Source organism: Vibrio inusitatus (genome assembly GCA_024346935.1).
Taxonomy (GTDB): Bacteria; Pseudomonadota; Gammaproteobacteria; order Enterobacterales; family Vibrionaceae; genus Vibrio; species Vibrio inusitatus.
In genome coordinates this window covers 807,398-922,740 of record AP024878.1, presented here as the reverse complement: position 1 = coordinate 922,740, position 115,343 = coordinate 807,398, and the positions used below count along the sequence as shown (strand labels likewise).

At 43.8% G+C, this 115,343-nt stretch carries 90 protein-coding genes, 1 tRNA gene and 1 riboswitch (2 of these 92 running past the window's edge); of the genes, 42 read left to right on the top strand and 49 right to left on the bottom strand.

Annotation, left to right across the window (positions count from 1 at the left end; genetic code table 11):
• The 3 genes from OCU48_RS04260 to OCU48_RS04250 all read right to left on the bottom strand — a co-directional run.
• Positions 1-14,670 carry the 5' portion of an LEPR-XLL domain-containing protein gene (locus OCU48_RS04260; RefSeq protein WP_141343872.1) on the bottom strand. Its footprint begins 9,246 nt before the window's first position, so 14,670 of the gene's 23,916 nt are visible here — the first part of the coding sequence; its start codon is at positions 14,668-14,670; its stop codon lies beyond the left edge, outside the window.
• Between the two features lie 154 nt (positions 14,671-14,824).
• Positions 14,825-15,595 (bottom strand): SapC family protein, encoded by a 771-nt coding sequence (locus tag OCU48_RS04255; RefSeq protein WP_141343871.1) that lies wholly within the window; start codon positions 15,593-15,595, stop codon positions 14,825-14,827.
• A 115-nt stretch (positions 15,596-15,710) separates the two neighbouring features.
• Positions 15,711-17,105: a TolC family outer membrane protein gene (locus OCU48_RS04250; protein ID WP_208727077.1), complete on the bottom strand. Its 1,395-nt coding sequence runs from the start codon at positions 17,103-17,105 to the stop codon at positions 15,711-15,713.
• A gap of 641 nt (positions 17,106-17,746) precedes the next feature.
• Here OCU48_RS04250 and OCU48_RS04245 point away from each other — a divergent pair.
• Entirely contained in the window at positions 17,747-20,977 is a 3,231-nt protein-coding gene (locus OCU48_RS04245) for a glycoside hydrolase family 3 protein (protein ID WP_244312210.1), read from the top strand.
• A gap of 263 nt (positions 20,978-21,240) precedes the next feature.
• On the top strand, positions 21,241-21,852 hold the full coding sequence (locus OCU48_RS04240) for a CAP domain-containing protein (protein ID WP_141343869.1): 612 nt from the start codon (positions 21,241-21,243) through the stop codon (positions 21,850-21,852).
• A gap of 143 nt (positions 21,853-21,995) precedes the next feature.
• Here the strand turns inward: OCU48_RS04240 and OCU48_RS04235 are convergent, their stop codons facing one another.
• Entirely contained in the window at positions 21,996-23,657 is a 1,662-nt protein-coding gene (locus OCU48_RS04235; RefSeq protein WP_141343868.1) for an MFS transporter, read from the bottom strand.
• Positions 23,658-23,807: 150 nt separating this feature from the next.
• Between OCU48_RS04235 and OCU48_RS04230 the strand changes: the two genes are divergently transcribed.
• A complete protein-coding gene (locus OCU48_RS04230) occupies positions 23,808-24,710 on the top strand; it encodes a LysR family transcriptional regulator (RefSeq protein ID WP_141343867.1) in 903 nt (300 codons plus the stop codon).
• Positions 24,711-24,774: 64 nt separating this feature from the next.
• On the opposite strand, the gene OCU48_RS04225 is transcribed toward OCU48_RS04230, so the two are convergent.
• Positions 24,775-25,809 (bottom strand): linear amide C-N hydrolase, encoded by a 1,035-nt coding sequence (locus tag OCU48_RS04225; protein ID WP_141343866.1) that lies wholly within the window; start codon positions 25,807-25,809, stop codon positions 24,775-24,777.
• A gap of 220 nt (positions 25,810-26,029) precedes the next feature.
• Between OCU48_RS04225 and OCU48_RS04220 the strand changes: the two genes are divergently transcribed.
• From OCU48_RS04220 to OCU48_RS04210, 3 genes are all read left to right on the top strand, one after another.
• On the top strand, positions 26,030-26,845 hold the full coding sequence (locus tag OCU48_RS04220) for a hypothetical protein (protein WP_141343865.1): 816 nt from the start codon (positions 26,030-26,032) through the stop codon (positions 26,843-26,845).
• A gap of 102 nt (positions 26,846-26,947) precedes the next feature.
• Entirely contained in the window at positions 26,948-28,600 is a 1,653-nt protein-coding gene (locus tag OCU48_RS04215; RefSeq protein WP_167496143.1) for an MFS transporter, read from the top strand.
• Positions 28,597-29,064, top strand: coding sequence for an Lrp/AsnC family transcriptional regulator (locus tag OCU48_RS04210; protein WP_141343863.1), 468 nt, complete (start codon positions 28,597-28,599; stop codon positions 29,062-29,064). Before OCU48_RS04215 ends, OCU48_RS04210 begins: the two co-directional genes overlap by 4 nt.
• 584 nt (positions 29,065-29,648) lie before the next feature.
• Here the strand turns inward: OCU48_RS04210 and OCU48_RS04205 are convergent.
• Positions 29,649-29,725 (bottom strand) — tRNA-Arg (locus tag OCU48_RS04205).
• A gap of 200 nt (positions 29,726-29,925) precedes the next feature.
• Between OCU48_RS04205 and folD the strand changes: the two genes are divergently transcribed.
• Positions 29,926-30,780: a bifunctional methylenetetrahydrofolate dehydrogenase/methenyltetrahydrofolate cyclohydrolase FolD gene (gene folD / locus OCU48_RS04200; RefSeq protein WP_141270993.1), complete on the top strand. Its 855-nt coding sequence runs from the start codon at positions 29,926-29,928 to the stop codon at positions 30,778-30,780.
• Between the two features lie 61 nt (positions 30,781-30,841).
• Here the strand turns inward: folD and OCU48_RS04195 are convergent, their stop codons facing one another.
• Entirely contained in the window at positions 30,842-31,843 is a 1,002-nt protein-coding gene (locus OCU48_RS04195; RefSeq protein WP_141343862.1) for a lytic murein transglycosylase, read from the bottom strand.
• Between the two features lie 17 nt (positions 31,844-31,860).
• Positions 31,861-32,148 (bottom strand): YcgL domain-containing protein, encoded by a 288-nt coding sequence (locus tag OCU48_RS04190; protein ID WP_141343861.1) that lies wholly within the window; start codon positions 32,146-32,148, stop codon positions 31,861-31,863.
• Positions 32,149-32,325: 177 nt separating this feature from the next.
• On the opposite strand from OCU48_RS04190, the gene minC reads away from it, so the two are divergent.
• From minC to minE, 3 genes are read left to right on the top strand one after another with little or no spacing between them, the layout of a single operon-like run.
• Positions 32,326-32,988 (top strand): septum site-determining protein MinC, encoded by a 663-nt coding sequence (gene minC / locus OCU48_RS04185; RefSeq protein ID WP_141343860.1) that lies wholly within the window; start codon positions 32,326-32,328, stop codon positions 32,986-32,988.
• An 11-nt stretch (positions 32,989-32,999) separates the two neighbouring features.
• Complete coding sequence (gene minD / locus OCU48_RS04180) at positions 33,000-33,812, top strand: septum site-determining protein MinD (RefSeq protein WP_141343859.1); 813 nt, start codon at positions 33,000-33,002, stop codon at positions 33,810-33,812.
• A 7-nt stretch (positions 33,813-33,819) separates the two neighbouring features.
• The gene (minE, locus tag OCU48_RS04175; protein ID WP_141270988.1) at positions 33,820-34,080 is read left to right on the top strand and encodes a cell division topological specificity factor MinE; all 261 of its coding nucleotides are present in this window, start codon (positions 33,820-33,822) and stop codon (positions 34,078-34,080) included.
• A 52-nt stretch (positions 34,081-34,132) separates the two neighbouring features.
• On the opposite strand, the gene rnd is transcribed toward minE, so the two are convergent.
• The 6 genes from rnd to OCU48_RS04145 form a co-directional block, all read right to left on the bottom strand.
• The gene (gene rnd / locus OCU48_RS04170; RefSeq protein WP_141343858.1) at positions 34,133-35,251 is read right to left on the bottom strand and encodes a ribonuclease D; all 1,119 of its coding nucleotides are present in this window, start codon (positions 35,249-35,251) and stop codon (positions 34,133-34,135) included.
• Between the two features lie 96 nt (positions 35,252-35,347).
• Positions 35,348-37,030, bottom strand: a complete 1,683-nt coding sequence (fadD, locus tag OCU48_RS04165) for a long-chain-fatty-acid--CoA ligase FadD (protein WP_141343857.1) — start codon at positions 37,028-37,030, stop codon at positions 35,348-35,350.
• A gap of 130 nt (positions 37,031-37,160) precedes the next feature.
• The gene (locus OCU48_RS04160) at positions 37,161-38,009 is read right to left on the bottom strand and encodes an alpha/beta hydrolase (protein WP_244312209.1); all 849 of its coding nucleotides are present in this window, start codon (positions 38,007-38,009) and stop codon (positions 37,161-37,163) included.
• Between the two features lie 2 nt (positions 38,010-38,011).
• The gene (locus tag OCU48_RS04155; RefSeq protein WP_141343856.1) at positions 38,012-38,557 is read right to left on the bottom strand and encodes a Slp family lipoprotein; all 546 of its coding nucleotides are present in this window, start codon (positions 38,555-38,557) and stop codon (positions 38,012-38,014) included.
• A 26-nt stretch (positions 38,558-38,583) separates the two neighbouring features.
• On the bottom strand, positions 38,584-39,285 hold the full coding sequence (tsaB, locus tag OCU48_RS04150; protein WP_141343855.1) for a tRNA (adenosine(37)-N6)-threonylcarbamoyltransferase complex dimerization subunit type 1 TsaB: 702 nt from the start codon (positions 39,283-39,285) through the stop codon (positions 38,584-38,586).
• A gap of 23 nt (positions 39,286-39,308) precedes the next feature.
• Positions 39,309-41,246: a DNA repair helicase YoaA gene (locus OCU48_RS04145; RefSeq protein ID WP_141343854.1), complete on the bottom strand. Its 1,938-nt coding sequence runs from the start codon at positions 41,244-41,246 to the stop codon at positions 39,309-39,311.
• Positions 41,247-41,419: 173 nt separating this feature from the next.
• Between OCU48_RS04145 and purU the strand changes: the two genes are divergently transcribed.
• On the top strand, positions 41,420-42,253 hold the full coding sequence (purU, locus tag OCU48_RS04140) for a formyltetrahydrofolate deformylase (RefSeq protein ID WP_141343853.1): 834 nt from the start codon (positions 41,420-41,422) through the stop codon (positions 42,251-42,253).
• Positions 42,254-42,289: 36 nt separating this feature from the next.
• Here the strand turns inward: purU and OCU48_RS04135 are convergent, their stop codons facing one another.
• Entirely contained in the window at positions 42,290-42,865 is a 576-nt protein-coding gene (locus OCU48_RS04135; RefSeq protein WP_141343852.1) for a VOC family protein, read from the bottom strand.
• A 208-nt stretch (positions 42,866-43,073) separates the two neighbouring features.
• On the opposite strand from OCU48_RS04135, the gene argS reads away from it, so the two are divergent.
• Entirely contained in the window at positions 43,074-44,807 is a 1,734-nt protein-coding gene (argS, locus tag OCU48_RS04130) for an arginine--tRNA ligase (protein ID WP_141343851.1), read from the top strand.
• Between the two features lie 364 nt (positions 44,808-45,171).
• The gene (locus OCU48_RS04125; RefSeq protein ID WP_141343850.1) at positions 45,172-46,209 is read left to right on the top strand and encodes an acyltransferase; all 1,038 of its coding nucleotides are present in this window, start codon (positions 45,172-45,174) and stop codon (positions 46,207-46,209) included.
• Positions 46,210-46,358: 149 nt separating this feature from the next.
• On the opposite strand, the gene OCU48_RS04120 is transcribed toward OCU48_RS04125, so the two are convergent.
• Positions 46,359-47,426, bottom strand: a complete 1,068-nt coding sequence (locus tag OCU48_RS04120; RefSeq protein ID WP_141343849.1) for a DUF1254 domain-containing protein — start codon at positions 47,424-47,426, stop codon at positions 46,359-46,361.
• Positions 47,427-47,816: 390 nt separating this feature from the next.
• Between OCU48_RS04120 and OCU48_RS04115 the strand changes: the two genes are divergently transcribed.
• On the top strand, positions 47,817-48,830 hold the full coding sequence (locus OCU48_RS04115) for a manganese-dependent inorganic pyrophosphatase (protein WP_141343848.1): 1,014 nt from the start codon (positions 47,817-47,819) through the stop codon (positions 48,828-48,830).
• A gap of 342 nt (positions 48,831-49,172) precedes the next feature.
• Positions 49,173-50,060: a LysR family transcriptional regulator gene (locus OCU48_RS04110; protein WP_141343847.1), complete on the top strand. Its 888-nt coding sequence runs from the start codon at positions 49,173-49,175 to the stop codon at positions 50,058-50,060.
• 96 nt (positions 50,061-50,156) lie between these two features.
• Here OCU48_RS04110 and OCU48_RS04105 read toward each other — a convergent pair whose 3' ends face one another.
• From OCU48_RS04105 to OCU48_RS04095, 3 genes are all read right to left on the bottom strand, one after another.
• Entirely contained in the window at positions 50,157-51,275 is a 1,119-nt protein-coding gene (locus OCU48_RS04105; RefSeq protein WP_141343846.1) for a nitrilase-related carbon-nitrogen hydrolase, read from the bottom strand.
• 158 nt (positions 51,276-51,433) lie between these two features.
• Positions 51,434-53,116: a thiamine pyrophosphate-binding protein gene (locus OCU48_RS04100; protein ID WP_141343845.1), complete on the bottom strand. Its 1,683-nt coding sequence runs from the start codon at positions 53,114-53,116 to the stop codon at positions 51,434-51,436.
• Positions 53,117-53,610: 494 nt separating this feature from the next.
• Complete coding sequence (locus OCU48_RS04095) at positions 53,611-54,849, bottom strand: serine hydrolase domain-containing protein (RefSeq protein ID WP_167496142.1); 1,239 nt, start codon at positions 54,847-54,849, stop codon at positions 53,611-53,613.
• Positions 54,850-54,958: 109 nt separating this feature from the next.
• On the opposite strand from OCU48_RS04095, the gene OCU48_RS04090 reads away from it, so the two are divergent.
• Complete coding sequence (locus OCU48_RS04090) at positions 54,959-55,912, top strand: LysR family transcriptional regulator (RefSeq protein ID WP_141343843.1); 954 nt, start codon at positions 54,959-54,961, stop codon at positions 55,910-55,912.
• A 142-nt stretch (positions 55,913-56,054) separates the two neighbouring features.
• Here the strand turns inward: OCU48_RS04090 and OCU48_RS04085 are convergent, their stop codons facing one another.
• Positions 56,055-56,315 carry a DUF5062 family protein gene (locus OCU48_RS04085; protein WP_141343842.1) on the bottom strand — a complete coding sequence of 87 codons (261 nt, stop codon included), beginning with the start codon at positions 56,313-56,315 and terminating at the stop codon, positions 56,055-56,057.
• Positions 56,316-56,406: 91 nt separating this feature from the next.
• Positions 56,407-57,753: an MATE family efflux transporter gene (locus tag OCU48_RS04080; RefSeq protein ID WP_141343841.1), complete on the bottom strand. Its 1,347-nt coding sequence runs from the start codon at positions 57,751-57,753 to the stop codon at positions 56,407-56,409.
• A 97-nt stretch (positions 57,754-57,850) separates the two neighbouring features.
• Here OCU48_RS04080 and OCU48_RS04075 point away from each other — a divergent pair, with 97 nt between their 5' ends.
• From OCU48_RS04075 to OCU48_RS04065, 3 genes are all read left to right on the top strand, one after another.
• Positions 57,851-58,801 (top strand): LysR family transcriptional regulator, encoded by a 951-nt coding sequence (locus OCU48_RS04075; RefSeq protein WP_141343840.1) that lies wholly within the window; start codon positions 57,851-57,853, stop codon positions 58,799-58,801.
• A gap of 402 nt (positions 58,802-59,203) precedes the next feature.
• Complete coding sequence (locus OCU48_RS04070) at positions 59,204-60,634, top strand: sodium-dependent transporter (RefSeq protein WP_141343839.1); 1,431 nt, start codon at positions 59,204-59,206, stop codon at positions 60,632-60,634.
• Positions 60,635-61,091: 457 nt separating this feature from the next.
• Positions 61,092-61,234, top strand: a riboswitch (FMN riboswitch).
• A gap of 185 nt (positions 61,235-61,419) precedes the next feature.
• Positions 61,420-62,349, top strand: coding sequence for a DMT family transporter (locus OCU48_RS04065; RefSeq protein WP_141343838.1), 930 nt, complete (start codon positions 61,420-61,422; stop codon positions 62,347-62,349).
• 158 nt (positions 62,350-62,507) lie between these two features.
• Here OCU48_RS04065 and OCU48_RS04060 read toward each other — a convergent pair whose 3' ends face one another.
• The 4 genes from OCU48_RS04060 to znuA form a co-directional block, all read right to left on the bottom strand.
• Positions 62,508-62,729, bottom strand: coding sequence for a FeoC-like transcriptional regulator (locus OCU48_RS04060; RefSeq protein WP_141343837.1), 222 nt, complete (start codon positions 62,727-62,729; stop codon positions 62,508-62,510).
• 7 nt (positions 62,730-62,736) lie between these two features.
• The gene (gene feoB / locus OCU48_RS04055; RefSeq protein ID WP_141343836.1) at positions 62,737-65,010 is read right to left on the bottom strand and encodes a Fe(2+) transporter permease subunit FeoB; all 2,274 of its coding nucleotides are present in this window, start codon (positions 65,008-65,010) and stop codon (positions 62,737-62,739) included.
• A complete protein-coding gene (locus OCU48_RS04050) occupies positions 65,010-65,237 on the bottom strand; it encodes a FeoA family protein (protein WP_141343835.1) in 228 nt (75 codons plus the stop codon). The genes feoB and OCU48_RS04050 overlap by 1 nt, the downstream gene beginning before the upstream one ends.
• Positions 65,238-65,360: 123 nt before the next feature.
• Positions 65,361-66,233 carry a zinc ABC transporter substrate-binding protein ZnuA gene (gene znuA, locus OCU48_RS04045; RefSeq protein WP_141343834.1) on the bottom strand — a complete coding sequence of 291 codons (873 nt, stop codon included), beginning with the start codon at positions 66,231-66,233 and terminating at the stop codon, positions 65,361-65,363.
• A gap of 169 nt (positions 66,234-66,402) precedes the next feature.
• Between znuA and znuC the strand changes: the two genes are divergently transcribed.
• Complete coding sequence (gene znuC, locus OCU48_RS04040; RefSeq protein WP_167496141.1) at positions 66,403-67,188, top strand: zinc ABC transporter ATP-binding protein ZnuC; 786 nt, start codon at positions 66,403-66,405, stop codon at positions 67,186-67,188.
• Positions 67,181-67,966: a zinc ABC transporter permease subunit ZnuB gene (gene znuB / locus OCU48_RS04035; RefSeq protein WP_141343832.1), complete on the top strand. Its 786-nt coding sequence runs from the start codon at positions 67,181-67,183 to the stop codon at positions 67,964-67,966. Before znuC ends, znuB begins: the two co-directional genes overlap by 8 nt.
• A 327-nt stretch (positions 67,967-68,293) precedes the next feature.
• Here znuB and sucD read toward each other — a convergent pair whose 3' ends face one another.
• The 8 genes from sucD to sdhC all read right to left on the bottom strand — a co-directional run bounded on the left by sucD (position 68,294) and on the right by sdhC (position 77,870).
• A complete protein-coding gene (sucD, locus tag OCU48_RS04030) occupies positions 68,294-69,166 on the bottom strand; it encodes a succinate--CoA ligase subunit alpha (protein WP_141343831.1) in 873 nt (290 codons plus the stop codon).
• Complete coding sequence (sucC, locus tag OCU48_RS04025) at positions 69,166-70,332, bottom strand: ADP-forming succinate--CoA ligase subunit beta (RefSeq protein ID WP_141343830.1); 1,167 nt, start codon at positions 70,330-70,332, stop codon at positions 69,166-69,168. The genes sucD and sucC overlap by 1 nt, the downstream gene beginning before the upstream one ends.
• A 152-nt stretch (positions 70,333-70,484) precedes the next feature.
• Positions 70,485-71,696, bottom strand: coding sequence for a 2-oxoglutarate dehydrogenase complex dihydrolipoyllysine-residue succinyltransferase (gene odhB, locus OCU48_RS04020; protein ID WP_141343829.1), 1,212 nt, complete (start codon positions 71,694-71,696; stop codon positions 70,485-70,487).
• Between the two features lie 13 nt (positions 71,697-71,709).
• Entirely contained in the window at positions 71,710-74,535 is a 2,826-nt protein-coding gene (gene sucA, locus OCU48_RS04015; RefSeq protein WP_141343828.1) for a 2-oxoglutarate dehydrogenase E1 component, read from the bottom strand.
• Between the two features lie 124 nt (positions 74,536-74,659).
• A complete protein-coding gene (locus OCU48_RS04010) occupies positions 74,660-75,370 on the bottom strand; it encodes a succinate dehydrogenase iron-sulfur subunit (protein WP_141343827.1) in 711 nt (236 codons plus the stop codon).
• An 11-nt stretch (positions 75,371-75,381) separates the two neighbouring features.
• A complete protein-coding gene (gene sdhA, locus OCU48_RS04005; protein WP_141343826.1) occupies positions 75,382-77,148 on the bottom strand; it encodes a succinate dehydrogenase flavoprotein subunit in 1,767 nt (588 codons plus the stop codon).
• Positions 77,149-77,496 (bottom strand): succinate dehydrogenase, hydrophobic membrane anchor protein, encoded by a 348-nt coding sequence (gene sdhD / locus OCU48_RS04000; protein WP_017026746.1) that lies wholly within the window; start codon positions 77,494-77,496, stop codon positions 77,149-77,151. It lies immediately after the preceding gene.
• Positions 77,490-77,870: a succinate dehydrogenase cytochrome b556 subunit gene (gene sdhC, locus OCU48_RS03995; protein WP_141343825.1), complete on the bottom strand. Its 381-nt coding sequence runs from the start codon at positions 77,868-77,870 to the stop codon at positions 77,490-77,492. The genes sdhD and sdhC overlap by 7 nt, the downstream gene beginning before the upstream one ends.
• 404 nt (positions 77,871-78,274) lie before the next feature.
• Between sdhC and OCU48_RS03990 the strand changes: the two genes are divergently transcribed.
• Positions 78,275-79,564 carry a citrate synthase gene (locus OCU48_RS03990; protein WP_141343824.1) on the top strand — a complete coding sequence of 430 codons (1,290 nt, stop codon included), beginning with the start codon at positions 78,275-78,277 and terminating at the stop codon, positions 79,562-79,564.
• Between the two features lie 222 nt (positions 79,565-79,786).
• On the opposite strand, the gene OCU48_RS03985 is transcribed toward OCU48_RS03990, so the two are convergent.
• Complete coding sequence (locus OCU48_RS03985; protein ID WP_141343823.1) at positions 79,787-80,545, bottom strand: Nif3-like dinuclear metal center hexameric protein; 759 nt, start codon at positions 80,543-80,545, stop codon at positions 79,787-79,789.
• A 253-nt stretch (positions 80,546-80,798) separates the two neighbouring features.
• On the opposite strand from OCU48_RS03985, the gene OCU48_RS03980 reads away from it, so the two are divergent.
• Positions 80,799-81,575: a DUF1853 family protein gene (locus OCU48_RS03980; RefSeq protein WP_141343822.1), complete on the top strand. Its 777-nt coding sequence runs from the start codon at positions 80,799-80,801 to the stop codon at positions 81,573-81,575.
• A 216-nt stretch (positions 81,576-81,791) separates the two neighbouring features.
• Positions 81,792-81,929, top strand: a complete 138-nt coding sequence (locus OCU48_RS03975; protein ID WP_167496140.1) for a hypothetical protein — start codon at positions 81,792-81,794, stop codon at positions 81,927-81,929.
• A gap of 102 nt (positions 81,930-82,031) precedes the next feature.
• On the opposite strand, the gene pgm is transcribed toward OCU48_RS03975, so the two are convergent.
• The gene (pgm, locus tag OCU48_RS03970; protein WP_141343821.1) at positions 82,032-83,678 is read right to left on the bottom strand and encodes a phosphoglucomutase (alpha-D-glucose-1,6-bisphosphate-dependent); all 1,647 of its coding nucleotides are present in this window, start codon (positions 83,676-83,678) and stop codon (positions 82,032-82,034) included.
• 84 nt (positions 83,679-83,762) lie between these two features.
• Positions 83,763-84,323, bottom strand: a complete 561-nt coding sequence (gene seqA, locus OCU48_RS03965) for a replication initiation negative regulator SeqA (protein WP_141343820.1) — start codon at positions 84,321-84,323, stop codon at positions 83,763-83,765.
• A gap of 92 nt (positions 84,324-84,415) precedes the next feature.
• Here seqA and OCU48_RS03960 point away from each other — a divergent pair, with 92 nt between their 5' ends.
• The 5 genes from OCU48_RS03960 (at position 84,416) to OCU48_RS03940 (ending at position 87,333) form a co-directional block, all read left to right on the top strand.
• Positions 84,416-85,186, top strand: a complete 771-nt coding sequence (locus OCU48_RS03960; protein ID WP_141343819.1) for an alpha/beta fold hydrolase — start codon at positions 84,416-84,418, stop codon at positions 85,184-85,186.
• Between the two features lie 69 nt (positions 85,187-85,255).
• On the top strand, positions 85,256-85,474 hold the full coding sequence (locus OCU48_RS03955) for a DUF2788 domain-containing protein (RefSeq protein ID WP_141343818.1): 219 nt from the start codon (positions 85,256-85,258) through the stop codon (positions 85,472-85,474).
• A gap of 55 nt (positions 85,475-85,529) precedes the next feature.
• Positions 85,530-86,057, top strand: a complete 528-nt coding sequence (gene fldA, locus OCU48_RS03950) for a flavodoxin FldA (RefSeq protein ID WP_141343817.1) — start codon at positions 85,530-85,532, stop codon at positions 86,055-86,057.
• Positions 86,058-86,272: 215 nt separating this feature from the next.
• Positions 86,273-86,719, top strand: a complete 447-nt coding sequence (fur, locus tag OCU48_RS03945) for a ferric iron uptake transcriptional regulator (protein WP_017026763.1) — start codon at positions 86,273-86,275, stop codon at positions 86,717-86,719.
• An 11-nt stretch (positions 86,720-86,730) separates the two neighbouring features.
• Entirely contained in the window at positions 86,731-87,333 is a 603-nt protein-coding gene (locus OCU48_RS03940) for a pilus assembly FimT family protein (RefSeq protein WP_141343816.1), read from the top strand.
• A gap of 77 nt (positions 87,334-87,410) precedes the next feature.
• Here the strand turns inward: OCU48_RS03940 and glnS are convergent, their stop codons facing one another.
• Positions 87,411-89,075, bottom strand: coding sequence for a glutamine--tRNA ligase (gene glnS / locus OCU48_RS03935; RefSeq protein WP_141343815.1), 1,665 nt, complete (start codon positions 89,073-89,075; stop codon positions 87,411-87,413).
• A gap of 172 nt (positions 89,076-89,247) precedes the next feature.
• The gene (nagE, locus tag OCU48_RS03930; protein ID WP_141343814.1) at positions 89,248-90,708 is read right to left on the bottom strand and encodes an N-acetylglucosamine-specific PTS transporter subunit IIBC; all 1,461 of its coding nucleotides are present in this window, start codon (positions 90,706-90,708) and stop codon (positions 89,248-89,250) included.
• 261 nt (positions 90,709-90,969) lie between these two features.
• Between nagE and nagB the strand changes: the two genes are divergently transcribed.
• The 6 genes from nagB (at position 90,970) to asnB (ending at position 98,939) form a co-directional block, all read left to right on the top strand.
• The gene (gene nagB, locus OCU48_RS03925; RefSeq protein WP_141343813.1) at positions 90,970-91,770 is read left to right on the top strand and encodes a glucosamine-6-phosphate deaminase; all 801 of its coding nucleotides are present in this window, start codon (positions 90,970-90,972) and stop codon (positions 91,768-91,770) included.
• A gap of 15 nt (positions 91,771-91,785) precedes the next feature.
• Positions 91,786-92,922, top strand: a complete 1,137-nt coding sequence (nagA, locus tag OCU48_RS03920) for an N-acetylglucosamine-6-phosphate deacetylase (protein WP_141343812.1) — start codon at positions 91,786-91,788, stop codon at positions 92,920-92,922.
• A gap of 2 nt (positions 92,923-92,924) precedes the next feature.
• On the top strand, positions 92,925-94,145 hold the full coding sequence (gene nagC / locus OCU48_RS03915; RefSeq protein WP_141343811.1) for a DNA-binding transcriptional regulator NagC: 1,221 nt from the start codon (positions 92,925-92,927) through the stop codon (positions 94,143-94,145).
• 70 nt (positions 94,146-94,215) lie between these two features.
• Entirely contained in the window at positions 94,216-95,805 is a 1,590-nt protein-coding gene (locus OCU48_RS03910; protein ID WP_167496139.1) for a cation:proton antiporter family protein, read from the top strand.
• Between the two features lie 121 nt (positions 95,806-95,926).
• The gene (locus tag OCU48_RS03905; RefSeq protein WP_141343810.1) at positions 95,927-97,087 is read left to right on the top strand and encodes a GGDEF domain-containing protein; all 1,161 of its coding nucleotides are present in this window, start codon (positions 95,927-95,929) and stop codon (positions 97,085-97,087) included.
• Between the two features lie 187 nt (positions 97,088-97,274).
• A complete protein-coding gene (gene asnB / locus OCU48_RS03900) occupies positions 97,275-98,939 on the top strand; it encodes an asparagine synthase B (protein ID WP_141343809.1) in 1,665 nt (554 codons plus the stop codon).
• 273 nt (positions 98,940-99,212) lie between these two features.
• Here asnB and rfaH read toward each other — a convergent pair whose 3' ends face one another.
• From rfaH to htpG, 4 genes are all read right to left on the bottom strand, one after another.
• Positions 99,213-99,710: a transcription/translation regulatory transformer protein RfaH gene (gene rfaH / locus OCU48_RS03895; protein WP_141343808.1), complete on the bottom strand. Its 498-nt coding sequence runs from the start codon at positions 99,708-99,710 to the stop codon at positions 99,213-99,215.
• 100 nt (positions 99,711-99,810) lie between these two features.
• Positions 99,811-100,785: a ferrochelatase gene (gene hemH / locus OCU48_RS03890; protein WP_141343807.1), complete on the bottom strand. Its 975-nt coding sequence runs from the start codon at positions 100,783-100,785 to the stop codon at positions 99,811-99,813.
• Between the two features lie 84 nt (positions 100,786-100,869).
• Complete coding sequence (gene adk / locus OCU48_RS03885) at positions 100,870-101,514, bottom strand: adenylate kinase (protein WP_141343806.1); 645 nt, start codon at positions 101,512-101,514, stop codon at positions 100,870-100,872.
• A 179-nt stretch (positions 101,515-101,693) separates the two neighbouring features.
• Positions 101,694-103,595 carry a molecular chaperone HtpG gene (htpG, locus tag OCU48_RS03880; protein WP_141343805.1) on the bottom strand — a complete coding sequence of 634 codons (1,902 nt, stop codon included), beginning with the start codon at positions 103,593-103,595 and terminating at the stop codon, positions 101,694-101,696.
• Between the two features lie 251 nt (positions 103,596-103,846).
• Between htpG and OCU48_RS03875 the strand changes: the two genes are divergently transcribed.
• On the top strand, positions 103,847-104,695 hold the full coding sequence (locus tag OCU48_RS03875) for a winged helix-turn-helix domain-containing protein (protein WP_141343804.1): 849 nt from the start codon (positions 103,847-103,849) through the stop codon (positions 104,693-104,695).
• Entirely contained in the window at positions 104,692-105,216 is a 525-nt protein-coding gene (locus OCU48_RS03870; RefSeq protein WP_141343803.1) for a regulatory protein ToxS, read from the top strand. Before OCU48_RS03875 ends, OCU48_RS03870 begins: the two co-directional genes overlap by 4 nt.
• A gap of 300 nt (positions 105,217-105,516) precedes the next feature.
• Here the strand turns inward: OCU48_RS03870 and OCU48_RS03865 are convergent, their stop codons facing one another.
• Complete coding sequence (locus OCU48_RS03865; protein ID WP_280176867.1) at positions 105,517-106,422, bottom strand: LysR family transcriptional regulator; 906 nt, start codon at positions 106,420-106,422, stop codon at positions 105,517-105,519.
• A gap of 155 nt (positions 106,423-106,577) precedes the next feature.
• Here OCU48_RS03865 and OCU48_RS03860 point away from each other — a divergent pair, with 155 nt between their 5' ends.
• Positions 106,578-107,717, top strand: a complete 1,140-nt coding sequence (locus tag OCU48_RS03860) for a C45 family autoproteolytic acyltransferase/hydrolase (protein ID WP_141343801.1) — start codon at positions 106,578-106,580, stop codon at positions 107,715-107,717.
• Between the two features lie 287 nt (positions 107,718-108,004).
• Here OCU48_RS03860 and OCU48_RS03855 read toward each other — a convergent pair whose 3' ends face one another.
• From OCU48_RS03855 to OCU48_RS03830, 6 genes are all read right to left on the bottom strand, one after another.
• On the bottom strand, positions 108,005-108,199 hold the full coding sequence (locus tag OCU48_RS03855; protein ID WP_141343800.1) for a hypothetical protein: 195 nt from the start codon (positions 108,197-108,199) through the stop codon (positions 108,005-108,007).
• 85 nt (positions 108,200-108,284) lie between these two features.
• A complete protein-coding gene (gene yfcE, locus OCU48_RS03850) occupies positions 108,285-108,830 on the bottom strand; it encodes a phosphodiesterase (RefSeq protein WP_141343799.1) in 546 nt (181 codons plus the stop codon).
• Positions 108,831-108,948: 118 nt separating this feature from the next.
• On the bottom strand, positions 108,949-109,359 hold the full coding sequence (locus OCU48_RS03845; RefSeq protein WP_141343798.1) for a CBS domain-containing protein: 411 nt from the start codon (positions 109,357-109,359) through the stop codon (positions 108,949-108,951).
• A 1-nt stretch (position 109,360) separates the two neighbouring features.
• On the bottom strand, positions 109,361-109,711 hold the full coding sequence (locus tag OCU48_RS03840) for a P-II family nitrogen regulator (protein ID WP_141343797.1): 351 nt from the start codon (positions 109,709-109,711) through the stop codon (positions 109,361-109,363).
• On the bottom strand, positions 109,701-110,495 hold the full coding sequence (locus OCU48_RS03835) for a DUF1538 domain-containing protein (RefSeq protein ID WP_141343796.1): 795 nt from the start codon (positions 110,493-110,495) through the stop codon (positions 109,701-109,703). Before OCU48_RS03835 ends, OCU48_RS03840 begins: the two co-directional genes overlap by 11 nt.
• Positions 110,492-111,217 (bottom strand): DUF1538 domain-containing protein, encoded by a 726-nt coding sequence (locus OCU48_RS03830; protein ID WP_141343795.1) that lies wholly within the window; start codon positions 111,215-111,217, stop codon positions 110,492-110,494. Before OCU48_RS03830 ends, OCU48_RS03835 begins: the two co-directional genes overlap by 4 nt.
• Positions 111,218-111,418: 201 nt before the next feature.
• Here OCU48_RS03830 and OCU48_RS03825 point away from each other — a divergent pair, with 201 nt between their 5' ends.
• The 4 genes from OCU48_RS03825 to OCU48_RS03810 all read left to right on the top strand — a co-directional run.
• Positions 111,419-112,327 carry a TIGR01777 family oxidoreductase gene (locus tag OCU48_RS03825; protein WP_141343794.1) on the top strand — a complete coding sequence of 303 codons (909 nt, stop codon included), beginning with the start codon at positions 111,419-111,421 and terminating at the stop codon, positions 112,325-112,327.
• Between the two features lie 342 nt (positions 112,328-112,669).
• Entirely contained in the window at positions 112,670-113,524 is an 855-nt protein-coding gene (locus tag OCU48_RS03820; protein WP_141343793.1) for a co-chaperone YbbN, read from the top strand.
• A gap of 183 nt (positions 113,525-113,707) precedes the next feature.
• Positions 113,708-114,727, top strand: coding sequence for a linear amide C-N hydrolase (locus OCU48_RS03815; RefSeq protein WP_141343792.1), 1,020 nt, complete (start codon positions 113,708-113,710; stop codon positions 114,725-114,727).
• Between the two features lie 387 nt (positions 114,728-115,114).
• Positions 115,115-115,343, top strand: partial view of a LysR family transcriptional regulator gene (locus tag OCU48_RS03810; RefSeq protein ID WP_141343791.1) — the 5' portion only. The gene runs 653 nt beyond the window's last position; 229 of the gene's 882 nt are visible here — the first part of the coding sequence; its start codon is at positions 115,115-115,117; its stop codon lies off the right edge, out of view.

Below are 115,343 nucleotides of genomic sequence, written 5' to 3'. Positions count from 1 at the left end.
GATGAGCGAGCCCTTAGATGCAGTGATCGTCACATCGCCAGAAGTCGAGGTGATCTCTTTAGCTAGGAAGTCACCATCTATCTCACTTAGATAGATATCATTAACAGCCAGTACGGTCACTGAGTCGGTATTCTTCACACCGCTGTCAATGGCAAGCGCTTGTGAGTTCGTACCCACATGGGCTTCAGAGTTAATGTAGATCTGACCGCCACGCACAACGCCCGCAGTGCCAGACTCGGCTTCAATACCGCCTACAGCAGATAGATAAACCTTACCGCCGGTATCATTAGTAAGCTGACGACTGGTTGCGGAAGTAATGCTCTTAACTACAAGCGATCCGTCGGTCTCAACGATATTGATACGGCCACCGTTAGTAATAGCGGTGATACCGCCGCCACCATTGTTGGTTAGGTTAGTGCGAAGCGCGTTGCTTGCAGATTCAATACTGCCATCCACATTAGTTTGCACCTCACCACCGATAGTTTTCGCATCGAGCACGATATCCATCCCGCCTACTGTACCTGTAGATTTGGTGATGATATCGGCATCTGTGGTGATGGTAGTGGTACCCTCAGTATTGCTGATGGAACCTTGAACAATCACACTACCACCGTTTTCCGATGTGATATCGATTGAGCCAGCCTCAAGGCCGGTAAAGGTAATGGCTACACCATAATCGGCGCGGATAGAGTGAGTAGATTCGTAACGAACCTTACTCTCTTCCACAAATTTAGCGTAGTAAGTTTTCTTACCCCACCAAGTACTTTTCGTCCATTTGCGAACCAATGAGGTTTCGTTATCAAGAACGATAGGGTCATCAAGTTCACTAAATATATAGGTCTCGCCCCCCTCATCAAACTCAAAATACGCACCTTCACCTCGCAGGGTTGGGTCTCCCACAATTTCAGGTTCACCATCAAAGGTCACATCTTTCGGATCTTTCGCAAAGGCATCGATACCTAACCAGGACGAAGTACCTTCAGTGGTGTAACGACGCTCAAAGGTCTCTTGACCCATGGTCCATGAATAACGCCAACCCTCTCTAGGGTCATAGGTCATATCATCGGAGCCAGTTGTCTCCACACCATTGGTGGTGACTGTCACGCCACTCGCATCTTTGGTATAGATAACCTCAACCGGATTGTCCGAGGTGCCTTTTGCCTTATCGCGAATAATCAAGGTACCTTTGCCTCGTTGCGAGGCATCAAGACCCATAATTTTCACATCAAGGTCGGTATTGTTGATGACATCGATTTCAGCATAGCCACCAAGAAGCTCAATCTCTGAGTTGGTGTTGGTGTTTAGGATATGACCCTCAAGTTCGATATAGCCACCGCTTACGCGCATATCGCCTACCACGATTTGATCATTAGTCGCATCGTAGAATACTGAGAAATCTTCACTGCCCACATCCAAACGTACAAGACCAGTCGCACCATTGGCACGAAGTTCGTCTATGGTGTCTTCCATATCTTGGGTGATGTTTAGAGTGAAGCTCTCCTTACCACTTTGGATCTTGCCATTGATATTAATGTATTCAGAGGTAATAGAAATGTTATCTGCGTAGATACTAGGACCGGTAATTGAGCGATTGATCAGGCTGTTTATCTCAGCAAGTGAGGCCTCTTCAAGGCCATTATTACCAATCGCAGAGTTCCACTTCGCGTACTCTGAGCCATCAACAGAATAAGTAGAACCTGGTGGCAGACTGATCACGGTCGAGCCGCCTGTCATCACCACCTGATCTTTAACATCAATGTCGCCATAAATGTTGATATCACCCTTACCTAGGGTGCTTGAACCCTCGCCGCTCAAGCTCTTAAGCTCAAGCTTACCGCTGCGGTTTGCAATATCGCCACTTAAGGTAATCGACGGCCAAGTAAGAACAGAGTTATTGTCCTGAGTATCCACTCTGTCGTTTAGCTCAATCAGAGCAAGGTCTAGATCCACATCGTTCACGATGGAGATCACCGGATCATCCTCGCTACCTACATCTTGTCGCTCACCATTTAGGAATACGCCACCATTCTCTTGTGGAATGGAGATGTCATTCACCACCAGTGACGCCAAGGTGTGGTTCAAGATGGTCACTGAGGCATCGCCTGGAGAGAGCACCGTACCGGTATCTTCATAATCGCCAGAGCGAATATCGATACGACCCGCCTCGGCATGAATATCGTTGATGGTGATTACCGGAATGTTCAATGTAATAGCGTAGTACTCACCATCGCCATCCACATCCATCAGGCCTTTCTCAACCATTAGTTCGCGCAAACGATTAATTTCTGACTTATAAAAAGCCTCGATATCTGAGTCTGAAGACTTACCATCGTTAAAGATAGAAAGCTGCTCTTCGGCATATTCTAGGTCATCAAATAGGCTAGAGCTAAGCGCTTCAATAGAGGTAGAGAAGCTAATGCCATCTGTCTTGTTCACTTCATCCACACTGCCGTCGTCATTTAAGCTGACAAACTCAATGGATTGGTTACGACGAATACCCGTTTCTAGGGTACCAGCATTACTCACAGTACCTGTGGTGCCGATAGTCACGTCACCACCCAGTTCAGCAGTGCCACCTAGCGCCGATGCCCAGTTCACTGTTTTGGTCTGCGCATCCATATCTGCAAAGCCAAAGCGTTCGGCATGCAGATTCATCTGACGTGCAGTTTTAACGTGCGAACCAGAGGCAATGGTAATGTTGTTGGTTTGCGATAGAGTTGCGGATGCACCTGCATCATCAATAGGAATCACACTGTCTGAGAAGCTATCGATTAGAGAGTGAACCTTATAGTCATCTCTGTTGAAGTCGGTATCAGTACCCGCCGAGATGTTCATATCGCCATAGGTGGTAAGGTCAGCACCTTGGTCGATAAGCACGGTATTAACTGGAGTGATATTGACGTTGGCATTGGTAACAGATACTGAGATTGCACCGCTTGAGTCTGCCTCAACGGTGCCTACTACCTCACCCTGACCACGAGCGGCAATCTGAATGTCGCCCTCAGATACTAAGATAGCGTTTTTACCTACGCGTACCTTAGCCAACAGTTCGTCGTCCTTAATCTTCATGGTTGCGCCTGTGCCCGCTAGTGCACCAGAAGCGTTGAGAACTACCTTCTCGGTAATATCAAGATCGTTTAGTGAATTAAGGGCAATGCCGTCGGTATAGCCGAGTCCCCATGAAGTCAACTCAGCATCATCACCCACATCAATTGTGGTTGCCATATCCAGCGTAGTGATACTGTCAGCACCTGCGGCACTTGCAAGACCCACAGCCACTACATCAATACGGCCATCTTGGTCTTTCTGTGCTCGGTTAATCGCATCCACATTGATATCAGATGCGCTGATCTCTAGGTAATCGCTGTTGCTAGAGCCGTCACCCAAGATCACATTTACATCAGCAGTGATGTCATGATTGATCTCTGCACCCGAACCAGATAGCAAACCACCAGAGGCCGCCACAACACGCGCATCAAAGCGAGTGATATGCTCTGCCTTCACATCCAACACACCGTCACCTGAGTTTTCACCCAAGGTAATGCTGGATTCGTCGTCTACAGAGACTTTCGTGGTGCTGGTAGAGCTAGTATCAGCTGCCACACCGGCGCCGGCCAACACGCCACCACTACCTGCAACCGCCAACACATAATTATCTTCTGTCGCTTTCGCTACCATGGTTAGGTCGCCGCCAACGTAATCGGTAGCCGACATGGTCACTAGGGTATCGACGTCTGTATCGCTATCGGCAAACACCACTCCTGCAGAGATAAAGCCGCCAGAGATACCATAGGCTTCTGATTTTTGTTTCGCACTTGCTAACGCCTTAACCGAACCGTCACCTGCAGCCTCGATATCCGAGTCCACCATGCTAACGCCGATGTCCCCAATCACTTCACTTTCAACGAACACACCCGCACCAGAGAAACCTAGACCCAAGGAAACTGAGGTCGCAACACCCATGGTGTACACATCGTCGGTAGAGCTCGCAGTTAGAGTAAAGTCACCCGTTGTATCTAGCGTCGAATTACGAACATCACTATTAAGGTCAATATCCACGGTATTAATGACACGCGTAGCACCAATAGAGACTGATACACCACCAGCAAACGATGCCGCCAAACTAGCCGTCGCTGCAGTCGCGTCGATATCTGAGCTACTTGACGAGGTTACTGAAATATCAGAGGCAGTGACTTGAGAACTATCTTCGATATAGCTGTCTACATCCGCATAGGCGTAGTTCTCAACCCTTACCGCAGCGCCAGATACGGCAATACCTGCCGCCCCTGCCACAACTGCGGCACTGCCTGCTCCCACGCCTGCATCGATGGTCATGTCGAGGGTTGAATCTACCTCAAGTGCGCCAGAGGCATGAACTTGGCTATTGTCAATATAGCTCTTAACAACAACGCGATCGCTATCTTCACCAATTTCATTCACCGCCACCGAACCACCTAGAGATACACCGATACCGCCACCGGCACCACCAGCTCCAGCCGCCGATACCGCAGCTACAGTCGCTTCAATCTTAGAGGTATTGTCTGCTTTGACATCGACAGCACCCACTTTATCGTTAGAAGCACCTAGAGTGCTGTTTGCGATATAGGCTTGGGTTTCGCCATAGATGTAATTTGAGGTTTCTGCGCCTGCACCGCTAATAGAAACGCCGCCCCCAACACCGCCAGCAGCTGCAATCGAAGCCGCCACCGAGGTTGCCTTAATGGTATTGTAGGTGGTCGCTGAAACGCTGATATCACTGCTGTTGAGTTCACCTACATCAGTGATATAGGCAAAGGTATTAGCATCCACGGTATTACGAGCCAGAGCGACACCAATACTTAGTGAAACACCGCCACCGGCGCCGAACGCAGCTGCTAGAGATGCCGCACCTGCTTCAGCGGTAATCGATGTCGTATTGTCCGCATCAACTGTCACGCTAGCGGTATCGATAACCTTATTCGAAGCTGAGCTGTTGTCGATATAGGCTTCAACATCCGCGTAAATCTTATTGGTTGTGTTTACACCGGCACCGGCACCCGACAAACCACCACCTGCACCGCCAGAAACTGCCATGCTACCTGCGCCCACACCTGAGAAGACAGTCATATTGCCATCAGCATCTAGGTTAAGTGCACCGGTTGAGGTAATGCCGCTGTTCTTAACATAGGCGCGAACCGCTTGGCGATTGCCACTGCTACCAATATTGTTGGTGGCAAGGGCAGCACCGATAGCCACACCGATACCACCACCAGCACCGCCTGCGCCAGACACCGCAACCGCAACTACAGTTGCATCGATATCTGAGGTATCCGACGCCGTAACATCGACCTTGTTCGCACTATCGATTTGCGAACTTTCAATATAAGACTGGGTTACACCTGAGATGCTGTTCACCGCCTCAGCACCTGCGCCACTAATCGCCACACCGCCACCTGCACCGGCTGCAAACGAAGCCGTTGCCGCAACTGAGGTTGCATCAATATCATTGGTTGCTGTGGCCGACACACTGATAGCACCTAAGCTATCAACCTGATTGGCACCCTTAATATAAGCCGAGGTATCTACCTCAACGATATTTTCAGCGATAGAAATACCTATAGTAAGTGTACCCCCACCGCCAGCACCACCTGCAATACCAAGCGACGCAGAGCCTAACTCAGCCTCAATGCTCGATTGGCTAGTTGCAGTAATGGAAATGCTTGCTGCCTCAATGATGGCATTGCTATCGCCTGAGTTGTCGATATAGCTTTCAATCAGAGCATAAACGTCATTCGTTGTTACTACGCCCGAGCCTGCGCCTGCTAAGCCGCCACCTGATCCGCCTGCAACTGCCATACCGCCCGCACCAACACCGGCAAATATGGTCATCTGCCCATTTGCAATTAGAGTCAAGTCGCCAGTTGCTTCAACGGTCGAATCTTGGATATAAGAAGCAACACGAAGGTTATCATCCGAGGTTCCGATCTCATTCTCTGATACAGACGCCCCGATGGAAACACCAACGCCGCCGCCTGAACCGCCACCACCAGAAACAGAGACTGCCGCAACCGTTGCCGTAATATCAGAGATGTTCTCTGCATCCACGCTGACGTTACCTGCGCTCTCAACATCAGCATCATCAAGATACGCTAAGGTATCACCACCGATGCTGTTGATGGAGTTAGCGCCAGCACCGCTTACTGCGATACCGCCGCCGCTACCAAAGGCAACCCCAAGCGAAGCCGCAACTGATAGTGAATTAATTGTATTGTCGGTAGAGGCATCGATATCCAACGCGCCACTACCAAGCTCAACATCTGCACCCGCAACATAAGCGCGGGTATTGTTATCTACATCGTTTCGAGCCAGAGCCACACCAACAGTGATAGCCACCGCGCCGCCACTACCAAAGCCCGCAGCTATGGTAGCTGCACCCACATCCGCATCGATATCCGAGATATTACTTGCGCTTAAGGTTAGAGAAGAACCTTTGATAGTCTGGTTTGAGCTGTTGTCGATATAAGCATCAACGTTAGAGTAGATCTCATTATAACCACCTGCACCTGCACCAGAAGCGGCAATACCTACGCCACTACCTGCCGCTGCGATAGCTGCAGATCCTGCGCCAACGCCTGCATCAATGTCTAGATCAGCTGTGGAGGTAACCGAAATATCACCTGTGGTGTCGATACCTGAATCAATCACGCTAGCGGTAACGCCCAAGCGGTTACCTGAATTACCGATATTGTTCTTCGTCTCAGCACCGCCAATTGAAACACCAAGACCGCCATCAGTACCACCAGCACCGGCAATAGAAACCGCCGCGACTTCTGCGTTGACTTTGGAAGTATTGGTTGCAGAAACAGTTACACTGCCAGAGCTGTAAGCCTGACTGTTTGCAATCGAGGCACTTGTCTCTCCGGTAATCGAGTTCACCGCATTCGCGCCAGCACCACTTGCTGTAATGCTACCTGAACCCCAACCTAAGGCAAATGAGGTGGCTACGGAGGTTGCTGTAATGGTTCCGTTAGTAGTTGCAATTAAGCTGATATTACCAACTCTGTCATCAGAGGCGCCGATATCCACATTATCAATCAGAGCAACCGTATCGTTATCGATATCGTTCTCAGCGAGTGCTACACCGATACTTAGGGCTACTGAGCCGCTTGATGCCGAGAAAGTACCTGCAATAGATGCCCCCACCACCGCACTGGTGATAGAGCTTGTATCTTTGGCCTCAACTGAGATGTTATCGGCCTTAACCACATGGTTAGCTTCCACAGCGGTAATGCCCGAAGTGGTATCTATCATGATGGAGTTTTTCGCATCAGAGCCAACACCACTCAGACCCACTGCAACGCCATCGGTCGAAGTACCGATGGCCACAGAGGCTGCAATCACATTTGCAGTGATCTCTTGCTTGCTCTCTGCATAGGTGTCCACATCACCACTGATATCTATGCTTGAATCGGTAATAATGGCGCTGATAGCATTCGCAGTTCCATTGTCATCGCCAATATAGTTCTCAGCCAAAGCTACACCGATACCACCAGACACACCTGTACCTGAGGTTGCGCCCGCCCAAGCGATGCTTGCCGAAACCACGGTCGCAGAAATATCACCGTCCGCATCCGCTTTCACGAACACGCCATTGTCAGCATTCGACTTAGCATTAACCGTTGTCGCCTGATCGATAGTGCTGCCATCAATCTGAGCAATAGTATCGCCATACACCTCGTTCTCAACCGAAGCGCCGCTACCAGACAGGGTAATAGTGGTGTTACTGCCGCTTTGCAGACCAATAGATGGCGCTACAACTACCGCGATAATGTCGCTTTCGTTATGAGCCTTAACATCCATGCGAGCCGTATCTAAATCATGACTTGGCAGTGTGATGGTGCTATCGATGACCTTAGAGCGAGTGTTCATACGAACCTTGTTATAGCTCACCGCTGCTGCCACAGATACGCCCACTGAGGTATCAAAGTTTGAAGAAGTGTCTTTACTCACCCCTGCGCCAATAGCCACCGAAAGGATATTGGCATCGCTATTAGCTTGATGACGCACCTTGCCAGTCGCAACATCGATATCCGAGTTGCTGATAACCGCATCGATGTCGCTCTCAATATTGTTCTCTGCATAGGTGACACCCACTGTGCCGCTACCTGCGTAGGCAACACCGAGAGCCACTGCATAGATCTTAGAGGTGTCTTTCGCTTCGATATCCACAGCAAAGTTCTGTGAATCCTTACCGGTGATCGAGCCTGCTGAAATGCCACTTAAGAAAGCATCCACATCATTAGTAACGTTGTTGACAGAAACGTTACCCGTAAGAGCGATACTGGTGGTGTTGGATCCCGCAGGCGTATCACCTACGCCCGACAATGCTGCAGACACAGATGCGGTTACTACTGTGGTGTTGTTAAGAGCTGTTATAGAAAGACTGTTTAGATTAAGACTATTAATACCTGAGATGCCCGCATCAATATCCACATCTACATCATTACGTAGACCGATACCCGCAGCCGCCAAAGCAAACTTCTGCGCTTCCGAGCTTGAGTAAGCAATAGGGAATGCATACACGCCTGAGCGGTCTTCCGCATCTAGGGTCACGGCATCTGCATTTAGGCTGTTTAAGTTGTAGATAGACGCTGATGTGGTGTGATCGGCAATATTGAAAATAAACGCGCCAGATACCGAAATACCATACGCGCTGTTATTGGTCTTGGGTGTATCACCACCTGATGGTGCAACCTTGCCCGTTGCCCATGCAGCACTGATTGCTGAACCAATAACAAAGCCATCACTTTTTGCTTGTACCTTAACATCACCATTTACATCGATATCACCTGAGCGAGCATTAGCATCTTTAGTCCCAATCTCTGCCTTGGTTACCTTGTCGATGATGTTCACTATGGAAGATGCACCCACACCGATAGCACCACCCGATGCGCCACCACCTGCGATGGTGATAATATCAACGCGGTTATCTGCGGTTACCGCTAAACGTTCAGTACCTGGAGTATTGGTAATGCGAGTACCAATATCTAAATCAACACCCGACTCGATGCGAGCGTTAGCGTTACTCTCAACGATATTGTTGATAAATAGACCAGATAAACCTAGAGTGCCCTTACCGTAACCAGCTGAATAACCTAGGTTAATCGCAAATACATTCGAGTCTGCATCGACAGTCAAATCATCGGCATAAACTAGTGCGCCATCTTCGATAATGGCATTACTATTTAAGGTTACCGAGTTGATATACACGCTCACACCGGCGCCATTTAGCGCCTCAGACTGGCCTGCTTTCTCGTAGATGGTTTTTAGAATTGGGATGTTTGAGTTGGTCGCGGTGAGTAGACCTACATAGTCCACCTGTTGGTTAACCGTATTTGAGGTCACCGACACATCACGACTGCCTGGTGCCAACCCGCCAAGGAAGGTATCGACTATGTCGTGGTACTCTTTGTCACTCACCTCATCAAAGGTGTTTTCAAGCGCAGTTCTCTGATTAACCTGCACTGTACCTAGCACTTTCGCATTCGCGTTTTGAGTTACGTTCAGGTAGCTAAAGTTAAGGCCGATAGAAACCTTGGCACCGGCTGCCTCAGACTTAACCGTGTTGTCGATAAGATACAGGTCACTATCACCGCCCAATAGCTGACTTGGAAGACTGGTAACCTTGTCACCTAGTAGCTCCCATTTAAACGGGTCGCTGAAATCGGTTTCTGAAAGACGCAGGGTTTCAGCCTCATCACCCAAGTATTTATATACAGCACCTAAAATGCCGATATCAGGCTGCTGCGCTTCTGTCTGCTTCCAGTCATAATCTTTGTAGTGGAAGCCGACTAGGTCGCCCGGATTTACTGTGTAGTCAGTATCAATTTCACCTGGCTGAACGAAGTCAGGTTTTACGTATTTAAAGGTAGTATCAGGGCTAATAAGGCCGGTTAAATTTTCAGTTTCAGAGTCTATTGATAACTTATCTAATACATCTAGCTGAGTATTACCTTGCACCAGAGCATTGGCATTGTTATCCATATCCGCAACCATAACGGATACTGCGCCACCAAACGGCACTTGGTTGAACTCACTCTTAGTACCTGTTGAACCTGACAATTGCGAGGTTTGAGAAACAGTGCTCGAAACCGAGGTCACGCTGGTCAATTGTCTACTCTGAACTGATGCATTCTGATCGAGAGATCCACCAACCTGAATGTCACTGCTCTTATCAGTAAGACCAATATAGGCATTAGCATTGTTGGTATCGTCGGCATAACCAAATGCGATACCTAGAGTGAATTTGGTTGGTTTTAAGCGATCCGATGGCGCAACACGTTTAGTGATAAACTCTGGCATACCCTTAGAGGCCAGTTTATCAGCGGCTTTCTGTTTGTATTTATCTTTGAAGTTATCAAGAACACTTGGCACACGATCAACGATGGCTGAAACCTCAGTACCCCACACACCATCAACGCGCCCTTGCTTCTGTTCAGCGTTAACATCTACATCTCCAGCGATAATGATATCGCCAGCTAGCGTGGCATTGGTGTCACCGTGTTCAATATGCACTGCCACACTTGCGGCAAGCTTACCCTTATCGCCCGCATCACTTAGAGCGCCCACATAGGTAAAATCAGAGGTGTAAGCCGACACTTCAAGGTCGCCTTCACCAATGATGGTTGCTGAATCTGAAACTAGAGTAGTAGAGTCACTCTCGAGGATGCCCACGGCCACACTGAACGCAAAGCCTTTAAAGCCATATCTAGGTTCAGACGCCACCTTCATATAGTTCTCAACTTTGGAAGAGATGAGCACATCTCCTTGTGCAATAACAGTCCCGTGCATCTCTACATTGGCGTCAGAGCGGATAGAACCGATTGAAACCGAGAATAGAATAGCCAGCGGTTCAGATTTCACACGGGCGATTGAGCGAGACTCAATAACTACATCGTCACCCTTGATAATCGCACTCTCGTCAATAGTGATTGTGGTATCGACTTTGGAGCGAGAATAGCCAAAAAAGAGCGCAAAGTTCTCAAGCTCAGCCTTAAAGTCTTTAATACTTAGCTCATCAGATTCTAATGAGTCACCACCATAGTTAACCGGGCTATCAGGGTTGGTTTCTGCAAAGGCAATGATGTTGATATCACGACCTTCAATAGTAGCGGCACCAATAGTAATGCTGGCACTCACATCATCGTAGTTGTAAAAGCCTAACCCTTTGATCTTATTGCGAGAGTCTGAAGCAACCAGGTCGATATCACCGCTCTGTTGTAGGGTCAAACCTTTAGCAGAAATGCTGACTCCGTCTTCAACCACAATATGGCGCGCATAGAAGCCAATATTACCTGCTGTGTCAGCATCATCGGTATTCACGTCCGCCTTGATGGTGATGGTGCCACCCGCATCAAACTTAATAGACTGACCCACAACAGAAACATTGCTGTCTATGGTAAGGTCGCCACCTGCCTCAGTGACAAACGAGTAATTCGCACCTGTGATGCTGGCGTAATCGAAGTGATCGATGTTGAAGGTCTCGCCACCGCCATAGAAAACCACATCATTGCTAGCTGCCGTATCAGATACGGTCACATTCACGGTGTCGGTATCAGCACGTCCAGCTACATTAATGCGAAACTCATTAATACCCTCTCCGCCTTTTAATTCAACATTGGTGTCTGCGGCATCTAGGGTTGCGTCAATGGTTGCAGCTGAGGCATCAAGTAGTGTTGCTCCAGCAGATGCAGTAATTTCAGAACGCTCAATATCGGTTAGCGTGACACTCTTGTCTGTTTCCATATCCCCTTTCCAAGTAAGGGAGCCATCGGCTACATCTACTTGGGTATGGGTTGCTGTTGTGCTTGCTGCTACCGTGTCATAACCGCCATTACCATCTACGGATGCATCATCATCGTCGATGGCAAAGAAGTCGATACCCTCTGAACCTAAGAAGGTGTCACTGCCCTCATTACCTCGCTGAGTAGTGAGCTGAACAGATGCCAACAAACTCATGCCTAATCCAGTGACGACTGAATTAGAAACACTTTGTCCATCTAACCCCAATACAGAAAGAATCGAAGTATCTAAACTAGCAACACCAAAGGCCGAAATACCAGAGATAGAAAGGGATGCAGTATCTTGATCAAACAAGGCAAACATAGCACCTGACTCTCGGTCATCAGCCAAGTTGATAAGCCCAATCAGCTCATCAAGAGTTTGGGCTGACTGGGTATCTACCTCAAGGATCGTGCTGTCATCATCAAGGGTAAAACTTAGGAAAAATTCGTCTAAATCAGCCCAGCCGTCAACAAGTTGCATGTCAGTGGTTTCTGACAGACCTATAAAGTCGGTTGCGTCAAAGTTATCATCACTATCAGAACCGATAAGCTCAGCACTCTCGATACCCAAAAGATTAATAATTGCCAGATCTGTGGTCAGCTCATCATTATCTAGATCAAAACTGTGCCCGACACCTGTATTACCACTCATATCGGCAATCAAGGTATCCTCACCCTCCCCGCCCTCTACAATGTCGTTGGTTTCACCTGATACAGAGATAAAGTCATCGCCAGCGCCTGCATCTATGATGTTGATGCCTTGAGCACCCTTAATGCTGTCGCTGCCTTGAAAGGTTGAGATCTTACTGTTACCGTCAAATGCTGATAGGTCTACATCATCAGCGCCAACACCACCTTCTAGATCCAGATAATCACTGCTATCAAAACCTACCAAGCTATCTAACACTTCTGTGCCAGCCTGAGAAAGAAGCGCACTCACGTCATTGCTGGCTGAGATCAGCCCTATCATAGGCTGACCAGAATAGAGCCCAGCAAACTCCACATCCCAACCATCATCGGTTGCGGTAACGATCAGCTGACCATAATTAAGGTCTAGGGTTTGCTCGAACGCACGAGAGATGTCTCGCGCAGTTGCATCCCAAGCTAGCTCATCGGTAACAAAATTCTCGCTATTGATATCAAAAGTGATGGTGTAACCCGAGCCACTGGTCACCACAGGAAGGGTAATATTAATAACTTCGTTTAAGCCTTGAGAAAGGTTCAAATCGTAATTAATGCCATTTACCGCGACCGTCGCTCGACCTTCAAAGCTCTCCTTCAGGGTATCAACACCCATACCCGCCGTTATGGTATCTGTCCCACCCAAACCAATTAAAGTATCACCGTAGTTTGAAGCGGTAATAACATCATCTAATTCACTACCTTCAAGGGTAATGTCGTAATCACCGCTCAAACTGGCATCTAGGGTATAGCCATCCACATCATCTTCATTAGCCTGAGCCTTCAGGTACACTGCTTCCATATCGGTCAGTGTGTCATTTTCGTCATCGTTAACCTTGATGACGTTTCCGTCCATGACGAAATCAGCGGCTCTTACCGCGATGACTTCATCAGATCCGTCACCACCGTCGATAGAGTCACTGCCTGCACCACCGATGAAGACGTCATCACCGATACCACCAAGCAATTCGTCTGCGCCGTCGCCACCAAGCAGGTGCACGTCCAGTTCAGAGGCAGAAAAATCGAAATAATTGTCGCCACTGCCACCCTCGGCAGCCAGAAGACTCACATCCACTAGAGTTACGGTCTGATCTTGCGTTTCAGTAAAGATCGAGCCGTCCCAAGTGCCTCCTTGATAAACATAATCGATATCATCATTAACTGAATCGAGCTCAAGTTTGATATCAACACCACCCGCTGCAGACTCTTTAAACAGCACGGTATCAAAGCCACCAAAGCCATGTACGCTGTCTCCAAAACCCACTACAAAAAGGTTGTGGTTAGTATCACCAACAAAACTATCAGCGTAATCTGAACCGATTAAGGTTGTCATGCCGGTGACACTATCAAATCCGGTCACCGCTTCGTTTTCAAGGTCGACACTGACCCCTTCGCTATATTGGCTGTAGTCGAGGTAATCACTACCGCTACCGCCGAGTTCATCGAAGCCTTTAAAGGTGATAGTAGTGGCGCTTACAGAATCCAGCAGACCACCATCATTAAGGTTTTCTAGGGTTGAAAGGTTGCCTTCCCCCTCATCCGTGATTTCCCAGTTGTAGCTGCTATTGATGGCAGCCAGAACGTGAATAGAGTCGTCGCTTTGTGTGGCTTCAATGGCTTCAGTATTGAGGAACTCAACGGTGCCGTTATCACCAAGGTTACCTTCGTTATCACCATTGATCTGCCAGTTACTGGTGGTGACGTCTGAGCCAACAGCTACGGTATCTGAGCCTTCTCCACCGTCAAATTGGACAATGAAGTTTTGTTCACCAAGGTCTAGGAAAGATTGGTCTACGGTAAGGGTGTCATCGCCGTCTGTGCCGGTAACCGTGATAACTGAGGCGTCGCCGATACTTTCAATCTCGCGTTCACCTAAAACACTGCTGTCGTTATTATCTATGAGCTGGATATACTGCTCGTTTGGTGCCTTCTCCACCACTTGCAAGGTCACATCATTGCTATCAGCAACGAGTGCAGCCAATGGATCAGCAGACAATAATATTCTGGGCTCAAGCTGCTCTATGGCAAAGGTATTATTTTGCGCAGGTGAAAGCCTCCACTTAGAGGTTTTCATCGCATGATTAATCTCTGTCATTAGGTTAGAAAGTCGTGGTTTAGCAGACATTTCTTTTTTCGATGACTTAGATGCGCCCAATGGTGTATTCATAACAATACCTTTTTTCAGGGAATCCCGGCACGAGATAACCTTACACTTCCTGTGGTTTTAGCGGTCACTAAAAGCAAAAACGCACAGCCAATTCATGGCTGTGCTGTTTAATGACTCGATAACTGCACTGCTTCGCAATGCAGTCAATTCACTGTTAGTGAATTTCAGCGCTGTCTTCTGGTTCATCACTAGCGCTCGTTTCTGATATCGCACCGCTGTTTTGCAACATCTTATTTAGATTGCGAAGCGAATGCAGATGCAGATAGATCAATTCAAGACCATCTGAGGAAAATAGTTGCGATAGATCCTCTTGTTTGATCGCTTTCAACTTTTCTTTATTGATCACTTTAAAGCCGGTAAGTGTTCGTTCTTCACCACTTGGCAAAGTGAACTTAGCACCCATATCTTCAAACAAATCTAGTTCAACTAATTTGCTACAGAAGGCTTGAGTTCGTTGATAGTGGTTTTGATAATCTTGGAGAAACTCCAACACCTTAGACAAGTATTGAGTCTGCTCGCCATCACCGTCAAACAAACGCTCACCGCGATTTTCTTGATTGCAACCTGAGTACGATTCATCAAGACATAGAGTCAACGTTTTACCCTCATCAGTGCTCGCAAACACGAATGGATAGCGACGAACAAAGGCAGGAATGTACTTCGCAACCCACTGTCCCTGGTCATTTACATAAAGATTTTCATCTTGCTTAATACCCATAACGACAACTGGCAACAGCTGTTCACCTTCTCCTGCAAAGACGATTGAATAGTCTTGGGCTGCATGAGGAAACTCGGCTGCCATTAATGGCACTGAGTTCACTTTCTTTGCAAAATCGTAATTATTCTCAGCCTTGATTGACCAATCTAAATGACGCTTCTTGTTAACTGCTTCTACTTGTCCATAAATTAGTAATTGAGTAGCCACATCGAACTCCTTTTCATCCATAAAATACTTCTAACTTCAAAGTGCCATTATTTGACGGGTAAGCACCTTGAAGAGAAATCACATCAAAGCCTCAACTTGCTCAGCTGAACTCTAACTAGTACAACACCAACCTAGATAGCTCTAGGTCTTCATCAAGAACACTTAAATCTGTGGATACCTCTTTTCCTTGAAGCGTATTATTAATTTGCTGTAGGTCAAACTCAGTAAGCGTTCCTACAGCCTTTTTCAATCGCAAATTGTTATACAAATAATCGTAACGCGCCGCTGAGTATTCAGTTTGAGCAATGAACAAATCGCGTACTGCATCTAATACAGTGATGCTGGTTACAACACCAGACTCATAAGATTGTTGCTTGAATTCAACAGCAGATGTGTATGCCTCAACTGATTTTTGCAGAGCTTGAACTGTACTGATTGCACTCGTCACGCCTGTAAAGGCTGCGCGAGTTTCACGTGAAGTTTTACGCCAAGTTTGCTCAAGTTCATCTCGCGATCTGTTGTACAAACTCTCTTTCTCACGAACTCTTGAAGAAACCGAGCCACCAGCATAGATAGGTACAGATAACACCACAGCGACATCGGCACTTTCCACTTCACTACCGCCACCAAACAGCGAACCGTCGGTGTCAGAAATATTATAAGAAGCAACTAAATCTAATGATGGGTAATGACCCCCCTGTTGCATGCGAATATCTTCACGTGCAGCTTCCATTGCGCTCTGCTTGGCTAGGATAAGAGGGTTGTTTTGTTGTGCCTCGTTAATCCACTTATCCACTTGAAATGGTTCAGGCTTCACAAGGGCAAGTTCTTCCCCCAGTGTTGCCATTGAATTCGGAACTTGTCCGGTCAATTCATACAAGCCTTGCAAGGAATCTCTTAAAGAATTGCCTATTTCAATTTGACGAGCCTGCGCTTGCAGTAATCGCGCTTCAGATTCAATCACATCTGTCTTTCTAGCCAGACCGTTATTCGCTTGAGATTGAACACGTTCAAAGTGCTTCTCCAAGGATTTAACCTCTGCATCAATGCCAAGATAAGTATCTCGCTTCTTGAGTACAATGAAGTAAGCTCTGGCAACACGAAGCATCAATTCTTGACGAACATCTTCAAGCTCTGCGGCCACACGCTTCACGTCTTCCTCTGCTTGGGAAAATGAAGCCCAGTTACTGAAACTGTATATCGATTGAGTTAAAGAAAGGTTTAATTCGTTGGTAGGATAATCTGTAGAACCGACCCCTGCGTACACCGGATTGTCTGAATCTCTAATTTTTTGATAAGTTTGTGTGTGACTCAATTCAAGATCAAGCGTTGGTAGTAAGACAGCACGTGCTTGTTCATACACTTCCTTGTCCGCGTTATATTGCGATATTCCCGCTCTATAAACAGGATCATATTCAAGGGCCAGCTTATAAACATCGAGCAAGTTTTCTGCATTTGCACCTGAGGCCAACGCCCCCAATACGATGCTGCTTACGAGTTTCCTAATCATTAAATTCATCCCTGAATCTCAACGGTCATATCCTTAAACCGCTTTTTCGTGCTTCAGCAAACTCACAACATGAAAGAGTGCCACTTCAAAATTCTGTGTAAAGTATATGCAATACTCACAAAATCACCCAAATAAGAATACAACTCGTTAACTTTTTTACCTTCTCAGTCTGAGCTTGTGATCTGGTACGCAAAATATGGGAAGTACCCTTATTCTATAAGGGGTTATACTACCTTTCATCTTCATCAATTAATCCTTGTCATCAGTAAGTATAATGATTAAACCTTGCTCTAAAATCATGGGCAGCAAACCATTCCGACATACCCGGCAATTCGCTACCGCACTTATTACCGCAACCCACTTACAATTGTTTTGAGTAACTCGTCTTGTAAGCGCTTACATAATTAATAATAAATAACTAGGTTTCATGTCATATTTTGACAGATTCTGTCACTCGAACCTTCACTAAACCCAGCTCACTCACACTTCAAAATAATCATACAAGTCAATAGCTTACAAGTTGAGTTGAGGCACATTTATACAGCTAAGATCACTTTATCATCATGTATAGATCATATGAATGTTACCCCCGCATAGCTATGTTCTACGGATATTATTTAACTCAATGACGAGAACCAATAATGAAAATAAAAATAAACCTTCTTTCCAGCATAATTTCGGCCACATTAGTCTTAGGTTGTTCTTCTTTGGGCGCTAAAGAAAGCGCTTTCACTATTCCCCACTTTGACGAATGGCCTCAAGTAGACAGTATTGTTAAGGCAAACCCTGGCATAGAGAATCGAGTTCAAAAAATTCTGGCTAAAATGACGCTAGAAGAAAAAGTCGGACAAATGGTTCAGCCAGACCTTCGTGAAGTCACCCCAGAAGAAGCTAAAGAATACAAACTAGGTTCTTTGCTAAATGGTGGTGGGGGTTGGCCTAATGACGACAAATACGCTTCGGCTGAAGACTGGGCAAAAGAATCCGATAAATATTGGTTTGCCTTAAAAGAGGCTTATGCAAACCGCGGCTTTGATATCCCTTTCATCTGGGCAACCGATGCAGTTCATGGTCACAACAACGTATTTAAAGCCACGGTGTTCCCTCATAACATTGGCTTGGGTGCTGCGAGAAATCCCGATCTTATTGAAGAGATTGGACGTGCAACAGCGAAAGAAATCGTCGCCACCGGACTTGACTGGACCTTTGCGCCGACCGTTGCATCACCGAGAGATTATCGCTGGGGACGTGTTTATGAAGGTTACTCAGAGGATCCAGAGGTCATCTATGCCTATGCAGGTCGTATGGTTACCGGCTTACAAGGCGGTAAGAACGGTATCAAAACTGACAGCCACGTTATTTCAAACGTAAAACACTGGGTTGGAGACGGTGGCACCCTAGACGGGGTAGACCGTGGTGAAAACCATTACAGCGAAGAGTACCTACGAAACATTCATGCTACCGGGTATTTCTCTGGTCTAAACGCCGGAGCACAAGTGGTCATGAGTTCATTTAACTCATGGCACAATCCCGCTAACTATGATCAAAACGGCACCGGCGAATACAACTATAAAATCCATGGCAGTAAATATCTTCTCAATGATGTACTGAAAGACGAGATGGGATTTGATGGCATCATCGTTACTGACTGGAATGGCCAAGGTGAAATCAACGGCTGTACTGCGGCAAACTGTCCAGAAGCAGTAAACGCAGGCAACGACGTATTCATGGTCACCTCTCGTAATGACTGGCAGTCTTTCTACCACAATGTCATTCAGCAGGTAAAAGATGGCGTTATCCCTATGGAGCGTATTGATGATGCTGTTACCCGTATTCTACGAGTAAAAATGCGTGCGCAACTTTGGGAAAAACCACAGCCATCACTGCGTACGTTTGCTGGCAAGTCGGATATCTTAGGTGCTGATGAACACCGTGCTTTAGCAAGAGAAGCCGTAAGCCAATCTCTGGTTCTATTGAAAAATAACGATAACATCCTGCCACTTTCTACTAATCAAAAATACTTAGTTGTAGGTAGTGCGGCCAACGATATCCAAAAACAAACGGGTGGTTGGACACTCACTTGGCAAGGGACCGAGAACGAAATTGAACGCGATTTCCCTGGCGCTCAAACCATGCTAATGGCATTGCGTGAGCTCGTCGGTGAAGAAAATATCATCACTGATATTAGCCAAGCTAATGAAGATACCACGGCAATTGTGGTATTTGGTGAAGATCCGTATGCAGAGATGTTTGGCGATATTAAGAAAAATCAAACGCTCGAATACGCCACATTGAAGTCCAAGTACGGCGAAGACCTAGAGTTAATTCGAGAGCTGAAACAGCAAGGCAACCCTGTTGTTTCTGTCTTCTACTCTGGCCGCCCGTTGTATGTCAACGAAGAGATCAGCAAGTCAGACGCTTTCGTTGCAGCATGGCTTCCTGGTACAGAAGCTGGCGGTATTACTGATGTGCTTTTTGCTCAAGACAACAAAGGCTTCACAGGATCGTTATCTTACTCATGGCCTAACCTAAAATGTTCAACAACCATCAACCGTCATGCTCCAAATATTGAGGATTATGTGACACCTGAAACAGAGCAAGACATTGAAGGTGAACACAAACCGTTGTTCCCGTACGGTTATGGCTTAACTTACGGCAGCAATAACGACCAAGACTTAGACAACTTACCTCTTGACCCTCGTGAGTTCGGCTGTGGGCAAGACCAACCGGACGATGGTATTGCGACTGAATCTTTGGAAATCTTCGGCCGTGCAAGCTCGGGGGAGTTTGTTGCTAGAATGTCTGGTGATAATACTGGCTGGGCGAGTGTCGATGTCTCTAATGGCTCAGAAACCAGCATTGGAAATCTGACAACTCAACCTATCAACTACCTGCATCAACAAGATGCAATAAATGTTACCTTCTCTGGTGAGGGTGCACGCCAGTTGTACATGCAAACTTACAACGAGCAAGGCGAAGATCGCAACTCATACCTGAATGCGGATTCCACACTGCAATTTGATATTGATGTGAAGAAAGAAGTACCTGATAACTTCATTCTCTCTATGCACTGTGAATGGCCTTGTTTTGGCGAAGTAGAAGTAGGTAAAGTTCTACCAAAACCACTCGCTGATCCGACGCAAAGTAACTGGCAAACCATCAAGATCCCACTGCAATGCCTAGCAGATGCTGGCATGAGTTTCCCAATGCTAAATACGGCATTCCTGCTGTACTCTAATGAGTCTCAAGAATTCGAATTTAACCTAGGTGAAATTCGCTACGTCCCTCGCTCAATTGACCCTGCGGAAGACGCATTGACCTGTGAAGAGTTAGCCGGCGATGTACTACCACCACTTGATCAAGACGTTGTTGATGTTAGCGCGCTTTGGCCAAATCTAAGCGATTACAAAGTGAATACTGACGATTGGCAAGGCATTGAAGGCCATATGACCTACCAAAGATTATCCAATGGTGATCTAAGTGTGGCCTACGATGCAACCAGCCCAGAAAGCTATAAAGGCATTGTATTCGTCAATGGTGATTCTCAAAACCTAGATAATTACCTAGAGGGAGAGTTGAAATTTGAGCTTTACGTTGAAAGCTACGGCACTCCAGCTAATGAAGGTGAGAACGCTACACAAGGCCTTGTTATCAAGATGGAGTCACCTGAAGGTCCTGGAGATGATCTATTGCTACCTCGCGGTGATTATACAATCGGAACGTGGCATTCAGTTTCAGTGCCAATGTCCGCACTAAATACAGGCAGCCTAAATATTCACAACGTGAATACTCCACTAGCTATGCTACCTTCATGGAATGCTAGCCAAGCAGGCTTCAAATTTATGGTGCGAAATATCGAACTGATTAAATAAACTTAACTAACAATCGGTAATAATATCAAAGGTCAGGCCTGTTCTAGGCTTGACCTTTTGTCATTTTATAGACCATAAAACCGCCTAAAAATAATAGTCATCTAAATCAACAGGCTACAGATTGAGCGATTTTTGCAATGTCAAAACAACGCAAGAATCGGGGTTCATATATTGATAAGCGTTATGATTACTTCGTATAGTGCCCGAGATGAGTAATTTTCAATCAGAAGTACAGGTGCTGTACAAGGTAGTTAGGTACAACAATGCGATATACACCCATCATTCTTTTATCCACTCTTTTGCTAGGCTGCGGTTCGGACTCTAGCTCGAAATCGAGTTCCATCACAGAGCCTACGACTCCAAGTTCTAATCCGGAAACTGATGAAAACACTTTGCCTGACAGTGGTAATGAAGGTGGAGAATCAGATCCTGTAAATGATAGTGGCGATACCCCATCCAATGACTTCGCAACCATGATGCTAAACGCAGTCAACCAAGCACGCTCAACAGAGCAAAACTGTGGTGGAACCATAATGTCGGCAGTACCAGAATTAAAATGGAACTACGATTTAGAAGAGGCGGCTTTTCGACATTCCGCTGATATGGCCAATGCTGACTTCATGGATCATACGGGATCGGATGGCAGTACTCCCGCCGAACGCGTTGCTGATACAGGTTATTCCGCTAATGCATGGGCAGAAAATGTCGCTGCTGGCCAAAAAACTATCGACGATGTGATGAACTCATGGATGGGTAGCTCAGGTCACTGTCAAAATATAATGAGTAACAATGTCACTGAGATGGGCGCTAGCACTGTAGAGAACCCAGATGCTCAATATGGCATTTATTGGACTCAGGTATTTGCCAACCGCTAATGATGATTTCCTCATTCAGCTTCGATCTACTTCCAGTGTCGAAGTTAGTTAGAAGTGTCAAAATCATTAACAAAGACGCTTATCATCTATAAAAAAACCCAATATCCGTGAGAATATTGGGTTTCAATTAGCAATTCTACCTACTAAGCTTCTTGAGTTTTATACTCTTCACTTTCAGTAGCAGCCTCATCTTCTTTATTGATCATCAAAGAACGATTTGGAAGAAAGCGAGTCGCAAACAACATCAATAAGAATGACAATGCGACTGAGTAGAGTGCTGAGCGATTAGACTCTACACGAGATACAGCGTTAATTGCATGCAGTGTAGCCATATCCTCTGCCACAACTTTATCTGCCATTAATGATTCAAAAGCATCGTCACCGAGGAAGTTAATACTTGGCATCTGCTCGATAACTTGCTTAGTTTCACTTGTAATGGCATTTGACGCTTTTACTTCTGATTTGAAACCATTAGACATGGTTAGAAGCATGGTCACACCCATAATAGCGATACCAATTGCGTATCCTACATTTCTAGCAGCAGCTTGAATACCACCTGATTGCTGTGCATCTTTCTCATTAAGTGCATCAGTTACAATGATTGAGCATTGCGTTGCCATTAAGCCACAAGCAACACCCATCAAAATAGCGCCAGAAATAAGCAAAGGTAGAGAATATCCATCGCTGTAAAGACCAGCGGATAGAATAATTGCAGCTAAAGCACCAAATGATAAACCTAGTGTACAAACAAGTCGTGTTGATAAGTGATTTAGTCGTTGTGGGACAATAATCGAGGTAATGACGGTGCCTACTGCCAATGAAACACCAATGATTGCTCCAGCCATTGCTCCTGAGCCACCGATAATTTGCATATGAGGAACCAAAACTACCGCTGGTGTTGCAAAACCAATCCAGAACGCTCCACCAAGAATAAGACCTACGATAACTTGTTTATTAGTTACAATCGCTTTCGGCAATAAGCAGTTTCCGTATTTAGATTCAAACTTACCTTCCCAAACATAAAGTGCTGTCAGCACCACCAAGCCAAGAGCAATCATTAATGGCGCAGGGCTGATGCCAAAGATACTTACTTCTGTAATTGGAGCCCAAAGGCCTAGTTCAGGGATTTTCAATGCGCCGATAATAAAGAGCACCAAACCAATACCACACAATACAATACCGATCGTATCAATTTTAGGCTTCGTGGTGACTACCAGTTCATCAAGTTTGAAAGAAGCAGCCAGAACGCCAACAAAGTAAACCGCCATTGCAAGCATCGCAGCGCTTAATCCAAAAGAATCAATGAGCAAACCTGCCATCAGTGGCATCGCTGCAGATGCAACTCCGCTAGCTGCGGCAACACCACCAAACGCGATAGCTTGATCTTTGCCTTGATAAGTACCTGCAATAATGCCGAGAACTGCAGGGATGGCTAAGCTCGCCCCCAAGCCAGCCATAACTCGCGCTCCAAATATGAAGGTTTCAATATTCGGGGCAAATGCGCCACATATTTCTGCTGTGATTAAAAGACAAATACCGATACGAAAGGATTTTACCCAGCCAAAAACTAAGCCGAGTAAACCACCTGCGATCATAAATGCGCCAGTCATCAGACTATACATCGCATTACTTAGTTGAACATCACTCATAGTAGCCCCTAGGCCGTTGATGAGTTCGCTCGCTGCAATACCAACAACAGCATTGTCTCCGCTAGTACCTACTTGTGCAGCACACAGTACCAAAAGGACGAGCCATTTGGCCTGCCCTGATGATTGTTCACCTTTCGAGGTGTTTATATTCTTCATGATTATTCCCAGAGGTAGTTAATTACAAAACTTTAGTAGGATTCTATATCTGAGATCACGTTTGAGAAATATTGCATTGCTTATAATGGGTATGATTAATTGATAATAAGTAAAATTACTTAATATAACGACTAAGTTAATAGGAACATCATGAATGACAAATTAATACGTACTTGTATGTCCAATGATATGGGGATGTTAATCCCTCTGTATATATTATTACAGGAATGTCATGTGACTAAAGCAGCAAATCGCCTTAATATAAGTCAGTCTAGCATGAGCCAGTATTTATCTAAGATCAGGAAATCTTTTAACGACAAAATTTTAGTTAGAAATGGTAATGAAATGGTCTTAACTCCTGCTGCTGAAAAAATCCTTCCAGAGTTGGAAGTTATTTTTGCAGCTATGGATAACATCTATCATATAAAAGACTTCACACCTGGTGAAGTGAAGAGAAAGTTTGTTATTGCAGCAAGCGATATGAATAAACATCTCAGTAAAAGATTTGTAACATGGACTAGTGAGCATATAAATCAATACGAAGTAGAGCTTGTCCCTAGGACTCGACATATATTTGATGAACTTTCAAATGGACAAGTTGATTTTATTATTGGTAATTTTTCAGAAATACCACAACACTATCATGTTCGTAAATTGAGCCGTATCCGTTATAGGCTGTACGATAGCACATCAAATCCAATAATTAATGATTTAAATAATGAAATCAGCGCATTAGCTAAGAAAAACTTTATTACATTGTCAGGTATTGGAGAAGCAGAGAAGATAGCTGAGAAACTCTTTACTACTCTGAATCTCAAGAGAAATATAGCATTCGCCGCATCAACACTAGATCAAGTAAAAGATGGGATTATTGACCATGATTTATTAGGGTTCTTGCCCGATGTTTATAGCTCTTGTGATGGTATCTATAGTGTGAGTGAAAGCTTAACATTTGAAGTTGATATATGCCTATATTGGCACCCTAAAATGCATAACGATCCAGAACATATTTGGATGAGAGAAGAGATATATAAAATAGCTCAGGTAGACTAATGTGCTAGCTTAGTAGCTAAAAGCAGCGTACACACTTATACGCTGCTTAAGTTAAGTTTGTAGCTTAGATTTCGTGACTTAAGTCTTTGAACTCTAGAGTAGTATTCAAGTAATTCATAGAGCGGATACCCGGAGTATCAAAGTCAATTTCGTTTGTATCAAACTTCAACCAAGAGTTTGTACCGTAATGACTTTGGAAGAATACACCTGTAGAGTTCGAAGCAATATGACGCCAAGCACAAATGTTTGATACATCAGCATCAATACCAAAACCCTTGCCATTGTATTTGATTGAGCCGCTTGTGACGGTGGCTTTGTTTGACAACTGGATGGCTTCAACCATACCCTCATCCCAGTTTTTCGGTGTTACTTGATTCGAGTAAAATGCCGCACGAACAAAACGACCTGCTGCTGTGTCATCGCCAGGCAAGCCTAACGTCCCACTGCCTGCACCTAGAGGCATGATTGTTTCACCCTCTCTAAACTCAGTAGTCAAATATCCTTTATTACTAATATTTGTATAATTACGAAGGTTAGCTAAATGCCAATCAAACGTTGGTGCGTTTGCTAGTGTGCCGTATGGATTATCGTAAAGTTTCATCTCGCCGCCAACAAATTCGATAACAAGGCAGTAACCTAGTTTATCGTAAACAGCAAAATGTATAGGTTGAGAAACATTACCAAATTCTGGAATTTTCTGGTCGCAAACTTTAATTTTTGATAATGCAGCTTTCACTTCCTCAACATATTCAAATTGTGAAGATACGAAATCGATTAAGTGAACATACGTGATGAAGTTACCGTTATCTTCTTCAGAAACTGCCATGTACTCAGTGAAATCTGGAAGATATAAACCTGTGACAGATAAACCTTTTTCGTTCATTGCACCATGAAAACGCTCTGTTGGGCCCAATGAATTTCCTACAACACCATATTTACCCACCCAACTCATTGCTTCCAGTCCGTCAGGGCCTTCAGACTTATATTGGTGACCTCTTGGAGCAACAAGCATTCTAGATCCTGCTGCAGTAAATAATTCCATATTCATGATATGGAAGTATTTATTATCCTCTGTTCTCACTTGAAATGTAGTACACATAATTGCCTCTAAGTTAATAAATGGTTAACATAATGTCGTTTTTCGTAATGAGAATAATATATATTTATAATTTAAATCTGGATATAGACATAAACTAATAGCCATTATTACCAACAAATAATATGGATATTATAAATACTAATAACGGCTATTATCCTATTTGCATGGTTAATTGAGTTAATATCTGCGGACAAAATTAATATAACCACAAGGTTTTACAATGAAAACAAAACTATTGACTTTAGGTTCCCTACTTTTTTCTTTTTCCGTATATAGTGCAGAAGACTTAAATCCAGATACTCCAGATCCAGGTGACCATTCAAAAGTTTCAAATATGTTTGAAGCTACATATGGTATTAAGGGCGTTGGGGATGAGAATTTAAATCACTTACAACTTGCGATTCAGCAATCTGGTCAGTTTGACAACGGTCACTACTTTCTAGGTAAAGCAGAAATCAAAGCAGATGAGGTCATTAAAAATAGTCAGGGTGACACTGATTTCGAGGTAACTGAATTTAGAGCAAGATACTTTCAATTAGCACAATTTGATTCAGAACGATTCCCAGTTGCTGGTATTAGTCTTGATTACATCGAACGCGGGATGCAAGACGACGTCACAGAACGTATGTTTGCTCTAGGAGCAGTTACAAGAACAGTAACTCCGCTTGAAAACTGGCTATTATTTCCTTATGTGATGGCAGTTTACGCACAAAATGACGACAACTATCTATACCCAGGGTTTGCAGACAAAAATGGCTGGGGTGTTCAATTTAATGTTCTAAACACGTTCTATTTAAATAAAAATGGTGCCAACTTTCAGCTCAACCCGTATTTTACAAGTTTAGATTTCGGTGGGGATCTTGGGACGGTAAACTCCTTGCTGGTTGAATACTCTCTACAATCACCAATTTCTGACAATAAAAAGCATTGGCTTCAATTTACCTACAACCAATACTTTTCAGACGCTAATACAACAACATTTGAACACAATCGCGATGACGCTGAGCTTTTGCTTACCTATAACTACTTTTTCTAGGTCATAAGCTAATGTGACACGCTAGGATCTGACGTGCAGATGTGCAACTTGAAACACCAAAACAAACGGGATGTTGGGTGTTTCTTCTTGAGAATATGTTCTATGAACACCGAAAGCTTAAAAAAGAGCAATCCCGAACAGATACGAAATTGGTTAAGTATAGTTATTTTAATGCTTGCCCAAACAATTATTGTCCTAGACAACGCCACTCTAATTATCTCCGCAGATTCATTAGTAAAAGAGCTTTCTTTTACACTACCCCAGCTCCAAGTGACCAATGCCATTTATCCTATGATTGGTGCAACCTTTATGATTGCAGGAGGGATGCTCGGTTTAATCATTGGTTGGCGAAAACAAATACAACTAGGAATGCTCATACTAATTCTTAGTTCTATATGGGCCTCTACTGCTAATAATATTATGGGATTTACATTTGGTGCGCGTATTCTTGCTGGCATTGGTGGAAGTCTGTTAATTCCAGCTGTATTTGGCTACTGTACCGCCTTCTTTAAAGGTAAGAAACAGGCTATCGCGTTTGGCTTAATTTCTGGGAGTATTGGTTTAACTGGAATGCTATCACCCATATTATTGGGAGGGCTAATTGATCAATACAGTTTCCGCGCTGCATATACGCTCATTTCTCTGTTTACTTTAATTGTGCTAATGCTTTCTTTCACCTTAGAGAAAGGCGGAAAGAATGGAGAGGTTCTATTTGATATAAAGGGAATGGTCATTATATCAATCGCTCTTTTATCTACAATAACAGCTTTATTGAATATCAACACTTGGGGGTTTGTAAAAGCAAGTAGCAACACTAACTTATTTGGACTATCTCCAGTTATCTTTCTCTTATTACTTGGCGCAGCAGCGTTCAAATACTTCTTCCAATGGGAAAGCTTTCTAGATCGCACGGGCCGAAATGCACTTTTCCCTGCCGGATTAAGGCAAAATAAAAGAGTATGGTTCGGCATGTTTTTTTGTGCAATGACCTATGCGTTATATCCAACGATGGGTTTTATTACAGTAACTTACCTACAGTTTTCAAACGAATTTAATGCTCAACAAGCTGGGATAGTTGTTGGTCTTAATGCATTAGGGATGATTGTTGGATCGATTCTAGCACCTACTATTCTTTACAGTCGCTCAACAAAAGCAATAATGTCATATGCCAATATTCTATGTTTTATCGGCGTTGTGCTTATGCTAATCGCTTATCAACAAAGCGGTGTAACAAATAGCATATACATTGCAAACATCCTCTTCGGTTTAGGATGTGGTTTATATGCTGCACATAGTCCATTAATTATTACAAGTTCAGTGGACCAAGACGATGCCGAACAATCCAGTGGGATCCAATCTACATCTCGCAACTTGGGTAAAGCAATAGGCCTTGCGATTATGGGGGCAGTTCTAACTCTTGCACATTCTTATTCTTTCAAAGTTAATACTATAGATTCAAAAAATCTATCAAACAGCACACAACAAATGATTTTGTCCGAGGATACAATTCCATTTACACATCAACAACACTTAATAAATGTAATGGAAGATCTAGAAATCCACAATAATGAACAAGATACTATCAAAAATATCGCAATATCGGGTCGTTTGGACGCCATACGATTTACTCTTTGCGCTTTCGTTATTTTAATTATTTTTAGTCAAATTATGACTCTATTGATGCCATCTATACGCGATAAGAAAAATTATGGTCATGACTTAGACGATATAAATAATGAGAGACACGCCTTATGAGCGCAACACATTCACTTGACAGTTTCGACAGAGAAATACTTGCTACATTACAGGAAGATAATAAGACCCCACTTCGTATTCTTTCAGATAAAATGTGCCTATCAACAGCATCTGTGCAACGAAGAATCAAGAAATTGGAAGACGCTGGCATTATTTCTGCCAATACCGCAGTTGTTTCCCCAGAGAAAATTGGACTAAGCATTACCATTATTGTTGAAGTGCACATCGAAAAATCTAGTATGTCAGATATTCAAGAATTAAAAGAAAGCTTTTCTGGGCCAGCAATTCAACAATGTTATTATGTGGCCGGAGAAGCCGATTTCATACTAATCCTTTCGGTATCAACAATGAAGGAGTATGAAAACATCAGTAAAGAAATATTCTGTAATAATAAGAGCGTAAAATGGTTTAAAACTATTGTTGCTATAGATAGAGTAAAAGCAACATTGCATCAATCAACCTAAGCTTAAAAATCAACTTACTCTCAATGTAGAATGTGACTGAACCGATGTAACTCCCATTAACTTGGCACAGTTGCGGAGTTATAAGCATGGAAGTGTTCTTGAGACCTCTCACAGTCAGCAAAGTCCGCGCTACTGATCTTAAGGTTTATGACCCGTACCAGAAATATCGGACACCAAATTAAGCGAGTAAAATCACTAACGAGGTGAATCCATATCCATTAAGAAAACAAAAAGGCACGGTACTCTTGGGCATCTAAGTCCCACTAATCTTGAGAAACAAAAATTCGCTTAACTGAGTGTTCAGTGTTGCTGGTACAGATCAGTTTGAAATTGACCCTGCTATCGCACAAGCTCAAAATACCCGCCTGAAATTCCAATAAAACAGTTTATATTTTTTCACTTTCGAATCTTATATACGATCACGACGACAATTTTTCTCTCATGTACCTAGGTCGCTGGTTTGGAAGGCGCTTTATATTTTAAGGTTTTACTAGCCAATGACTAACTAGACTAAGAACTAGACTATTTCTGTCAAAAACGAAAAAGGCCTGACAACTTAAAAAGTCGTCAGGCCTTATAGAATGTGGCGCGCCCTGTAGGATTCGAACCTACGACCACATCCTTAGAAGGGACGTGCTCTATCCAGCTGAGCTAAGGGCGCGCTATGGGGAAGGATTATACGAGTTGAGATTCAATGGTCAACGGCTTTATTGCACATTATGATCTAAGTGCTGAAAAAAAAGTCAGTGGTAGGCATTGTGGATATAAAATACCCGACGCAAACGTTTGCTATGTAGCAAAACTGTTTCGTTTCTGCGACAATGCGCCAAAATGTTGAACCGCCTTAACTTAGGGATCGTCATGACTGCTCAAAACATTGATGGAAAACTGATTTCTCAAACCGTTCGTTCTGAAGTTTCAGCTAGAGTAAAAGCTCGTACTGAAGCTGGATTACGTGCACCTGGTCTAGCTGTTGTTCTTGTGGGGCAAGATCCTGCATCTCAAGTTTATGTCGGCAGTAAGCGCCGTGCTTGCGATGAGGTTGGCTTTGTTTCTAAGTCGTTTGACCTGCCGTCCACAGCGACAGCACAAGAATTGTTAGATCTGATTGACCAGCTTAATGCTGATAATGAAATCGATGGCATCTTGGTTCAGCTACCACTTCCAGCGGGTATCGACTCTACTGAAATTCTTGAGCGTATCACGCCAGAAAAAGACGTGGATGGCTTCCACCCTTATAATGTAGGTCGCCTTGCACAGCGTATGCCTAAGCTTCGCTCTTGCACACCTAAAGGTATTATAACGCTTCTAGAGCGTTACAACGTACCAACACACGGTAAGCATGCGGTTATTGTCGGTGCTTCAAACATTGTTGGCCGCCCTATGACGCTTGAGCTTCTGCTAGCCGGTTGCACCACGACCACCTGCCATCGTTTTACTAAAGACCTAGAGAGTCACGTTCGTCAGGCTGATGTGCTTGTGGTTGCAGTAGGTAAGCCTAACTTTATTCCGGGTAACTGGGTAAAAGAGGGAGCAATCGTGATTGATGTAGGTATTAACCGCCTAGATAATGGCAAACTAATTGGTGATGTTGAGTATGACGTTGCACGTGAGAGAGCAAGTCTTATTACTCCGGTGCCGGGTGGCGTTGGCCCAATGACAGTAGCAAGTTTAATTGAAAATACTATGATTGCCTGCGAGCAGTTTGGTAAATAGGCTCCCTACAGCACATACATTATGAAAAGAGCGAGGTTTATCCTCGCTCTTTCTCTTTAAGCTACTTTAACTGATCCGCTAGATTACTCACCGCCAACCCAAAGTAATACGAACGATTCCATTTCATTAGTACTTGATAGTTGTTATACACCAGATAGACCTGCCCGGATGCAGAATCTGGCGCTATTAACCAAGCGTCAATATCCTTTTTAAGCTTTGGTAAATCATGTCCTTGCAGATTACGAACACCCAGCTCTTGCCACTGTGCCAAGGTTTTCGCTTGCTCATGTTGCCGCCCAAACACACTATCATCGAGAGGCTCAGATAAGGTCACCTGACGCCCCCATGTGTAGCTATCATTCCATCCTGATTGCTTTAGATAGTTAGCTGCCGAAGCAAACACATCAGATTCATTCTTCCAAATGTTCTTACTGCCATCGCCATTGCCATCAGCCGCATAATTTAAGAAAGAGCTTGGCATAAACTGAGGTTGCCCCATCGCACCAGCCCAAGAACCTTTCATATTCTTTGCAGTGATATGACCTTCATCCAAAATAGCCAACGCTGCCATCAACTCATTGCGAAAAAATGTTTCCCGACGTCCTTCATAAGCCATTGTCGTTAAGGCATCAATCACATTGTATCCGCCGGTCAGCACGCCAAAATTACTCTCAACGCCCCATAAGGCAACGATAAATCTTGGCTGGACGCCATACAGTGCACCAATGCGCTCTAGCTCAGTTTGGTATTTGCGATATTTCTGCTTAGCCTGTTTTATTTTCCACTTAGGGACAGCTCGAGGTATGTACTCGTCCAAAGTGATTTTGTTTTCTGGCTGAGAACGGTCAGCAGATACCGCTCTAGGTTTAAACTGCACATTAGCGAAGGCACTTTCAATAGTCTTAGATGTAATGCCCTGCTCTGCTGCCTCACTTTTTAACGCAAATACGTATTCATCAAAGCTGACATTCCGCTCAGATAAATGCGTATCTGCTGATACTGAAAAGCTACTTGCTAAAAAGAGAAATCCAATACTTCTCACGCACTTCAACGTCCTTATCATATCCTCTCCTTTACACGTTAATCAGTCGCGTCGCCTTGCTCTTTTTTACGTCGCTTATAAGTATCCAATTCATTCTCTACCGGTGGTGGCAATTGCAAGAAGAAGCCATCGCTTAGCAGTGACTCTTTTACTTTATCGACATCGACAGTCGCAAGGCCACGCTTTGCTAAATTCACGACCATAACCATGGTAGGTTTACCGAACATCTGCATCAATTGTTCTGGTACCGGAGAAAAATCATCTTTCTTAGTGATGTAGAGGTACATCCCCTGCTTTTTATTACTTTTATAGATTGCACAAATCATATATAGCCTTGATCTATCGAGTTCATGTCCAAGTTTAAACAGCTAAAGTGTCAATTTTAAAGACTTTGTGTAATTTTGAGCTTAAAACCAACATTTGACAACAAGTTACTTGTTCGTTGTCACTATGATAGATAACATAACAGGTAACTGTTTGATTATATGCCAAGGCTAGGTTAGATGTCTCAAACTCCAGATCTAAAGGGAAGCAGCTTTCCACTGACCGTGCTTCATATGTATGAGCACAATACTGATTCAGCAATTCGTTATTTGGATGAAAAAGTGGCCAAGGCTCCTGCTTTTTTCAAAGCTGCTCCACTGGTCATTAACCTGTCTCAGGCAAACTCCGAGCTCGATTTAGCACATCTCAAACAAAGCATTATTAATATCGGCATGGTGCCTGTTGGTGTCACTAATTGCACTAATAAGCATCTCGAAAAGCTAGCAAGAGAAGCAGGGCTTGCTGTTATGACTGGTACCAACCGTCCAGATAAAGCACCCGTAGCCATTACGCCAAGCAAAATCATTCGCACTCCTGTGCGTTCTGGACAACAGATTTATGCCAAAGACAGCGACCTTATCATCCTGAGCCATGTGAGTGCAGGTGCCGAGGTGATTGCTGACGGTAGCATCCATATCTATGGCACTTTGCGCGGACGGGCTATTGCAGGCGCGAGCGGGCAAGCAGCCTCAATACTTTGTCATAACATGCAAGCAGAATTAGTTTCCATTGCGGGAAACTATTGGCTTAGCGAACAAATAGAATCTCACTTCTGGGGAGAAAAAGTGATTTTGGGTTTAACGGACCAAACCCTGCACTGTGATCTCCTCAATATTAAATAAAGGATAAAATGATGGCACGTATCATTGTTGTTACTTCAGGAAAAGGCGGCGTAGGGAAAACCACCTCCAGTGCCGCTATTGCATCGGGTTTAGCCCTACAGGGTAAAAAAACCGCTGTTATCGATTTTGATATCGGTCTGCGAAACCTAGACCTTATCATGGGCTGTGAACGCCGCGTTGTGTATGACTTCGTTAATGTCATTAACGGCGAAGCAACACTGAACCAAGCTCTTATCAAGGATAAACGTACAGAGAACCTGTTCATTCTTCCAGCCTCTCAAACTCGCGATAAAGACGCTCTTTCTAAAGAAGGCGTTCAGCAAGTACTAAATGATCTGGATGAAATGGGTTTTGATTTCGTTATTTGTGATTCTCCTGCGGGTATCGAACAAGGCGCATTGATGGCATTGTACTTTGCCGATGAAGCGGTTGTAACGACTAACCCTGAAGTATCATCAGTGCGCGATTCAGACCGTATACTGGGCATTCTTGACTCTAAGTCACGCCGTGCTGAACAAGGGCTAGAACCCGTAAAAACGCACCTATTGCTGACTCGCTACCACCCAGCTCGCGTAACTCAAGGTGAAATGTTAAGCGTAGAAGATGTTGAGGAAATTCTTCACATCAATTTACTCGGCGTGATTCCTGAAAGCCAAGCGGTACTGAATGCTTCCAACAAGGGCGTTCCAGTTATCTTTGACGATCAGTCTGATGCAGGCATGGCTTACCACGACACAGTACAGCGTCTACTAGGTGAGCAAATCGAGTTTCGATTCCTTACGGAGCCGAAGAAAGGTATCTTCAAACGTCTATTCGGGGGTTAATCAATCTATGTCTTTACTAGAGTTTTTCCGCCCAAAAAAGAAGACGACGGCTAACGTTGCCAAAGAGCGTTTGCAAATTATTGTTGCTGAGCGTCGCAGCCATGACGACCCAGCACCGTCTTACTTACCAGAGCTTAAAGCCGATATTTTAAAGGTCATCAGCAAGTATGTAGACGTTGATCCAAATATGGTAAACGTCTCTTTTGAACACAAAGATGATGATATTTCGGTACTAGAGTTAAACGTGAAGTTACCAGAAGAAGAGTAACTCTTACTCTGATAGAAAAAAGTAAGGCGATGATTTCTCATCGCCTTTTTTATTAGTTTAACTTCTGAAGCAAACGTTCACCTAACAGCGGTTTTCGCCAGCCCTGCATCAAATCAGGAGTAGACTCTGGCGCCATGTTCTTACGCCATACCCAAGAAATGAGTTGGTTAACTTGCTTTTTAGAGGCTAGAAACTCAGGAGCAAGGTGCGAGTCCTTAACGACTTTGTTCACTTCATCTTTCAGTGACTTAAAGGTTTGCTTGTAGTTTGGCAGATCAACCAAGCGATCAATCTTTTGTGGCCATTCTGCTTCTGGTGTGCTTTGTGCTTTACGCACAATATTTGCAATCACAGCGCTGTAGCGACGCACTGAGCGCACATCACATTGCTCTTTTTCCATATCGCGCGCTGAGGTAAGGCTAAAACGAGCAACAGCAAGCAGATCGACTTCTTTAAATACAAAATTAAGTGCTAAATCTTTGCGCAGTGCTGTTTCATAGCGCCACGTCGCCAATGGCTTTAGAATACTAAGTTGCTGTGGAGACAATTGCCATGCGCCTTTTATATCAAGATACGCTTTCTCTGGCTCATGATGACGAATGCGCTTCGATACCTGAAGCTCAGACTCTTGCATTGCATTGTGCCAGTAGCCCGATTCTTTTAAAGAAGCTTGTAGCTTGTCAAACAGTGGTTGCAGATAGAACACATCTGCAGCTGCATAATCTAGTTGTTTTGGTGTCAACGGACGAGCCAACCAATCCGTGCGCGCTTCACTTTTATCTAGCGCTACTGACAAATATTCGTTCACTAAGGTAGCAAAGCCAGTGGAAAGACCATGGCCTAAAAATGCCGCCATTACCTGAGTATCGACCATAGGTGTAGGGATACTTTGGAAGTGATGTTGGAAGACTTCAATATCCTCACCACAAGCATGTAATACCTTGAGGACAGAGGTATCTTGTAGCAGTTGTACTATCGGAGTGACATCATCAATAACGGTAGTATCAATCAGGCTAAGAAGCTCGCCATCGTACATCTGAACCAAACCAAGCTGCGGAAAAAAGGTGCGAGTACGGACGAATTCGGTATCCAACATCACCGCTTCTTTTTGACAAGCTTGTTCGCACGCCTGTGCCAGAGTTTGAGTGTCTGTCACTATCTGATAATTCAAAATAGTCTCTTTATATTTCCATAATTAAAAATGCCCCTGCATTGCATGCGCTGATTGCGTCTGCTCTGCAGGGGCCTATGTTCAAATTCGGTTCGGTTAAGCCGATTTTGCTGTATTAGCCTCAGTACGTAGTTCACGACGCAAGATCTTGCCGACGTTAGTCTTCGGTAGATCTTCCATAAACTCAACAATCCTAGGTATCTTATAACCTGTTAGATGCTGACGACAATGGTTAATTAGCTCATCCTTGGTAAGAGATGGGTCGCGTTTAACCACACATATCTTAACGGTTTCACCAGATACATCATGCGGTTCACCAATAGCCGCTACTTCTAGCACCTTACCATGCAGTGCAACCACATCTTCTATCTCGTTTGGATAAACGTTGAAACCAGACACCAAAATCATGTCTTTCTTACGATCTACAATGTGCAAGAAACCTTCATCATCAAATTTAACGATGTCACCCGTTGATAACCAACCATCTTGAGTTATCACTTCACGAGTTGCTTCGGGGCGTTTCCAGTATCCCTGCATAACCTGAGGACCGCGGACTTGCAGTTCACCGATTTCAGTGTTTTCGAGAGGCTCGCCTTCATCATTAACAATACGAACCTCTGTAGAAGGAACCGGCAAACCGATAGCACCGTTGTAATCCGTCATGTCGTGTGGACAGCCCGATACCAGTGGAGAACACTCAGTTAAACCGTAGCCTTCAAGTAAAAAGACACCTGTGGTCTTCTTCCACTTGTCAGCTACCGCTTGTTGAACCGCCATACCACCGCCAACAGCAAGCTTCATACGGCTAAAGTTCAGCTCATGGAAATCTTCATTGTTCACTAAGGCATTGAACAGGGTGTTTACCCCAGTAATGGCGGTGAACGGTACCTTTTTTAGTTCTTTAACAAAGGTAGGAATATCACGAGGGTTGGTGATCAAAAGGTTATTTGCACCAAGCTCTAAGAACAGCAAACCGTTCACGGTCAGAGCAAAGATGTGATAAAGCGGAAGAGCAGTAACCACTAACTCTTTGCCCTCTTCTAGCTTAGCGGCATACGCCCCCTTCGCTTGCAGTACATTGGCAACCATATTGCGATGGGTCAGTACCGCACCTTTGGCCACGCCGGTTGTACCACCGGTGTATTGCAAGAAAGCTATATCCTCACCACTCATAAATGGCTTCACATATTGAAGGCGACGGCCTTTATGCAATGCTTGTTTAAATGAGATAGCACCAGGAAGGTCGTATTTTGGCACCATGCCTTTTACGTACTTCACTACAAAATCAACAACGGTACCTTTCGCTGTCGGTAGCATTTGTCCTAGGCTCGTCAATACCACGTTTTTCACAGGAGTATTGTCAACGATTTGCTCAAGAGTGTTGGCAAAGTTAGAAACGATAACAATGGTTTCTACTTCGGCATCGTTCAACTGATGTTCAAGCTCACGAGGGGTGTAGAGTGGATTGACGTTCACTGCAATACAACCAGCACGAAGCACACCAAACAAGGCAATTGGATATTGCAGTAGGTTTGGCATCATTAAGGCAACTCGATCACCTTTCTTCAGCTTCAATTCATTCTGCAAATACGCAGCAAATGCGCGACTTCTTTCTTCTAACTTACGATATGTCATCACCGACCCCATATTGAGGAAAGCCGGTTGGTCAGCAAATCTTAGAACGCTGTTTTCAAACATCTCGACCAAAGATGGATAGGAATCTGGATCGATCATCTCTGGTACATCAGAAGGATATCGAGAGAGCCAAGGTTTATTCACGTTAATACTCCTGAAAAAATAGCAACGCATTATATACGACTATCAGGTTGAATTTCTTTGTTTTATTACGATTCCTTTACAGGATAGCTGTAAATTTGAAATGCGTTTAAATGGTGCTCACAAAAGCACACTAACCGAACAAAATTAAAGCAATTATTGCTTCAGAAATAGACCTAGGACAGGATAAGTGGCAATGATGACCACCCTTAATGTGTAATATTTGCGCTGTTGAGGTGCAAATTGAGCTCAAGTGGGTAAAACCCGTATCACCCAAAATGAGTAGATTTGACTTAGGAAGTGCCTCAATAACCTGTTTCGCTTGCGCTTCTGTCATTCGATACAATGACTCAGCCTTCAGTTTTTTATCGTGTCGCCAGTGCCAGCCATGCTCTGTTTGTTCAGAATCTCGCTCTACCAGCGGCGTAATCTCTTCGGCGTTTAAAACATAGCGTCTAGCTCGAAGCTGCACCATTTCATCAAAGCTTTCAAAGAAGCGTGGCGGCTTTTTGCTGACCCTTTGTCGACTCAGCACCCCCTTCCTCAATCGAGATAAACTGTTTTGAGGCGATTCATAAATCGGGCCATAACCTTCTATCTGAACCAAGTGTCCAACATTTTCGGGGAAAGCCGCTGAGTAGCAACTTGCGATAAGAGCACCCATAGAGTGTCCCACTAGAGTTAACGGGCAATCACATTCGTTGTTAATTTGGCTAATGACTTGATGTAGGGAATCAATATAGTCATGAAAGGGGTAATAGCCACTGTGCGAGTGAGAGCTATAACCGTGTCCGGGGAGATCTAGCGCGATAAGCTGAATATCAGGATTTTTCGCGCTGATTTCTTCCATTAAGGGAGTAAATGAGGCTGCATTATCTAGCCAGCCATGCAACATCAAAATGCAATTAGAGGCGCCTTGTGATTCATGGCACAAAGCCGAAAGCGAGTAATCACTAACTTCAAAGGTGCGTTCAGATAACACCGTTATTCAACACTCTGAACGACGTGCCCTGTTGTTGGTCCATAATTGACCTCTCGGCAATACAGAGAACGACAAGGGAACATGCTTAATGGTTCATCATGCACGATCAGTGTTTCTTTGATTTGCCACAAGTGGTAGCCGTTAGCATTAAGTACTGGAAATCGATACTCATATTCCCCTACCTTGCCAGTTTCATTACCATCAGGCTTTCCTAGTACAGAGATCAAACGCCCTTTTGCATAGGTCACAGGATCAATAAATCCATCCACATAGGCCACATAACGTCCCTCAGGGTCAACATTAATATCTGGCTTACCATCTTTAGCAATCGGCAGGTTCACTATCTCAAGACGCGTTTTGGTCTTAAGATTCGTAATGCTAGCAATCACCCCGCCAAGTCGTACTTCGGAGATCGCTTCGGGGGCACTATTCACCCAAGTACCATAGTCTGTGACTATCTTTTCGTTGTTTGAAACAAGCGAGTCAGGCAAAGAACTGCAACCCGTCAAGACTAAGCCCAATACAAGAGCAGTGAATACTCGATACATACGGCCTCCATGTACAACTTATCTAATTACTCTCGTCCTGGAAGCTTTTTCCAAGCGACCTTATCACGCAGGTAAACCGGCGATGCTTCCTCAGCACCCACTTGATTACCGTTGGCAAGTTCATGCTGAGCCAAAACAACAATGTCTTGCGACTCAGGATACAGTAGACCGCTATCAGTACGCTTAAGTTCAAGCTGATTTAGCTCTTCAGCGTACGCTTCCCAGCCAGTACCCACTTGAGTCCAAACCAGATCGCTTTCTACGGTTTGGCTCACTAGTGCAGATGGTGGGATAACACACTCTTCATCTTCGATGTGCCAAACACCAGACTCCATACGGCTGAAACGTCCCCAGTACACCTCACTCATGCGAGCATCAATCGCGGCAACTACGTTATTGGCTTGCGCGGTACGGTACGCGCCTTGAGCCATTGCTTGCAACGTCGACACACCAACCATGGGTAAATCGGCGCCAAAGGCTAGGCCCTGAGCGATACCAATGCCAATCCTAACTCCGGTAAAACTGCCTGGGCCTTGACCGTAGGCAAGAGCATCCAAATCGCCAAGTTTCAAACCCGCATCAACCAACAGTTGGTCTACCATAGGCAAAATCTTGGTTGTATGTTCGCGAGGAGCAACCTCACCTTTAGATAATACCTCTCCATCAACCAGTATGGCTGCAGAGCAAAATTCGGTTGAAGTATCTAGTGCTAGAATTTTCGCTTTCATCTGTTACTCAGTTATTCGCTGTACTATTCAGCCTCGATCACTGCATCGGTCGAAGGCTGTAAGAAATTTATAATGTTCGAAACGCTACGCGTGCGCGGTATCGGCGGCAGACTGGACAAAAACATCTTGCCGTAATCGCGTGTTACCAAACGATTATCACAGATAATCAATGCACCTCTATCGCTCTTATCACGAATGAGTCGCCCCACCCCTTGCTTCAGTGCAATAACAGCATCAGGGAGTTGCACTTCATAGAAAGGTTCGCCACCGTTAAGTTTACAATCCTCAATACGCGCCTTTAATAGCGGGTCATCAGGAGCAGTAAATGGTAATTTGTCGATAATAACACAGCTTAACGCGTCACCTCTAACATCTATCCCCTCCCAAAATGCACCGGTTGCCACCAGCAAGGCATCACCAAGCTCAGTGAACTCTTTCAGCAGTGCTTGCTTACTACTCTCGCCTTGCATTAACACGGGTAAATCTAGCCGCTGCCTAAAGCGCTCAGTGAGATCTTTCATCATCGCGTGTGAAGTACACAAGAAAAAACAGCGCCCTTTATTGGTCTCAATAACAGGAGTAAGCATCGAAACTAGTTTTTGCGCCATTTGCGGACTGTTTGGCTCAGGTAAATAGCGAGGCACGCAAAGTCTTGCTTGTGATTGATAATCAAATGGACTGCTCAAGGCTAAACTCTGCTTTGCTTTTAAGCCCAAACGAGAGGTAAAGTGCTGAAAGTCACCTGATACCGACAAGGTCGCAGAAGTAAACACCCAACTTCCGCCATGTGCGTCCACTTGTTCTTGAAACTTATTGGCCACTGAAAGCGGCGTAATGTTCAACGAAAAATGCCTTGGCGTGCATTCGAACCAATAGGAATACCCCATGATCGACGTATCACACACTCGCGTTAAACGATTTTGTATCTGAGTAACACGGTCAAATGCGGTATCTAAAAGCTGACTACGGCCTAAGGCCATTTTAAGTACATCACGACACAATTGCAGAGCATCTTGCAAGCGTTCCATCTCTCGTTGCAATTTTTGATTCTTCAGTGCGTCGCGCCAGTTGCCACGAAAGCCCGGTTCGCCAAGAGAAATACGCATTTCAGAAGCCGAACTTAGCAGTTTATCCGCCACCTTTTGTAGTTGACGCATGTCTTTTGCTTCTGTGCGATAACCAATCTCTATGTCTTTCGCTAAATCTGCAATCTGCTTCGAACTAATAGACTGACCAAAGTATTGACTGGCAATGTCTGGGATCTGGTGTGCTTCATCAAATATAAACACCTCAGCCTCAGGCAGTAACTCGCCAAAACCGGTTTCTTTTACCGCCATATCCGCCAAGAATAAGTGGTGGTTAACCACCACAAGGTCAGCTTCTAGCGCTTTATTGCGCGCCTTAAACACAAAGCAGTCGCCAAAGCTCGGGCATTCTTTACCTAAACAGTTTTCATTACTAGAGGTAATGTCTGGGATAATGCGACTGTCTTCAGCAAGGTCTTCACATTCGCCCAGATCGCCACTTTTCGTTGATGAGGACCAAGAGCGAACTTTAACTAATTGCGTCAGCAGTTGTGGATCTGAATGATGACCGTGACTCTCAACAATTTGTCGGCTTAAGCGATCAAGACACAAGTAATTGGCTCGTCCTTTTAATAGAGCAATACGTCCGGTAAAGCCGAGTGCATCCCTCATTAACGGCAGGTCACGGTGAAACAACTGTTCTTGCAAATTTTTAGAACCAGTAGAGACAATGGTTTTCTTACCACTTAGCAATGCAGGGGCAAGATAAGCAAAGGTTTTTCCGGTTCCCGTTCCCGCTTCAACCACCAGCTGCGTTTGCTCTTTAATGGCTTGATAGACACTTTCTGCCATCATAGTTTGCTCATCACGCGGCTGAAAGCCAGAGATTGCTTTACCTAATGCGCCATCGGCAGAAAAAACAGTACTGATATTCACAAAAGGTGCCTTGTTGATTGAGCGAGAAAATAATTATGTCAGCTTTTGTCTATCCGTGCGACTGTGACCTTAGCTTGCTTTGCAATTTATCCATTCGTTGAATTTGCAAGCCGGTGGAAAATTGGATAATGTCAACGCAGATACATTTTTATCATTTTTATTAAAGAGTCATCATGGAAAGAAAGACCCTACTCACCCATTGCTCTGACGAGCCAGGGCTGATCGCGAAGATCACCAACATCTGTTATAAACATCAGCTAAACATCATTCACAATAACGAATTTGTAGACAACACCAGTGGTCACTTTTTCATGCGTACTGAACTTGAAGGCAACTTTAATGATTCAGTATTTATGGAAGACCTAGAATTCGCATTGCCTAAAAATGCCAGCAAGACATTGGTAGATTCAAGCAAGAAAAAGGTAGTGGTGCTGGTCACTAAAGAGTCGCACTGTTTAGGTGATATTCTGATGAAAACCTTTGATGGTAGCCTGAATGTGGATATCACTGCAGTGGTCAGCAATTATGACATCTTGCAACCGCTAGTGGAGAAGTTTGATATTCCATTTCGTCACGTAAGTCATGAAGGGCTAAATCGTGAAGAGCATGAGATAAAAGTGAAGGAGGCCATCGATGGCTTTGATGCAGACTATCTTGTGTTAGCCAAATACATGCGCATCCTAACACCTAGTTTTGTTGAGCATTACCACAATCGCATCATCAATATTCATCACAGTTTCTTACCTGCGTTCATTGGCGCTAAGCCTTATCAGCAAGCGTATGAGCGTGGCGTGAAGATCATTGGCGCAACGGCGCACTTCGTAACTAACGATTTAGACGAAGGTCCAATCATCAAACAAGATGTGATTCCTGTGGATCATAACTTTAGTGCCCAGGATATGGCGCAAGCAGGCCGTGATGTTGAGAAAAACGTTCTAAGTAAGGCGTTAAACAAGGTCGTGAACGACCATGTATTTGTGTACGGCAATAAGACTGTTATCTTATAATTCACTTTGGCTGAACCCCATCAGGGGTTCAGTTACTTACTCTTGCTCAGACTCTACAATTTTCTTTAGCGGATGAGGGTGCAATTTAATGCACACTCCGTCTTTTTTAAACGCTATCGTAGGATTCGCTAAACGCTCCCCTTCGCCTTTCGGGCTAGAAAGCTTCATTTTCATTCCAGTATCAATATCAAAGGTTGGGAATCGTTGCTTGATATCTTGCAGGTAATCTTGCGCATCCGTCTTATCCGATGGAATCACAAACTCGATATGTTCCCAATCTTGAGAGGGATAGATCTTGCCTGGTACAGGATAAGGTAACTCTAAGCAATCAATAGACCAGGCACCAACTGTGATTGGAGTATCAAAAGCTATTACTACAATAGGTCTACCATTAATTTGCGCCTGCGAAATGGTAGCGCCTAGCTCTGACCATGCCTGATGAGCAAATTTGGCTAGGCTTGAGTCATTGATTCTGAGGGCAATATGATCCGCTTGAAATTGACAGAGGTCTAATCCTAATTCTCGCCCTAAGACTGCTATTTTTTGAGCAAATACATCAACCCTATCTAACATCTGTTGTGGGTGCAGATTTGCCTCTCGTAATTGCTCCATATTCCCTGCCCTTTGGTCTTTTACTGCGGTTTGAGCCGAAGTTTACCCTCACCACAGAGTTTTGCTACCGATTAATTGATTTCACTTCGTTTCCATCGCTTTTAGATCAGCGCTTATCTTGTTATCATTACCCCCATTTTTGTGAACTACGGCACGAAAGCACTTATTATTAGCTTTCTTGACACTCCTTGAATTGAAGGAATTGCGTGTGAATATCCAAGCACTTATTAACGATAAAGTATCTCAAGCACTAGAAGCAGCAGGCGCCCCAGCAGGTAGCCCAGCAGCAGTGCGTCAATCTGCAAAAGCTCAGTTTGGTGATTACCAAGCTAACGGCGTAATGGGCGTTGCAAAGCGACTAGGTACAAACCCACGCGAATTTGCTCAAAAAGTGCTTGAGCACCTAGATCTTGATGGCATCGCTAGCAAAACTGAAATTGCAGGCCCAGGTTTCATCAACATTTTCCTAAGCGAAGAGTTCCTAGCAACATCTGCAAAAGCTGCACTAGCGGATTCTCGCCTTGGCGTTGCATCAGAAGTACCGCAAACTATCGTTGCTGATTACTCTGCGCCAAACGTGGCAAAAGAGATGCACGTTGGTCACCTTCGTTCAACCATCATTGGTGATGCTGTAGTTCGTACTCTTGAGTTCTTAGGCCACAAAGTAATCCGTGCCAACCACATCGGTGATTGGGGTACTCAGTTCGGTATGCTTATCGCAAACCTTGAGCGCGTTTCTGAGCAAGATGGCGAAGTTTCAATGAAGCTGTCTGATCTTGAAGCCTTCTACCGTGAGTCTAAGAAACTGTACGACGAAGACGAAGAGTTCGCAGTTAAAGCACGTAACTATGTAGTTAAACTACAAAGTGGCGATGCATTCTGTGTAGACATGTGGAAGAAGTTGGTGGATATCACCATGCAACAAAACCAACTTAACTACGACCGTCTAAACGTATCTCTAACTCGCGATGACGTTATGGGTGAAAGCCAATATAACCATATGCTAAAAGACATCGTTGCTGACCTTAAAGAAAAAGGCCTAGCAAAAGAAGATGACGGCGCGCAGGTTGTGTTCCTAGACGAATACAAAAATAAAGACGGCGAGCCTATGGGCGTGATCGTTCAAAAGCGCGACGGTGGCTTCCTATACACCACAACCGATATCGCATGTGCAAAATATCGTTATGAAGAACTGGGCGCTAACCGCGTACTTTACTTCATCGACTCACGCCAACATCAACACCTGATGCAAGCTTGGACTATCGTTCGTAAAGCAGGCTACGTACCAGAAGACGTCTCTCTTGAGCACCATGCATTCGGCATGATGTTAGGCAAAGACGGTCGCCCATTTAAGACTCGTGCTGGCGGTACGGTTCGTCTGGTTGATCTTCTTGACGAAGCAGAAGAGCGTGCAGGCAAGCTTATCGAGTCTAAGAACCCTGAGCTTGCAGAAGAAGAGAAGAAAAACATCGCTTCTACTGTCGCTATGGCTGCCGTGAAATACGCCGACCTTTCTAAACACCGCACGACTGACTACGTGTTCGATTGGGACAACATGCTGGCATTTGAAGGCAACACTGCGCCTTACATGCAATACGCTTACACTCGTGTTGCATCAGTATTTGCAAAGGCTGGCGTGTCTATGGATGACCTTGCAGGCGACATCATCATTACTGATGAAAAAGAAAAAACGCTTATCGCTAAGCTCATGCAGTTTGAAGAAGCGGTACAATCTGTTGCTCGCGAAGGTCAGCCTCACATCATGTGTAGCTACCTATTCGAACTAGCGGGTCAGTTCTCTAGCTTCTACGAAGCATGCCCAATCCTAGTGGCAGAAGACGAAGCGGTTAAGCAAAGCCGTCTGCAACTTGCAGCACTCACAGCGAAGACTATCAAGCAAGGTCTGTCTCTACTGGGCATTGAAACGTTAGAGCGTATGTAATCCATCGAATTCTAGCGCTCAATCTTTGAGCCTGATGAATTACTGCTAAGGGTCTGAATATGATGTTCAGACCCTTTTTAATGCCCAAACAATAAGTCATTACCGTCAAAAAAACGTCATTGTCGAAGTCTTTTATCGGCAACCTAGATTCCCAATAGAAGCACTCGAGGTTGACACGGGAAGTTGTCTAGGCTGTCACCTTAAACAAAACATGCAATCTCGAAAGTGACAAGGGATGACAAAGGAACTCAGTGCGTTCAAAAACAGGGTGAGTGCTGTTATCAGAGTTCAAACACCTACTGATACATAACACCAAAAATGCTAAATTGAAGCACAATCGACAATTCATAAAGGGTAATGAAATTTGAATAAAACCGAACAGGCTCGTGTATTGTGGGCTGATAACTTACGCGCTTTCTCTGTTATCGCTGTGGTTTTACTGCATGTTGCATCTGAATTTGTTGATGGCATAGATATTCATGATCCTGCCTATGGTTCTGCTAATTGGTGGTCAGGCAATATTTATGCCTCAGTAACAATGTGGTGTATTCCGTTTTTTGTCATGATTAGCGGCTATTTCTTACTCAATAAATCTGAATCCAATCCTCTTTTTTTCAAAAAACGCCTTCGTCGAATCTTAGTGCCAATGGCGTTTTGGTCTATCTTCTACTCTCTGTGGATAGTGTTAAAACACGCCTTAAATGGCGATGTCACTACCGCATACTTTACGGTTGCCAAAGGTTGGGTATTAGGAGAACCCTATTACCACCTTTGGTATCTATTTATGATCCCGCTCTTGTATCTCGTCACTCCTGTATTGCGAGTTATCATTCGTTCCATTCCACAAAGAGAATTTTTGGTTTTGGTTTGTCTGTGCTTTTCGCTCGCTATGCTTGCAGCACTTTCCGATGTGGTGCTCTTGTACTTCAATTTGAATGCAAAAATCAGCCTTTTCACCAACGATTTTTTAAGCTACATCGGCTACTTCTGCCTTGGTGGGTATATCGCGAAATATAATACAAAGGTAAATATAAACGGGTGCTTAGCTATCTTTGTCGCAGCGACATTGTCAACGATATTAGGTAGTTACTATCTCACACACCTCTATTTTTATTCGTATCTAAGCATTAACGTAGTTGCCGCATCCATAGCGTTGTTCTTTCTAATTAAGCACTACGCCAATCAAGATCTAAAGCTCAGCCACATAGCTAAACTCAGCTTTGCTATCTACCTAATCCATCCGTTATTTATCAAATCCATTTCGTCTTTTTTAGGCGATTGGCTTCTAACCTGGATAGATAGCTCTTTATATATTCCTTTTGTGGCTTTAATTGCGACTTCTGCCTCTTTTATCATGGCTTGGGGCATGACTAAGGTTCCATATTTAAATCGGTGTATTTAATTAACAGATCTTCATTGAGAACGCATGAATAAGAGAATGGATTGCACCAAAAAGTAAGCCTCATAAACACGATTAAAGTGATTATGAGGCTTACTGATTGTTCTACATCAAATATCGCTATTGTGCAGTGTTATGCCGAATAGACTTAATTACTTAACTTCTTTGACTAGAGGAAGAAGGCGGTAGCCATCCATTACCTTCTCACTTGGGATGTAGTGGCGCATAGCAAGGTTGAACTTACCTGTGTTATTGCCTTCAGTCGTCGTAATGTTGTTAGGCGCATCATCACCGCAGCCAAAGCTTAATGTCAAAGTACCATCTGCATTATAGTCAGCAGTATCAGTAGAGACGTTGGCGCGGTCATTGAACATAAAGCCAGCACCGTTGTATACCGTAACAGACGTAAACGCTAAGTTCTTTGGATCATCAAAAGTCGCTTGGTAACACTTAGAGTTGTCCATATTTTTAGAGATCTCATAGATGTTATCTTGTAATTGTGCGCCTCCCCAACCAACAGCAGAACCTACCTCGTACTTGTTTTGAACAAACAGTTCATCTGATGCGTCGCCAGGACTGGTGAACATGCCAGAGAGTGCATTCGCGCCATCGCGAGCGATGATGTCAAACACTTGGCCTTTCAGCGTATTTTCCGTTGCTTTGAATTCATCATGATCGTAAGCAGGACCGTCATAAACATATGGGTTGGCTGAGTTAGCATCAACACGGATTTTATTGCGAATCTCCCACGCTTCTTCAACTGAATAACGAGCATCTAAACGGATAAGCACTTGAACATGGTCGCCGGTATGGGTTTGCAATGAGTATGTACCCGCTCCATATTGCATCGCTTGAATTCTGTGGTCCTCTGTAATGACTTCCATCGACATATACATGCCCTCTTCAATTTCAGGCAATACCACTGTCGCGCCTTTACTCACATCAACTGTAGAAAATGAGTAGTACGTATCACGGTTCATACGCACCACTTCTTGCTCATCTGTCGGCGTCAAATTGCGTTTGTGATTAAACTTATTAACACCTGCAATGTCTTGTTGCTTTAAGAACTGACGCGCAGTTTCAACTGCTGGGTATTGCTCTTCTGAAACAGTCGCACCACCTTTAGTCCACATTTCATTTTCGGTCGTTGCATCAGCAAGTACAGTCATAGACATAAGCGAAGTTGAAGCAATACAAGTAGCAAGAATAAGTTTTTTCATGTTTCTACCTTTTTAGTTTAAGAACATGCGAATACATCGACATTGACGACACATTCAGATTCATTTGAATTGGTTTGTTTTAGTTCATGCAAAAATATTAGCCTGTTAGTGATATGCTTTGAAGTTACATATATCTATATCAATTATAATTATAATGAATATCACTACTGATTAGCGCTAAACATCTTTAGGACAACAAATCGATAAGGGTTTGGACATTATATTTAGACTTGGATGTTCAAATCCTAGAAAGGTGATTCCTCACAACATCTGAACCTCTCGATAAATAGCCTTCAACTTGCTGAAATAAAATCGAAACATCAGCGACATATATCTGCAATGAACACGGTTTAGCTTATGAACCTCTTACGTTAAATTAAGGGATTATCCGTGAAATTCACTCCTGTTGCCGCCACTCTATTAATGTCCATCAGTTCAGCAAGCTTTGCTTTTGACCTACAAACACCGGCAAATAACGATACCGAAAACTTGGTTTGGACTGGCCACTTAAGCCCAGATACGGATACGGTAATGTCGGCCCTACTAGCCGCTCATATTTACGGTGGTACCGCGACAGTTCCTGAGCAAATCAATCCCGAATCAGAATTTGTTCTTAACTACTGCAAGGCGCAGTCACCTCGCGTTGAATCAGACTATTCCTCATATCAAGTCGGCTTGGTCGACTTTAACCAAACGACTCAATTAGCACCTACCATTAATCAAAGATCGATAGTGGCGGTGATTGATCACCACGCTATCGGCGGCTCTCCAATCAATACTCCACAAATCGTTGCAATGGATATTCGTGGTTGGGGTTCTGCTGCAACTATATTGACCGACAACGCAGAAAAGCTAAACGTTACACTACCTAAACATCTTGCTTGTGCAGGCCTTGGGGCAATCTTATCTGACACTGTAGTGTTCCAATCATCAACAACGACTGACTACGATAAAGAGTACGCTGAAAAGCTTGCCAAAATCGCAGGTATAAAAGATATACAAGACTTTGGTCAGCAGATGCTCGTAGCTAAATCAGATCTTAGCCACCTTTCATCAGAAACGATTCTAACCATGGATTACAAAAACTTTGAATACGGTGGTAAAAAGGTAGGCATCGGTGTAGCAGAAACCTTAACGGCTCAGCAATTAATTGATCGTAAAGATGAGTTATTAGTGGCGATGAAGTCTTACAAAGAAGCCAACGGGCTAGATCACCTATTCTTCTCTATCACTGATACAAAAGATAAGAAGGCCAACCTACTATGGGTTGATGAAGGTGATTACCAAATCATTAAGACTGCATTTAATACCGAACCTGCATCAGACATGCTGACGCTAGATGGTGTAACTTCGCGCAAACGTCAGATTGGCCCTGCGATTCAAAATGCACTTGATAGCTTGTAGACAAACTTGTTACAGGAAACGTCTTTATTAATAGAGTTAAAGCGCGCATCCTGTGCATTCAAAGAGTAGCTATTTGAAAGCTTAAGCCGAGAATAGAGTCTGCCAATCGTTAAGAGTCCCTAGCTAACAGCTTTTGTATTTATCGCTAGGGGCTTTTGCCCTATAAAATCAATGACTCATTAGGAAGCTCCTCAAAGTGCGACCTTATTGCCCATCGATTATTAAGCTCTTAAACACTCATTTATATTCAATAACTTAGCGTAAAGTACAAAAATTGCATTCAACCATGATAATTGCGCTAACATAAAATGAAGTCCACACAATGGGGTAAAGGTAGACTCAGTGAAAACACATTTAGATGATTTGTATTTATTTTGCCTAATTGTTGAACATGGTAGCGTCAAAAAGACTCATGAAGTAACGGGACTTCCAATTTCAACAATTAGCAGGCGGTTAGCTCAACTAGAAGAAAACTTATGTTTAAATCTAATGATAAGAGGGAACCATACACTTAAACCCACAAGTGTTGGTCAAAGCTATTTTGAATCGTTGCAACCGGTTTTTGAACAGTTGATGTTTCAAAAAACATCATTAGAAGAAGAAAATGAATTAGTCTTTGGGAGTATATCTCTAGCAGTACCATCAAGTTTATATTCAAGTTATTTTCATATACCTATAAATGAATTCTTACGCAAACATAGCAATGTAAACATGTCTATTCAGTTAGAGTTTTTAAAAGATCTTACTATTCCAAGTGGTGTAGATATTGCAATTCTAGTTGGTGATATCCTTGATAAGGATATTGTTGCTAGAAAAATATCAGAAATAAAAATGGTACTGGTCAGTACACCAAATTATATTAGCTCACAACGACCTTTGACATCACCAGAGCAACTTAAACAATGGGATTATATTGCAGCTGTCCCTCATACTAGTTTTTATGTTGACTCTAAGTCATACTCTGTAAAGCCAAAAATAATGTTATCGAATATGAACTCTGTACTTCCTACAGTTTTAGACCATATTGGTTTTTCATATATGCCTTTGCACATAGTACGAAAATACTTAGAAAGAAATGAACTAGAAATACTTTTCCCTAATTCGATACACCGTACTATTCCAATATCATTAGTGTATCACAATAGGAAATTACCATTGGCTCAAAAGAAGCTTGTAGATTATATCGTAAGTTCATTTAAGAAAGAGGGTATGTCTTTTAAGTCAGATTAACTAGTGAATATAAGGAGACTCGACCTAATATCTTGATCTAGAGTCTCCCTGATGGTTGTCTATTCACGCTCATCCTAAACTTACGTAGAATTATTGTTATTCAGATTCTTCATTGTTGTTGGTTGCGCCCACAATTCTTTCTTCCCAGTTTGGTGACGATGGTGGCGTAAATATCCCACGCTCTAACATCAACTTAACTTGACCATTGAGCACTTCTTTTGTGTAACTTTCTGCATTATAAGCCGTATTAGTTCGGTTCATATTTGCAGGTAAAATTTGCTTGTTATAGATTGGAGCGATTATCTCTGAACGTAGATCCTTTATCCAATTCATTATTGGAGATGTAATTCTAAATTCACGTAACTGTTCAATATCAATGGTGCCAGCGACAAAAGATTTGTTGGGTGATTGCTTACTCCCAATAATATTTCCTTGATAATCAACTACATGTGACGCCCCACCCATAATATCGATAGGTGATGTATCATCCATTGAAGCATTGCCACCAAGCACTCCTAGTACATACATTGTATTGTTAAGAGCATGTGCTCGGTTTTGTATCTCAAACTTACTTGCAATCGGCGCAGGTAGACTAACTCTGATAAGCAGTTCACCACCGTTCATTGCGATGCCTCGAACGTACTCAGGATATGAACCATCCATTGCCATTGCAAAACCGATCTTACCGATATCAGTATCCGCTACCGGATAAAAAGCATCAAGTTCATTGCCTTTCTCCTCTACCCACTGATCTAATACATCATGGGGTGTCGTTGAATGCTCAGATGGATACAGCACAGTATTTTTGTAATGCTGCAATATAATTTCACCCTTTGGGTTCAGCAGAACATTTTGATTGAAAAATCGATCTTCATATTTGTCATCAAATGTTCGTGCTTGGAAAGCAAGATAAACATTCAATTCAATCGCAAGCTCTTTTAACTTTTGAACTTCAGGCCCTTCCAGAGATATTGCGATATCACGAATAAAGTCATTTGCAGACATATCTAGAACTTCATCAATAAACCCCTGAAGAGCTCCCTCTGTTAATGCGACAAGTTTAACGGGTAATTCAAAACTGGAAAAGAATACCGCAGTGCGTGCTAAATTTGCAATTTCATCGATAATAGCTGGGATCTCATCACGATGCTGAATAAATTTTGTTTCAGATGTTAGGCCTACAGCAGTATATGGTGGGATGTATTTAGATTGCATGATTTAATTCCTATAATAAGTGTTATTGTTTAAATTATGAATTTGTAGATCATTAATAATCTACAATATTAATTTGATAGTATTTTGGTTGTTAAAAAATATTAGTTAAATATCTCTAGAAAGGGGGCACTTGGTCATACCACCCTTTCTAATTTAAGTTAGTGCTTCAGAGCACCACTAAATTTAATGTTAAATTCTGCAGAGTCATTTGGGTCAAGCATGATTCGAACAATATTGACACCTTTTGGATTTTCTAATTTGTCGAACACTTGCTGCATTTCTGCCTCTGTTTTTACAACATAGCTGTGTAGATCCACACCTTCAGTTCCGCCTAATGCTTCACCTAGCTTTTCATACTTCCAAACAGCAATATTGTTGTAAGAGCGTTCCTTTCCTGGATTAATGGCTCGTTCTGCACCGTAGCCAGCGTTGTCTAATATAAACAATGCTAAGTCTTTCTTATGTTCGATAAGCGTTGCCAGCTCTTGACCTGTCATAGTGAAAGCACCTTCACCAGAGATACATACAGATCGTGCTGCACGTTTTTCATTTGCGATGTTTGCACCAACATAAATACCAAACCCAGCCCCCAATGAACCCCAGTTTCCACAGCCTTCAAATAGTGTTCCTGCTGGAAACTCCGCTTGAGAACCGTTGATGTGCCCACCAGTATCGCCATAAACCATATCGTTTGGCTTAAGGTAATTTGCAAATTGAACGAAAAGTCGGTCAATCGTAATATCATCATTAGTCGGTGCAAATTTGTCTTTACGTTCAAATACAAACTTACGCTTATCTGAAGGCTCAAATTCACCTTCTGGAACATCCATTATAATTTGATTTAATTTAGGTAAAAATTCACGTAAATAAACTTCATCATAACGTTTACCATTGATCTCGACGTAATTCTGTCGGATCCAGATAACATCTTGATTATTACCCATTGTTGTAGTGAAAACGCCTGTATCAAATTCATTGAATGTCATACCTAGACCGATTGCGACATCAGCTTTGGTCATCATATCAACGGTGTATTCTTGGCTCGTTTGACCTAAAAACGTACCAACAGCGTTGGGGTGTGAATCAAAGTCCCCCATTTTGCAGACAAATGTAGTTGAAACGCTTGCGTTTAGACGCTCAACCAGCGTCAATCCTTCTTCAATCATATGTTCACGCTTTAATAAGTGTCCTGTAACAACACTTCGAGTTTTACTACTGGAAATAATTTCATAAGCGTCTTTAAGCGCTTTCATCATATTCACAGAAGAAGACTGTTCCAACATTAAGTCCAGCGGCTGATCCGGTGCGTCTACTAATTGCGTCTGAATATCATACGGAATCTCCAAATATACTGGCTTTTTGGCTTGTACCGACTTTCTAAGAAGATTATCAATTTCATAAGTTGCCGTGCTTTGCTTCTCTAGTCGTATCGCCCCTACTGTAATATTGCTAAATACCTTTAAGTTTGTGTCAAAGTCAGTTCCAACAACGTGGTGAAGCAGTCGTTCTGTTGGTGTGTTGATCACTTCAACTGTTGGTGCACCGGAGATAACCATCATTGGAGAGTCATCGGAATACGCACCAGCTACTGCATTCGCACAACTTAATGACCCCACTCCAAATGTCACTGCCATTGCACCATAGCCGTTTTCTCTTGAGTAGCCGTCTGCCGCGTATGTTCCATTCATTTCGTTTCTTGTTAACACATGTTCAACACCATGATGTTCGTCGATTAACTCATCAAAAAATGGCAATACATAGTCACCAGGGATGCCAAATAGGTGGTTAACGTTCAGCTCTTTAAGTCGCATCAGTAGATAAGTTGAGATAGTTACTTTCATAAGATTTACCTTTTATTCAAATTAAATGTTTAAGTGTTGTCGTGTTGATGTGGCTATTCTCATGTTTCTGACCGATCTAAGAAATCCCCAATAAAAAGAGTCCGATTCCCGAATTTGATATCAAGATGAAATGCATTAAAAAGAGAGCTAGTGAAAAAGGTAAATAGTGAGATCGAGAGTAACGCTAGGCGATGGCTAGATTGTTAATTCAATTGCAGTTTGGGAAGATAAAAATCACGTGTCAGAACAGCAGTGACCGATGGTAGAAATAACCCTAGTTATCAAACTTGGTTTTAAATGATTGAACTGTTTGGGTAGTGCTCAGAAAGAAGGTGTGACAGGTAAACATTGCAAGAGAATGGTTTGAAAATGTCGCCTAGAGTTCCCCTCTTAAAGCGTTGAATGCAGAACAGGCCATTGGTGGTTGGCATGAAATCAGGCCAGTAACCCAGAGGTACTGACCTTGTAATTGTCACTATTATTAACGTGATTTGTTATTGAGTTAACGCATTTGAAATTTGCTTAAATACTTCGAGCATATCTAAATCAAACTCTGGCTTAGAAGATACTTCTGGTGATGCTAGACGTACCACAACCACATCTTTTGTTGGGTTGATATAGATGTACTGACCAAACATGCCTTTTGCCATATAACTACCATCTTCATCATTCGTTAGCCAAAAGAAACTGCTGTATGCGCCACCAGGAATTCGCTCATCATAAGCGCTACCAACAAATGGCGCCGTATCACCCTGTTCAATTGATTCCACAACAGACGCCGGGAATATTTGCTTACCGGCAAATTGACCGCGGTTCGCCATAACTTGACCAAAGCGTGCTGCATCGCGCGCACTCATGTTCAAGCCACCAGTTGTCCAAGCAAATGTATTCGTGTCTGTCATAATGTAGGCTTGGTCTTCCGCACCCAACTCATTCCAGAACAACTCCGCCATTAAGTCTTCAAAACGCTTACCTGTTGCAGCGCTTAATACCCAACCCATCGCATCAGATAAAGGTGAGTTGTAAACAAAGTTCGTTCCGTGTTCACGCTCCATACCAATTTTTGGAAGAATACCAAATACACCATTTGACTCTCCGCCCATTGGCCAAGTTCCAACGGCATTGCCATACTGACGAGCAAACGAATTTTCGTCCATTAGCGCATTCATACTTTCATCCCACGCAGTGCCTGCCGTCATATCAAGGATTTGTTGCACTGTCGCAGAACCAATAGCCGTACCTTTCAGATCTGATACATATTCTTCTGCTCGCTTATTGCGCTCAATAACACCTTGTGAGATTAAGATTTCTGCTGCAAGACCTGTAAATGACTTAGTCATAGATGCCAACCAATGCTGACTTCTTGCGTTCATGCCGTTGTAGTAGGCTTCTTGCTCAATTTTTCCTTTGTGCAGAACCACAAAGGCATCGGTATTATGGCTCTCAAGCACATCTATAATTTTAGCTGATTCACCCGTCGAGCGAATAACGTCTAAACACGTAAAGTCTTTACTTTCTGAGTGTTCAAAAGCGATAGTTTCACCGGACTTAACCAATGTAACCGGCAGAATTTTACATACATTTTGAAAGCTCCAGCGATTGAATGGATACCAAACCCAGTTGGTATTTTTCACCTGCTTATCAGCAGGCGCAGGAAATCCTTGCATAATGCCAAGTTCCTGCCAGCCAAGTGGAGCCGTTACTTTTTGAGTATCATTTGTAGAGTTTGACATAGGTAACCTTTTCATTTTTAAAAGTAGTTGCCTAATCCTATTCATACGCACAAAATAAAAGAATTTAAATTATAACAATGCTGAATTCAAAAAATTTGAATGGTTAATAATGAAGAGTGATCACCTAGCAAATGTAGAACTTAAATCTCTACGAATACTGAATAATTTACTGCAAAACCCGAACATCACTGTTGTGGCTGAAACAATGGCAATGCAACCGTCGGGAGTCAGTTATCACTTAAATAAACTTAGAGAAAGCCTTCAAGACCCACTACTGGTGCAGGTTGGGCGTGAAATGCAGTTAACACAAAAAGCACTCACTCTTGCTCCAAAATTAAGTGCTTTACTATCCGAAGTAGACAACGTTCTCTTTTTTGATGAATTTGACCCACATAGCTTAAATCGACATTTCCGCATTGCTATGCAAGACATTGGAGCTGAGGCACTAATACCTATTCTTGTTACTAAGCTACGTGAAATTGCTCCTAATGTTGTGATTGATGTCGTTAACTGGCCCAAAAACGTTGAACAACAGATGCTAGAAGGCAAAGTAGACATCGCGGTCAACGCTATTGTTAAGTTGAGCTCACAACTTTATGGATATCAGCTGAATAATATGCCTCTAAGTTTAGTGACCTCTCGTAATCATGTTCTAGCTAAAAGTAATCACGCCATCAGTGACATTTTCGACTATCCACATGTTCGAGTATTTCCGACAGCATTAGGGGAAGGTCTCGTTGATGATCTAGCGATAAGACTAGGCAAAGTCAGGACCGTTGTCGCAACAGCCTCCACTTTCTCAGTGCTGTCTTCGATAATTGAAAGTTCAGATATTGTCGGGGTTTTCGCTACAGGTGCCGCGCAGCGGCTAGGGAAAGATGCCTTTTATTCGACCGTTATTAAAGAGATCCCACCGATCCCATTGCACTGTTTTTGGCATCAACGCGTGCATCACGATCCTGCCCATCAATTCATTCGCAATTTGATTATTGAAATATCACAGCAAATCATTGAAGACTTGAAGCTAGCAAAGAGCAAAATAGACCCTTTGGCAAACAAATAACTTACTCTCAACAGTAGAATCAGTCTCTGGCGAATTAAATCAGATAATAGGTAACTCTAGCTTTGAGTTTAAGTTGAGTGTGATAATAAAAAAACCTCCGCATCGATTTCGATAAACGGAGGTTTAATATTGTTGATTCGAACTATTTCAGAGGGTCGTTATCGGGTAACACGCTGTGCATCCAAAGTGCGAGACGATGCTTGATGTTAGGGCCGTCGAGTTTACTGTCTGGCAGAGGCGTAATTTGATTAACACCGACTAAGAATAAATACACACCTTGAGCCTTGAGTGGCCCAGTCGAATTGGGCAGGTCAAACCCTTGCATTTTTGCCATTTTCGTACCGACTTCTATCGCCTTTTTCACTAGCTTATCTTCGTTATGAATCTTTGCGGTTTTTGACATATTGCACTCATTCTTTGAATTGATTTAACAATGAGTATATCAAATGCTAAGAATCTCTCGTTTAAGGGAATCACAAGTTGAGAAGTGAGTCTCAGGCAGTTTGCATCAGCTCTCGATTACTAGAGCGCCTAGTTTCATAAATCAGCTGTGCCAATAACAAAACTCCTGTCACTCCAAGGCCAACCCCAATACCACCCCAGATGCCCGCTAACCCGTAAGCTTTCATCAAGTACCATGCCGCCGGAAGCCCAAATATCCAGTAACCAATTGCCGTCATTATAGTCGGCACCATCACTATCTTCATGCCGCGCAATAGATTGATCGCTAGCAACTGCCATGCATCTACTACAAAGCATAATGCCACTACCCAAATCATCGACGTTAGCATTGTTGTCAATTCATGACTGCCCTCGGCGTCCAATTGGAATAGATTAGCTATGGCTTCTGGCCATGCAATAAAGCCAAAAGCTATCACAAAGCTCAGAGCAGTAACCGCGATAAAGCTCTTCTTGGCGATGACTTTAATGCCGTCATAATTGTTCGCACCATATTCTTTGCCCACCAAAATAGCCGAAGCCTGTGCGAACCCAAAGTTGATGTTCCAAGTAAAGGACAAACATTGTAGTAAGATTTGATGTAGAGCTAGAGATGCCACACTAATCATGCCTGCCATTAAGGTACCGCCATAGATAAGACCATGTTCTAACATTCCCGCTAGGGCAATGGGCATTCCCATAGACAAAAGTGGTCCCATTAATCTTGGGGTGTACTCGTGCATATTTTCCCACGGTGCAAAGCGCTGATACTTGCTTTGACGAAACACCCAGGTGCCATAGCCTACTAAAACAAGCCAAGCTGAGATTGCGGTGCCATAGCCAAGACCTGCAATACCCCAATCTAGGGTAAAAGCGAGGCAGTAACTGATTGGCACATTGATGATCACTGTGAGAATAGACATCAGCATTACAGAGCGCACATCACCAAAGGTGCTAGTTAGACCGCGAAGCACAAGCAGCAGAAGTGTTGGTAGCATTGTCCACTTCAGCGCATTCAAATACAGCATCGCAATATCAATGACTTCTGATGACTGCTTAGCTTTTGCTAATAACTGAGGCGCAAACAAGAAGCTAAAGCTCAGCACTAAGCTAAGCAAAACAGAAAGCATCACTGCCCCTTTGACCGCAAAACGTATCTGCTGCTGACCAAAATCTGGGCGCGCAATGCTTTGCCCGTAAGCAATTGCAATAAGATTTGCGACACAGCCGACAATACTGCCAGCAACAAGAAAAACAAACGAATATACGGAGGCACCCAATCCACCAGCAGCGAGATCGGCGACACTGATTTTCGACATCATCCACACATCGGTAAGTACCAACGCCATAGCGATGAGTTGTGATAATGTCAGTGGCAATGCCAGCTTAAGAATGTTTTTCATACAGCCCTCTATTATTTGGGCTCAAAGTACTGCTAATTAGGTTAGGATTCAATTAACATTTATGTCCATTGGCATTACCTGAGATCATGTGTAAGTTATGAAACCCTATCCCGACATCCCCTACTCCCATAACAGTTTAAAAACCTTTGAGGCTGTTGCCCGTCACCTTAGCTTTACTGAGGCAGCCGATGAGCTAAACGTCACGCAAAGCGCTGTTAGTCGTCAGGTAAAACATCTCGAAGAGGGATTAGGTATTGAGTTGATTGTACGAGGACATCGAAGCATCGACCTAACATTGCAAGGCTCTGAGCTATTTGCCGTGCTACAGCGAAACTATCAAAGCGTACAAACCTTAATACAATCGTGGCATTCCAATCAGCAGCAAAGAATCGTGATTAAGGCCGCTCTTAGTTATGCCACTCGATCATTACTACCAAAGATACAGCAACTGCAAGAACGCTACCCCGAATATGAAATCGTGGTTATTCCGACCATCGATGAGGATGAGGCGCTGAAGTCTACAGACTATGACTTGCTGATTCTTAACTCTCGCCTCCCACATCAATACAAGAACCGCTCCGATGTAGTGTTTCTAAGAGATGAGTACATGGCGCCGGTGTGCTCTCAAGAACTCTATTCAAAAGAGGCTAATCTGCAATCTCTACTAACTATGCCACGATTGCACCCAACACTTGACCACCATGATTGGAAAACTTGGCTCGCCAGTGTTGGACACAAAGACAACTCAAAGATACGCAACACTACCTTCTTTACTCTGGATCTTGCTCTGAGTGCTTGTCTATCTAGCCAAGGAGTGACCGTGAGCGACCTTCTATTGATCTTGCCTGAACTAGAGCACGGTTATTTAGTTTGCCCTAGCACGGCTCAAATCCAGCCTAGTGCATGGCAATACTTCTGCCATTGCCCAGGCACTTCCGAGATTGTTAAAGACATTCATCAATGGATTCATAGAGAAACAGAAAAGGAACTAAAGACATTAGCGAGGTTAAGTCGAGAGTTTGGCTGGAACAGCGTGAAAAACCACTAATACATACGAACAAATCGAATATAAATGCAAGAAAACTTAATATTTAATTAATCTGATGATTGGAGTTTATATGTTGCAGGGTTTCTCAAGAATAAGAGAACTAAAGACAAAAAGTGACGCTAAAACACGTAAAGTTCCTTGAACAACTCAAATGAAAATATTTTGCAACAGAGTGTTTTCAGGGACGAACATCTTATAATTGTGCAATAAACTAGCGATTGACTGCAATTATGCGACCAATGCCCGATAAATGCACTCATAAGGGTTTCAACTTTATTCACAAACTGGTTAACTTGCCACTCTTAGAGCGTCACTCAAAACTTATCTGGTGTAAGTATTTATTTACACCTCTCTTTTTAAGGCGCCGAGTAGTAAAAACACAACATTAAATTTGGAGTAATTGTGGCGACTGGAAATGCATCAGCAGCACCTCGTGATAACTGGGGTTCAAGACTTGGATTTGTAATGGCAGCAGCGGGTTCAGCTGTTGGCCTTGGTAATATTTGGAAATTCCCGTACACCGCGGGTGAGAACGGTGGTGGTGCATTCGTACTTATCTACCTAGCATTCGTAATCGTTATCGGTTTCAGCGTAATGCTGACTGAGTTTGCAATCGGCCGTCATACTAGCCGCTCTGCTGTAGGCTCATTCAAATCAACAGATAAGCGTTGGAGCTTTGTTGGCGTAATTGGTGTGTTAAGTGGTCTATTGATCATGGGTTTCTACCCTGTAGTGGGTGGTTGGGCTCTAGCGTATATTCCTAAAGTGGCTACTGGCCTACTTGACACCCCTGAAGCAATCGGTGATAGCTTTGGTGGCTTCATCTCTAACCCGATCCAGCCACTAATGTGGATGGGCGCATACCTAGTACTTAACATTATTATTGTGAGTAAAGGTATCTCTGGTGGTATAGAGAAAGCAGGCAAGGTCTTGATGCCTTTGCTATTCCTCATCCTAATCGTAGTTGCGGTCAAGGGTCTTACTCTACCTGGCGCTGGCGCAGGTCTTGAGTTCCTATTCAAACCTGACTTTACTCAAGTAAATAGCCACACAGTTCTAGCAGCACTAGGCCAAGCGTTCTTCTCTCTATCTCTTGGTATGGGTTGTATGATCACTTATGGTAGCTACCTGAAGAAGAAAGAGAACCTAGTTCAAACTACAGGTATGGTTGTAGGTATGGATACTGCGGTAGCTCTCCTAGCAGGTATCGCTATGTTCCCAGCAATGTTCGCATTCAACATGGAACCTGCAGCAGGTCCAGGTCTAGTGTTCGTTGTTGTTCCTCAGCTGTTCGCTGAAATGGGTCACGCAGGTCTTCTGTTTGCACTAATGTTCTTCGTTGGTCTAACGGTTGCAGCACTGACTTCTTCTGTATCTCTACTAGAAGTAGTCGTGTCTTATCTAATCGACGAAAAAGGCATGACTCGTGTTAAAGCGGTTCTTTCTGCAAGTGCAGTAATGGCTGTTATGTGCGTGTTTGCTTCTCTATCATTAGGTGGCATAGGTCCTAAACTGTTCGATACTGGCGTATTCGACATCTTCGACCTACTGACCGACAAAGTATTCCTAGCGGTTGGTGGTATGTTCATCTGTATTTTTGCGGGCTGGCGTCTAAACCGCGTTGACCTTGAGAAAGAAATTACTAACGACGGTAAAGTATCTTTCCCACTATTCGGTCTATGGTACAACCTAGTTAAGTACATCATCCCTGTGGCTGTTGCTGTAGTGGCATGTGCGGGCATCCTAAGCGGCTTTGAAAGCGGTAAAGGTCCAATCATGATTCTTGCAATCGCTATCATTGGCCTAACGGCTGTAGTTTCTAAGAAACTTTAATGAAAATAGCTAACTGCTTGAAGCTGTTAGCTATCAGATAAAAATTAAAAGAGACCCTTTAGGTCTCTTTTTTTGCCTGCTATTTAATACCAATCGTAGTAAATAACTGCTCACCCTCTCTTGCTAAAACACTCGATAACGATGTTAGAACTTTTGATTGTAGGATAAAAACTTCTCAAGTAATTCTGCCTTGTTACCCAGAGATTGCCGATAAAAGACCTCGGCAATGACTTGTTTGGTGTTGGTTGTGTATGAATGCCCACAATAAGGCTTGTGGCTAATAAGTACTTGTCATCCCCGAGTGCTCTTATCGGGGATCTTCAAAACCCAGAGACTGCGAATATGAGACCTCTACAATGATGCGTCTAGTGCTGGTTATGAATGATAGTCAGGCTGATGGATGAAAACTTACCGCTGCAAAAAAACTTTTGCCCTCCGCCTAAAGTTTGCTACCTTAAACGGACTTCAGGGCGGGGCGAAATTCCCCACCGGTGGTAAAAGCTTAGCTTGAGCCCACGAGCGCCTTCACCAAGTGAAGGGACAGCAGATCTGGTGTGAATCCAGAGCCGACGGTTACAGTCCGGATGAAAGAAGTGACACAATTGATAGCGTATCAAACACCAAACGAGCACTCGTATTGGTGTAGATTTCGTTTTCGTAAAACCACTCCCAAGTTCCATCTGTTGTGGTTTGCGAAACATATTGCCTAACCTCTTAGCTCTGTTCACGTATATAGCAATCTAATCAGCTAGCTTATCGTTACTGATGTGAATTTGGAGATCCTCGTGGCAGGTATAGTTTTTATAATGATCGCAGCTGGTTTATGGGCTGCTGATACCCTATTTCGTTATCCTCTTTTGGAGACTAACAGCACCCTACAAATCGTGTTCTTTGAACATATAGTATTAGTGGTGATGATTGCTCTATTACAAGTTGCGGTACCTAGATGGCGCTTCGCCTACATCAAGGGTTCGCTACTGTCCTTCATCTTGATTGGTGTACTTGGTTCAGCCATTGGCACGCTCGCCTTTACCAAGGCCTTCACCCTAATGAATCCGACCATAGTGATCTTGCTTCAAAAGCTTCAGCCTATCGTGGCTATATCGCTATCGGTTCTCTTGCTAAAAGAGAAGCTTCAGAAACACTTTGTACTATGGGCAAGCGTTAGCCTTATCGGCAGCATCGTGATGATCGCACCGGATATTGTAGAACTATTGTCAGAAGGCTCTGTTTGGCACTATGACCCTAAGCTGATTGCTATCTTGCTGGGATATGGCTCAGCATTACTGGCCGTATTAGCTTGGGGAGCTTCAACTGTGTATGGGCGCAAGCTTACTTTGATGGGTTATAACACCATGCAGATAATGTCTGGTCGTTTTAGCCTTGCCCTAGTTACGCTCACCATTGTAATGCTCTGCTATGGTGAACACTTCACTCTATCTGAAGGCAGTTTTGATAACCTGTTTTACATGGTATTGCTGTCAGGTCTATTGGGAATGTTCATATATTATAAAGGGCTTGAAAGAGTTCCTGCCCGATACGGCACTATTGCCGAATTATTCTTTCCTGTTTCAGCTGTCGTCATCAACTGGGTAGCATTTGATGCTACATTAACTTCACAGCAAATAGCAGGTGCTGTATTACTAGTCGGCGGGGCACTTATGATGAGTCGTGAGCCCAAACAGGTGCTACCCTCTGAACCAGCAGCTGCGTAAAGATACCGGTGTAGAAAATATAGATTTCCAAGAAGTGTAGACTTAAAGGCTTATACCAATCACAGTAAGTCAATCGTGAGAAGAGCGAGAAAAAAGCAAAAAAAAGCTAGGCAACTGCAAGCAGTTTACACCTAGCCGATTGGAAAACTTAAATTCGCTTACATCTGAACGTTTAAGCTAATACCTTGATTAATGGTATAGCGCACACCCTTTTCTTGACCCTTAATAGTGTCAAACATGCGGGTAACTTTACCTTTATTCACCCACACTTGAAGCATTGCGTCTACACCGTCTTCGGTCAGACCGAAATGATTAGCAAGCACGGTTCTCTCAGTGGTGCCGTGCTGTTCAAGATACGACTTGAGTTGTTGTAGTATCATAGTTGTCTTACACCGCAGATTCTTGTTCTTGGAATTGCAATTTGTTGCCTTGATACTTCAACCCTAAGTAGGTTGCAACCGACACAATCATCACAGCTATAATCCAAATAACGCTCTTAGCCGGATGTGCCGAGAAATTCATCACTTGGTTGTAAAGTACAGCACCAAAGTAACCCAATCCCATAGTCCACACCGCAATAAAGCGTGCGTATTGACTACCAAACTCTCGAACATATGCGCCCATTGCCGCTACACATGGTGTGTACAGCAGGATAAACAACAGATAAGCAAAAGCAGCATGACCGTTGGCAAACTTACCCTGCAAGTTCGCAAACACTGACTGGTCTACTTCTTGATCATCCGCGACAGCTTGAGTATCGGATAGGTCGCCCACTTCGATACCTAGCGGATCGCTGAAGCTCAGACCGCTTAGATTTTCAGGAATCGACATTACTGCTTCTTCTAGGCTAGCCATCAGGTTAAACTCAGCTTCTTCATCTGAAGGTGATGCGTATAGATTGTTCAATGTCCCTACAACGGCTTCTTTGGCGAAAATCCCCGTTACGATACCCACCGTTGCTGGCCAGTTATCTCGCTCGATACCCATAGGCTCAAACACTGGAGTAATCACTTGTGCGGCTTTAGATAGAACCGAGTTCTCGCTGTCTTCGTTGCCAAAACTGCCGTCAGTACCGATAGAGTTAAGGAAGCTAAGAATGGTCACTACTACAACGATGGTTTTACCTGCACCAAATACAAAGCGCTTCAGTTTTTGCCATGTTTTGATAATTACGTTACGCAAACGAGGGATTTCATAATCCGTCATTTCCATAACAAAGCTGTCGTTGCTACCTGGATAGATAGTGTTTTTTAAGATAAAGCCAGTGAATACCGCCGCTAGAATACCAATCACATACAGCGCAAATACGACGTTTTGACCGGCACTAGGGAAGAAAGCAGCCGCAAACAGAGCATATACTGGAAGACGAGCACCACATGACATAAACGGAGCCATAGAAGCGGCTAAGCGACGCTCACGCTCTTGGTCTAGTGTACGACTTGCCATAATCGCAGGTACGTTACAGCCAAAGCCTAATACCAATGGAACAAAGGCTTTGCCCGGCAGACCCACTTTCTGCATCACTTTATCAAGTACGAACGCAGCACGAGACATGTAACCAGAGCCTTCCAATAGTGTTAAGAACAGATAAAGACCTGCGATAACGGGAATGAAAGTCGCAACAGTTTGAATACCACCACCGACACCATCAGCCAGTAGCGTTACCATCCATGCAGGCAAAATAGGATCCAGCACAGCATGTGTTCCATCCACTAATACTGCACCAAAGGCGATATCAAAGAAATCAATGAACGCACCACCGATGTTGATGGCAAACATAAACATCAGGTACATCACGCCAAAGAACAGTGGTACGCCAATCCATTTATTCAAGACAACGGCGTCAATTTTTTCGCTTAGGCGACGCGTGATCTTGCCTTCAGTGGATCTAAATGATTTTGACAGGCCATGCAAGAAGGTGAACTTCACATCGGCAATGTGCAGGTCAATATCCATATCAAGAGAGTGACGGGCTTGTGCTGTAGCGTCTTTTACTTCAGAAGACACAGTGTGCATCACAAGTTGGTCATTCTCTAGGGCACGAATAGCCAGCGCACGCTTGCTCACCATGTCATTTTCAAACTGATCTTGAATATCAGACACAACCTCTTCAAATTCAGTGCCGTAGTCTAGCGCTAGAGGCTCAACTTCAATGCCTGTTGCCAGCATTTTATGCAGATCGGCTTTAAGCTTGTTTACCTCATTGATACGCGTCGCTGTTACTGCCATAACAGGACAACCAAGCGCTTTAGATAGACCTTTAATATTGATCTTCTGACCAATACGAGCCAAAGCATCCATTTTATTCAGGATAACGATCATTGGGCGGCCTAGTTCACGTAACTGCAGCGTTACGTATAGGCTTCGCTCTAAACACGTAGCGTCGATAACATTGATGATCACATCAGCAGGGGTCGATAGCACAGCACGAGAAGCAATCGTCTCATCTAAGCTGTTGGTGTCATTACCGCTATCTAATGCGTAGATACCAGGAAGGTCAGTCAGGCTGAACTCTTCGCCAGCTAAAGAATAGAGGCCCGTTTTTTTCTCAACGGTCACACCAGCCCAGTTCCCCACTTTTTGGTTTGCACCAGTAAAGGCATTAAAAAGTGTCGTTTTACCGCTGTTTGGATTACCAACGGTTAGAATTGAGTAGTCCACTATGCAACCTCTACTGAAATTTGTTCTGCTGTAGATTTACGAATCGCAACGCTAACGTCTCGAACTCTGACCTGTAGCGGGTCTCCCATAGGTGCTTTGCGCACGAGAGTGACTGGCGTATTTGGAAGAATTCCCATAACCATCAGTTTCTTGCGAGTCGAGCCATCTAATTGTTTCAGAGAAGAAATGGTGGCTTCTTGTCCAATTGTGAGTTCAGCGAGCTTCATAATCTAAATGCCAATCGTTATCATTTGCACGAACTGTAACACAGTTTGTTACAAAATCACTTGTTTTAAATCAAAAAAAAGCGCTCTATGAAAAAGAACGCTTCGCGAAAGTTTCAATATTATCTATTTCAAACACGTCTCAAATTGACCGGCTAATTGCTTCAAGAAAACAAAATAAGCGCCCGGTTCATCTTCAATATCTGTGGCTAGCGGATCGAGTTCACCCGTATTCACATCGCTGCCTCGTGTGACTGTTTCAATCACCGCTGGAGTATATTGGGGCTCACTGAACACACAATATACATCTCCTTCTGCTAAACGCGTTTTAATTTGAATAAGAGTTCGCGCACCCGGTTTTCTTTCTGGGCTTACCGTAAAGTGTCCTAAGTGATTTAAGTCGAAGAACTCTTCAAAGTAGGCATAGCCGTCATGAAAGACAAAGAATCCATGATCACGGACAGGTTCAAGTTGCGCATTAATCTCACTGGTTGTCAGCTGAAGGTTGCTCATGAATGCTTCAAGATTATCTTTGTAGTATGCGGCATTCTCAGGATCCAACTCGACCAATTTATTGGCAATCGCTTTTGCGACAGTTCCTGCCTGCTTTGGACCTAACCAAAAATGCGGGTCGGTATTACCATGATTATGACCATCATGATCATGATGACCCTCAGCATAGTGGCGAAGATCTAGATCTGGGAGTTCACTGATAGTTAATACATTATCTTGGCCTTCTGCCAATGATGACATGAAGCTTTCGAGATCATGACCGAACCAAATCACCAGGTCGGCATTATGAACTTTTTTTACATCAGACGGACGCAATGCGTAATCATGAGGTGACATGTTGGTTCCAAGTAGTGCTGACGATGAAGACGCACCTTTTGTGATTTCTTGGGTAATAAGGTGTATTGGTTTAATACTATTTAGCACCTCAATTGCTTGAGCACTAGTAACAAAGCTCAATGAGAGCAGGCATAAAAATAAACGTTTCATCAATGCGGTTCCGTTGCAATAGCCAAATTTCTGCGCAAATGTTACTTTATATCATTCGCAATTGGCAAACGATAAGTATGTTTGCACACTATTATTTTACTTTACTCTTTGGGTGAACAGGGGTAGAAAACCTCAGTTTGTTATCCCACCCATGCACAGGGCTAATGCTATGACGCAACTCGTCACCCTAATAGACGTGACTGTTCAGTTCGAACAACGAAAGGTGTTGGACAAGATCAACCTTTCGATTAATGAGTCAGAAATCACCACCTTAGTCGGCCCAAATGGCGCAGGTAAATCCACATTAGTAAAAGTGATACTGGGGCTTCAAAAAACAGATACTGGAAAGGTTATTAAACACAACAAGCTGCGTATTGGCTATGTTCCACAAAAGCTAAAACTCAATGAAACCTTGCCTCTTACTGTTGATCGCTTTTTACGTTTAGCTGGAAAATATAGCCAGCAAGAACGCCAAGAGGCTCTTTCGCTTGTGGGTGCCAGTCACCTTATTAAGGCTGATGTCCATAAGCTATCAGGAGGGGAGACTCAGCGAGTACTGCTGTCTCGCGCCCTTTTGATCAGACCACAGTTACTGGTGCTAGATGAGCCTGCTCAAGGTGTCGACATTCAAGGTCAGGTTGACCTTTATAACCTGATAGATACCATTCGTCACCGCTTTAGTTGCGCAGTATTTATGATTTCTCATGACTTGCATTTAGTGATGGCAAAAACAGACAATGTCATTTGTTTACAACACCATATTTGCTGCTCAGGTACGCCTTCGGCTATCTCAAATCACCCTAGTTACCTGCAAATGTTTGGTGATACCCCTGATTCGAGTCTTGCCCTTTATCAGCACCATCACAGCCATCATCATCATGATCTCTCTGGCGACCCTGTGACCGGAGACGCTACCTCATGTCAAAATCACAAACACGGACATACCCATGATTGAGTTTTTACTGCCTTCACTACTTGCAGGCTTTGGCATCGCTATTATCGCAGGTCCTCTTGGCTCTTTCGTGGTTTGGCGAAAAATGGCTTACTTTGGGGATACCCTCGCCCACGCTTCACTGATGGGTTTAGCTTTGGGTTTCTTGTTGGATATTAACCTCTATTTGGCGCTAGTCGTATGCTGTATTGCACTAGCGATTATTTTGGTAACACTGCAGAGACAACAACTAGTCGCGACCGACACCCTACTTGGCATCTTAGCGCACAGTGCACTTTCGCTCGGTCTTATTGCTGTGAGCTTTTTAGACAACGTTCGTATCGATTTGATGGGCTACCTATTTGGCGACCTACTATCGGTGAATAACTATGACGTTATGTTCATTTATATGGGCGCAACTGTAGTCATGCTTCTGTTAGTGGCATTCTGGAGACCACTGCTCTCCAGTACCGTAAATGAAGAATTAGCTGCGGTTGAAGGCGTGAATATCTCATTGATGAGGTTACTGATTATGCTAATGATTGGTTTGGTTATCGCTGTAGGTATGAAATTTGTTGGCGCATTGATCATATCTTCACTATTGATTATTCCAGCAGCGACCGCAAGACGCTTATGTCGCAGTCCAGAGCAGATGGCAATTATGGCTTCTATTATAGGCATGATCTGTGTGTGCACAGGATTAAGTATGTCTTGGTTCTACGATACTCCTGCGGGGCCTTCAGTAGTAGTTAGTGCGACAGTACTATTTTTGCTAGCGCAACTTAAGCCACAGGCTGGTTAAAGGTCAATTCGGATGTTGGGTTGATATTAACAATCATATGCCCATCAAACCGTCGTCCCCGAGGCTTTTATCCGGGACCTTTCAATCCTTTGCTTAGAAACAGATGCCCGATAAAAGCACTCGGGCAAGACGAATATCCTAAGAGACAAGTTATCAGCTATCAGCGTGATAATGTGACAAACGACGTCATGCTGGAAAATACGAAGTATTTATCCAGTATCTTCGAAAGTGCGATGTGCTGCTAATAAAAAACATTTGCTCATCACCAACAAAAAAGCCTCTGATAAATCAGAGGCTTTCACGTATTCACATCAAGGAAAAGCTAGATTACCAACCGGTAATCTCACGTAGTCCTTTGCCAATATCAGCAAGGCTTTTCACTGTTTTTACTCCAGCGGCTTCTAACGCTTGGAATTTATCTTCAGCTGTACCTTTACCACCAGAGATGATTGCACCAGCGTGCCCCATACGTTTACCTGGAGGCGCTGTAACACCTGCGATGTAAGATACTACAGGCTTAGAGACGTTGTCTTTAATGTATGCCGCAGCTTCTTCTTCAGCTGTACCGCCAATCTCACCGATCATCACGATAGCTTCAGTTTCAGGGTCTTGTTCAAATAGCTTTAAGATATCAATGAAGTTAGAGCCTGGAATTGGATCACCACCAATACCAACACAAGTAGACTGACCAAAGCCTTCGTCTGTCGTCTGCTTAACAGCTTCATACGTCAACGTACCAGAGCGAGAAACGATACCGACTTTACCCTTCTTGTGAATGTGTCCTGGCATGATGCCAATTTTACACTCATCAGGAGTAATCACGCCTGGGCAGTTAGGGCCGATCATCACAACGCCAGCTTCGTCTAGACGAACCTTAACATCAAGTAAGTCTAACGTAGGGATGCCTTCGGTGATGGTCACGATGAGCTTAATGCCAGCATCGATAGCTTCAAGGATTGCGTCTTTACAAAACGGCGCTGGTACGTAGATAACTGATGCAGTTGCACCGGTTGTTTCTACTGCGTCGCGCACTGTGTTGAACACAGGCAAACCAAGATGAGTTTGACCACCCTTGCCCGGTGAAACACCACCGACCATTTGTGTTCCGTATTCAATCGCTTGCTCTGAGTGGAACGTACCTTGACCACCAGTAAAGCCTTGGCAGATAACTTTAGTATCTTTATTAATTAGTACAGACATTATTTGCCCTCCGCTGCAGCTACAACTTTTTCCGCTGCTTCAGTCAGAGAATTTGCAGCAATAATGTTTAGACCACTTTCTGCCAGTTTCTGAGAGCCTAGAGGCGCATTGTTACCCTCCAAACGCACAACAACTGGAACCTTAACGCCCACTTCTTCAACTGCGCCGATGATGCCATCTGCAATCAAATCACAACGTACGATACCGCCAAAGATGTTCACTAGAACCGCTTTAACATTGCTATCAGATAGAATGATCTTAAACGCTTCGGTAACACGCTCTTTTGTTGCACCGCCACCTACGTCTAGGAAGTTAGCAGGTTGGCCACCATGTAGGTTTACGATGTCCATCGTACCCATAGCAAGGCCTGCACCGTTTACCATGCAACCAATGCTGCCATCTAACGCAACGTAGTTCAGTTCCCACTGAGCTGCGTGTGCTTCACGCTCATCTTCTTGAGATGGATCGTGCATTTCACGGAGCTTAGGCTGGCGATACATGGCATTTGAATCGATGTTAATTTTGCCATCTAGGCAAAGTAAATTACCTTCGCTAGTCACAACCAAAGGGTTAATCTCTAGCAGTGCAAGATCATACTCTGCAAACATGTTGCCAAGACCCATGAAGATCTTCACGAACTGTTTGATTTGGTCACCGCTCAAACCTAGTTTGAATGCTAGCTCACGACCTTGGAATGCCTGCGGCCCAACCAATGGATCAATCGCTGCTTTGTGAATCAACTCTGGTGTCTCTTCAGCAATTTTTTCAATGTCTACACCGCCTTCTGTCGAGGCCATGAACACGATACGACGTGAAGCACGGTCAACAACAGCACCTAGGTATAACTCATTGGCAATGTTTGATGCTTCCTCAACCAAGATCTTCGATACTGGCTGACCATTGGCATCAGTTTGGAAAGTCACTAGGTTTTTACCTAACCACTTTTGAGCAAATTCTTTTACACCTTCTTTGGTGTCATGCAATTCAACACCACCGGCTTTACCACGACCACCAGCGTGCACTTGGCACTTAACTACTTTCTTTGCTGTGCTAATTCGTCCTGCCGCTTCAAACGCTTCTTGTGGCGTATCGCAGGCAAACCCTTCTGGTACAGGTAGCCCAAATTCAGCAAACAGTTGTTTAGCTTGATATTCATGCAAATTCATTACTATATTCCATTCCATTTTTAAGCAAATGCTCAGCATTCGCTTAAATGATTTCCTCTCGCCAAAGATTGCTCTTCAACAGGTGTAGGGTACTTCTTGAGCTATGACCCGAAGGTCTAATAGGGGTGCTAACAGGCACCCCTAATTCTTAATTAAACATTCAGTAGGAGACGAGCTGGATCTTCTAGTAGTTCTTTGATTGTTACTAAGAAACCTACTGATTCACGACCATCAATTAGACGATGATCATAAGAAAGAGCCAGATACATCATTGGTAGGATTTCAACCTTGCCATTAACAGCCATTGGGCGGTCTTGGATCTTATGCATACCCAAGATTGCAGCTTGTGGTGGGTTGATGATCGGAGTAGACATTAGCGAACCAAACACACCACCATTGGTGATCGTGAAGTTACCACCAATCAACTCATCAACCGTTAGCTTGCCGTCGCGACCTTTGATTGCGAGCTCTTTAATACCCTTCTCAATTTCCGCAAAGCTTAGCGTATCGCAGTCTTTTAAGACCGGAGTTACTAGACCACGTGGAGTCGAAACCGCCATACTGATATCGAAGTAATTGTGATACACAATATCTTCACCATCTAGAGAAGCATTCACTTCTGGGTAACGTTTTAGCGCTTCGGTAACGGCCTTCACATAGAAAGACATGAAGCCAAGACGCGTATCATGACGCTTCTCAAACGAGTCTTTGTACTGTGCACGAAGATCCATAATTGGCTTCATGTTCACTTCGTTGAACGTAGTCAGCATTGCTGTACTGTTCTTCGCTTCTAGTAGGCGGTTTGCGACCGTCTTACGCAAGCGAGTCATAGGCACTCGTTTTTGTGTACGAGCTGCAGAGGGTAACTCTGGTTCTACAATAGGGGTCGCTGCAGGGGCAGCTTTAGCCGCATTAGCTAGATGTGCATCAACGTCTTCGCGAGTAATACGACCACCGACACCCGTGCCTTTCACATCTGATGGACTAAGGCTGTGCTCAGCGAGAAGACGACGCACAGCTGGGCTTAGTGCCTCATTGCTCTCTTCTGTCAAAGAGGCCTTGTGACGCTTGTCTGGAGAGGCTTCTGTGTCTTCAGTGCTATCTTTAGTTGGCTCACCAGCCACTGCACCAAGTTTGATCTTTGCAAGAAGCTGCTTCGCAAGAACCGTTGCACCTTCTTCTTCTAAAATCTCTTCAAGAACACCGGCTTCAGGTGCGGGTACTTCTAGGACAACTTTATCAGTCTCAATATCAACCAATACGTCATCACGCTCTACTCTATCACCTGGTTTTTTATGCCAAGTTGCAACGGTAGCATCAGCAACTGATTCAGGTAAATCAGGAACCAGAATTTCAATTGTCATTTGTTGGGCTTCCTTATTCTTCTAGTTCTTTATCAATTGTAAGAGCGTCATTGATTAACGCTTTCTGTTGTTTCAAGTGAACCGACATGTAACCAACCGCTGGTGATGCAGAAGCTGGACGCCCTGCATAGTTAAGGGTTGTATTAAATGGCGTTGCCGCTCTGAAGTTGTGTTGGCTTGAATACCAAGCACCTTGGTTCTGCGGCTCTTCCTGACACCAAACGAAGTCTTTTGCTTCAGGGTAAACTGAGATCACTTCACGAAGGTCCGTTAGCGGGAATGGATACAGCTGTTCAATACGAACAATCGCTACATCTTCAAGTTCACGCTTGCGTCTCTCATCTAGCAAATCAAAGTAGACCTTGCCAGAACAAAAGACGACACGACGTACCTTAGCGTTATCTAGCTCATCCACCTCAGGAATAACCGATTGGAATGTTCCTTCCGCTAGATCTTCTAGAGACGACACACATAGAGGGTGACGCAGTAGAGACTTAGGTGACATAACAATCAGAGGACGACGCATTGGGCGTACTACCTGACGACGCAACATGTGGTAGACCTGTGCAGGAGTAGATGGCACCACAACCTGCATATTTTGTTCAGCACACAACTGTAAGTAGCGCTCTAAGCGAGCCGATGAATGCTCTGGGCCTTGTCCTTCATAACCATGAGGAAGCAACAATGTGATACCACATAGACGGTTCCACTTTTGCTCACCAGAGGAGATGAACTGATCAATAACAACCTGAGCGCCATTGGCGAAATCACCAAATTGAGCTTCCCAAATAGTCAGACCACCTGGCTCTGCTGTGGTATATCCATACTCAAATGCCAATACCGCTTCTTCAGACAACACTGAATCGAAGACTTGGAATGGGCCTTGCTTATCGTGGATGTTCGCTAGCGGAACATAAGTGCTAGCATCTTCTTGGTTGTGAAGCACTGCATGGCGGTGGAAGAAGGTTCCACGACCTGAATCCTGACCTGAGATACGGATACGTTTCCCATCATCCACTAAAGTGGCATACGCCAGTGTTTCTGCCATACCCCAATCAATAGCTTTCTCACCATCGATCATTGATTTACGGTCGTTATACAGCTTATTAACACGACTTTGCAGTTTATGGCTATCAGGGTAATCACAGAGCTTGTTGCCCAGTTCTTTAAGGCGAGTCAGTCCATACTGGCTGTCCCATTCCATATCCCATTCATGGCCTATATAAGGAGACCAATCCACTGAATGCAGTGCCATTGGGCGCCACTCTTTCACCACCACTTCACCGTGGTCGAGGGCGTCTCGGTATTCATTGACTAATTGTGTTGCTGTATCGATACCAATCTCATCGCGCTCCATCATCACATCAGCGTATAGCTTACGTGGTGTTGGGTGCTTCTTGATCTTTTGGTACATCAACGGCTGTGTTGCATTTGGTTCATCGGCTTCGTTGTGACCATGGCGACGGTAACAAACAAGGTCGATAACTACATCACGCTTAAACGTGTTGCGGTAATCGAGAGCAATGCGCGTAACAAACGCTACTGCTTCTGGATCATCGGCATTCACGTGAAATATTGGTGCCTGTACCATCTTGGCGATATCAGTACAGTACATAGTTGAGCGCGTATCACGAGGGTTAGACGTTGTGAAACCAATTTGATTGTTCACAACAATACGAACCGTACCCCCCACTTGGAAGCCACGCGCTTGAGACATGTTAAATGTCTCTTGTACTACACCCTGACCTGCAATTGCAGAGTCACCATGAATAGTAATAGGTAATACCTTTGAACCATTCTTGTCACCAAGACGGTCCTGACGAGCACGTACTGAGCCAATAACTACTGGATTAACGATCTCTAAGTGAGATGGGTTAAATGCCAATGCTAAGTGGACATTACCGCCAGGGGTCGCAAAGTCAGCAGAGAAGCCTTGGTGATACTTAACATCACCGGTGCCCCATGTTTCGTCGTGCTTACCCGCAAACTCATCGAACAAGTCCTGAGGCTTTTTACCCAAAACATTGACTAGCATGTTCAAACGACCACGGTGAGCCATGCCCACAACGACTTCACGCATACCACTACGACCTGCATGACGAATCAGCTCTTTGGTCATAGGGATAAGTGCGTCACCGCCTTCTAGAGAGAAGCGTTTTGCGCCGGGGAATTTTGCACCAAGGTAGCGCTCTAAGCCTTCAGCTGCGGTAAGTTCATCAAGATAGGTGATCTTCTCATCGAGAGTGAATTCTGGTTGAGATTGAACCGATTCAAGGCGTTGCTGAACCCAACGTTTCTGTTCTGTGTTGGTCATGTGCATGTATTCTGCACCGACTGAACCACAGTAAGTCTTGTTGAGCGCTTTATAGAGGTCTTTTAACTGCATCGTTTCTTGTGCTACTGCAAAAGAACCGACGTTAAAACTTTCATTGAGATCGTCTTCTGTAAGACTGTGAAACGCAGGGTCTAGTTCAGGCTGAACTGGGCGTTCCCATAAACCTAGTGGATCCAGATTGGCCGCTTGGTGGCCTCTAAATCGATAGGCGTTAATAAGTTGAAGTACCCTTACTTGTTTTGCATCGACATCAGGATCACTTACTTGGACATTATAATGCTTAGTCTCTTGTGCAAGTCTGCGAAAGTAGTCACGAACACGCGTATGAGATTGCTCCCCTTGCTCTGATGCCTGCACCGGCAGTTCATCAAAAACGCGCTTCCATTCCTCACTCACCAGATCTGGGTCACTTAGATAAAGTTCGTAGAGTTCTTCTACGTACGTTGCATTGGCGCCTGCCAAGTGTGAAGACTCGAGCCATGCCTTCATCACACCGTTATGCATATATTCCCTTAAACTGTAGATTAATACTTATTGTTTCGGTCTTTGCCGAACTTCTGCCCAAACCTAAATGTTTGGCTATGACGGGCTAAACAGTAAACTCTGAAAAGCCCGTAATTTCAATAATCTATACCGAACGATTGACCAACATCGTCTTGATATGCCCAATCGCTTTGGTAGGGTTCAACCCCTTAGGACATACACTGACACAGTTCATGATGCCATGACAACGGAAAACACTAAATGCGTCGTCTAGATCGCTCAGTCGTTCATCAGTTGCCGTATCTCGGCTATCAATTAACCAGCGATAAGCTGCTAATAGACCTGCAGGGCCAATGAACTTATCAGGGTTCCACCAGAATGATGGGCATGATGTGGTACAACATGCACACATGATACATTCATACAAACCATCAAGGTGTGCACGCTCTTCTGGAGACTGTTTATGTTCTCTTGATGGTGGCAGTTCACCGTCCGAGATAAGAAATGGTTTCACTTTTTCATAGTTGTTGTAGAACTGAGTCATATCAACAATCAAATCGCGAACAACGGGCAATCCGGGTAAAGGTCGAATTATAAGTGTATCGCCCTTTAATGCGGAAAGAGGCGTGATACACGCCAATCCATTCTTACCATTCATGTTTAAGCCATCACTACCACAGACACCTTCTCGACAAGAGCGGCGGAACGACAACGATGGGTCTTGCTCTTTCAACAAAATAAGCGCGTCCAACACCATCATATCTGAGCCTTCATCCACCTCTAAGGTGTACTGCTTCATATACGGTTTGCTGTCCACATCTGGGTTGTAGCGATAGACAGAAAATTTCAAGTTCATATCTCGCTCCCTTAGTACGTTCTAGCTTTTGGTGGAAATGCTCGGCGATGTACAGGTTCCATATTCACGTCACGTTTAGTCATAGACTCGGTATCTGGGTTGTACAGTGAATGACATAACCATTGCGCATCATCTCGGTCTGGGAAGTCAAATCGGGCATGTGCGCCACGACTTTCAGTACGGTAATTTGCTGCAACAGCGGTTGCGTATGCCGTTTCCATTAAGTTTTCCAACTCAAGACATTCAATTCGTTGAGTATTAAATTCGGTAGACTTATCTGCAAGATACGCATTGTTTAGACGCTCTCGAATCGCCTTAAGCTCTTCAAGACCTTTGGCCATTGCATCCCCTTCACGGAACACAGAAAAATTATTTTGCATACACTGCTGCAGATCTTTACGGATCTGCGTTGGGTCTTCACCTTCGGTGCTATTTTCCCAGCGATTATAACGCTCTAATGAACGCGCAATGTCTTCATCCGTTGCCGGTTTAGCTTCAGCTTGCTTTTGCAAGGTTTCACCAAGATGTAGACCTGTTGCTCGACCAAATACCACTAGATCTAGCAATGAGTTGCCACCAAGTCGGTTCGCGCCGTGTACTGAAACCGAAGCGATTTCACCACATGCGAATAGACCTTGGATCTCAACATCGGTTCCATCTTCTGTTTGCTTGATCGCTTGTCCTGATACCTGAGTTGGCACGCCGCCCATCATGTAGTGACAAGTTGGAATGACAGGAATAGGCTCTTTCACTGGATCAACGTGAGCAAAGGTCCGTGACAATTCACAAACGCCTGGCAGACGAGACTCTAGAGTCTCTTTACCAAGATGGTCTAATTTAAGTTTGATATGTGGACCCCAAGGGCCATCACAACCGCGACCTTCACGGATTTCAATCATCATTGAACGGGCAACCACATCACGACCGGCCAAATCTTTAGCATTTGGTGCATAGCGTTCCATGAAACGTTCACCGTCGTTATTTAGAAGGTAACCCCCTTCACCACGACAGCCTTCGGTCACTAAAACACCTGCGCCAGCAATACCGGTTGGGTGGAACTGCCACATCTCTATATCTTGCATAGGAACGCCGGCACGAATCGCCATGCCCACACCATCACCAGTGTTAATGTGTGCGTTGGTGGTAGATGCGTAAATACGGCCCGCACCGCCAGTCGCTAGAATGGTTGCTTTCGCTTTGAAATAACACACCTCACCCGTTTCCATGCACAGCGCGGTCGTACCAAGAATCGCACCGTCTTCATTTTTAACTAGATCAAGCGCATACCACTCAGAAAAAATGGTGGTTTTATGTTTGATGTTCTGTTGGTAAAGCGTATGTAACAATGCGTGACCAGTACGGTCTGCAGCTGCAGCTGTACGAGCAGCCTGCTCGCCACCAAAGTTTTTAGATTGGCCACCAAAAGGACGTTGATAGATAGAGCCGTCATCAAAACGGGAAAAAGGTAAACCCATTTTCTCAAGTTCGATAACGGATTCAGGACCATTTTTACACATGTATTCAATCGCATCTTGGTCACCGATATAGTCGGAACCTTTGACTGTGTCGTACATGTGTTGTTCCCAATGGTCTTCATGCGCGTTACCAAGAGCAACGGTAATACCACCTTGCGCTGATACTGTGTGAGAACGAGTAGGAAATACTTTTGATAACAATGCGCAAGTCAAACCTTGCTCAGAGATTTGTAGTGCCGCACGCATGCCCGCACCACCAGCACCAATGACTACTGCATCAAATTCGCGAACTGGAATCGTCATTTATGCCCCCCAAAGAATAAATAGGCCAGAGAAGAAGTAACCGAGTAGTACAGCAATAAGAACTAATTGCAGACTACCGCGCAATAGCGCCGGTTTAATGTAGTCGGTTAGTACCTGCCATAAACCGATCCATGCATGAATCAGAATGCAGAACAACGCGATCATGGTGAAAATCTTGGTGAACAGTCCACCGAAGAAATTGCTCCACTCCATATATCCTATGTCACCGGAAATAAGGAAAAAACCACATAAGTAGATGGTATAAAGCGTCAGGATGATTGCGGTTGCACGAACCAGCAGGAAATCATGGACACCATTGCGTCCAAACGAAGATACGTTATTTACCATACGATTATCCCCGCAACGAGTGCTAGAACACCAGTAATGATGAACGAGATTTGTGCGCTTTTAGCACCGCTCTCTAGTTCTTCAAAATACCCTAGGTCTTGGCAAAGATGTCTGATACCGCCCACGATATGGTAGAAAAGCGCAGTTAGTATTCCCCACAAGATAAATTTAACGAAGAAGCCATCAACGAAACTGGCTGCCTCCATAAAACCTTTTGGTGATGACAGAGAAATGGAAAGTAACCAAAGCAAAATTCCAACAGCGACAAAGGTGATAACACCAGATACCCTGTGTAGGATCGAAGCAATGGCAGTGATCGGGAAATGAATCGTCTGGAGGTCCAGATTGACAGGTCTTGTTTTTTTCTTGTCCACGGTGTGCTCACTCAGCTCCTTTGAGCAGTTTTACAAATTGTAAACATTTGGGCTTCTTTAGCAGAAATTTAACAAAAACTTACATAACTGCAGGTCGCCCCTGAATGTTTTGTCACTTTGTTAGTCTATAAAATAGAAAACTCTCCCTTGGTAAAGTCGATATCATAGGGAGATTAAACAAAGATATAGCCTTTATTTCAGCGCCACTATACGACCGTTAACAAACCAATACAATTGCATTAACAAATAATGTTACATAGACCCAATTTTTATTAATTCTATGCATAGAAACCTAAACAAGTGCACACAAAAAGGTATATAAATTGACTTCTCGCCCGAAGATCAGTACAAATTTGGTGCACCATTGAATCAAGATGGAAAATAAAATAACAAAGGAGAATGTTATGGCAGATAAGCAAGCGACTCTGACTATTGAGGGTCAAGCGCCTATCGAATTGCCGATTATGAAGGGGACCGATGGCCCAGATGTGATCGATGTTCGTACATTGGGAAGCAAGGGTTACTTTACCTTTGACCCTGGTTTTCTTGCCACTGCATCTTGTGAATCTCAAATCACTTACATTGATGGCAACGCGGGCATTTTATTGCACCGTGGTTTCCCAATCGATGAATTAGCAAACAACGCGGATTATTTAGAAGTTTGCTACATTTTGCTGTACGGAGAAGCTCCAACTCGTGAAAAATACGAGAACTTCAAGAAGATTGTAACGCGCCATACTATGGTGCATGAGCAAATCGCAAGCTTCTTTCACGGCTTCCGTCGCGACGCCCACCCAATGGCAGTAATGTGTGGGGTAGTAGGAGCACTAGCAGCCTTCTACCACGATTCACTAGACATTAATAATGACAAACATCGCGAGATCGCGGCATTCCGACTTCTGTCAAAAATGCCAACACTTGCGGCAATGTGCTACAAGTACAGCATAGGTCAACCATTTATTTACCCAAGAAACGACCTAAGCTATGCAGAAAACTTCCTTCATATGATGTTCGCAAACCCTTGCGAAGAATATGAAGTAAACCCTGTCGTTGCTCGTGCTATGGACAAAATCTTTACTCTGCACGCAGACCACGAACAGAATGCTTCTACGTCTACCGTTAGACTAGCGGGCTCTTCTGGTGCTAACCCATTTGCATGTATCGCAGCGGGTATTGCATCTTTATGGGGACCTGCTCACGGCGGTGCAAACGAAGCCTGCCTACATATGCTTGAAGAAATCGGCAGTGTAGACAAGATTGAAGAATATGTAGCACGCGCGAAAGACAAAGATGACCCATTCCGTTTAATGGGCTTCGGTCACCGCGTTTACAAAAACTACGATCCTCGCGCAACTGTAATGCGTGAAGCGTGCCATGATGTACTGAAAGAGCTGAACATTGAAGATCCTTTGTTAGACGTAGCAATGGAACTTGAGCGTATCGCTTTATCAGACGAGTATTTTGTAGAGAAGAAATTGTACCCGAACGTAGATTTCTACTCAGGTATCATTCTTAAGGCGATTGGTATCCCTGTATCTATGTTTACAGTTATCTTCGCTATCTCTCGTACTGTTGGTTGGATAGCACACTGGAGCGAAATGCACAGTGATCCACACAACCGCATTGGCCGCCCACGTCAGCTATATACAGGTGAAGTACAGCGCGAATTTAAGCCTCTTCACGAACGTGAATAGTCCCGCTTAAAGTACCACGATCAAAAGCCGTATTTCGATACGGCTTTTTTCGTTATTGGGTGTGCCATTGTTCAACTTAATCTTGCTCTAACGCCTTACTTATACCAATCGTAGTAAGTAGCTAATCCGTCTTTGCCTAGGTTAGTTAGACATAAATCAACCTTCAAGATAAACCAATATACTCGCCTTATGAATACGAATGCTTTGGTCTGTCTTATGCCGCTAGACGGGGTTATTGATATCGACAAAGGTGACGTCTAACCCGTGTTCCTTGGCTAGCCATTCACCCAGCGCTTTAATACCATAACGCTCTGTAGCGTGGTGACCCGCTGAAAAATAGTGAATATCTTGCTCACGGGCCACGAAGGTGGTGCGCTCTGAAATCTCTCCGGAAATAAAAGCATCCAAGCCGTTGTCTGCAGCTAGCTGAATGTAGTCCTGGCCGCCACCAGTACACCAGCCAACCGTTTCTATTAGTTTATCGGCATTCTCGGGGGCGATATGTAAAGGCTCTCTCTCTAGCGCTTTAGCGATACGTTTCGCAAATTCTACGCCGCTCACAGCTTGCTTCAAGCGCCCATACATAGCCACAGATTGAGCATGTCCTTCGAGGCCACCTTCAACCTCAATGTCCAACAGTTGTGCTAGACGTGCGTTATTGCCCAATTGCGGATGGATATCTAATGGCAAGTGATAGCCATACAAATTGATATCGTTCTTAATCAATGAGCGGATACGGCGACCTTTCATTCCGACTATCGGCTCCGGTTCACCCTTCCAAAAATAACCGTGATGAACGAGAATTGCATCGGCACCTAACTCGATAGCCTTATCAATAAGCGCTTGAGAAGCGGTCACTCCAGTGACGATTTTACTAATAGTTTTGCTTCCTTCGACCTGAAGTCCATTAGGCGCGTAATCTTTGATGAGTTCAGGAGAGAGTTTGTCATTAAGAATGCGTTGCAGCTGTAAGTTGTCCATTTTGCTTCCAAATAATTGAAAATTTATCTATACCAATCACAGTAAGTAAATGGTCAGAAATAGCGCAGGAAAAACGCTGGATCACAAGGCAGAACTTTTTGATAAGTAGCTATTCTACAATCAAAAATTCTAACGTCGTTATCGAATGTTTTAACAAGCTAGGATGACCAGTTATTGACTACGATTGGTATTATAATGTAGCAAGTTAAACAAACAAATGTCTGCTCGTCTACCTGCTAAGGGTCGTTAATCAATGCCAAATATCTACGTAGATGTCTCTACTTTATCTCAATTCGCTGATTGGATAGCGACAACACCGCCACTACTGCATGGTGATGAGATTATTGTAGAGCATCTCCCTTTTCAGACGCTTTGCGCTGAACAAATGCAAACCTACACAGGTAATCCTCGACTCGGGTTTATTTATCAGTATTTGTGCGAGCAACTCTTTGTACATAACCCTTCCCTTTCCATCACCACGACGGAACTGCAGCTCAGTGATAATGGAAGGACGATTGGCGAACTAGATTTTATTCTGTACAACCACCAGCAAGAACGGACTGAACATTGGGAGGTTGCCATTAAGTTCTATTTGCTTCATGGCGATAAATGGTATGGCCCGAATGCCATAGACCGGCTGGATAAAAAGCTTAAACATATGCTGGAACGACAGCTTCAGCACACACAGTCAGACGTTTTTATCCGCCAGTATCCACAATGGAAAAACCTATCTCAGCACTTGTTAATGCAAGGGCGTTTATACATCAACCCATTTGAGAACCAAGTCGTCCCAACGCATTGTGAAGAGAAAAGGATAAACAGCTCGCAGATTGCGGGCTATTGGTGTCATCAGAATCAGGCTAATAAAATAGACGAGAAATTGTATCGCTTAGATAAGCCGTTATGGGCTACTGGTAAAACCCAAGACTCATCGTTATTGGATAGCATTCAAGGTAAGATTTTGCATTGCCAAGGCGAGTCAGGTCGCTTCTGGTTTATTGTTCCTAATGATTGGCCCAATAATATCTAATCAATTTTTGAAACAGTGTTTGCATATTCAAGAACACCAAACACAAAAGAAAGATAAACTCAATAAATACAATAGGTTAGATTACCTTCAATATAAAGATTTGGACAGTTTTCAATTGTAGGCATCAAGGTTCATATTGAAGCTGAATGAACATAGGAATACAGTCTCGTTGTATTTTAAGTGTTTATTAATTATCCGGCTCGTCTAGGAGACCATATGTCCGAATTGATAGAAGCAATATCCGTTTTTATGCTTATGCTTTGCGCGCCAATCTTGATTGTTACCCTTGTTCAGCGAAAGCAAAAAAGCAAAGCTTGGGATTTTGAGCAAAGGCTTGCCCATCCTAGAGATTAAACCGACACACTATCTGAGACGGCAATATCTGCTTAAAAAAATCCCCATAGTACAAGAGCACTATGGGGATTTATTTTTCTCAACTACCGTTCAAGGCCTAGATTACAGACCTGCTGCCTTGAATACTTCGTTCACAATCTCTTGTGCTTCCGTTTCAATTAACTTCAGGTGCTCTGCACCCTTAAAGCTTTCGCAGTAAATCTTGTAGATTTCTTCGGTACCTGATGGACGCGCTGCGAACCAACCGTTAGCTGTCGTCACTTTAAGACCACCAATTGCTGCGCCATTACCTGGAGCGTGAGTCAAACGGGCTGTGATTGCGTCACCGGCTAGTGTATCTGCAGACACCATTTCCGCCGATAGCTTTTTAAGCACGTCTTTCTGAGGACCATTAGCAACCGCTTGGATACGGTTGTAGCTAGACTCGCCATGCTTAGCCGCTAGTTCGTTATAGTATTGCTGTGGGTTCTTACCCGTTACTGCCGTAATCTCTGCAGCAAGAAGACATAGAATGATGCCATCTTTGTCGGTAGCCCAAGGCGTGCCGTCTTTACGTAAGAATGAAGCGCCCGCGCTTTCCTCACCACCAAAGCCAAACTTACCTTCGTATAAACCATCTACAAACCATTTGAAGCCAACTGGCACTTCACATAGTTCGCGACCAAGGTCAGCAACAACGCGATCGATGATTGCACTGGATACTAACGTTTTACCAACCGCAACATCAGCACCCCAACCTTCACGGTGGCGATATAAGTAATCGATACATACCGCAAGGAAGTGGTTAGGGTTCATTAGGCCCGCTGGAGTCACAATACCGTGACGGTCGTAGTCTGGGTCGTTACCAAACGCCAGTTCATAGTCGTCTTTCAGTGCTAGCAGACCTGCCATTGCATAAGGAGAAGAACAGTCCATACGAACCACGCCGTCTTTATCCAAAGACATGAACTGGAAACTTGGGTCTACAGCTTCACTAACAAGCGTTAGGTCTAGGTTGTAAGCCTTCTGGATTTGACGCCAGTAATCGATGCCAGAGCCACCTAGTGGATCAACACCAATCTTAATAGTTGCTTTTTGGATTGCTTCCATATCAACAACGTTCACTAGATCAGCAACGTAAGGAGCAACCAAATCTTTCTCAACGAATAACTCGCTAGCTTTCGCTGCGGCTATGCCTACACGTTTTACATCAGCCAATCCTGCTGCGATGATCTCGTTTGCACGATCTTCGATAGCTTGAGTTAGCTCGCCCTCAGCAGGACCACCGTGAACTGGGTTGTATTTGATGCCGCCATCTTGTGGTGGGTTATGCGACGGAGTAATTACAATGCCATCTGCTTTTGCATCGTTAACCAAGTTGTACGTTAGGATTGCGTGAGAGATACCCGGAGTTGGTGTGTAGCCTTCGTCTTCTTGACAAATAACTTGAACACCATTTGCCACTAATACGTCTACCACTGTTGCAAATGCTGGCTCTGAAAGAGCGTGAGTATCTTTACCCACAAATAGAGGACCAGTTACACCGTTGCTTGCGCGAACTTCAGCTACAGCTTGAGCAATAGCAAGAATATGGTTTTCGTTGAACGTAGTCTTATCAGCACTACCACGGTGTCCAGAGGTACCAAATGCTACCTTTTGATCCGCATTGCCTGCTTCAGGCTGAAGTAGGTAATAGTTAGCTACCAACTGAGGGATGTTGTGTAAATCTTCTTGCTGGGCCTTTTGCCCGGCGCGAGGATGCATAGCCATTGTTGTATTCCTTTTTTATAGTTCTTCAAATTTTAAAATGCCCGCAAAAAGGGGGAAGTTCTTTGCAGGCATAATTCCTTGGGATTAAATTGAGCGAGTCACTCGCTCTATTAACTCTGCGGGGAATGACATTCTCACCATCAACTGATCAACCATCTGACGTTTACGGCTGGTGTTGTTATTGGTGATCACCCAAAAAGGTGACCCAGGAATGGCTCTTGGTTTGGTCGTGGTGCCACTTGCCAAGAGCACTGCTTCGTTATCTGCGAAGTAAACGCGTTTGCGACCCTTAACCTGAGTCGCTTCGGCGAATCCATCTTTATCAATTCGATGAAGTGCAGATAATACAAACATAAATCTATCAATCGCTTTATCTAAAGCGGCAAATTCATCAGAGATGAGTTCACTGCGAATTTGCTTGATAGGGTCAATCGATTGCGACGGTTTACCTACGATGATAGGTGTGGCCGCGCCTGTAGGTTCAATATCTGTATCTGGCTTTGCCGTAACAGACTCTGCTTCTAGCTTGGCAATACCATCCACATCTAGTAAACGTCGTAGAATATCGGATGCACTCTCTCCAATTCGCTGGGTACGGCTCGCGATAAATCTATACAGTTCTTCGTCAACTTCGATGGTTTTCATTCGCTTTTCACAATCTTATTAGTTTAAACTGCGCCAGATTATACCCAGTTATTGAGTAAGTCTCTACGGAAAGCAAAAGGGAATTGGAGAAAATGTCGAGCCAGTTACACTATAAGATCCAAGGTCATGGTAAACCTATACTTTTGATCCACGGTTTGTTTGGAAGTTTAGATAATTTAGGCCTCCTCGCCCGCGATCTCAGTCAAGATCATCAAGTGATTAGTGTTGATCTACGCAATCATGGTCAATCTTTGCACAGCGATGTACACAATTATGCCGCTCAAGCCGAAGATATTCGCCAGTTAATCGATGAACTAGCGTTAAGCGAATTGACTGTGATCGGCCATTCTATGGGCGGAAAGGTGGCAATGAAGTATGCCTCAATTAGTCAGCTTAACATCAAGCAATTGATTGTCTTGGACATGGCACCGGTCGCTTATAATGTTGACAGGCACAGCAATGTCTTTTTGGGTATTCAAGAAGTTGCCAATCACAAACCCAAGCTTCGCTCTGAAGCCATGACCCTAATGGCCAAGCACATTGAAATAGAAGGTGTCAGACAATTTTTGAGCAAGTCACTTTATAAGGTTGGCGAAACCTTAGACTGGCGTTTCAACCATAAAGCCTTGCAGTTACAGTATTCAGAAATCATGACTTGGTCTGCCTTACCAGCAAACCCTTTACCTACCCTATTTATTAAGGGTGCAGATTCGGACTATATTCAAGGTGAACATCAGCCTGAGATTATGGCTCAATTCCCAAATGCCAAAGCTCATGTGATAGCAAACACAGGGCACTGGTTGCATGCCGAGAAACCGGACATGGTATTGCGAGTTATTCGCAAGTTTATTGCACAAAATTAAAGGTCAAGGGTCACAGGCCATAGCAGGTTATGATATAGTTCCGCGATTGATAAAGCATAAAGGGATGCCATGCTCTACGATTACATAAATCAGATTGAATCCATTGGACTTGATTTGTTGTTTGCCTCCGTATTTTTACTCATCGGTCTCGCAATCAAAGACGTTCTAAAGCAGGGTAATGTCCCTCCATTTGGTCGTCGTATCGTATGGCTTGTGTTGTTTTTAGGTTGTGCTGGTTTTATTCTCAAAGGGCTCATTCAGCTGTCTTGGGAAGGCGCTGGTATATAACCTAAAGCTCACTTTATAAACGCATCCGATTACATCTAATATAGGTACTGATTCTATGGCAAGTGTAGGTCTCTTCTTCGGCAGTGATACTGGTAATACAGAAGCTGTTGCAAAGATGATTCAAAAGCAACTCGGTAAAAAACTGGTTCATGTTCAAGATATTGCAAAGAGCAGCAAAGAAGACATTGATAACTTCGACCTGCTTCTGATCGGTATTCCAACGTGGTACTACGGTGAAGCTCAATGTGATTGGGATGACTTCTTTCCTGAACTTGAAGGTATCGATTTTAGCACTAAGCTAGTCGCAATCTTTGGTTGTGGTGACCAAGAAGATTATGCTGAATACTTCTGTGACGCTATGGGTACCGTTCGCGATATCGTAGAAGGCAAAGGTGGCACTATTATGGGTCTCTGGCCAACAGAAGGTTACGAATTTGAAGCGTCAAAAGCTCTTGTTGATGATGACAACTTCATCGGCCTGTGCATTGACGAAGACCGTCAACCTGAATTAACTGACGAACGCGTAACTAAGTGGGTTAACCAAATCCACGCTGAGATGTGTCTTGCTGAACTAGAAGACTAACTCTTATTCAGATTGTAAAAAGGGGCTCATAGCCCCTTTTTTGTATCTGTCATTTGGACCGTTACGAAATTGTAAAGATTTATCACATACTATTCGTGACATCCTTCCGTTTTATGACCAAAAGAAATAACCATCACAAGTACATGGTTTATTGTTCTGACTCCTTCCCATATAATGAACGTTAGAGTAAGGCTCAGATTTTTATAGGAACGTTCATGCCAGATAATAATAAAGCCCTAAAGGAAGCAGGGTTGAAGGTCACTTTACCACGCTTAAAAATTTTAGAGCTACTTCAGCAGCCAGGTTGTCAGCACATTAGTGCAGAAGAGCTGTATAAAAAATTAATCGATATCGGTGAAGAGATTGGTCTTGCTACCGTTTATCGAGTGTTAAACCAGTTCGATGATGCCGGTATTGTTACTCGTCACCACTTTGAGGGTGGCAAGTCAGTATTTGAGCTTTCAACTCAGCACCACCACGACCATCTTGTCTGTCTTGATTGTGGCTCAGTAATCGAATTTAGCGACGAAGTAATTGAAGAACGTCAGCGCGAGATTGCTAAACGTTACAATATCAACCTGACTAACCACAGTCTTTACCTATACGGCCGCTGTGCCAACGGTGACTGTAAAGCTGATCCTAAGGCGCACACGCCTAAGTAGAGTCAAACAAAATGCCTATCAGTAAAAATGGATTTACGCTGATTGAGTTGATAGTTGTTATCGTGATACTCGCGGTGCTAGCTGTAGTGGCTGCCCCGCGATTTTTAGATCTTAATTCTGATGCGCGCGAGTCTATGCTGCAAGGTGCAGCAGCCGAATTCCAACAATCGATTAATTTTGCACATCAAAGATGGGTTGTTGAAGGTAGAGGCAATGAATCATACGCCAATATGCCTGGATACGCAGAAGGGACTGATACAACTCAAGGTAGTAACAGTATAGATAGCCATCTGGATATGAATGATGTTGGATTCCCACTCGGAGTCGATAAGAACGATCCAATGGGAGCACCCTTTAATATTGGTAAGGGAAATAAGGCTTGTTATTTGTTGTGGGAGAGACTTCTCGACTCATCACTAACAGCGACCAATAATGTTAACCAAGCTGAAAATTATGATTTTTACGCCATTCGACAAAAAGGTGATGAAGGTCATCAATCTAAATGTGTTTATATCTTCACTCAGGATGGGTTCGCGACTCAACCTAACAACGCAAAACACGTTATCTGGTACGACTCTCGTACGGGCGATGTCTCTTATGTTCTAAATGATTAATCGCAACAATCTCCCAAAACAGACATAAAAAATGCCAGCATATTTGCTGGCATTTTGTTTCTAGTACAAGTGCATTGTTAGCTATTGTTTGCCCAAGTATCACGTAGGCCAACCGTACGGTTGAACACTAGATTTTCAGTGCTACTGTCTTTGCTGTCTACACAGAAGTAACCAGTACGCTCAAACTGATAACCTGCTTCAACCTCTGCGCCTACTAGGCTAGGTTCAACAAAGCCCTGCTTCACTGCTAGTGATTCCGCGTTAATCGTTGATTTAAAGTCTTCTGCCGCCGCTGGGTTTGGCACAGTGAACAAACGATCGTACAGACGAATTTCTGCAGGAACACCCTTATCAGCAGATACCCAATGAATAACGCCCTTCACTTTACGACCATCCGCAGGGTTCTTACCTAGCGTCTCATCATCATAAGTACAGAAGATTGTAGTGATGTTACCTTGCTCATCTTTCTCGATGCGCTCAGCTTTAATCACGTAAGCGCCACGCAGACGTACTTCTTTACCAAGAACCAAACGTTTATACTTTTTGTTTGCTTCTTCACGGAAGTCATCAGCTTCGATCCATACTTCACGAGTGAACGGTACTTCGCGGCTACCCATTTCAGGCTTGTTTGGATGATTTGCTACGTTTAGCGTCTCAACCTGATCTTCAGGGTAGTTTTCAATCACCACCTTAACAGGCTCAAGAACCGCCATAGCACGAGGTGCATTCTCGTTTAAGTCATCACGAATACACGACTCTAGTGAACCAAACTCAATCATATTCTCTTGTTTGGTGACACCAATACGCTTACAGAATTCACGAATAGATGCAGGCGTGAAACCACGGCGACGTAAGCCAGAGATGGTAGGCATACGTGGGTCATCCCAACCGTTGACCAAGTTCTCAGTCACTAACTGGCTCAGCTTACGCTTAGACATTACCGTATATTCAAGATTCAAGCGGCTAAACTCATACTGATGTGGCTGAACATCAATAGTGATGTTTTCCAGGACCCAGTCGTACAAGCGACGGTTGTCTTGGAATTCAAGAGTACACAAAGAGTGAGTAATTCCCTCTAGGGCATCTGAAATACAGTGAGTAAAGTCGTACATTGGGTAAATGCACCACTTGTCAGCAGTTTGATGGTGATGCGCAAAACGCACACGGTATAGAACCGGATCACGCATAACCATGAATGATGAGCTCATATCGATTTTAGCACGCAAGCATGCCTCACCTTCTTTAAAGCCACCGTCACGCATTTTTTCAAATAACGCTAAGTTCTCTTCAACAGTGCGATTGCGATACGGGCTTTCTTTACCCGGTGCTTTCAACGTACCGCGGTATTCGCGGATTTCATCAGCCGTTAGCTCTTCAACATAAGCTAGGCCCTTATTGATAAGCTCAACTGCGTATGCATACAACTGATCAAAATAGTTTGACGAGTAACAGATATCACCAGACCAGTTGAAGCCTAGCCATTGAACGTCGTTCTTGATGGAGTCAACGTATTCAATGTCTTCTTTTTCAGGGTTGGTGTCATCAAAGCGCAGGTTGCACTGGCCCTGATAGTCTTGAGCAATACCAAAGTTTAGACAGATCGACTTAGCGTGTCCGATATGCAGATAGCCGTTTGGCTCTGGCGGAAAACGAGTATGCACGCTGCTATGTTTGCCATCCGCGATATCTTTATCGATGATTTGACGGATAAAATTCGATGGTCGAGCCTCAGCTTCACTCATCTACAACACCTCATGGTTCAATTTTAAAGTTCTATTACGCCCTACATTGTATTCGTCTAAACAACTAAATCTAGATGTTTGTGTTATGAAAGGTAAAAAAAATGCCTCCCAAGGGAGGCATTCTGCATTAAACACAATTTCAGTACGAAATAATCGTAATATTTCTCAGCATTTATGCTGGCAGACGCTTCATCTCACCGGCAATAATTTCAGCAAGTGGACCAAGGATAACTTGAACGTTATTTGAACCTAGTTTCACTACACCCATAGCACCTAAGTCTTTAAGCTCTTTTTCACTAATGACACTGGTGTCATTTAGAGTAAGACGTAGACGAGTAATACATGCATCGATGTTAGTAATGTTGCTGTGACCACCTAGAGCTTTAAGGTACTGCTGAGCAAGCTCTGACGTATCTTCTGAAGCCTTTGTGCCCGACTGCTCTTCATCATCATCTTCACGACCTGGTGTTTTAAGACCAAACTTAACGATAACAGTACGGAACACTGCGTAGTAGATAGCGAAGAATGCAAAGCCTTGTAGAATCAGCATGTACCAATCTTTCGCAAGCGGGTTGCGGCTAGATAGAACCATATCCACAAGACCTGCTGAGAAGCCAAAGCCTGCAATCCACTCCATTGATGCTGCGATGTATACAGAGATACCTGTCATAACAGCGTGCAGAACATATAGTGCTGGAGCTAGGAACATGAATGAGAATTCTAGTGGCTCGGTTACACCCGTGAAGAAAGAAGCGAAACCTGCAGCAATCATGATAGATGCTACTTTTTCTTTGTTCTTAGACTTTGACGTGTGGTAGATAGCGAGTGCTGCACCCGGTAGACCAAACATCATGATTGGGAAGAAGCCCGCTTGGTACATACCAGTTACACCGACGATACCAGTACCTTCTGCGATAGACTTAGCGCCACCTAGGAAGTTAGGGATGTCGTTAATACCTGCAACGTCGAACCAGAATACTGAGTTCAATGCGTGGTGAAGACCAACAGGAATAAGTAGACGGTTAAAGAATGCGTAGATACCAGCACCTACAGAACCCATACCTTGGATAGACTCACCGAAGTGTACAAGGCCATCGTAGATTGCAGGCCATACGTACATAAGTACGAATGCCATTACGATACCAGCAAAAGACGTCAAGATAGGAACGAGGCGCTTACCAGAGAAGAATGCTAGCGCTTTGTGCAATTCAACAGTAGAGAAGCGGTTGTAGATCTCAGCAGAGATAATACCCACAAGAATACCTACGAATTGGTTTTGAATCTTACCAAATGCTGCAGGAACTGCGTCGCCGCTAATACCTTGAATCTGTGCTACTGCACCAGGAGATAGAAGAGTAGTAACAACATACATCATCACAAGACCAGAGAGTGCCGCTGCACCATCTTTATCTTTAGACATACCGTAAGCAACACCTACAGCGAACAGCCAAGACATGTTGTCGATGATTGCCGCACCCGCTTTGATAAGGAAGCCAGCTAATGCACTGTTACCACCCCAACCGGTTGGGTCAATCCAATAACCAATACCCATGAGTATCGCTGCTGCTGGTAGCGTAGCAACCGGCACCATTAGCGCCTTACCTACCTTCTGAAAATATCCAAGAATGTTCACGTTACTTCTCCCCCTGAGGAATCTGAAAATAAGTCTAAAACTTTTTTTAGCTGATTAATTTAGTCCTCTTCATCTTAATGGCTTAAATTTGCGTCGCAAATTAAAACCCTATAAAACGTGAGCCAAGTCATAGCAAAGCGTGTAGACAGCCTGTTTTTGTTAGATAGATCATAAAACTTATTTCACACTTAAAAATAACAATCATTTTGAGTATACTAAGCACAATTAAATAAATTTTTAAATCTTGGCGAGGTATCCACCGTGAGGCTCATCCCACTAGAAACAAGCGCAGACGTCGGTCGTTGGTCTGCTCGACATATTGTCAATACTATAAATAAGTTTGGCCCAACCGCTGACAGACCTTTTGTGCTTGGTCTACCTACCGGTGGTACGCCGCTCAATACCTACAAGTACTTAATAGAAATGTACACAGCGGGAGAAGTGAGCTTTAAGAATGTGGTGACCTTCAATATGGATGAATACGTTGGCCTGCCTAGCGATCACCCAGAGTCGTACCGCACCTTTATGTATGAGAATTTCTTCAACCATGTTGACATTCAAGAGCAAAACATAAACTTGTTGGATGGCACCACAGAAGACCATGATGCCGTGTGCCGCGCTTATGAAGCCAAGATTAAATCTTATGGCCGCATTAACTTATTTATGGGTGGCGTGGGTCATGATGGCCATATCGCATTTAACGAGCCAGCATCGTCTCTTTCGTCTCGCACTCGTATTAAAACGCTGACCGAAAAAACTCGCATTGCTAACTCTCGTTTCTTTGATGGCGACATTAACCAAGTACCTAAGTATGCGTTAACTATCGGTGTTGCGACGCTTCTCGATGCAGAAGAAGTGATGGTACTTATTACTGGTCACAACAAAGCGCAGGCACTGCAAGCTGCAGTAGAAGGTTCGGTGAATCACCTATGGACTGTGAGCGCAATGCAGATGCACTCAAAAGCCGTTATTGTCGCGGACTCACCGGCTTCTCAAGAATTGAAAGTCAAAACCCTTAAATACTTCCGCGAGTTAGAAGCGGAAAATATCAAAGATCTTTAATTAGGAGCAGCAAGTATGTATGCATTAACGAACTGCACCGTGTTCACGGGTAGCGACACTTTATTTAACCACGCGGTAGTCATTGAGAACGACCGAATCAAAGCTGTATGCCTTGAAGAAACATTAGACACTGGTATTGAACGTATCGATCTAGAAGGTGCAAACTTAAGCCCTGGCTTCATCGATCTTCAATTAAATGGCTGTGGTGGTGTGATGATCAACGACGACATCTCGCCTGAAACCATGCAGATTATGCACGAAGCTAACCTAAAATCTGGCTGCACAAGTTTTCTGCCAACCCTGATCACCTCTTCAGATGAAAGTATGCGCAGCGCAATCGAAGCTCAGCGCAAATATCAGGAGCAAAATAAACATCAATCACTCGGTCTACACCTTGAAGGCCCTTATCTGAACCTTGCAAGAAAAGGCATTCATACAGAGTCTTATATTCGTCAATCAGACGATGCGATGATCAGCTTTATCTGCCAACATTCAGAACTAGTGGCTAAGGTAACCTTAGCTCCTGAACAAAACAGGCCAGAGCACATCAAGCAACTTAAAGAGGCAGGGATTGTTGTCTCAATCGGTCACACAGCAGCAACGTATCAACAAGCACGTGATAGTTTTGAGCAAGGCATTACCTTTGCAACTCACCTATTTAACGCCATGACTCCGATGACAGGTCGTGAGCCAGGTGTCGTTGGCGCTATATTCGATACTCCAGACGTCTATGCGGGCATTATCGTTGATGGGCATCATGTAGACTATGCTAACATCCGCATCGCACATAAACTCAAGGGTGAAAAACTGGTACTAGTCACAGATGCAACGGCTCCAGCAGGCGCAGAGATGGACCAGTTCAATTTTGTCGGCAAAACGGTGTACGTTCGTGATGGAATGTGTGTAGGTGAAGACGGCACATTAGGTGGCTCTGCACTTACCATGATTGAAGCAGTAGAGAACTGCGTTAAGCATGTAGGTTTATCTCTTGATGAAACACTACGCATGGCAACATTGTATCCAGCAAAAGCAATCGGTATGGACCACAAACTTGGTCGTGTAAAACCTGATATGATTGCGAACCTTACCATTTTTAACAATGACTTTAACGTTAAAGCGACCGTAGTAAACGGTCAATTTATACAGGGATAATTATGACTGGCGGACAAATTGGCAATGTAGACCTAGTAAAACAGTTGAACAGCGCAGCTGTCTATCGACTGATTGATCAGAAAGGGCCTATCTCACGCATTCAGATTGCGGAATTAAGCCATTTAGCGCCAGCAAGTGTCACTAAGATCACTCGTCAGCTATTGGAATGTAATCTCGTACAAGAGGTTGCTCAGCAAGCCTCTACCGGTGGCCGACGAGCGATATCCCTAACCACACAGGTGACTCCATTTCACTCAATCGCAGTGCGTGTTGGGCGAGATTATATTCAGTTGTCTCTGCATGACCTTAGCGGAGAGATCCTCGCACAAAGTGAATCTGCAATTCAGTACAGCGATCAAGAGCAATTAGTGGGGCAAATCTTTGATAAGATTAAGCTTTTCAAAGCCAGCAATGAAGGCATATCTCACAACTTAATTGCTATTGGTGTGATTTTACCTGGTTTGGTTAATCCTGATGTGGGTGTTGTGCAATACATGCCTAACACCAAGATTGATAATCTGCCTTTGGCTCAGATCTTAAAAGATGAATTTAAGACCGAGTGTTTCGTAGGAAACGACATTCGTGGTATGGCTCTCGCTGAGCATTATTTTGGCGCAACACGCGATTGCAAGGATTCAATCCTAATCAGTGTACACCGCGGCACCGGTTCCGGCATTATGGCTGGAGGTCAGGTTTTCTTGGGTTCAAACCGAAACGTAGGCGAAATTGGTCACATTCAAGTGGACCCTCTTGGTGAGCAGTGCCAGTGTGGTAACTTTGGTTGCCTAGAGACTATTGCGGCTAACCCTGCAATTATTAAAGGTGTAAAAGCACGTTTAGCGCAAGGCTATAATTCTACACTTGCCGATGAGCCTCAAGTCACCATAAATGCTATTTGCAAACATGCTCTTAGTGGTGATGCATTAGCAACACAAAGCATTGTGCGAGTAGGCGACCAGCTCGGTAAAGCAGCAGCAATTGTAATCAACTTGTTCAATCCACAAAAGATCGTCATTGCTGGTGATATTACCAAGGCAAAAGAGGTATTATTCCCTGCCATTCAAAGGAACGTAAACAGCCAATCGCTCACTGCGTTTCACAAAGATTTACCCATCGTCTGCTCTGAACTAGAGCAACATCCGACAATGGGGGCGTTTGCAATTGTTAAACGAGCCATGTTAAATGGCATATTGTTACAAAAATTGATGGATTCTACGCAATAAGTTCAATCATCTCAGACTCGTTTGTGGTTGAATATGCGCCAAATTATCAACCACTTTCGAGACTGCATAAATGGATATAATGCTCATCTTGGGCGCTTTTGTTGCTGGCTTTGTCGCGCAACGCTGCAACCTCCCTCCCCTTGTCGGTTTTTTACTGGCTGGCTTCACTCTCAATGCCTTTGGTTTCGAAAGCAACGATGCAATCAATCAGCTTGCTGATCTTGGCGTTACCTTACTGTTATTCACTATCGGCCTAAAGCTTGATATTAAGGTGTTACTGTCCAAAGAGATTTGGGCTGGTGCAACCCTGCACAACCTAGCTTCTACCGCCTTCTTTACTTTTTGTTTAGTCGCTCTGCAGGTTATCGGTGTCAGTCTTTTCGCGGATATGTCCTTTGAACAACTCATTATCTTGGGTTTTGCACTCTCTTTTTCTAGTACCGTATTTGCCATTAAAGCCCTACAAGATAATGGTGAGATAAACTCAGTCTACGGCACATTAGCTATTGGTATCTTAGTCATGCAAGATATCTTTGCCGTGGCTTTTCTTACCGTATCGACAGGTAAAGTCCCTGAATGGTATGCCATTTTCCTTTTCGCTCTGCCGTTAGTCCGCCCGCTCTTTTATAAAGTACTAGATAAAGTGGGTCACGGTGAGTTATTGGTGCTTGGTGGTATCTTCTTTGCGTTAGTAGTGGGGGCTGGGTTATTTGAATTAGTGGGTGTCAAAGGCGACCTAGGCGCTCTAATTCTTGGTATGCTCCTTGCCGGACATAGCAAGTCTTCCGAGCTTTCTAAATCTCTGTTTAATTTGAAAGAAATGTTCTTGGTCTGTTTCTTTCTCAACATCGGTCTTTCTGAACAGCCGACTTTGGCTGGATTGATTCTGGCTTTGGTATTCATGCTGCTATTGCCAGTCAAAGGAATTCTGTATTACTTGATATTAGACCGATTCAAATTTCGGGTACGAACGTCACTACTTGCGTCGTTAACGCTGTTTAATTTCAGTGAATTTGGTTTAATTGTCGGTGGTTTAGCTTACAAGCAGGGTTGGATCTCCGGAGATATTATGGTCTCTATAGCCCTAGCCGTTTCAATTTCATTTATTATTGCAGCCCCTCTTAATCGCTTTAGTAATAGCATCTATCGCCGCAGTGCCAGTTGGCTTAAAGAACATAGTGATGCCAAAATTAATATCCGAGACCAGTTTATTGGTGTTGGCCAAGCTCAGGTTATGGTTCTCGGTATGGGTCGAATTGGTACTGGTGCCTACGATGAACTCACTGAGCGCCACGGTGATATTTGTTTAGGTATAGAAATACGAAATGATACAGCGGACCATCACCAACGCCATGCTAGAAATACCATCTGTGGCGATGTTACCGACTCCGACTTTTGGGAACGCATTCAAAATCTGGATCAGATTAAATTAGTCTTGCTTGCCATTCCAAATAACCAAGGTAATCGCTACGCCTTAGAACAATTGCGACTACGAGGTTACCAAGGAAAAATAGCCGCTATTGCCGAATATCAAGATCAGGTTGAGCAGTTTATCGAACTTGGCGCCGATGCAGCCTTTGATATTTATAGAGAAGCGGGAAGCGGATTTGCTCGGCATGTATGTGATACATTAAATCCGAATTTCACAACCATGAAATAAAGCAAAATCGAGCCCTCAAAGAGGGCTCGATTTACTTTATTTCATTGATAATAAGGAATATTCCTTTTTTGGTTCAGACTTGTTCTATTATTGATACAAAACCTTTTTCGAGTGAGTATGTGTGATTCCGACCTTCAACACCGACGACCTTCCTCGTGGTTTCAATGCCTATGTAGCGGAAAACAATAAAAAGCAATTAAAATTCTGGCTTCCTATCCTTGCACTATCAATGCTGTCGCTTGGCATTTTTATGCCTCTTTGGGAAGCTCGAAGTTTTCTATTAATAGAAGAAGAGGTTAACTCCTTTTTTCATTTTTACATGGTCTATGTACTGCCGTTAGTCTTTTTGCTCTTCAGATTCATTCTGATAAAGTTGCCCGCGAACAACAACAGTAATCTAGCGTGCCTGTTCTTAGTCTCAAACATGCTAGCAGCACAACATGCCGCTATGATCACTCTATCCGTCACTCTGTCGCCTCTTTCAGTAATCTTGGTTACCGCTATGGCTAAGATGATGATCCTACGTATCAGAGAAATCATTTATGTATGGGGTTTTAGCTTAATGACAGGATTCTGGATTGTTGATGTAGCCCAAGACGCAACAATCACCTCCATACACTTACTTATCTCTCTTTCCATCATGTTTGGTTGGATGCTTTATTTAGGTAATGACCATTATAAAACCAAGTTACAAGCTTTCATTTACGACAAAGAGCAATGGAAAGCCAAAAAACAAATCACCATACAACTAATGGAACTAGAAGCTCAGAAGAAACAGCTTCAGCAATTAATCGGTAAAGACGCACTGACTGGAATCTTCAACCGCGGTTACTTCGATCAACATTTAAGAAACGAAATAAAAAGGACTACGCGCTCATCGGCACCTTTAGGGTTATTGATAATAGATATCGATCATTTCAAAATGGTAAATGACCAGCTGGGACATCATACAGGGGATGTCTATTTAACAAAGGTGGCAAAAGCCCTAGAAAAAGTGGCTAAACGGCCAACGGATATCGTCGCTCGTTATGGCGGAGAAGAGTTTGTGCTTTTGCTTCCTGATACACATAGCAAAGGACTCGAATTACTCGCACAACAAATTTTACATACCATCAATGAACTCGCCATTCCTCATCCGATTCAATCGCATCTTACCGTCAGTATCGGCGGTTGTGAATTTGATTCACACTCTATGGACAAAGTGTCATTTTTTGAGCGTGCAGACCAAGCCCTATACCGCGTCAAATCAGGCGGTCGCAATAATTACTTTATTGCCAGCTAGGTCTAGCTCTACTCTGTATCGTCTAATTGTTGACTTAAATTAGATACCATCTAATAAAAGTTCTTTTTTATTAAATAAATTCAACCTTAGTCACTCTTTGATTATTTAAATATTGGTTAGTGGGTTGCTTTTTTTAGCGACAATGGCAAATTGAACACATACGGAAATGAATTTATAAGGAAGATATATGTGTTCGGTATTTGGTATCCTCGACATAAAAAGTGATGCAGAGAAACTTCGCCCATTGGCGTTAGAGATGTCGAAGAAACTTCGTCACCGCGGACCTGATTGGTCTGGTATTTACTCATCAGAGAAAGCGATTCTGGCGCACGAACGTTTGGCTATTGTTGGCCTAAACAGTGGCGCACAACCTCTATATAGCCCAGATAAAAAATTGGTTCTAGCGGTTAATGGTGAGATATACAACCATAAAGAAATCCGAGCACGTTACGAAGGAAAGTACGACTTCCAAACAGATTCTGACTGTGAAGTTATCCTCGCACTCTATCAAGATATGGGTGCAGACTTACTTGAAGAGCTAAATGGTATCTTTGCGTTTATTCTTTACGATGAAGAAAAAGAAACGTACCTCATTGGTCGTGACCATATTGGTATCATTCCACTGTATCAAGGTCATGATGAGCACGGAAATTTCTACCTCGCTTCAGAAATGAAAGCACTGGTACCTGTGTGTAAAACAGTCAGCGAATTCCCTCCAGGCTCCTACTTAGAGTCAGGCGCACTCGCTCCAACACGTTACTACATCCGTGACTGGAACGAATACGCAGCAGTTCAAGGCAACTCCACTAGCAAAGAAGATCTAACTGAAGCGCTTGAAGCTGCAGTTAAGCGTCAGCTAATGACCGACGTGCCATACGGCGTATTATTGTCTGGTGGTTTGGATTCTTCTATCACCTCAGCTGTCGCAAAACGCTTCGCCGCAATGCGTGTTGAAGATGACGGTCAGTCAGAAGCATGGTGGCCACAACTGCACTCATTTGCTGTTGGCCTTGAGGGTGCGCCAGATTTGAAAGCGGCTCGTGAAGTAGCCGATCAAATCGGCACAGTTCACCATGAAATGACGTACACGATTCAAGAAGGCTTGGATGCGATTCGTGATGTTATCTACCACATTGAAACCTATGATGTGACCACAATCCGTGCGTCAACCCCTATGTTCTTGATGGGTCGCAAGATCAAGGCGATGGGCATCAAGATGGTACTTTCTGGTGAAGGTGCAGATGAAATCTTTGGCGGCTACCTGTACTTCCACAAGGCACCAAATGCACAAGAGTTCCACGAAGAGACAGTACGCAAGCTACTAGCTCTCAACATGTTTGACTGTGCTCGTGCAAACAAATCATTAGCTGCATGGGGCGTAGAAGGTCGTGTGCCTTTCCTAGATAAAGAATTTATTGATGTGGCAATGCGTCTAAACCCAGCCGACAAAATGTGTGGCAACGGTAAGATGGAAAAACACATCCTACGTGAGTGCTTTGAACACTACCTTCCAGAAGCAATTGCTTGGCGTCAAAAAGAACAGTTCTCTGATGGCGTAGGCTACAGCTGGATTGATACCTTGCGAGAGGTAGCAGAAGCGAAGGTAACGGACCAGCAAATGGAAACCGCTAAATTCCGCTTCCCGTACAACACACCTCTCACTAAAGAAGGTTATGTGTACCGCGAGATCTTTGAAGACTTGTTCCCACTGCCGTCTGCAGCAGAATGTGTTCCTGGTGGCCCATCGGTAGCCTGCTCTTCAGCAAAAGCGATTGAATGGGATGAATCGTTTAAGAACAACGCCGATCCTTCAGGTCGAGCAGTTAAAGCGGTTCACAACGAAGCTTACTAATCTCTCAGCAAGCAACAAAAAAGGGCGCTATTAAGCGCCCTTTTTTATTCTGTGTCTTGTTTTAGCTTCTAGCAAGATTTTCATACACCAGTTTTGATAATGCATCTAAATGTGAACTAATCAGTTATTGAACTTATTAGTTCATGACTTTAGCTGTCGTACGATTAATAATCGTCGTCCTCGAGGTTTTTATCGGGGACCTAAATAGAATCAGATGCCCGATAAAAGCACTCGGGCATGACGCATTTATTAGTACAGTAAAGCCTTTAGCCTTTAGCCTTTAGCCTCTATATCCTGATTGTTTACATTCACCTCGACCTTCTTGTTGATCATTGTAATCAACAAAATAGAGCGCTTCTCACCATCCGCTTCATGATAAATAGCATCAATACCGGCAAACTGTCCTGACTTGATAGTAACCTGATCACCCTTTTGATGAGAGTCAGACTGAATCTCTTCCTGACTTCCTTCAAGCTGCTTCAGTGAATAAACTAGATCACCCTGCAATTCTGTGGGATAAGCACCGTTTCGAATAAAGTCTGACACCCCTCGCGTTGAGCGCACAGTGGTAAACGAAGGTCCTACTTCAAAATCAAAGCGCACAAACATATAGCTTGGAAACAAAGGCTCGGATTTCTTCTGACGCTTACCTCGAACCATTTTATCAACGGTAACCTTCGGGTAATAAACTTCAACACCTTGATTTTCAAGGTGCATTTGCGCTCGCTCTTGATCGCCACGCTTACAATACAATAAATACCATCGTTTCATGGCTGTTGCCTTTTAATTTCTGACAGGCTTTGCACCCGTTGCTAGTAGCGTTATTTTATCAGTTCACTTCGCAACATGAAATCAGACCGAAAGTGAATGCTCACTCGCTAATCAGTAAGCGAGCGCTAACTAGGCTTGCCATCAACTTAATATGGGCTTCGCTATCATTAAGACACGGGATATAGTTAAAGCTCTCACCACCAGCATCTTTATAAATGTCACAACATTCTTCCGACAGCTCTTCAAGCGTTTCAAGACAATCAACCGAAAAAGCGGGGGCCATGATATCTAGCGTCTTAACATCTTGATTAGGTAATTTCTCAAGCGTCTTATCCGTGTACGGCTGCAACCATTCTTCGCGACCAAAGCGTGATTGATAAGTCATGCCAATTCTATCTGGGCCTAGCTCAAGTTCTTTGGCCAATAGCTCTGTGGTTTTCTCACAATGTTGAGGGTAAACATCACCATTGTCTGCGTATCGTTTTGGTATCCCGTGGTAAGAGCAAAGCAGGTATTGACTCTCTCCACGCTCATGCCAAGCGTCTCTCACTGAATCAGCTAAAGCCTTAATATAAAGCGGGTGATCGTGATAGTCGCCAATCACATCAAAGGCTGGCACTACCGTCATCTTTTTGAAGGCTTTACCTAGACCATCGACAACAGCGGCTGTAGTCGTTGCCGAGTATTGCGGGTACAAGGGTAGCACTATGACCTTTTCAACGCCTTGCTCAACTAACGACTGTACGCCAGTAAGTAGACTTGGATTACCATAGGTCATCCCAAGTTCTACAGGGACATTAAGACTTTGTTTCAATTTACTCGCTTGCCTGCGAGAAAATACCATCAAGGGAGAACCTTCATTCATCCACACCCCTTGATAGAGCTTCGCTACTTTGGGCGCGCGAATAGGCAGTATTACACCGTGTAGTAACGGGCACCATAGCCAGCGCGTCATATCCACAACACGCTTATCGTGTAGAAACTGGCTCAAAAATCGTTTAACCGCTTTAGGGGTTGCTTCATCTGGGGTTCCTAGATTAACTAATAACACCCCTGTTTTAGATTGGTTTTCCATAACGTCCTAACATCTAAGCAATAAAAAAGGACGACCAATAGGTCGTCCTTCTAGTATCTAAATTCGCTTAGTAATAAGCAATGATTAAGATAACGCTTTTTCGATGTCAGAGCTTACTTCTGCAACTTTCTTAGTACCATCGAACTTAAGGTACTTAGTGTTACCAGCTTCTGCTTCTTTACCATAGTACTGAACTAGCGGAGCAGTTTGCGTGTGGTATACACCTAGGCGAGCACGTACAGTCTCTTCTTTGTCGTCATCACGAACCACAAGAGCTTCACCTGTTACGTCGTCTTTACCTTCCTCTTTAGGCGGGTTAAATACAACGTGGTATGTACGACCCGATGGAAGGTGAGCACGACGACCAGCCATACGCTCAACAATCACATCGTCAGCTACGTCAAATTCGATAACGTAATCTACGTCAATACCCATCTCTTTAAGGCCATCTGCCTGAGGGATAGTGCGTGGGAAACCATCTAGTAGGAAACCTTTTTCACAATCGTCTTGTGCAATACGCTCTTTGATTAGACCTAGAATGATATCGTCAGAAACCAATTGGCCTGCATCAATTACACCTTTAGCTTTTTTGCCTAACTCAGTGCCCGCCTTGATAGCAGCACGTAGCATGTCACCAGTAGAAATTTGTGGGATACCGTATTTTTCCATGATGAACTGAGCCTGAGTGCCTTTACCTGCACCAGGAGCACCTAAAAGAATGATGCGCATTGTTTTTCCTCTTTAATGATCTTCTTTTATACCGAAGCTCACAAACCGACCACAAACAGTAAGCCACTGATTTTGTTGTAAGTTTCGGTATAACTATACTTTTAGTAATGATTAAGCCCAGAATACTATCATAATTCTGGGCTCAATGTTCAGCTTTGCTGAGCAATCAACAGGGTTGACTATTTAATCAACAACTGATTTACCGCGCTTAGGAACTGACTTGGGTCTTCGAGAGAACCGCGCTCTGCAAGCATTGCTTGACCAAGTAGAAGTTCAACATAACGACCAAAAGCAATCTCATCAGCTGTATCTGCCATCTGCTTAACCAAGTCGTGCTCAGGGTTTAGCTCTAGAATGTACTTCACCTCAGGAGCGGCTTGACCGGCTGCTTCAAGAAGCTTAGCCATTTGCGTGCCCATTTCCATGTCATCGGTAACGACTACCGCAGGAGTACTTGCTAGCTTAAAGGTGGTACGAACCTCTTTCACACGATCGCCAAGGTACTCTCCCGTACGCTCAACCACAGATTTAAACTCTTCTTCTGTCTCTTTCTGCTTCTCTTTCTCTTGCTCGTCTTCAAACTTGCTAAGATCTAAGCCCGCTTTAGTAATGGACTGGAATTGTTTGCCATCGAACTCTGTTAGGTAGTTCATTAGCCACTCATCGATGCGATCGAACATCAGCACGACCTCAATACCTTTCGCTTTAAATTGCTCAAGGTGTGGGCTGTTTTTAGCCGCAGCATAGCTATCAGCAGTAAGGAAATAGATCTTATCTTGACCTTCTTTCATACGCTCAACATAGCTTGCAAGGCTTACCGACTGCTCGTTGCTATCAACTTCTGTTGAAGCAAAACGCAATAGACCTGCAATTTTCTCTTTGTTAGAAGCATCTTCTGCAGGACCTTCTTTTAACACTAGGCCAAATTCTTTCCAGAAAGACAGGTACTTCTCATCGTCTTTCTTAGCCAGTTTCTCTAGCATAGTAAGAACGCGCTTAGTACAAGCATTACGCAGTGACTGGGTCACCTTGTTGTCTTGTAGGATTTCACGCGACACGTTGAGTGGCAGGTCGTTTGAATCAATCAAGCCTTTAACAAAGCGCAGGTACGATGGCATGAACTGTTCTGCGTCATCCATGATGAATACGCGTTGCACATACAGCTTAAGGCCGCTCTTGTGATCACGGTTCATCATGTCCCAAGGTGCTTTTGAAGGAACGTATAACAGGCTTGTGTAATCGTTCTTACCTTCTACCTTGTTATGACTCCAAAGCAATGGATCAGCAAAGTCGTGAGATACATGCTTGTAGAACTCTTTATACTCTTCATCATTGATGTCAGATTTTGCACGAGTCCAAAGCGCTTGCGCCTTGTTGATTTGCTCCCACTTGGTCTCGTCTGTTTCTTTGCCTTCTTCATCCGTTACCTTGGTAAGAATAGAAACAGGAATACCAATATGGTCAGAGTACTTGCTAATTACCTCTCGTAGGCGCCATTCAGATAAGAACTCTTTGCCTTCATCACGCATATGAAGAACAATATCAGTACCGCGGCTTTCTTTAGTAATGTCTTCAATGGTGTAATCGCCTTCACCCGCAGAATGCCATTGCACACCGTGATCAGCCGATAGACCTGCAGCACGTGTACGCACAGTCACTGCGTCTGCAACGATAAAGGCAGAATAAAAACCAACACCAAATTGACCAATAAGTTGTGAATCTTTTGATTGGTCATCAGAAAGCTTAGAGAAGAACTCAGCAGTGCCCGACTTAGCGATTGTGCCTAGGTGCTCAATCACATCGTCACGGCTCATACCAATGCCATTGTCCGATACTGTCAATGTGTTGGTCTTCTCATCAAAAGAAAGCTTCACACCAAGGTCAGCCTCACCTTGATATAGATCAGGTTCAGATAGTGCTTGGAAGCGCAGCTTATCTGAGGCATCTGACGCGTTAGAAATAAGCTCACGTAAGAAAATTTCTTTGTTTGAATACAGTGAGTGAATCATAAGGTGCAGCAGTTGCTTTACCTCTGATTGGAAACCTCGAGTTTCTTTGTTTGCTGACACAGTCTCGCTCATTTTGACTCCATACTTTATGTTTACTCATAACTGCACCAAGTTCATATTCATTGGCGCTTGTACTCATGAAGCATGAAATAAGGGTAATAAGTGCAATTTCAAGGTCAATTACTATAAAAAAACTGTTTTTTAGATAAAATTTTATTATGCTATGGCGGTTATTCGTTCTAAAAGGCGATATAACTCACACTTCATATGGAATGAGTGTGGTGGTTAAGGAAGCGTGTCAGCGAAAATCAAAGAAGATCTAAATGAGTAAAATCGGTATTAAATACGTACTAGCCCAGAAGTATATTTTTGATCCAAACAGCAACTCACTTATCGATCAATCAGATGACGATAGTTTAGTGCGACTTGGTAGTAATGAAAGTCGAATCCTCACCCTACTTTGCGAACATCCTAATGATGTGGTTACTCGTGACCAACTGCATGAATTTGTTTGGAGAGATCAAGGTTTTCAAGTTGATGACTCTAGCCTGACTCAAGCGATTTCTACTCTTAGAAAAATGCTAAAAGACTCCACTAAATCTCCACAGTTTGTAAAGACTGTGCCGAAACGTGGCTATCAGTTAATCTCGTCTGTCGAACGTGAAACGCCTACTCCTCAAACAGAGGAAAAAGTAGCAACAGCAGCAACTGAGCCAGCTCTTGCTTCGATTACCACATCGCAGCTAAAAGAATCTAAAGCCGAACAAAGCGCCAAGAAACAAGCCTTTTGGGCACATTGGGACACAAACACTCGAATTATACTGTTTATCGCAATTTTATTACCTATTATTGCGCTGACTACCCCTAACTCATCACCGTCTACATTCCGCGCCGTCACGGTCGTCAAAGGTGTGCAGGTTAAAACAACCGAAGGCCACCCTGATCTGACCAACTGGATGGAAAGCATCGAAAGCTGTGTAGACTATTACATGACAGCCTATACGGACGAATCAGATCCTGTAGAAGTCATTGCTACAGCAAGCCAATCTGAGCAACTCTACTTAAGCTACATTCATGGTCCACAGTTTACCTCTGAAAATAGCACTGTCCGCCTTGTCGGCAAACAACAAGATCTTACCAAGATCTGCGCAACCGGAGGTCGTAAGCAATGAACCAGCGCGTAGCATCCATTTTATTAGTGATCTCTGTAGTATTCAGTGGTTGGTTGTACTGGGGCAGCGATGTCAAAATAGAGCAAGTGCTGACCTCTCGAGAGTGGCAAACAAACCTTGATACATTTGTTTACTCGGATTTAGCTGACGATAGCATCGGGCCTCTTAACAAGGTTCACATTATGTCTAATGTGAAATACCTACCCAATGGTGACTATATCCGTGCATCACGTATTCAACTGTTCAACGACGTAAATGTGGTTTCATTTACAATGAACATTACCGAATCAGGTGTTTGGCAATTAAGTGATAACTACCTACTCATCGACCCTAAAGAGTTTAAAGATTCTTCTGCTATCGATAGTCAGGACTTCACTGAATCACAGCTTCGAGTCATAAAGCAACTATTCATCACCGATGCTCAACAAAGTCGACGTGTAGATATCATCGATGACAATTCGATCTTACTTACCAGCCTTGGCCATGGTTCTCGGGTATTGGTATCGACTCCAACACTGTAAATTAAAATAGAAAAAACGCTTATTACGCTTTCTAATAGTTTTATTAGTTCGCGTGATGAAAATAACACCCTAACATGCTAATTATCTAAGTCTGTTAGGGTGTATTTCTAGAGCAAAGTTAACTTTAGGAAAAACTTCAATTTAAGATCTAGGCTCATAAACAGGCTATTGTTCATATCCACTACACGCTAACAGATCATTGATTTACTTGCCCTAAAGAAAATCCTTCCTAAACAAATTCATCTACATTAACTAGGCCTTATTAAATTTAAATAGAGCCATATCTGGACATCAACTCTGCTATTTCTCGTAACCAAACCAATCCCTCAGAGCTAGGACGATCTCATCAATAACATCACTGTGGGGATAGTCTAATCTGTAATAAAGCATCAACTGAAACGACGCATCGATTTCTCTTTTATCAAAATTAAGCGACACCACTTGCTTCGATTGAATAGCCGGATGCACTATGTATTCTGGAAGCAACGCTATCCCGAGGTCTCTTTTGACCAATGAAACTACAGTGTTGGCATCACAGCACTCAATCATCTCTACACTTTTAAATAAGGCTGTATCGTATTTATGAGTTTGTTCATAGGGAGAGGACCAAATAGAAGTGTGTGACAATAACATATCCAACTGTACATTTGATTCACCACATAAGGGATTATCGGGATGTGCAATCAAAGCTGTATTCTCTTCGCCAACCAGTGCTCCACCTACGCTGGGGTAAATGGAATCAGCAACGATACCAAGTGCAAAATCGACTAGTTTATTATCAAGAGCTAACTGGGTATGAGTCATATCCGTATTTTTAAGTGAGATGTGTAAGTTTGGCCACGATGCTTTCAGCCGACTAATAACATCGGCAATCCCTTCTCCATCAATTAACTCACCAAAACTAATCGTTAATTCAAGAGGAGCAGAGTCATTATGTATTGAAAAAGCTAAGCTCTCTAACTTTTGTAGATACTCAATAGCAATCTTAGCTTTTGGAAGTAAAAGCTCACCTTTTTCACTAAGCACAACCACTAAACCATTGCTTTGGCGATCAAAAAGTAAATATCCTAATTCATCTTCAAGCTCACCGATCCAGCGACTCACTGTAGACGAAGACTTGCCTAACTTACGAGCCGCTTTATTAAATGTTCCCATTTCAGCTGCCACAATAAAACACTCAAGGTTGTGACTTGATAATGTTAGCACTGCTTAATCCTCTTGTTTTTTAAATAACCACTCCAAATATGGGCCATTTGGAACTACATCATATCTTATTATGGTGCAATAGTAGAGCCCGTCAACACACAACTTAATTAAAAGGCTACGCATCAAGTTGCCTTTACAGACGAAGGTTATTTATTATGAAAAAATCTATTCTTGCAATTGCAACACTTACAGTGCTTTCATTTGGTGCTCTAGCCACTGAACACGTCGCTGGTGACAAACTGGATTATTGGAATCCTGAACGCCCTGCTGTCCAAGTAGGTGCAGAGGTCATCGACTTAACGGGTAAAGGACCAGATGCTGTCGCGGAATTCTTAGCAACCGTAGATCGTCTACAAGCTGATACTGAAGTTCTTCAAATTGCAAAAAATTCAGTCGCTAACAACAAAAAAATCGCACCTGAATACGCAGCCATCATGGAAAAACAAGCAAAGATTCGTGGTGTTGAAGTTCATGAATTGTACGCCGCACTGCTGCAAATGGATTGGACTGTGAATAAGTTGCTCGCTGAAGCGGATGAGAAGCTGATGGCAGAGCATTTCACTAAAATTCGAGGCTGTACAACCATCGCGTTTAACGACAGCGGTATCGTCGCACAAAATAACGACTTAGGAATCTCACAACTGCAAGAGTTTCCTACTCGCATCGTAAAAACAGACGACGTAATGTTCATCCCAACAGATGGGGGGCACTTTCAAGGTATGGGTAAACACGTCGGTGTCGTACTCAACATAATGGGCGAACCAAGTGCTAAAACCGCGTCTGCCGACGCCGATAACCTAGTTACGATTGATGCGGTATTTGCTGCTATTACGCACTCTAAAAGTATTGAAGATGCAATCAGTAAACTAGAGGGCTACACAACGCCTGTAGCAATGAACTTTACTGTAGCGGATGATTCTGGTGACTCAGCGGCGTTAGAAATGTCGGCGGAAGGCCTTGTTGCTGTTCGTGGTGCTGGCGGTGTCGGCCATGCGAACCATAACGCAGCAATGAAAGAACGAATCTTAGGCATGATGCCAATGACCGAAGCGAATGAAATCTTCGCCGACTCATTTGCTCGTGAAGCCGCCGCGCAAAACTTCGTAGACTTTGCCAAAGAGAAAACAGTCGATGGTATGAAGTATATCCTTAATCAAAAACCTATCAATATCACGTTATATGATAAAGATTTCGTAACCGTTGAAACGATGATCTTCGACACGAAAAACGGCTGTGCTCACGTATCGGGTGATAACCCTCTATTCGGTGAATACTCACAAGTCTGCTTCGACTAATACTCCGTTCCCACTATTTATTTGCCTGGCCACTGTGCCAGGCTTTGTCGTGTATAAAAACCCAAAAAGAAGCAGGGCTTTGGGTAGGCATTGTTACCTTTAGTCTGATTCCTCTTTACCAAAATTAAGGGACACCTCTTGTTTAGATTTAATAGCTAAGTTCACTCTGCATTCAGAAAGCAATGCTATCCCTCGGTCCCTTCTAATCAGTGATGCCACGGTGTTTGTCAACCGACTAATAACATCGGCAATCTCTTCTCTACCAATTAACTCACCAAAACTGATCGTTAATTCAATAGGAACAGGGGCATTATGTATTGAAAACGCAAGCTTCTCTGACTTTTGCAAATATCAATAGCAACCTTTGCTTTTGGAAGTAAAAGATCGTCCTGTCCACCAAGAACAACAACTAAACCATCGCTTTGCCGATCAAAAAGCAATCCTCCTGATTCATATTTAAGTTCACCTATCCAACGACTCATTGCAACCGAACACTTCCCCTACTTACGAGTAGCTTTGTTAAAGGTCCCATATTCGATTGATTCTATTAGGTATAATCTAAATGCATTAGATCTGCGTTTCAGCTAACACATCCCCATCAAAGCTAACAACGCTGAGTTTGCTCGCTTCCAGTAGCCCATAGCTTGCTACATTACCGCCTTTAGGTAAGGTTACAGAGCCCGGATTAAACAAAGTGTACTCGCCCATCGATTCTGCTACAGGTAAATGTGTATGCCCGTGAGCTAAAACATCACCACCTTTAAGTGGAGGCAATCTATCTTGATTGTACAAGTGGCCGTGAGTTAAGAATAATCGCTTACCACTTTCTAGTAACACAATGGCAAAGTCACTCAATACTGGGAAATCAAGCAGCATCTGATCGACTTCGCTATCACAGTTGCCTCTCACAGAAATAATATCGTCTTTATATTCATTTAGAAGGTCTGCTACCTGCGCTGGAGCATAAGCTTCTGGTACTGGGTTTCTTGGCCCATGATTGAGAATATCGCCAAGCAAAATAAAGTGCTTCGCACCTGAGGCTTGATAAGCTTCGACAGCTTTTTTAGTTGAGGCTAGGCAGCCATGTAAATCAGAAGCAAAAAACAGTTTCATATTGAATTACTCTATCGTCTTACGTTTGCCGAGAGTGTAACAATGCCCTCAGTTTTTCTCCAGAAGATAGCGTCTTAAGTTAGTAAACAACGGTTACTCCGCTCTTATGGCGGACTGTTTATATCTCTGAATCCAATACCATGCCTTTCACCACAATATTGTTGTAACTCACCATCCCAAGCACATTACCGTCTAAAACAACCGGAGCCCGACTAATACCAAATCGTTCAAACAATCGTGCACAATATTTCACGTTCATATCCGGTGATACACACAACGCAGGCTTACTCATTATCTCATACACATTGGTTCTAGCCGGTGAGCGATTCTGAGCCAACACTTTCTTCGCAATATCATTCATCAACACCAAACCATATTCATCATCATCATGACGTTTATTCACAATAAGCGCTTTAACCTCGTTTTCACGCGCTATACCTATTGCCTCCTGAACCGTCATCAAGCCATCAACAATGGCATAGGTTGCAGACATGACATCTTTTACTCTGCGACTGGTATGACTCTTCATATCATAGTTCCCTCTCTACTATCTTGGTTAGAGTCTCAACCTGATGGGCGACTCCAACGGCATCCTCTACATCTATTTGCACTGCGATACCCTGTCCTGATTCTTGGTCAAATTCACCAATATCGCTGATCTTCTCTAAGATACGGCGCGACAAGTGCTCTTCAACCACGAACAACAATACGTCCTTTTGTACCTCCAGCGTCAAACCTAAAAAAGTACGCTTTTGATTCAGCCCCTCACCTCTAGCATTACTGATCACAGTTGCGCCCGTTGCGCCCGATGCTCTTGCAGCATCAAGGACTGCATCTGTTCGAACGTCCTCAACAAAGGCTAGTATCAATTTAAATCGCATTAGAATCCTCCTTAATAGGATGGCGCTGGTTAAGCCAGCGTGTAATCTGTGCATAACCCATTACAGTAATAATTGGAAAGAGACTGGCAAAGGCAATAAGACCAAAGCCATCAATCAGAGGGCTTCGACCTGGCACCGTCGAGGCAAGCCCTAAGCCTAGCGCCGTCACTAGTGGCACAGTAACGGTTGATGTGGTAACACCTCCGCTGTCATAGGCAAGGGGGATAATCATTGATGGGGAGAAGTAGGTTTGCACGATAACAATCAGGTAACCCACTATGATGTAGTAATGAATAGGGTCTCCGGCAACAATGCGATAACACCCCAATGTAATACCAAACGCAACACCTAACGCGACTGCTAATCGCAAGCCATTCACCTTAATACTGCCGCCTGATACCTGATTGGCTTTAATAGCCACCGCTATCAAGGATGGTTCGGCTATGGTGGTACTAAAGCCGATGCAAAATGCAAACAGATACACCCAATAATAATCAAACCAATGCAGTAAACCGGACTCAGATAGCCGCATCTCTTTTAGGAACTCAGGCATAGTTAACTGCATAGCCATGGTTTCCCCCAATGGAAATAACGCAGCCTCCAATCCAATCAAAAACAGAGCTAACCCTACAATCACTAATACGAAGCCAAGTAGCACTGAGGGTAAATTTCGTATCGGTCTGCGCAGAACCGCCACCTGAAAGCCAAACAAGATAACGCCAATAGGAAAGACATCCATGACAGTAGAAGCAAACACTTCAATGGTATGAGCTAGAGTAATCATGACAACCACATCCCATACAACATCACAAAGATCATTGGCATTAAGGAGGCAAATGCGATGAGTCCAAAACCATCAACCATTGGGTTTCGACCTTTGATAGAAGAAGCCAGTCCTACGCCCAAAGCCGTGACTAATGGAACGGTGATCGTCGAGGTGGTCACCCCACCAGAATCATAAGCAATTCCGATGATGCTTTGCGGGGCAAAAAAGGTCAGCGAAACCACCAGCAAGTAACCACTGATGATCAATATTTGGATTGGCCAACCCTTGAGAATTCGATACACCCCTAGTACCAAGGCACACCCAACAGATAATGCAACCGTCAACCTAAGGTGAAAGGTATAATCTTCCATGCTGTCATGATCAAGCGCAATCACCCCTTCTTTCGCTGCCACCTCAGCGGCCTCCATTGCCACTGCAGTGAGTGCTGGTTCAGCAATGGTTGTGCCAAAACCAAGACAAAAAGAAAAGAATATCAACCAAGCTACGCTACCCTTACGTGCAAACGCCTGCGCCATAGACTCTCCAATGGGGAAAAGCCCCATATTGAGTCCCAGCACAAATAACGTTAGTCCGAGTACCACAAGTAACATTCCAAACAAAATGGTAAAAAAATGAGGCAAGGGTTGCTGCAAAATAACTAGCTGAAAAAATGCCACCACCAAAACGATAGGGGTCAGATCTTTTGCACTGTCAATGAAAGATCGTAGAAAGGCATTCATCTGCTTCTGTTATTCCTTACGTATTAAAGAGTCTGAATCGTGTGTTAGTCTTATAGATTAACTATGGTCAATTATCCCAAGCCTAGGTGTGACGTAAGGCTCGAAATGTAACGTCTATAATTATAGGTGCTTTAGGCTTAGCGCTGCATTTTCACGTAAAGTGGATAATACTGTCTAACAATGACTCTACTTGGAGCCGATATGCACATATTGATCACTGGTGGTACTGGGTTTATTGGTCGCGCGTTGGTCAAGCAACTCATCCCTCATCAAATGACTATCTTGACTCGCGATAGCAACAACGCAGCAGAGCAACTCAAGCACGTAAACCCAAATTGCTTGCACTTTGTGCAATCCCTTGAGCACCTACAAGACTTATCTGACTTCGATGCTGTGATAAATTTGGCCGGAGAACCGATAGTGAACAAGCGTTGGTCTGACGCGCAAAAGAAACGTATCTGTGACAGTCGTTGGAATATCACCCGACAAATCGTCGACCTCATCAAACGGTCTTCAAATCCGCCTAAAGTGTTTATCAGTGGCTCTGCTGTCGGTATTTATGGAGATCAAAATCAAATTCGTGTTGACGAAGACACGCCTTATAAGCCCGAGGGGTTTCCACACTACGTATGTCAAGAATGGGAAGATATCGCCAATCAAGCCAGTAGTGAGCAAACTAGAGTCGCATTATTGCGAACAGGAATCGTCTTAGGGAATAATGGTGGCGCACTAGAAAAAATGCTGCTGCCCTATAAGCTTGGACTTGGCGGTCCATTAGGCTCTGGTCAGCAATACATGCCGTGGATTCATATACAAGATATGGTGAGAGCGATCCAATTTATACTCGAAACGGAGATCTGTGCTGGCGTCTTCAATATGGTGGCACCGCACCCCGTCACTAACAAAGAATTTAGCCAAACATTAGCCAAGACCCTTTCCAGACCTCACTTTTTGTTTACGCCTAAATTCGCCATGCAAATGGCATTGGGAGAATCCAGTTGTTTATTAATTGATAGTGTCAAAGCCAAACCCAAAAGACTCACTGAAATGGGCTTCACTTTTAACTACTCAAGGATTCAGCCTGCACTGTCGCAAATTCTGGCACACTAACTTTTTACAAGTTTTTTTACGAAATCGTCATTTCGCCATAAATTTGTAATAAAAGGTGTGCAAAATACAAGCTGTTACGATTAATCGTGTTTAAGTTTAAGAGGACAGCATGTCTTTAAACAAACTCAACTGGTTAAGCGTAGGGGTTGTGGTTCTTGTTTTAGTGCTATTTTAACCCTTACACTAAACAAACCTACAGAAACTCAGGTTCACTCCGTTAATTGATGAGATTAGCGAGAATGGCCTGAGTTTTTTGCTTTTCATCAACAAATACCTTGAGATTACCTAAAGCAACCCAATCTATAAGTCATGCATACTCATCAATCGTCTAGGGACACATTCATGCAATCAGAATTCATCGTCGAAATGAACCAACAAAACTTCCAACAAATTTTGGAAGGCTCAATGAACACTCCCGTAGTCGTTTACTTTTGGGCGCCGATGAGTCAAGAAAGCGCTGACCTTGTTCCTCAGATCCAACAGCTCGCTCAACAATACGCAGGGGCGTTCACCCTAGCCCTACTCAACTGTGAGCAAGAACAACAAATTGCAGGGCAATTTGGTATTCAGGCGTTACCGACGATTGCTTTATTTAGTCAAGGGCAAGCTATTGATGGATTGGGTGGACCACAGCCAATTCAAGCCATTGAAGCTATGCTACAAAAGCATCTTCCAAGCCAAGATGAACTTAACCTACAAAAAGCCTTAAGCTTAATGTCAGAGCAGAAATACTCTGAAGCATTAGTGCTATTCACCTCTTTGCCAGAAGAACTACAAAACAAAGGCGAAGTGAAATTGGCCAAAGCCGATTGCCTACTTGCTACTGGACAATTTAGTGACGCTGAAGCCGTACTTGCTCAAATTCCTTTGGAATATCAAGATAACTATTACAAGGGTCTGATGGCCAAACTAGAACTGCACGCACAAGCGGCCAATAGCCCAGAAATCCAAGCTCTAGAAGCACAGTTGGCAAGTGATGCACAAAATACCAAAATCGCTAATGAACTGGCACTGCAATATCATGAAGTCAATCGTAGCGATGAAGCCCTTGAGCTACTGTGGGCCTTCATATCCAAAGACCTAGGCGCGCTAGACGGAGAGATGAAAAAAACCTTTATGGATATATTGTCGGCACTAGGTCAAGATAACTCAACGGCTAAGCAATACCGACGTCAGCTTTATTCAATTCTTTATTAAATTAGAGAGCCTGCCATAAGGTATTTCTAGCTAAGTACATAAAGACCACCATAATGTTTGGTGATCTTTATGTTTATAGGCCAGCCCTAAACCTGTAAGCCTAACTTACAGCTGTTAATTACTCTCATTCCCTGTGTCAGCGTAATATTCACTCACTTCCTGACGCAACAAAGAGTAATTAAAATGAGAAAATCTATCCTAGCACTACTATTAGCGACGACTGCAACCACAGCAATTGTAGGTACAGCTTCAGCTTGCACAACCGCAGTCTACAACAATGGCAATGCTTCCCTCACTTCTCGATCAATGGATTGGTTTGGTCATGATGAGGCCGCTGTTATCGGTACAGGTAAAGGCGCTAAAGTGGTATATGCTGCAACGCAAAACCCTGAAACGGGCACTTCAAAATACGCAACATTAAAAATAGACTCATTTCTTGAATCAACCACAGCACTGGGCAATGGGGTGGTTGCAGAAGCGATGAACGAAGCAGGTTTAGAAGCTCGCATTCTATATTTAGGTCGTGATTACACTGCATTTCCTGAAGGGACCGCAAACACCCCTGACGTCTCAGCTCTTGAGGTTCCTAACTGGGCTTCGGACAACTTTGCTACTGTGGCCGAAGTATTAGATGCCATTGAAGGTTCAAAGGTAGATATTGTTGATGCTGAAATCTGTAACCTTCCGAATAGCAATGGGCACTGTTCTCAAGCACCAGTACACTATCAATTTGCAGATAAAACCGGTGATGTTGCTATCGTCGAATTCGTCAAAGGTGAATTAAAGGTATACCGTGGCAACGAAGCGAATGCGCTGACTAATAACCCAGAATTTTCGGTGCACTTAGAATTTACGGCAAATGGCAAGAAATCAGACGGATCTATTCACCCGATTGACCGTCGCCTACGTGCAAAAGAGATTCTATCTGATATGTACGCTCGCAACGTAACTGACAACACTGCGGCAAAAAATGCGATGAAAGCTGCAGCACACAGCACATTCGCGGGATATGAACAGCTAGATCATTCTCTAGAAAACCCGAACGTATTTCCTACTTTGTGGACAGTACATACAGATCGAAATGCTAGTGAGTGGACGTTAGACCGCTACGACACATGGGAAGCTGAAACCTATGACTTCTCTATGTTTGACTTGAACAAGCCCGAAACTACGATGCTAGGTATTCATCCAAAGAATAAATAATGAAACATTGCCGACTCACGAAATACAAATCGTGGAATCAGTAACAAACAAATCCGAAAGGTGGCCTTATAGCCATCTTTTTTCTTATTCTATCGCCCATCATTAAACAATCAGAAATGCACTTCTCAACAAAAAGAAGGCACTCTTCCTCTTATGTCGAATCTATATCGTAAATCTAACCACCCACTTTGTCATAAATAGCATTACGCCCTCTATCTAGAGTCAACTTCAACTTTGGATTATTTATAGAACCAAAGCTTGTTATCAAACTAGTTGATTAAATAAACATAGAAGCAAAAGAGGTGCCTCAGCAGGTTCCCATTGTATTCATATGGCTGGGTACTAAAATAACCTTATACACAAAGGATTGGTTAAGTAAGGAATTCAATGCTGATTACACCTGAAAGGCTGACATATCTAGTCGCGATAGTAGAACATGGCTCTTTTTCTGCCGCAGCTCGCCGTTTAAATGTCACAGCCTCAGCCGTAACGCAAGTAATACAAAACATGGAGATTGACTTAGGCATCTCTGTATTTCAACGTACAGCAGGTAAAGCCCCCAAGTTAACAGATGTAGGAAAGGCGCTTTATATACAAGCGCTAGAAGTTGCTCCAC

Bases quoted from the DNA above. Each gene is read 5' to 3' on its own strand.
- yfcE (WP_141343799.1), bottom strand. From the start codon at position 108,830: ATGAAACTGTTTTTTGCTTCTGATTTACATGGCTGCCTAGCCTCAACT.
- OCU48_RS03820 (WP_141343793.1), top strand. From the start codon at position 112,670: ATGCAATCAGAATTCATCGTCGAAATGAACCAACAAAACTTCCAACAA.
- pgm (WP_141343821.1), bottom strand. From the start codon at position 83,678: ATGGCTATGCATCCTCGCGCCGGGCAAAAGGCCCAGCAAGAAGATTTA.
- OCU48_RS03985 (WP_141343823.1), bottom strand. From the start codon at position 80,545: ATGGACAACTTACAGCTGCAACGCATTCTTAATGACAAACTCTCTCCT.
- OCU48_RS04075 (WP_141343840.1), top strand. From the start codon at position 57,851: ATGAAACCCTATCCCGACATCCCCTACTCCCATAACAGTTTAAAAACC.
- znuC (WP_167496141.1), top strand. From the start codon at position 66,403: ATGACGCAACTCGTCACCCTAATAGACGTGACTGTTCAGTTCGAACAA.
- znuB (WP_141343832.1), top strand. From the start codon at position 67,181: ATGATTGAGTTTTTACTGCCTTCACTACTTGCAGGCTTTGGCATCGCT.
- OCU48_RS04120 (WP_141343849.1), bottom strand. From the start codon at position 47,426: ATGAAAAAACTTATTCTTGCTACTTGTATTGCTTCAACTTCGCTTATG.
- OCU48_RS04060 (WP_141343837.1), bottom strand. From the start codon at position 62,729: ATGATACTACAACAACTCAAGTCGTATCTTGAACAGCACGGCACCACT.
- odhB (WP_141343829.1), bottom strand. From the start codon at position 71,696: ATGACAATTGAAATTCTGGTTCCTGATTTACCTGAATCAGTTGCTGAT.
- OCU48_RS03990 (WP_141343824.1), top strand. From the start codon at position 78,275: ATGGCAGATAAGCAAGCGACTCTGACTATTGAGGGTCAAGCGCCTATC.
- asnB (WP_141343809.1), top strand. From the start codon at position 97,275: ATGTGTTCGGTATTTGGTATCCTCGACATAAAAAGTGATGCAGAGAAA.
- OCU48_RS03860 (WP_141343801.1), top strand. From the start codon at position 106,578: ATGAAAAAATCTATTCTTGCAATTGCAACACTTACAGTGCTTTCATTT.
- OCU48_RS04105 (WP_141343846.1), bottom strand. From the start codon at position 51,275: ATGCAATCTAAATACATCCCACCATATACTGCTGTAGGCCTAACATCT.
- OCU48_RS03875 (WP_141343804.1), top strand. From the start codon at position 103,847: ATGAGTAAAATCGGTATTAAATACGTACTAGCCCAGAAGTATATTTTT.
- nagC (WP_141343811.1), top strand. From the start codon at position 92,925: ATGACTGGCGGACAAATTGGCAATGTAGACCTAGTAAAACAGTTGAAC.
- minC (WP_141343860.1), top strand. From the start codon at position 32,326: ATGTCTCAAACTCCAGATCTAAAGGGAAGCAGCTTTCCACTGACCGTG.
- OCU48_RS03855 (WP_141343800.1), bottom strand. From the start codon at position 108,199: ATGAGTCGTTGGATAGGTGAACTTAAATATGAATCAGGAGGATTGCTT.
- OCU48_RS04155 (WP_141343856.1), bottom strand. From the start codon at position 38,557: ATGTATCGAGTATTCACTGCTCTTGTATTGGGCTTAGTCTTGACGGGT.
- OCU48_RS03940 (WP_141343816.1), top strand. From the start codon at position 86,731: ATGCCTATCAGTAAAAATGGATTTACGCTGATTGAGTTGATAGTTGTT.
- OCU48_RS04080 (WP_141343841.1), bottom strand. From the start codon at position 57,753: ATGAAAAACATTCTTAAGCTGGCATTGCCACTGACATTATCACAACTC.
- OCU48_RS03975 (WP_167496140.1), top strand. From the start codon at position 81,792: ATGTCCGAATTGATAGAAGCAATATCCGTTTTTATGCTTATGCTTTGC.
- fur (WP_017026763.1), top strand. From the start codon at position 86,273: ATGCCAGATAATAATAAAGCCCTAAAGGAAGCAGGGTTGAAGGTCACT.
- OCU48_RS03955 (WP_141343818.1), top strand. From the start codon at position 85,256: ATGCTCTACGATTACATAAATCAGATTGAATCCATTGGACTTGATTTG.
- seqA (WP_141343820.1), bottom strand. From the start codon at position 84,323: ATGAAAACCATCGAAGTTGACGAAGAACTGTATAGATTTATCGCGAGC.
- adk (WP_141343806.1), bottom strand. From the start codon at position 101,514: ATGCGCATCATTCTTTTAGGTGCTCCTGGTGCAGGTAAAGGCACTCAG.
- OCU48_RS03910 (WP_167496139.1), top strand. From the start codon at position 94,216: ATGGATATAATGCTCATCTTGGGCGCTTTTGTTGCTGGCTTTGTCGCG.
- nagA (WP_141343812.1), top strand. From the start codon at position 91,786: ATGTATGCATTAACGAACTGCACCGTGTTCACGGGTAGCGACACTTTA.
- OCU48_RS04085 (WP_141343842.1), bottom strand. From the start codon at position 56,315: ATGTCAAAAACCGCAAAGATTCATAACGAAGATAAGCTAGTGAAAAAG.
- OCU48_RS03845 (WP_141343798.1), bottom strand. From the start codon at position 109,359: ATGAAGAGTCATACCAGTCGCAGAGTAAAAGATGTCATGTCTGCAACC.
- OCU48_RS04010 (WP_141343827.1), bottom strand. From the start codon at position 75,370: ATGAACTTGAAATTTTCTGTCTATCGCTACAACCCAGATGTGGACAGC.
- htpG (WP_141343805.1), bottom strand. From the start codon at position 103,595: ATGAGCGAGACTGTGTCAGCAAACAAAGAAACTCGAGGTTTCCAATCA.
- rfaH (WP_141343808.1), bottom strand. From the start codon at position 99,710: ATGAAACGATGGTATTTATTGTATTGTAAGCGTGGCGATCAAGAGCGA.
- OCU48_RS04090 (WP_141343843.1), top strand. From the start codon at position 54,959: ATGAAGAGTGATCACCTAGCAAATGTAGAACTTAAATCTCTACGAATA.
- OCU48_RS03870 (WP_141343803.1), top strand. From the start codon at position 104,692: ATGAACCAGCGCGTAGCATCCATTTTATTAGTGATCTCTGTAGTATTC.
- OCU48_RS04250 (WP_208727077.1), bottom strand. From the start codon at position 17,105: ATGATTAGGAAACTCGTAAGCAGCATCGTATTGGGGGCGTTGGCCTCA.
- OCU48_RS04215 (WP_167496143.1), top strand. From the start codon at position 26,948: ATGAACACCGAAAGCTTAAAAAAGAGCAATCCCGAACAGATACGAAAT.
- OCU48_RS04230 (WP_141343867.1), top strand. From the start codon at position 23,808: ATGAATGACAAATTAATACGTACTTGTATGTCCAATGATATGGGGATG.
- OCU48_RS03825 (WP_141343794.1), top strand. From the start codon at position 111,419: ATGCACATATTGATCACTGGTGGTACTGGGTTTATTGGTCGCGCGTTG.
- OCU48_RS03960 (WP_141343819.1), top strand. From the start codon at position 84,416: ATGTCGAGCCAGTTACACTATAAGATCCAAGGTCATGGTAAACCTATA.
- OCU48_RS04235 (WP_141343868.1), bottom strand. From the start codon at position 23,657: ATGAAGAATATAAACACCTCGAAAGGTGAACAATCATCAGGGCAGGCC.
- OCU48_RS04050 (WP_141343835.1), bottom strand. From the start codon at position 65,237: ATGAAGCTCGCTGAACTCACAATTGGACAAGAAGCCACCATTTCTTCT.
- OCU48_RS04240 (WP_141343869.1), top strand. From the start codon at position 21,241: ATGCGATATACACCCATCATTCTTTTATCCACTCTTTTGCTAGGCTGC.
- OCU48_RS03835 (WP_141343796.1), bottom strand. From the start codon at position 110,495: ATGATTACTCTAGCTCATACCATTGAAGTGTTTGCTTCTACTGTCATG.
- OCU48_RS04225 (WP_141343866.1), bottom strand. From the start codon at position 25,809: ATGTGTACTACATTTCAAGTGAGAACAGAGGATAATAAATACTTCCAT.
- sdhA (WP_141343826.1), bottom strand. From the start codon at position 77,148: ATGACGATTCCAGTTCGCGAATTTGATGCAGTAGTCATTGGTGCTGGT.
- OCU48_RS04220 (WP_141343865.1), top strand. From the start codon at position 26,030: ATGAAAACAAAACTATTGACTTTAGGTTCCCTACTTTTTTCTTTTTCC.
- OCU48_RS03815 (WP_141343792.1), top strand. From the start codon at position 113,708: ATGAGAAAATCTATCCTAGCACTACTATTAGCGACGACTGCAACCACA.
- minD (WP_141343859.1), top strand. From the start codon at position 33,000: ATGGCACGTATCATTGTTGTTACTTCAGGAAAAGGCGGCGTAGGGAAA.
- minE (WP_141270988.1), top strand. From the start codon at position 33,820: ATGTCTTTACTAGAGTTTTTCCGCCCAAAAAAGAAGACGACGGCTAAC.
- glnS (WP_141343815.1), bottom strand. From the start codon at position 89,075: ATGAGTGAAGCTGAGGCTCGACCATCGAATTTTATCCGTCAAATCATC.
- purU (WP_141343853.1), top strand. From the start codon at position 41,420: ATGGAAAGAAAGACCCTACTCACCCATTGCTCTGACGAGCCAGGGCTG.
- fldA (WP_141343817.1), top strand. From the start codon at position 85,530: ATGGCAAGTGTAGGTCTCTTCTTCGGCAGTGATACTGGTAATACAGAA.
- OCU48_RS04210 (WP_141343863.1), top strand. From the start codon at position 28,597: ATGAGCGCAACACATTCACTTGACAGTTTCGACAGAGAAATACTTGCT.
- OCU48_RS03980 (WP_141343822.1), top strand. From the start codon at position 80,799: ATGCCAAATATCTACGTAGATGTCTCTACTTTATCTCAATTCGCTGAT.
- folD (WP_141270993.1), top strand. From the start codon at position 29,926: ATGACTGCTCAAAACATTGATGGAAAACTGATTTCTCAAACCGTTCGT.
- sdhD (WP_017026746.1), bottom strand. From the start codon at position 77,496: ATGGTAAATAACGTATCTTCGTTTGGACGCAATGGTGTCCATGATTTC.
- sucA (WP_141343828.1), bottom strand. From the start codon at position 74,535: ATGCATAACGGTGTGATGAAGGCATGGCTCGAGTCTTCACACTTGGCA.
- tsaB (WP_141343855.1), bottom strand. From the start codon at position 39,285: ATGAAAGCGAAAATTCTAGCACTAGATACTTCAACCGAATTTTGCTCT.
- OCU48_RS04100 (WP_141343845.1), bottom strand. From the start codon at position 53,116: ATGAAAGTAACTATCTCAACTTATCTACTGATGCGACTTAAAGAGCTG.
- OCU48_RS03840 (WP_141343797.1), bottom strand. From the start codon at position 109,711: ATGCGATTTAAATTGATACTAGCCTTTGTTGAGGACGTTCGAACAGAT.
- sucC (WP_141343830.1), bottom strand. From the start codon at position 70,332: ATGAATTTGCATGAATATCAAGCTAAACAACTGTTTGCTGAATTTGGG.
- OCU48_RS04195 (WP_141343862.1), bottom strand. From the start codon at position 31,843: ATGATAAGGACGTTGAAGTGCGTGAGAAGTATTGGATTTCTCTTTTTA.
- znuA (WP_141343834.1), bottom strand. From the start codon at position 66,233: ATGAAACGTTTATTTTTATGCCTGCTCTCATTGAGCTTTGTTACTAGT.
- OCU48_RS04245 (WP_244312210.1), top strand. From the start codon at position 17,747: ATGAAAATAAAAATAAACCTTCTTTCCAGCATAATTTCGGCCACATTA.
- OCU48_RS04190 (WP_141343861.1), bottom strand. From the start codon at position 32,148: ATGATTTGTGCAATCTATAAAAGTAATAAAAAGCAGGGGATGTACCTC.
- hemH (WP_141343807.1), bottom strand. From the start codon at position 100,785: ATGGAAAACCAATCTAAAACAGGGGTGTTATTAGTTAATCTAGGAACC.
- sucD (WP_141343831.1), bottom strand. From the start codon at position 69,166: ATGTCTGTACTAATTAATAAAGATACTAAAGTTATCTGCCAAGGCTTT.
- OCU48_RS03830 (WP_141343795.1), bottom strand. From the start codon at position 111,217: ATGAATGCCTTTCTACGATCTTTCATTGACAGTGCAAAAGATCTGACC.
- OCU48_RS04095 (WP_167496142.1), bottom strand. From the start codon at position 54,849: ATGTCAAACTCTACAAATGATACTCAAAAAGTAACGGCTCCACTTGGC.
- OCU48_RS04135 (WP_141343852.1), bottom strand. From the start codon at position 42,865: ATGGAGCAATTACGAGAGGCAAATCTGCACCCACAACAGATGTTAGAT.